The sequence below is a fragment of the Bacillus sp. SM2101 genome, assembly GCF_018588585.1.
GTDB lineage: Bacteria > Bacillota > Bacilli > Bacillales > SM2101 > Nanhaiella > Nanhaiella sioensis.
On the sequence record NZ_JAEUFG010000008.1, the window covers coordinates 1 to 115343 of the forward strand.

Annotated in this window: 107 protein-coding genes and 2 pseudogenes; 72 read left to right on the forward strand and 37 right to left on the reverse strand. The window is 33.6% G+C overall.

Annotated elements, in window-relative coordinates:
* The 4 genes and pseudogenes from JM172_RS09235 to purU form a co-directional block, all read left to right on the forward strand.
* Positions 1-176, forward strand: a pseudogene (locus JM172_RS09235) (ABC transporter ATP-binding protein); the annotation flags it as partial.
* A gap of 6 nt (positions 177-182) precedes the next feature.
* A complete protein-coding gene (locus tag JM172_RS09240) occupies positions 183-1118 on the forward strand; it encodes an ABC transporter ATP-binding protein (RefSeq protein ID WP_214481910.1) in 936 nt (311 codons plus the stop codon).
* Between the two features lie 867 nt (positions 1119-1985).
* Positions 1986-2480: a GNAT family N-acetyltransferase gene (locus JM172_RS09245; protein ID WP_214481911.1), complete on the forward strand. Its 495-nt coding sequence runs from the start codon at positions 1986-1988 to the stop codon at positions 2478-2480.
* 430 nt (positions 2481-2910) lie between these two features.
* Entirely contained in the window at positions 2911-3810 is a 900-nt protein-coding gene (purU, locus tag JM172_RS09250; RefSeq protein WP_214481912.1) for a formyltetrahydrofolate deformylase, read from the forward strand.
* Between the two features lie 94 nt (positions 3811-3904).
* Here purU and JM172_RS09255 read toward each other — a convergent pair whose 3' ends face one another.
* A complete protein-coding gene (locus tag JM172_RS09255) occupies positions 3905-4135 on the reverse strand; it encodes a YjcZ family sporulation protein (protein ID WP_214481913.1) in 231 nt (76 codons plus the stop codon).
* A gap of 366 nt (positions 4136-4501) precedes the next feature.
* Here JM172_RS09255 and pflB point away from each other — a divergent pair, with 366 nt between their 5' ends.
* The 6 genes from pflB (at position 4502) to JM172_RS09285 (ending at position 13200) form a co-directional block, all read left to right on the forward strand.
* Positions 4502-6748 (forward strand): formate C-acetyltransferase, encoded by a 2247-nt coding sequence (gene pflB / locus JM172_RS09260; RefSeq protein ID WP_483297249.1) that lies wholly within the window; start codon positions 4502-4504, stop codon positions 6746-6748.
* A gap of 5 nt (positions 6749-6753) precedes the next feature.
* Positions 6754-7482, forward strand: a complete 729-nt coding sequence (pflA, locus tag JM172_RS09265) for a pyruvate formate-lyase-activating protein (protein ID WP_214481915.1) — start codon at positions 6754-6756, stop codon at positions 7480-7482.
* Between the two features lie 438 nt (positions 7483-7920).
* Positions 7921-9663 (forward strand): CoA-disulfide reductase, encoded by a 1743-nt coding sequence (locus JM172_RS09270; protein ID WP_214481916.1) that lies wholly within the window; start codon positions 7921-7923, stop codon positions 9661-9663.
* On the forward strand, positions 9609-10394 hold the full coding sequence (locus tag JM172_RS09275) for a DsrE/DsrF/DrsH-like family protein (protein ID WP_214481917.1): 786 nt from the start codon (positions 9609-9611) through the stop codon (positions 10392-10394). Before JM172_RS09270 ends, JM172_RS09275 begins: the two co-directional genes overlap by 55 nt.
* Before the next feature lie 151 nt (positions 10395-10545).
* The gene (locus JM172_RS09280) at positions 10546-11571 is read left to right on the forward strand and encodes a Gfo/Idh/MocA family protein (RefSeq protein WP_214481918.1); all 1026 of its coding nucleotides are present in this window, start codon (positions 10546-10548) and stop codon (positions 11569-11571) included.
* Positions 11572-11598: 27 nt separating this feature from the next.
* Entirely contained in the window at positions 11599-13200 is a 1602-nt protein-coding gene (locus JM172_RS09285; RefSeq protein ID WP_214481919.1) for a glycoside hydrolase family 43 protein, read from the forward strand.
* A gap of 229 nt (positions 13201-13429) precedes the next feature.
* On the opposite strand, the gene JM172_RS09290 is transcribed toward JM172_RS09285, so the two are convergent.
* On the reverse strand, positions 13430-13690 hold the full coding sequence (locus JM172_RS09290; RefSeq protein ID WP_214482197.1) for a phospholipase: 261 nt from the start codon (positions 13688-13690) through the stop codon (positions 13430-13432).
* 494 nt (positions 13691-14184) lie between these two features.
* On the opposite strand from JM172_RS09290, the gene JM172_RS09295 reads away from it, so the two are divergent.
* Positions 14185-15024: an alpha/beta fold hydrolase gene (locus JM172_RS09295; RefSeq protein ID WP_352223206.1), complete on the forward strand. Its 840-nt coding sequence runs from the start codon at positions 14185-14187 to the stop codon at positions 15022-15024.
* 300 nt (positions 15025-15324) lie between these two features.
* On the opposite strand, the gene JM172_RS25145 is transcribed toward JM172_RS09295, so the two are convergent.
* Positions 15325-15456, reverse strand: a complete 132-nt coding sequence (locus JM172_RS25145) for a hypothetical protein (protein WP_284730445.1) — start codon at positions 15454-15456, stop codon at positions 15325-15327.
* Between the two features lie 167 nt (positions 15457-15623).
* Here JM172_RS25145 and JM172_RS09300 point away from each other — a divergent pair, with 167 nt between their 5' ends.
* The 6 genes from JM172_RS09300 to JM172_RS09325 all read left to right on the forward strand — a co-directional run bounded on the left by JM172_RS09300 (position 15624) and on the right by JM172_RS09325 (position 23025).
* Complete coding sequence (locus tag JM172_RS09300) at positions 15624-16418, forward strand: DUF3298 and DUF4163 domain-containing protein (protein ID WP_214481920.1); 795 nt, start codon at positions 15624-15626, stop codon at positions 16416-16418.
* Between the two features lie 480 nt (positions 16419-16898).
* Positions 16899-18083, forward strand: a complete 1185-nt coding sequence (locus tag JM172_RS09305; RefSeq protein WP_214481921.1) for an acyl-CoA dehydrogenase family protein — start codon at positions 16899-16901, stop codon at positions 18081-18083.
* Between the two features lie 103 nt (positions 18084-18186).
* Positions 18187-18462: an HU family DNA-binding protein gene (locus tag JM172_RS09310; RefSeq protein ID WP_214481923.1), complete on the forward strand. Its 276-nt coding sequence runs from the start codon at positions 18187-18189 to the stop codon at positions 18460-18462.
* Between the two features lie 237 nt (positions 18463-18699).
* A complete protein-coding gene (gene queD, locus JM172_RS09315) occupies positions 18700-19179 on the forward strand; it encodes a 6-carboxytetrahydropterin synthase QueD (protein ID WP_214481924.1) in 480 nt (159 codons plus the stop codon).
* A gap of 388 nt (positions 19180-19567) precedes the next feature.
* Complete coding sequence (locus tag JM172_RS09320) at positions 19568-21355, forward strand: S9 family peptidase (protein ID WP_214481925.1); 1788 nt, start codon at positions 19568-19570, stop codon at positions 21353-21355.
* A 683-nt stretch (positions 21356-22038) separates the two neighbouring features.
* Entirely contained in the window at positions 22039-23025 is a 987-nt protein-coding gene (locus JM172_RS09325) for an alpha/beta fold hydrolase (protein ID WP_214481926.1), read from the forward strand.
* A gap of 67 nt (positions 23026-23092) precedes the next feature.
* On the opposite strand, the gene JM172_RS09330 is transcribed toward JM172_RS09325, so the two are convergent.
* A complete protein-coding gene (locus tag JM172_RS09330; protein WP_214481927.1) occupies positions 23093-23962 on the reverse strand; it encodes a Cof-type HAD-IIB family hydrolase in 870 nt (289 codons plus the stop codon).
* 516 nt (positions 23963-24478) lie between these two features.
* The gene (locus JM172_RS09335) at positions 24479-25255 is read right to left on the reverse strand and encodes a DeoR/GlpR family DNA-binding transcription regulator (protein WP_214481928.1); all 777 of its coding nucleotides are present in this window, start codon (positions 25253-25255) and stop codon (positions 24479-24481) included.
* Positions 25256-25653: 398 nt separating this feature from the next.
* Between JM172_RS09335 and treP the strand changes: the two genes are divergently transcribed.
* From treP to JM172_RS09355, 4 genes are all read left to right on the forward strand, one after another.
* Positions 25654-27060: a PTS system trehalose-specific EIIBC component gene (treP, locus tag JM172_RS09340; RefSeq protein WP_483297248.1), complete on the forward strand. Its 1407-nt coding sequence runs from the start codon at positions 25654-25656 to the stop codon at positions 27058-27060.
* A 385-nt stretch (positions 27061-27445) separates the two neighbouring features.
* Positions 27446-29131: an alpha,alpha-phosphotrehalase gene (gene treC / locus JM172_RS09345; protein WP_214481930.1), complete on the forward strand. Its 1686-nt coding sequence runs from the start codon at positions 27446-27448 to the stop codon at positions 29129-29131.
* A 26-nt stretch (positions 29132-29157) separates the two neighbouring features.
* The gene (treR, locus tag JM172_RS09350) at positions 29158-29874 is read left to right on the forward strand and encodes a trehalose operon repressor (protein WP_214481931.1); all 717 of its coding nucleotides are present in this window, start codon (positions 29158-29160) and stop codon (positions 29872-29874) included.
* 363 nt (positions 29875-30237) lie between these two features.
* Positions 30238-30636, forward strand: a complete 399-nt coding sequence (locus JM172_RS09355; protein WP_214481932.1) for a M23 family metallopeptidase — start codon at positions 30238-30240, stop codon at positions 30634-30636.
* Between the two features lie 126 nt (positions 30637-30762).
* Here the strand turns inward: JM172_RS09355 and JM172_RS09360 are convergent, their stop codons facing one another.
* Positions 30763-31839 (reverse strand): hypothetical protein, encoded by a 1077-nt coding sequence (locus tag JM172_RS09360; protein ID WP_214481933.1) that lies wholly within the window; start codon positions 31837-31839, stop codon positions 30763-30765.
* A gap of 282 nt (positions 31840-32121) precedes the next feature.
* On the opposite strand from JM172_RS09360, the gene JM172_RS09365 reads away from it, so the two are divergent.
* The 4 genes from JM172_RS09365 (at position 32122) to JM172_RS09380 (ending at position 34969) form a co-directional block, all read left to right on the forward strand.
* Positions 32122-32295 carry a hypothetical protein gene (locus JM172_RS09365; RefSeq protein ID WP_214481934.1) on the forward strand — a complete coding sequence of 58 codons (174 nt, stop codon included), beginning with the start codon at positions 32122-32124 and terminating at the stop codon, positions 32293-32295.
* The gene (locus JM172_RS09370; protein WP_250886592.1) at positions 32296-33606 is read left to right on the forward strand and encodes an ATP-binding protein; all 1311 of its coding nucleotides are present in this window, start codon (positions 32296-32298) and stop codon (positions 33604-33606) included. It begins immediately after the preceding gene.
* A 138-nt stretch (positions 33607-33744) separates the two neighbouring features.
* Entirely contained in the window at positions 33745-34548 is an 804-nt protein-coding gene (locus JM172_RS09375; RefSeq protein WP_214481935.1) for a DUF368 domain-containing protein, read from the forward strand.
* Positions 34549-34660: 112 nt separating this feature from the next.
* Positions 34661-34969, forward strand: coding sequence for a cupin domain-containing protein (locus JM172_RS09380; RefSeq protein WP_214481936.1), 309 nt, complete (start codon positions 34661-34663; stop codon positions 34967-34969).
* Positions 34970-35115: 146 nt separating this feature from the next.
* Here the strand turns inward: JM172_RS09380 and JM172_RS09385 are convergent, their stop codons facing one another.
* Positions 35116-36774, reverse strand: a complete 1659-nt coding sequence (locus JM172_RS09385) for an AMP-binding protein (RefSeq protein WP_214481937.1) — start codon at positions 36772-36774, stop codon at positions 35116-35118.
* A 301-nt stretch (positions 36775-37075) separates the two neighbouring features.
* Between JM172_RS09385 and JM172_RS09390 the strand changes: the two genes are divergently transcribed.
* The 3 genes from JM172_RS09390 (at position 37076) to JM172_RS09400 (ending at position 40401) form a co-directional block, all read left to right on the forward strand.
* On the forward strand, positions 37076-38314 hold the full coding sequence (locus JM172_RS09390; RefSeq protein ID WP_214481938.1) for an acyl-CoA dehydrogenase family protein: 1239 nt from the start codon (positions 37076-37078) through the stop codon (positions 38312-38314).
* A 277-nt stretch (positions 38315-38591) separates the two neighbouring features.
* Positions 38592-39659, forward strand: coding sequence for a phosphotransferase family protein (locus JM172_RS09395; protein ID WP_214481939.1), 1068 nt, complete (start codon positions 38592-38594; stop codon positions 39657-39659).
* Positions 39660-39669: 10 nt separating this feature from the next.
* Complete coding sequence (locus JM172_RS09400; RefSeq protein ID WP_214481940.1) at positions 39670-40401, forward strand: 2-phosphosulfolactate phosphatase; 732 nt, start codon at positions 39670-39672, stop codon at positions 40399-40401.
* A gap of 424 nt (positions 40402-40825) precedes the next feature.
* Here the strand turns inward: JM172_RS09400 and trpA are convergent, their stop codons facing one another.
* From trpA to trpE, 6 genes are read right to left on the reverse strand one after another with little or no spacing between them, the layout of a single operon-like run.
* The gene (gene trpA, locus JM172_RS09405; protein ID WP_214481941.1) at positions 40826-41632 is read right to left on the reverse strand and encodes a tryptophan synthase subunit alpha; all 807 of its coding nucleotides are present in this window, start codon (positions 41630-41632) and stop codon (positions 40826-40828) included.
* Positions 41595-42827: a tryptophan synthase subunit beta gene (gene trpB / locus JM172_RS09410; protein ID WP_214481942.1), complete on the reverse strand. Its 1233-nt coding sequence runs from the start codon at positions 42825-42827 to the stop codon at positions 41595-41597. Before trpB ends, trpA begins: the two co-directional genes overlap by 38 nt.
* Complete coding sequence (locus tag JM172_RS09415) at positions 42824-43480, reverse strand: phosphoribosylanthranilate isomerase (protein ID WP_214481943.1); 657 nt, start codon at positions 43478-43480, stop codon at positions 42824-42826. Before JM172_RS09415 ends, trpB begins: the two co-directional genes overlap by 4 nt.
* Positions 43467-44237 carry an indole-3-glycerol phosphate synthase TrpC gene (trpC, locus tag JM172_RS09420; protein WP_214481944.1) on the reverse strand — a complete coding sequence of 257 codons (771 nt, stop codon included), beginning with the start codon at positions 44235-44237 and terminating at the stop codon, positions 43467-43469. Before trpC ends, JM172_RS09415 begins: the two co-directional genes overlap by 14 nt.
* Positions 44230-45255 carry an anthranilate phosphoribosyltransferase gene (gene trpD, locus JM172_RS09425; protein ID WP_214481945.1) on the reverse strand — a complete coding sequence of 342 codons (1026 nt, stop codon included), beginning with the start codon at positions 45253-45255 and terminating at the stop codon, positions 44230-44232. Before trpD ends, trpC begins: the two co-directional genes overlap by 8 nt.
* Positions 45252-46775, reverse strand: coding sequence for an anthranilate synthase component I (trpE, locus tag JM172_RS09430; protein WP_214481946.1), 1524 nt, complete (start codon positions 46773-46775; stop codon positions 45252-45254). The genes trpD and trpE overlap by 4 nt, the downstream gene beginning before the upstream one ends.
* 854 nt (positions 46776-47629) lie before the next feature.
* Between trpE and JM172_RS09435 the strand changes: the two genes are divergently transcribed.
* Positions 47630-48922, forward strand: coding sequence for an MDR family MFS transporter (locus tag JM172_RS09435; protein WP_214481947.1), 1293 nt, complete (start codon positions 47630-47632; stop codon positions 48920-48922).
* Between the two features lie 605 nt (positions 48923-49527).
* Here JM172_RS09435 and JM172_RS09440 read toward each other — a convergent pair.
* Positions 49528-49983, reverse strand: a complete 456-nt coding sequence (locus JM172_RS09440) for a GNAT family N-acetyltransferase (protein WP_214481948.1) — start codon at positions 49981-49983, stop codon at positions 49528-49530.
* A 509-nt stretch (positions 49984-50492) separates the two neighbouring features.
* Between JM172_RS09440 and JM172_RS09445 the strand changes: the two genes are divergently transcribed.
* The 3 genes from JM172_RS09445 to JM172_RS09455 all read left to right on the forward strand — a co-directional run bounded on the left by JM172_RS09445 (position 50493) and on the right by JM172_RS09455 (position 52888).
* The gene (locus JM172_RS09445; protein ID WP_214481949.1) at positions 50493-51134 is read left to right on the forward strand and encodes an HD domain-containing protein; all 642 of its coding nucleotides are present in this window, start codon (positions 50493-50495) and stop codon (positions 51132-51134) included.
* Between the two features lie 229 nt (positions 51135-51363).
* Positions 51364-51696: a hypothetical protein gene (locus tag JM172_RS09450; RefSeq protein ID WP_214481950.1), complete on the forward strand. Its 333-nt coding sequence runs from the start codon at positions 51364-51366 to the stop codon at positions 51694-51696.
* A 316-nt stretch (positions 51697-52012) separates the two neighbouring features.
* Positions 52013-52888, forward strand: a complete 876-nt coding sequence (locus JM172_RS09455) for a hypothetical protein (RefSeq protein WP_214481951.1) — start codon at positions 52013-52015, stop codon at positions 52886-52888.
* Between the two features lie 354 nt (positions 52889-53242).
* On the opposite strand, the gene JM172_RS09460 is transcribed toward JM172_RS09455, so the two are convergent.
* Positions 53243-53833 carry an NAD(P)H-dependent oxidoreductase gene (locus tag JM172_RS09460; RefSeq protein WP_214481952.1) on the reverse strand — a complete coding sequence of 197 codons (591 nt, stop codon included), beginning with the start codon at positions 53831-53833 and terminating at the stop codon, positions 53243-53245.
* 146 nt (positions 53834-53979) lie between these two features.
* Here JM172_RS09460 and JM172_RS09465 point away from each other — a divergent pair, with 146 nt between their 5' ends.
* From JM172_RS09465 to JM172_RS24750, 3 genes and pseudogenes are all read left to right on the forward strand, one after another.
* Complete coding sequence (locus tag JM172_RS09465) at positions 53980-54384, forward strand: MarR family transcriptional regulator (RefSeq protein ID WP_250886593.1); 405 nt, start codon at positions 53980-53982, stop codon at positions 54382-54384.
* 90 nt (positions 54385-54474) lie between these two features.
* A complete protein-coding gene (coaW, locus tag JM172_RS09470) occupies positions 54475-55293 on the forward strand; it encodes a type II pantothenate kinase (protein ID WP_214481958.1) in 819 nt (272 codons plus the stop codon).
* 146 nt (positions 55294-55439) lie between these two features.
* A pseudogene (locus JM172_RS24750) lies at positions 55440-55703 on the forward strand (VOC family protein); the annotation flags it as partial.
* Positions 55704-56021: 318 nt separating this feature from the next.
* Here the strand turns inward: JM172_RS24750 and JM172_RS09475 are convergent.
* Positions 56022-56597: a hypothetical protein gene (locus tag JM172_RS09475; RefSeq protein WP_214481960.1), complete on the reverse strand. Its 576-nt coding sequence runs from the start codon at positions 56595-56597 to the stop codon at positions 56022-56024.
* A complete protein-coding gene (locus JM172_RS09480) occupies positions 56581-57114 on the reverse strand; it encodes an RNA polymerase sigma factor (RefSeq protein ID WP_214481961.1) in 534 nt (177 codons plus the stop codon). Before JM172_RS09480 ends, JM172_RS09475 begins: the two co-directional genes overlap by 17 nt.
* Before the next feature lie 553 nt (positions 57115-57667).
* Here JM172_RS09480 and JM172_RS09485 point away from each other — a divergent pair.
* From JM172_RS09485 to JM172_RS25420, 7 genes are all read left to right on the forward strand, one after another.
* Positions 57668-58123 carry a peroxiredoxin family protein gene (locus JM172_RS09485; RefSeq protein ID WP_214481962.1) on the forward strand — a complete coding sequence of 152 codons (456 nt, stop codon included), beginning with the start codon at positions 57668-57670 and terminating at the stop codon, positions 58121-58123.
* Between the two features lie 11 nt (positions 58124-58134).
* Positions 58135-58557: a hypothetical protein gene (locus tag JM172_RS09490; RefSeq protein WP_214481963.1), complete on the forward strand. Its 423-nt coding sequence runs from the start codon at positions 58135-58137 to the stop codon at positions 58555-58557.
* 6 nt (positions 58558-58563) lie between these two features.
* Positions 58564-59073: a MauE/DoxX family redox-associated membrane protein gene (locus JM172_RS25415; protein ID WP_352223218.1), complete on the forward strand. Its 510-nt coding sequence runs from the start codon at positions 58564-58566 to the stop codon at positions 59071-59073.
* A gap of 194 nt (positions 59074-59267) precedes the next feature.
* Positions 59268-59525 carry a hypothetical protein gene (locus JM172_RS09495; protein WP_214481964.1) on the forward strand — a complete coding sequence of 86 codons (258 nt, stop codon included), beginning with the start codon at positions 59268-59270 and terminating at the stop codon, positions 59523-59525.
* Between the two features lie 11 nt (positions 59526-59536).
* On the forward strand, positions 59537-59929 hold the full coding sequence (locus tag JM172_RS09500) for a hypothetical protein (RefSeq protein ID WP_214481966.1): 393 nt from the start codon (positions 59537-59539) through the stop codon (positions 59927-59929).
* A 43-nt stretch (positions 59930-59972) separates the two neighbouring features.
* Positions 59973-60131: a hypothetical protein gene (locus tag JM172_RS09505; protein ID WP_214481967.1), complete on the forward strand. Its 159-nt coding sequence runs from the start codon at positions 59973-59975 to the stop codon at positions 60129-60131.
* Between the two features lie 148 nt (positions 60132-60279).
* Complete coding sequence (locus JM172_RS25420) at positions 60280-62088, forward strand: ABC transporter ATP-binding protein (protein WP_214481968.1); 1809 nt, start codon at positions 60280-60282, stop codon at positions 62086-62088.
* A gap of 363 nt (positions 62089-62451) precedes the next feature.
* Here the strand turns inward: JM172_RS25420 and JM172_RS09515 are convergent, their stop codons facing one another.
* Positions 62452-63042, reverse strand: coding sequence for a LysE family translocator (locus JM172_RS09515; RefSeq protein ID WP_214481969.1), 591 nt, complete (start codon positions 63040-63042; stop codon positions 62452-62454).
* A 115-nt stretch (positions 63043-63157) separates the two neighbouring features.
* On the opposite strand from JM172_RS09515, the gene JM172_RS09520 reads away from it, so the two are divergent.
* From JM172_RS09520 to JM172_RS09540, 5 genes are all read left to right on the forward strand, one after another.
* A complete protein-coding gene (locus tag JM172_RS09520; protein WP_214481970.1) occupies positions 63158-63712 on the forward strand; it encodes a helix-turn-helix domain-containing protein in 555 nt (184 codons plus the stop codon).
* A gap of 151 nt (positions 63713-63863) precedes the next feature.
* The gene (locus JM172_RS09525) at positions 63864-64427 is read left to right on the forward strand and encodes a GNAT family N-acetyltransferase (protein ID WP_214481971.1); all 564 of its coding nucleotides are present in this window, start codon (positions 63864-63866) and stop codon (positions 64425-64427) included.
* A gap of 419 nt (positions 64428-64846) precedes the next feature.
* Entirely contained in the window at positions 64847-65245 is a 399-nt protein-coding gene (locus tag JM172_RS09530; RefSeq protein WP_214481972.1) for a GntR family transcriptional regulator, read from the forward strand.
* Positions 65229-66128 (forward strand): ABC transporter ATP-binding protein, encoded by a 900-nt coding sequence (locus JM172_RS09535; RefSeq protein WP_214481974.1) that lies wholly within the window; start codon positions 65229-65231, stop codon positions 66126-66128. The genes JM172_RS09530 and JM172_RS09535 overlap by 17 nt, the downstream gene beginning before the upstream one ends.
* Positions 66103-68160, forward strand: coding sequence for a hypothetical protein (locus JM172_RS09540; RefSeq protein ID WP_214481975.1), 2058 nt, complete (start codon positions 66103-66105; stop codon positions 68158-68160). The genes JM172_RS09535 and JM172_RS09540 overlap by 26 nt, the downstream gene beginning before the upstream one ends.
* Positions 68161-68278: 118 nt before the next feature.
* Here the strand turns inward: JM172_RS09540 and JM172_RS09545 are convergent, their stop codons facing one another.
* Positions 68279-68719 (reverse strand): Dps family protein, encoded by a 441-nt coding sequence (locus JM172_RS09545; protein ID WP_214481977.1) that lies wholly within the window; start codon positions 68717-68719, stop codon positions 68279-68281.
* Between the two features lie 389 nt (positions 68720-69108).
* On the opposite strand from JM172_RS09545, the gene JM172_RS09550 reads away from it, so the two are divergent.
* The 8 genes from JM172_RS09550 to JM172_RS09585 all read left to right on the forward strand — a co-directional run bounded on the left by JM172_RS09550 (position 69109) and on the right by JM172_RS09585 (position 77222).
* Positions 69109-69819: a phosphoadenylyl-sulfate reductase gene (locus JM172_RS09550; RefSeq protein ID WP_214481979.1), complete on the forward strand. Its 711-nt coding sequence runs from the start codon at positions 69109-69111 to the stop codon at positions 69817-69819.
* A 12-nt stretch (positions 69820-69831) separates the two neighbouring features.
* Positions 69832-70911: a sulfate permease gene (locus JM172_RS09555; RefSeq protein ID WP_214481981.1), complete on the forward strand. Its 1080-nt coding sequence runs from the start codon at positions 69832-69834 to the stop codon at positions 70909-70911.
* 50 nt (positions 70912-70961) lie between these two features.
* Positions 70962-72107 (forward strand): sulfate adenylyltransferase, encoded by a 1146-nt coding sequence (sat, locus tag JM172_RS09560; protein WP_214481982.1) that lies wholly within the window; start codon positions 70962-70964, stop codon positions 72105-72107.
* A gap of 284 nt (positions 72108-72391) precedes the next feature.
* A complete protein-coding gene (gene cysC, locus JM172_RS09565) occupies positions 72392-72994 on the forward strand; it encodes an adenylyl-sulfate kinase (RefSeq protein WP_214481984.1) in 603 nt (200 codons plus the stop codon).
* 247 nt (positions 72995-73241) lie between these two features.
* A complete protein-coding gene (locus JM172_RS09570) occupies positions 73242-74855 on the forward strand; it encodes a nitrite/sulfite reductase (RefSeq protein WP_214481986.1) in 1614 nt (537 codons plus the stop codon).
* Between the two features lie 354 nt (positions 74856-75209).
* Positions 75210-75407 (forward strand): DUF3906 family protein, encoded by a 198-nt coding sequence (locus JM172_RS09575; protein ID WP_214481992.1) that lies wholly within the window; start codon positions 75210-75212, stop codon positions 75405-75407.
* Between the two features lie 447 nt (positions 75408-75854).
* The gene (locus tag JM172_RS09580; protein WP_214481993.1) at positions 75855-76583 is read left to right on the forward strand and encodes a sirohydrochlorin chelatase; all 729 of its coding nucleotides are present in this window, start codon (positions 75855-75857) and stop codon (positions 76581-76583) included.
* Between the two features lie 21 nt (positions 76584-76604).
* The gene (locus tag JM172_RS09585; RefSeq protein WP_214481996.1) at positions 76605-77222 is read left to right on the forward strand and encodes an NAD(P)-binding protein; all 618 of its coding nucleotides are present in this window, start codon (positions 76605-76607) and stop codon (positions 77220-77222) included.
* Positions 77223-77262: 40 nt separating this feature from the next.
* Here the strand turns inward: JM172_RS09585 and JM172_RS09590 are convergent, their stop codons facing one another.
* Positions 77263-78003: a YqjF family protein gene (locus JM172_RS09590; protein WP_214481998.1), complete on the reverse strand. Its 741-nt coding sequence runs from the start codon at positions 78001-78003 to the stop codon at positions 77263-77265.
* A gap of 377 nt (positions 78004-78380) precedes the next feature.
* Here JM172_RS09590 and rsgA point away from each other — a divergent pair, with 377 nt between their 5' ends.
* Both rsgA and JM172_RS09600 read left to right on the forward strand, forming a co-directional pair.
* Positions 78381-79442 carry a ribosome small subunit-dependent GTPase A gene (gene rsgA, locus JM172_RS09595; protein WP_214482005.1) on the forward strand — a complete coding sequence of 354 codons (1062 nt, stop codon included), beginning with the start codon at positions 78381-78383 and terminating at the stop codon, positions 79440-79442.
* A 466-nt stretch (positions 79443-79908) separates the two neighbouring features.
* Entirely contained in the window at positions 79909-80178 is a 270-nt protein-coding gene (locus JM172_RS09600) for a hypothetical protein (RefSeq protein WP_214482006.1), read from the forward strand.
* A 517-nt stretch (positions 80179-80695) separates the two neighbouring features.
* On the opposite strand, the gene JM172_RS09605 is transcribed toward JM172_RS09600, so the two are convergent.
* The 7 genes from JM172_RS09605 to JM172_RS09635 all read right to left on the reverse strand — a co-directional run bounded on the left by JM172_RS09605 (position 80696) and on the right by JM172_RS09635 (position 88053).
* Positions 80696-81256, reverse strand: a complete 561-nt coding sequence (locus JM172_RS09605) for an NADPH-dependent FMN reductase (protein WP_214482008.1) — start codon at positions 81254-81256, stop codon at positions 80696-80698.
* Positions 81257-81283: 27 nt separating this feature from the next.
* Entirely contained in the window at positions 81284-82375 is a 1092-nt protein-coding gene (locus tag JM172_RS09610) for a low temperature requirement protein A (protein ID WP_214482010.1), read from the reverse strand.
* Positions 82376-82499: 124 nt separating this feature from the next.
* Positions 82500-82775 (reverse strand): GNAT family N-acetyltransferase, encoded by a 276-nt coding sequence (locus tag JM172_RS09615; RefSeq protein ID WP_214482011.1) that lies wholly within the window; start codon positions 82773-82775, stop codon positions 82500-82502.
* A gap of 59 nt (positions 82776-82834) precedes the next feature.
* Entirely contained in the window at positions 82835-83242 is a 408-nt protein-coding gene (locus JM172_RS09620; protein ID WP_214482012.1) for a (4Fe-4S)-binding protein, read from the reverse strand.
* A gap of 1080 nt (positions 83243-84322) precedes the next feature.
* On the reverse strand, positions 84323-85339 hold the full coding sequence (gene namA, locus JM172_RS09625; protein ID WP_214482013.1) for an NADPH dehydrogenase NamA: 1017 nt from the start codon (positions 85337-85339) through the stop codon (positions 84323-84325).
* A 406-nt stretch (positions 85340-85745) separates the two neighbouring features.
* Positions 85746-86504, reverse strand: coding sequence for a glycerophosphodiester phosphodiesterase (locus tag JM172_RS09630; RefSeq protein WP_214482014.1), 759 nt, complete (start codon positions 86502-86504; stop codon positions 85746-85748).
* A 475-nt stretch (positions 86505-86979) separates the two neighbouring features.
* Positions 86980-88053 (reverse strand): S-layer homology domain-containing protein, encoded by a 1074-nt coding sequence (locus JM172_RS09635; RefSeq protein ID WP_214482020.1) that lies wholly within the window; start codon positions 88051-88053, stop codon positions 86980-86982.
* A gap of 669 nt (positions 88054-88722) precedes the next feature.
* On the opposite strand from JM172_RS09635, the gene JM172_RS09640 reads away from it, so the two are divergent.
* The 4 genes from JM172_RS09640 (at position 88723) to JM172_RS09655 (ending at position 94206) form a co-directional block, all read left to right on the forward strand.
* Entirely contained in the window at positions 88723-88878 is a 156-nt protein-coding gene (locus JM172_RS09640) for a hypothetical protein (RefSeq protein WP_214482021.1), read from the forward strand.
* Between the two features lie 36 nt (positions 88879-88914).
* On the forward strand, positions 88915-92232 hold the full coding sequence (locus JM172_RS09645) for an efflux RND transporter permease subunit (protein WP_214482023.1): 3318 nt from the start codon (positions 88915-88917) through the stop codon (positions 92230-92232).
* A gap of 187 nt (positions 92233-92419) precedes the next feature.
* Positions 92420-93295: a TetR/AcrR family transcriptional regulator gene (locus JM172_RS09650; protein WP_214482024.1), complete on the forward strand. Its 876-nt coding sequence runs from the start codon at positions 92420-92422 to the stop codon at positions 93293-93295.
* Positions 93296-93306: 11 nt separating this feature from the next.
* Complete coding sequence (locus tag JM172_RS09655; RefSeq protein ID WP_214482025.1) at positions 93307-94206, forward strand: fumarylacetoacetate hydrolase family protein; 900 nt, start codon at positions 93307-93309, stop codon at positions 94204-94206.
* 55 nt (positions 94207-94261) lie between these two features.
* Here JM172_RS09655 and JM172_RS09660 read toward each other — a convergent pair whose 3' ends face one another.
* The gene (locus JM172_RS09660) at positions 94262-96127 is read right to left on the reverse strand and encodes a DNA ligase D (protein ID WP_250886595.1); all 1866 of its coding nucleotides are present in this window, start codon (positions 96125-96127) and stop codon (positions 94262-94264) included.
* A gap of 168 nt (positions 96128-96295) precedes the next feature.
* Between JM172_RS09660 and JM172_RS09665 the strand changes: the two genes are divergently transcribed.
* From JM172_RS09665 to JM172_RS09680, 4 genes are all read left to right on the forward strand, one after another.
* On the forward strand, positions 96296-96691 hold the full coding sequence (locus JM172_RS09665) for a DUF3992 domain-containing protein (protein WP_214482026.1): 396 nt from the start codon (positions 96296-96298) through the stop codon (positions 96689-96691).
* Positions 96692-97082: 391 nt separating this feature from the next.
* Entirely contained in the window at positions 97083-97475 is a 393-nt protein-coding gene (locus JM172_RS09670; RefSeq protein WP_214482027.1) for a DUF3992 domain-containing protein, read from the forward strand.
* 270 nt (positions 97476-97745) lie between these two features.
* Positions 97746-98147, forward strand: coding sequence for a CotY/CotZ family spore coat protein (locus JM172_RS09675; RefSeq protein ID WP_214482028.1), 402 nt, complete (start codon positions 97746-97748; stop codon positions 98145-98147).
* A 234-nt stretch (positions 98148-98381) separates the two neighbouring features.
* Positions 98382-98921: a D-glycero-alpha-D-manno-heptose-1,7-bisphosphate 7-phosphatase gene (locus JM172_RS09680; protein ID WP_214482029.1), complete on the forward strand. Its 540-nt coding sequence runs from the start codon at positions 98382-98384 to the stop codon at positions 98919-98921.
* 50 nt (positions 98922-98971) lie between these two features.
* Here JM172_RS09680 and ku read toward each other — a convergent pair whose 3' ends face one another.
* Positions 98972-99826 carry a non-homologous end joining protein Ku gene (gene ku / locus JM172_RS09685; RefSeq protein WP_214482040.1) on the reverse strand — a complete coding sequence of 285 codons (855 nt, stop codon included), beginning with the start codon at positions 99824-99826 and terminating at the stop codon, positions 98972-98974.
* A 565-nt stretch (positions 99827-100391) separates the two neighbouring features.
* On the opposite strand from ku, the gene JM172_RS09690 reads away from it, so the two are divergent.
* Positions 100392-101489, forward strand: a complete 1098-nt coding sequence (locus JM172_RS09690; protein WP_214482043.1) for an SDR family oxidoreductase — start codon at positions 100392-100394, stop codon at positions 101487-101489.
* Between the two features lie 413 nt (positions 101490-101902).
* Here the strand turns inward: JM172_RS09690 and JM172_RS09695 are convergent, their stop codons facing one another.
* From JM172_RS09695 to JM172_RS09705, 3 genes are read right to left on the reverse strand one after another with little or no spacing between them, the layout of a single operon-like run.
* Positions 101903-102556: an ABC-2 transporter permease gene (locus tag JM172_RS09695; protein ID WP_214482045.1), complete on the reverse strand. Its 654-nt coding sequence runs from the start codon at positions 102554-102556 to the stop codon at positions 101903-101905.
* Between the two features lie 2 nt (positions 102557-102558).
* Positions 102559-103407 (reverse strand): ABC transporter ATP-binding protein, encoded by an 849-nt coding sequence (locus tag JM172_RS09700; protein ID WP_214482047.1) that lies wholly within the window; start codon positions 103405-103407, stop codon positions 102559-102561.
* A 4-nt stretch (positions 103408-103411) separates the two neighbouring features.
* Positions 103412-103789: a GntR family transcriptional regulator gene (locus tag JM172_RS09705; RefSeq protein ID WP_214482049.1), complete on the reverse strand. Its 378-nt coding sequence runs from the start codon at positions 103787-103789 to the stop codon at positions 103412-103414.
* Positions 103790-104376: 587 nt separating this feature from the next.
* Here JM172_RS09705 and JM172_RS09710 point away from each other — a divergent pair.
* The 5 genes from JM172_RS09710 to JM172_RS09730 all read left to right on the forward strand — a co-directional run bounded on the left by JM172_RS09710 (position 104377) and on the right by JM172_RS09730 (position 109264).
* On the forward strand, positions 104377-104970 hold the full coding sequence (locus JM172_RS09710; RefSeq protein ID WP_214482050.1) for a DedA family protein: 594 nt from the start codon (positions 104377-104379) through the stop codon (positions 104968-104970).
* Positions 104971-105407: 437 nt separating this feature from the next.
* Complete coding sequence (locus JM172_RS09715; RefSeq protein ID WP_214482051.1) at positions 105408-106280, forward strand: DUF5667 domain-containing protein; 873 nt, start codon at positions 105408-105410, stop codon at positions 106278-106280.
* A 424-nt stretch (positions 106281-106704) separates the two neighbouring features.
* On the forward strand, positions 106705-107439 hold the full coding sequence (gene sigI / locus JM172_RS09720) for an RNA polymerase sigma factor SigI (RefSeq protein ID WP_214482052.1): 735 nt from the start codon (positions 106705-106707) through the stop codon (positions 107437-107439).
* 2 nt (positions 107440-107441) lie between these two features.
* Entirely contained in the window at positions 107442-108464 is a 1023-nt protein-coding gene (locus JM172_RS09725) for an anti-sigma factor domain-containing protein (protein WP_214482054.1), read from the forward strand.
* Between the two features lie 293 nt (positions 108465-108757).
* Positions 108758-109264: a ferritin gene (locus tag JM172_RS09730; RefSeq protein WP_214482056.1), complete on the forward strand. Its 507-nt coding sequence runs from the start codon at positions 108758-108760 to the stop codon at positions 109262-109264.
* Positions 109265-109366: 102 nt separating this feature from the next.
* Here the strand turns inward: JM172_RS09730 and JM172_RS09735 are convergent, their stop codons facing one another.
* Together JM172_RS09735 and JM172_RS09740 are read right to left on the reverse strand one after the other, a co-directional pair.
* The gene (locus JM172_RS09735; protein ID WP_214482057.1) at positions 109367-109567 is read right to left on the reverse strand and encodes an alpha/beta-type small acid-soluble spore protein; all 201 of its coding nucleotides are present in this window, start codon (positions 109565-109567) and stop codon (positions 109367-109369) included.
* Positions 109568-110272: 705 nt separating this feature from the next.
* Complete coding sequence (locus tag JM172_RS09740; protein WP_250886596.1) at positions 110273-110422, reverse strand: YjcZ family sporulation protein; 150 nt, start codon at positions 110420-110422, stop codon at positions 110273-110275.
* 141 nt (positions 110423-110563) lie between these two features.
* Here JM172_RS09740 and JM172_RS09745 point away from each other — a divergent pair, with 141 nt between their 5' ends.
* Complete coding sequence (locus tag JM172_RS09745) at positions 110564-111922, forward strand: TrkH family potassium uptake protein (RefSeq protein ID WP_214482066.1); 1359 nt, start codon at positions 110564-110566, stop codon at positions 111920-111922.
* Positions 111923-112128: 206 nt separating this feature from the next.
* On the opposite strand, the gene JM172_RS09750 is transcribed toward JM172_RS09745, so the two are convergent.
* The 3 genes from JM172_RS09750 to JM172_RS09760 are packed head-to-tail and all read right to left on the reverse strand — an operon-like array spanning position 112129 to position 115311.
* On the reverse strand, positions 112129-112908 hold the full coding sequence (locus JM172_RS09750) for an amino acid ABC transporter ATP-binding protein (protein WP_250886597.1): 780 nt from the start codon (positions 112906-112908) through the stop codon (positions 112129-112131).
* A 12-nt stretch (positions 112909-112920) separates the two neighbouring features.
* Positions 112921-114129 (reverse strand): amino acid ABC transporter permease, encoded by a 1209-nt coding sequence (locus JM172_RS09755; RefSeq protein ID WP_214482067.1) that lies wholly within the window; start codon positions 114127-114129, stop codon positions 112921-112923.
* 9 nt (positions 114130-114138) lie between these two features.
* On the reverse strand, positions 114139-115311 hold the full coding sequence (locus tag JM172_RS09760; RefSeq protein WP_214482068.1) for an amino acid ABC transporter permease: 1173 nt from the start codon (positions 115309-115311) through the stop codon (positions 114139-114141).
* Positions 115312-115343: the final 32 nt, after the last annotated feature.

The window sequence follows — 115343 nt, forward strand, 5'->3', positions numbered from 1 at the left end:
AATACGCGCTGAAAATTGATTTTGAAATGGAACCCCCGATGTTTAAAGTATCAAATACTCACTATGCAAAAACATGGCTATTACATGAAAGCGCACCGAAAGTTGATCCTCCTGAAATTGTGAAGAGAATGAAAGTGCACTATAAATCTTTCAAACGCAGTCATGAAAGAGGGTAATTGAAGATGAACTTAAAAGAAGAAAAACTGTTGGAGATACAAGGCCTTAAACAACATTTTAAAGTTAGCAAAGAAAATACAGTAAAAGCTGTTGATGGTATTTCCTTTGATATATATAAAGGTGAAACGTTTGGCTTAGTTGGAGAATCTGGTTGTGGGAAATCTACAACAGGGCGGACAATTATTCGCTTATACAACGCAACAGATGGTAAGGTATTTTATAATGGTGAGAACGTCCACGGGAAGAAGTCAAAAAAGGAATTAAAATCTTTTAATAGAAAAATGCAGATGATCTTTCAGGATCCATATGCGTCACTAAATCCACGCATGAAAGTATCTGATATTATAGCAGAAGGAATTGATATTCATGGTCTCGCTTCTTCTAAACAAGATCGGATGAATAGAGTCCATGAGTTATTAGAAATCGTTGGACTTAATCGTGAGCATGCGAGTCGTTTCCCCCATGAATTCAGTGGTGGACAAAGACAACGTATAGGGATTGCAAGGGCACTAGCAGTAGACCCAGAATTTATCATTGCAGATGAGCCTATTTCAGCGTTGGATGTGTCTATTCAAGCCCAAGTCGTGAACTTGATGAAAAAACTTCAGAAAGAAAAAGGACTTACATATTTATTTATTGCGCATGACTTATCTATGGTCAAGTACATTAGCGATCGAATCGGCGTAATGTATCGTGGGAAAATTGTAGAGTTAGCAATGAGTGATGAACTGTATAGCGATCCAATTCACCCTTATACTAGATCACTATTATCGGCAATTCCATTACCAGATCCAGATCATGAGCGCTCTCGTAAAAGAATAATTTATGATCCTCTCCAGCATAATTATGACAAAGAGACACCTACAATGAGGGAAATAAAACAAGGGCATTATGTTTACTGTTCGGAATCAGAGTATAAGCTGTATAAGGACAGATCGTAATTTATAAAAAGAATGATCTCTACATAGAGGTCATTCTTTTTTGAAGGGCTGTTTTCCCAATGATTGCTGCTTTTCAGTCTAAGGTATATGCAATCCATATTGCGTATATGGCATCTTAAAAGCAATATACCATTGTGAAAATTAACGATACTAATATTCTACTTATTGCTTAAGTAATTCTAAATTTTTCCTTAAGGCCCTTTTGTAAACTTTGTTGTTAATTATACAAAATTACCACGGTAAAAAAGAAGTCTTATGTGATTCTCATCATAATATAGCAGATAAGATGCCGCGAAACTACAGTTGTATCCATGTTTATCTATTAGTACGAATAACAGCAATAAAATGCGAAAACAGCATGGATTGAGTAAATATTAAGAATTATTTGGTATAATTTATAATAAGTAGTAATTTTCTCTCATTCAAATGTGTTAGACAATATAATACAAAAGAGAAAATCACAATAGCTTAACTATAAAGTGGCCCTGAAAAACGAACAATTTTCTTTAGATTACGGGACTACCAACTACTATTTATATGATAAATGTTTTGGTTGGGGTCACTAGTTTCTTCTAAAATTTAAATGCATCTCACATCAAACAAATAATGTTAGGTTATTTATATTTAAATTTTATGCCTTAGTTCCTTTAACTGACAAAAAAGATCCTTTCAAGGTATAATATTCCATAGTGGAGTGGTATCATGTTAGCTAATATTTTATCAATAGATTATAAAATAATAGTTAAAAAGGTGTAAAGCTTGGATGTGCACACGAAAGGTTGAAAAGAATGTGATAACATTCCTTAAAGAATAAGTATAAACAAAACTATGGATTTGAATTTTCTATGGGGTATAAGGGGAGTTAAGATGATTATCAGACCAATTGAAGTAAACGACGCAGAAAGCTTTTTAGAACTAAGTAAACGAATTGATGAATCAGGATTTATGTTATATGAACCTGGGGAAAAGGCGACAACACTTGAACAACAAAGAAAGTTTATAGAAAGTATTATAGCTGAAAAGAACTCTTTATTCCTAGTAGCAGAAGTAGAGCATAAATTAGTTGGATTTATGAGTGCATTTGGAGGTAAAGTTAAACGAAAGAAACATTCCGCATATCTTGTTTTAGGTATACTTGATGATTTTCAAGGACGAGGCATAGCATCAAGTCTATTTAATAGTGTATTCGATTGGGCTAAAGATAAAGGAATATCTAGGCTGGAACTCACAGTAGTAAAAGACAATATAAAGGCATTTAACTTATATAGAAAAATGGGATTTGTTATTGAGGGTGAAAAAGTGAATTCATTAATCATAAATGGTCAACCTATGAACGAATATTATATGTACAAGTTACTATAACACATAGATGCTATCCTTTACATGAACTTATCTATTAATATTAACAACAATAATTCATAATTTGTATTACTGAGCAAATAAGTAGATATAATAAAATATAAGTAAAGCCATTGTTGAGTTTATTGCTCAATCGTGGCTTTTATGCTTTTTGTCAAGGGCTATCTATAAATCATCATACATTTCATTTCTAATGCTGTTTCGTATTCATTAATGTCTTTCGTATAAGGAAGTCAATACAAACTCAACAAGAATCTATGAGTAGTTTATGTACCGTGAATTCATAACAATTGTATATGTCTATTTTAGCTAGGGTATTTTGTAATCCTTAAAAAAGTTTATGAACTATCATTGTATTCTTTATTGAATTATGAGAATATATTAAAAATAATTAGGCATGTATAGTACATAAATTTTATAAAGGAGAAAGTGTATGAACAATTCGATACAGGATATGCTCAATCAATATAGTGAAAAACAACAGAACCGTGGCAGACTTTTAATTAGTTGTGCAGACAAGCAAGGAATCGTGGCGGCAGTTTCAAAGTTTTTGTTTAACCATGGTGCAAACATTATTGAATCAAGTCAATACTCAACAAATCCAGAAGGTGGCGTCTTTTTTATTAGAATTGAATTTGAATGTCCAGACTTGCTGCATAAAGGGAGTGTTATGAAAAAGCAGTTCCAAAGCATTGCTGATCAATTTTCCATGGAGTGGCAACTTACATTCGTTCATGAATTAAAGAAAACAGCCATTTTCGTTTCTAAGGAGCTTCATTGTCTGCAGGAACTTTTATGGGAATGGCAAAATAGAGATTTGATGACGAATATTGCGTTAGTCATTAGTAATCATGAAGATGCAAGGGAAATAGTCGAATCTTTAGATATACCTTTCTATTATATCCCTGCAAGTAAAGACAATAGGAAAGAGGTAGAAAGTACTCAGCTTCAATTGTTAAAAGAGTATGAGGTAGATCTGATAATATTAGCTAGATATATGCAAATATTGACATCAGAATTTGTTGAATCATATCCTAATCAAATCATTAACATCCATCATTCGTTCTTACCAGCATTTGTCGGAGCAAGACCGTATGACAGAGCATACCAAAGAGGTGTAAAGCTCATTGGAGCTACATCCCACTATGTTACGAATGACCTTGATGAAGGACCGATCATCGAGCAAGATATTATGAGAGTAAACCACCGTGATAATGTTGAGTCCTTGAAGAAAATAGGCAGTTCTATTGAAAGAAGTGTTCTTGCTCTAGCAGTTAAATGGCACCTAGAAGATCGAGTGATTGTTTACAAAAACAAAACCATTGTATTTTAAAATTTTGTAGTAGTTAACGTAGTTGACTACATATGAATGTTAAGGTTGTTATTATAGAGAGAGGTGAGAATCAGCACCTCTCCTCAAAATGTTGTTAAATAGCTTTGACTACTGTTGCAAGTATGACAACCAGTAGTATAAATAACACAAGAATTAACGCAAACCCAGTACCCACTGAGTCACCAACAAGGACAGGTTGATTGTAACAGGGTGCAGAATTTGTACAACCTCTCTCGTAGCCGTATCTGTAGGCAGAGTGTCTAACATCAGGTACAGCCCCGTAGTTGTATCCAGTATATCCTTGAGCTCCCCCATAATTATGCATAAACTAACCTCCCTTTCTTCTCCATATATGTGTATGAAAGAATGGGCAAATTGTCTATAAGAATACAGATTATTTATATTTTATTGATGATCCTTCATTACAACATGTTGAATATTTATATAGTATTAAGTCGAATTATCTAACTGCTACAACCTCTAATTTCTTCCATGTCAATACAATTAATCCGTGAAAAAATTCACAATGTCGTCAATAACGATCCGTCATATACACCATATTAATAGTATAATTGGTAATAAATAAACAATTAATTCTTATTTTCTTACTCTGAGTTGTGAAACAATTCACAAATGAAATCGCTTTAATGAAAATTTAATGATAATAATGGAGGAAGTTAACATGGACAAAATGAGCACAATGATAAAAGAAACTGCATGGGAGAATTTTAACGAAGGAAATTGGATGCATGCCATTGATGTAAGAGACTTTATTCAAAATAATGTGACACCATATACAGGTAATGAAGATTTTCTTGCTCTACCAACAGCAAAAACATCTAGCTTATGGGAAGAAGTTTTAGAGTTAACGAAAAAAGAACGAAAAAATGGTGGTGTACTGGATGTTGATACTAAAACAGTATCTACCATTACTTCTCATAGGCCAGGATATATAAATAAAGATTTAGAAAGTGTTGTTGGTTTACAAACTGATGCACCGCTAAAGCGCTCTATACAACCATTCGGTGGTATTCGAATGGTGAAGGATGCATGTAACGCATATGGATTTACGCTTGAACCAGAAGTAGAGAAAATTTTTACTGAGTACCGCAAAACCCATAACCAAGGAGTATTTGATGTGTATACTCCTGAAATGAGAAAGGCTCGAAAAGCTGGGATCATTACTGGACTACCTGATGCATATGGGAGAGGGCGAATTATCGGTGACTACCGTCGAGTAGCTTTATACGGTGTAGATCGCTTAATGGATGAAAAAAGAAAAGCCCATGCCCAACTTGAAAATAATATGATGAGTGACGCAGTGATTCGTGATCGTGAAGAAATTTCTGAACAGTTTAGGGCATTACAAGAACTGAAGGATATGGCAGCTTCTTATGGATTTGACATTTCTAAGCCTGCCAAAAATGCACGCGAAGCAATTCAATGGTTGTATTTTGCCTATCTTGCTGCGATAAAAGAACAAAATGGTGCTGCTATGAGTCTAGGGCGCGTCTCAACATTTTTAGATATTTATTTTGAAAGAGAATTGAATAATGGAACGATGACTGAGTCAGAGATACAAGAGACAGTTGATCATTTTGTTATGAAGCTACGGATGGTTCAATTTTTACGTACGCCAGATTACAACGAATTATTTAGCGGTGATCCAACGTGGGTCACAGAATCAATTGGTGGCATGGGTTTAGATGGACGTCCCCTTGTGTCGAAAACATCATTTAGATTTTTGCATACGTTAGATAATTTAGGACCAGCTCCTGAGCCGAATTTAACAGTATTATGGTCCACAGAGCTACCGGAACATTTCAAGCGTTATTGCTCTAAAATGTCTATTAAAACAAGCTCCATTCAATACGAAAATGATGATCTAATGCGTGAAGAATATGGTGATGACTATGGGATTGCATGTTGTGTGTCTGCCATGAAAATCGGTAAGCAAATGCAATTTTTTGGGGCTCGTGCGAATTTAGCGAAAGCTTTATTATATGCAATCAATGGTGGGATTGATGAAAAGTTAGGTGTGCAAGTGGGACCTAACTTTGAACCGATCAAAGCAGATATTCTAGGTTATGACGAAGTGTTTGAAAAATATGATAAGATGCTAGATTGGCTTGCAAAATTATACATGAATACATTAAATGTAATTCACTATATGCATGATAAATATTCATACGAACGGATTGAAATGGCTCTACATGATGAAGAAATATTACGAACGATGGCATGTGGTATTGCTGGGTTGTCTGTTGTAGCAGATTCATTAAGTGCCATTAAGTATGCAAAAGTGCGTCCAATTAGAAATGAATATGGAATCGCTGTAGATTTTGAAATCGAAGGTGACTACCCTCAGTTCGGAAACGATGATGATCGAGTTGATTCAATTGCAACAGAGTTAGTTGAGAATTTCATGAATAAGTTACGCCAGCACCCGACTTATCGAAATTCACTGCCTACTCAATCCATTTTAACGATCACATCAAATGTGGTGTATGGTAAAAAAACAGGTACAACTCCTGATGGTAGAAAAGCTGGTGAACCATTTGCACCAGGAGCAAACCCTTTACATGGACGTGATAAAAAAGGTGCATTAGCTTCGCTGAATTCAGTAGCTAAGCTTCCTTACGATGACTGTTTAGATGGAATCTCCTGTACTTTTTCAATGGTTCCAAAATCTCTCGGAAAAGAAGCTGACACGAGAATAAGTAACCTTGTTTCGATTTTAGATGGTTATATGAGACAAGAGGGACATCATATTAATGTAAATGTATTTGAAAGAGAGCAATTACTAGATGCAATGGAGCATCCAGAAAAATATCCACAATTAACGATTCGTGTCTCTGGCTATGCCGTAAACTTTATTAAATTAACTCGTGAGCAACAGATAGACGTAATTAATAGAACATTCCATGAAAGTATGTGATCAGCATGAAAGGACGAATTCACTCAGTTGAAACTTGTGGTACAGTAGATGGACCAGGATTGCGTTATATCGTATTCACACAAGGCTGTCCGTTACGTTGTATTTATTGCCACAACCCAGATACTTGGAAAGTAGCTGGAGGTAAAGAAGAAGATACGAATGACTTAATTGAAGATATAAAAAAATATATGTCCTATATGAGTTTTTCAAATGGTGGTGTTACTGTAAGTGGTGGAGAACCACTAGTTCAAGCTGATTTTATCATTGATTTATTTAAGAAATGTAAAGCACTGGGCATTCATACAGCATTAGATACAGCGGGATCTGTAATACCTGCAAATATAGACGAGATCTTAGATTTAACTGACCTTGTTCTTCTGGATATTAAACATATAGACGAACAAAAACATCAAGACATTACAGGTTTATCTAATAAAAATACGATTTCATTTGCAAACCGTTTAAATGATAAGGGAATTCCTATATGGGTTAGGCATGTGCTCGTTCCAGGGTATACAGATCAGGAACAAGATTTAGACCGACTTGGACAATTTATAGGTACGTTATCGAATGTTGAAAAGGTAGAAATACTACCTTATCATAAAATGGGTGAATATAAATGGAAAGCACTTTGTTTGGACAATGAATTAATTGATACAAATCCACCTTCAGCCGAAGAGGTTGACAAAGCATACAAAATAGTTACATCGTACTCACCTACACTTATGAAATGATTAAAAAAAGAAGTAACACTAAACATCGTGTTACTTCTTTTTATGATGATGACGTTAGTTGGGGGATAAATATGTGCAATTGATCCATAAAGCTTGAAATTTGACCCATAAATGTGTGGAATTGACCCACAAAGATTAAGAATTGACCGATAAATGTGTGGAATTGACCCATAAAGATTAAGAATTGACCGATAAATATATGAAATTTGACCCATAAAATATTTATTGACCCAAACTCTGTCAAAACTGACTGCTACACTAACAATAAAACAAAGTTAAAAAAGATGTCACAAAATATACATACAGGGGTATATTGACAATCACACTATGTATACAGTATTATGTAGGTGTACTAAATAACAAATTGTTTGTGAAATGTTGAGCAAGTATATTTTTTAATGAATTATATACCCATATAGGTAATTGAGGAGGATGACAATGAAAAAGAAAATAGTGATAGTCGGTGGAGTTGCAGGTGGAGCAACAGCAGCAGCAAGGTTACGAAGATTAGATGAAAATGCAGAAATTATCATGTTTGAACGTGGAGAATATATATCTTTCGCAAACTGTGGTTTACCTTATCATATTAGTGAAGTGATTCCGCAGAGGGACAGTCTTCTCGTTCAAACTGTTGAGGGGATGAGTAAGAAGTTTAACCTAGATATTCGAAATTTTTCAGAAGTGGTAAAAATCAACCGTGAAGAAAAAACTGTAACGGTACAACAAGTACAAACTGGTAAAAAGTATCAAGAAACATATGACAAGCTGATCTTATCTCCAGGAGCAAGACCAATAGTTCCCTCATTTGAAGGTCTTGAACAAGTGAGGAACATGTTCACTTTACGAAATGTACCAGACACCGATCGCATAAAAGCGTGGGTAGATCAGCAACAACCAAAAAAAGCGGTTATCGTTGGTGGTGGGTTTATCGGGCTTGAGATGGCAGAAAGCCTTCATCATCGTGGCATTGAAGTGACAGTAGTTGAACTCGGTAAACAAGTGATGGCGCCACTTGATCCAGAGATGGCTGCGATTGTTCATGAACATTTACGTGACAAGAATGTAAATCTCATTTTGGAGGATGGAGTTAAAGCTTTCAAAAATAATGGTAAAACAATTGTGTTGAACAGTGGTAAAGAAATAGAAAGTGATATTACCATTTTATCAATTGGTGTTCAAGCAGAGAATGAACTTGCCATTGAATCTGGATTAGAAGTAGGAAAACGCGGTGGCATTGTAGTTAATGAGCACCTTCAAACAACTGATAAAAATATATATGCAATTGGTGATGCAATTGAAGTGAAGGATTATTTATTAGGCACAGCAACAATGGTTCCGCTAGCATGGCCTGCTAATCGTCAAGGCCGTTTAGCTGCTGATCATATTTATGGTTTAAATGTTGCTTACAAAGGCACTTTAGGAACTGCAGTTGCCAAAGTGTTTGACTTAACTGTAGCAGTAACGGGGAATAATGCAAAAACATTAAAACATTTGAACATTACTTTCGAAGCTGTGCACGTACATCCAAACTCTAATGCAAGTTATTATCCTGGAGGAAGTCCCGTTTCACTTAAAATGACTTTTGATCCTAACAGTGGAAAAATATTTGGGGTGCAAGGCGTGGGTATTAATGGAGTTGAGAAAAGAATTGACGTAATTGCTACAGCCATTAAAGGTGGATTGTATGTTCATGATTTACCAGATTTAGAGCTAGCTTATGCACCTCCGTACTCTTCAGCCAAGGATCCAGTCAATATGTTAGGATATGTAGCAACTAATGTAGTAGATAAAGAGTTGAAAGTTGTTCATTTTGACCAAATAGATAAAATTATTAATGACGGAGGGTATTTAATTGACGTTCGTGAACCGATGGAATTGGAGCTTGGAGATATTGAAGGCTCCGCGAATATTCCACTGGGGGACTTGCGAGAACAATTAGCAGAATTACCGAAAGATAAACCAATTTATATCACATGTCAAGTAGGGTTACGTGGTTATTTAGCGACTCGTATTCTACAGCAACATGGATTCGATGCATACAATTTAAGTGGTGGCTATAAAACATACTGTTATTACGAAAGAGATAAAAAAGGACGCAGTAATAACAATGTGAAAAATGACAAAGTATGTACCGACAACGATCATATTTTGATAAAAAAAAAGACGATAGACCAACAATAGAGCTTAATTGTATAGGTTTACAATGCCCGGGCCCAATTACTGAAGTATTTAAACGAATGGATATGATGAATCCAGGTGAAATTTTAGAAATCAAAGTAAAAGATCCAGGCTTCTCTAGAGATATTGAGGAATGGTGTGACAAAACTGGTAACACCTTTTTATCCAAATTACAAAACGATACTGAATACTCCGTTTTCATCCAAAAAGGAAAAGGTCATACAGACATGAGTTCAACACCTCAGCTTCCTATTCATTCAGAAGAAAAAGGTGTAACTTTAATCGTCTTTGATCAAGACTATGACAAAGCGATTGCTTCATTTATCATTGCGACTGGAGCTGTTGCGATGGGGAAAAAAGTGACGATGTTCTTTACCTTTTGGGGGCTCAATATCTTAAGAAAAACGATATCACAGAAAAAAGATAAAGATTTTATGAGTAAAATGTTTGGAGCGATGATGCCTGCGGGACCAAATAAATTACCCCTATCAAATATGAATATGGGTGGCCTAGGTGTAAAACTGATACAAAGGGTCATGGAAAATAAAAATATTGATAATTTAGGAACGCTTATGCATACAGCGATGGAGTTAGGAGTTGACATGATTGTATGTTCTATGAGTATGGATGTTATGGGTATTCATCAAGAAGAACTTATTGACGGTATTCAAATCGGTGGCGTTGCAACATATTTAGGTAAAGCTGAAGAATCAAATATAAATTTATTTATATAATGGGAACTGACCTCAGGTGTTTTATTGCGACACCTGGGGTCAGTTTCTTATATGTTAAAATAGTATCATTGTTGTTACTTTTCCCTTTTAGTTATGAGATTGGTTTCGGTTTATGGATTGAATGGTATTATTTGTTGCGAGGTGACTGTATATGAAAATGAATGTTGGAATAATTGGGTGTGGGTCTATAACAGAATTTCGTCATGCTCCAGAGTACACGAATCATCCACACGTGAAAGATGTGTTTTTTTATGATCGTAATCTAGAAAGAGCAAAGAGACTTGCCAGTATCTTTAATGGAAAAGTAGTTGATGAGATGGAACAAATGTTTAAAGACTCATCTATTCATGCAATTAGTGATTGTTCCTCTAACGAGTCTCATCATATAGTAACCACACAGGCACTACTTAATGATAAGCATGTGTTATGTGAAAAACCAATTGCAAACACAATCAGTGATGCAGAAAAAATGATAAAAACCGCAAAAGAGTCAGGTAAAATTCTTATGATAGCTCAAAACCAGAGGTTTACGAAAGCTCACAAAAAAGCTAAAGAACTTATACATAGTGGTATTTTAGGGAAAGTTTTAACATTTAAGACAAGCTTTGGTCATAAAGGCCCTGAGCATTGGGGTGTAACAAAAAGTAATGCAACATGGTTTTTTAAGAAAGAGAGATCATTTATTGGTGTAGCAGGGGATCTAGGTATACATAAGGTTGATCTTTTACGTTATTTATTAAATGATGACATCGAAGAAGTAAGTTCCTTTCAAGGAGCACTTCATAAAAAGAACGAAGAGGGAAGTCCAATTGAAGTTTGTGATAACATCGTTGGAATTCTTAAAACTAAAAAGGGTGCTCTTGGAACAGCTTCTTTCTCTTGGACTTATTATGGTGATGGGGATGATAGTACAATTATTCATCTTGAAAAAGGCTGCATAAAAATAAATCACAACCCTCAATTTGATATTGAAATAACTACAATTGATGGAAAAAAACAAACTTATCAATATGATGCAAATCATCATGATACAAACAGCGGTGTTATTGATAACTTTGTAGATAGTATTATTCACCAAAGGCAGCCATTAGTTACCGGAGAAGATGGGTTAGCTTCTTTGAAAGTTATTATGGCAATGGTTAAATCAGCAGAGACACGTACAGTTGTTATGGTTTGACCATGACAATATAGGAGGGAAAAATTGATGTCAATGATTACAAACCCCATTTTAAAAGGTTTTAATCCAGATCCTTCTATTTTAAGAGTTGGTGAGGATTATTACATAGCTACATCTACATTTGAATGGACACCCGGTGTGCAAATACATCATTCAAAGGATTTAAAAAATTGGAGCTTGTTGACTCATCCTTTAACACGCAAAAGTCAATTGAACATGATTGGAAATCCCGATTCGGGTGGCGTATGGGCTCCTTGCCTTAGTTATGCAAACGGAGTATTTTATCTTGTATACACAAACGTAAAAAGCTTAACTGGGGCATATAAAGATACACATAATTACCTCATTACTGCAAAGGACATTATGGGTCCATGGTCAGAGCCCGTTTATTTGAATAGTAGTGGGTTCGACCCATCATTGTTTCATGATGATGACGGAAAGAAATGGCTACTAAATATGGTGTGGGATCATCGACAGGACAAAAATCCTTTTCATGGAATCGTTATGCAACAGTATTCAGAACAAGAGCAAAGGCTAATAGGTCCAACCCGTCAAATTTTTAAAGGAACAGAACTTGGTTGCACTGAAGCCCCTCATCTGTATAAAAAAGATGATGATTATTATTTAATGGTAGCTGAAGGTGGAACAGGGTACGAGCATGCTGTTACAATTGCTCGTTCGAAATCTTTACTAGGTGAGTATGTAGTTGATCCATTAAATCCCATGTTAACGTCAAGGAATCATGCTGACTTACTATTACAGAAAGCCGGACATGCCAGTCTAGTGAAGACCCAATCAAATGAATGGTATATCGTCCATTTATGTAGTCGTCCTCTTAAGCCACAAATGAGGTGTATATTAGGACGTGAGACAGCGATACAGAAGGTGTATTGGACTGACGATGGCTGGTTAAGGCTTCAAGAAGGGAATAACCCAAAAGTTGAGGTCATTGCCCCGCAATTATCTGAACACTACTTGGAAGAACAATGTGAAATCGATCACTTTAATAAAGACCAAATGAATATCCATCTTAGTGCATTGCGCGATTTTGCAAGTGAGGAGTGGGTTTCATTGACGACAAGACCAGGCTATTTAAGAATGAAAGGCAGAGAGTCGCTGAACTCAATTCATAAACAAAGTCTACTTGCTAGAAGGCAGCAAGCATTTACGTTTGAAGCGGAGACAGCCGTGCAATTTGACCCGACAAATTTTCAACAAATGGCTGGGTTAGTGTACTACTATAATACGAATAATCACTATTACTTATATATAAGTCATGATGAAGAATTAGGTAAGCATATCGGCTTGATTAGCAGTGATAAGGGTAGATATAATGAACTGAGTTTTCAGAAGGTTTCAGTTGGAGAGTCGGCTAACATATTTTTTAAAATAACTGTCGATCACCAAAATCTACAATTCTATTATTCGGAAGATAGTGTCCGATGGGAAAAAATCGGTCCTGAATTGGATGCTAGTATTCTTTCTGATGATTACATCACTAATTATGAAGATGGTTCCGCTACTGAATTAGCTTTCACAGGGGCGTTTATTGGCATGGCAGTACAAGACTTGACTGGTCAACAGAAGCATGCCGATTTTGATTATTTTAAGTATATTGAACATGATTAAGCTGATAATAGTTTTGGTGTGAGCCGGACATAAAAATGTAAACATGTACGATGATTAGGGCTGAATCTGAATAGAAGCAGCCCTTTTATATCTGTTAATTTTCTTCAATTCTTAGGTAGGTACTTTTAAACGAGATAAATAGTTGTTCGCTGTATGTTAAACCGCCATTCAAGCTATGTCATAGACATCGTCAGTAGCAAAACGATAGCGTTTTTTTGTTGTGGAACTTTTACAATCGAGACTTCATAAAGTTATACATTAGTTGAGCATGACGTCCTTTTTCTGTATAGGGATTGACTTTCGGGCGTAGTTGGCGAACAAACATTAAATCACATTCATAAGTTCTGCCGTATATACGGTAGCATTCGTCATGTGCCTTACATGCTGCATCAACATCATTGATTGGAGCACCAGGTCCACTACAGCCTGGTCCACACCATCTATAGCCAGGGAAAAGGCACCTTCTCGGACGCAAACTCGTCCTTCTCATAATCACAGTGGTAAACCCCCTTTCAACAATTTTTCCACTTATCAGATATTTTACGTTAATAAAGGAATATTTTGATAATTAGTATATGAATGGAAGTGTTATAGTGAGTGTTTCTTCACCTAGTAAATTACACAACAGTTACAAATAGTTATAATGCGTAGTTTAAGAAGAGTTTTTAGTGAAATTAACTATACCCTCTTATATTGATCTATGAATAGATGATCAAGAAAGCAACAATTTAAACGAAAACTACCTTATGAAAAAGATGTATTAACTTTTGTAGAATATAGCCTGAGGACAGGTTAAAGGTAAATAAATGGTGGAGGCTATCAAAACCAAAATAGAAAGTTCGAATATTCGAAGTTCGTGCCGCTCATAAATGGAATAAAGCGAAAAAGAGAGCGGTTCTAAAGAAATTACAATATTTTGTAATTAGAAAACTAGAAGTTAACCTTATATTGATTTTGAGTTAGCTATATTTAGGAGGGGAATAAGTGAAGGGTTTGAAACATTCTGAAAAATACATAAAGATTAATGGGAGTAATTTTTATACGACTTGTGTTGGTGAAGGCGAGCCGATTGTTTTTCTTCATGGAGGTCCTGGAAGTGAACATCGCTTCTTTTTACCACATATTCTCCCATTAGCGAAAGATTTTAAGTTAATATTGTACGATCAAAGAGGTTGTGGTAAATCAGAAGGATCTAAACAACATAATTATTCTATGGCAGATGAAGTAAACACACTAGAGTTACTACGTGAAAAATTAGGGTATGACAAGCTTAACTTATTTGGTGAGTCTTGGGGATCAATGCTTGCATTATTATATGCAACAACATATCCTGACAGAGTAAACAAAATACTATTGACTGCTGCAATCGGAGTAACAAAAGAAGGGTTTGAAACGTTTGGAAGAGAAGTAGAGAAAAAACTGTCCAAAGAGGCAAAAGACAAATTGGCCAAATTAGAAGTGAGATTAAAAACTGATCATTCGGCTCTGGATCAAATTTTTAATATCTTAGACCCTTATTATGTTTATAATACAGAAGCCTTAAACCGTAAAGAAGAAACCATTAATAATCATGTAGTTAATGAAATGATAGGAAAGGATATACTAAACAACTTTGACTTATCACCAAAGTTAGATTTGCTGTCAAATATACCAATTCTAGTAGCCCAAGGTAGTCATGATATTTTAACACCAGCTCTAATTGAAGACTTGTTGATAAAATCTATCCCTCATGCCAGAATAGTAGAAATCGATAATTGTGGTCATTGGACTGTTGTAGAGTGCGCAGAAAAAATGATAGAAATCACCCGTGAATTTTTTTCATAAATTGTATTTAGTGCGAATGGTGTATATTGATCTTTAATATATTCAATTTATAAATAAAAAGGAGCTTTAATTAATTTTTCTCAAGGATTATTAGGTTCAATTAATGCGAAAATAGTCTTTGGAAGGACAGTCACTGGATTGTTATGAAAATGAGGTTTTTATTGTGATGACTTTTAGGGATAAAACTTATCATGTTTTTAACTTATCATCATACAAAGACATAATTGTATTAACAATACATTTTTGCCTCCGTCTTATAATCTCGACGGGGGCAAAAAATTTATATCAAGGTTAAAAGCTTTATCGAACATCAACCTTTATTACCGGCTGTTCTCTACATATACCTAAATTAGCTGGTAGAATATTATGTTTAAGTAGGTACACAACTAGCGTTCGTAGCATTTTTTCTACTCTTAACACGATGACTAACATACAAAGCCACTTGTTATAACACAAATTTGGTGATAATAACAACAAAGTTCACGAAAAGATCCTATAAAAACAATATTGTAACTTGTTTGTAACTAATCATTCTCCTTTTGCTATTAAAATGAAATGGAGGATAAAAATAGAGAAAAGAATGAAAAGGGGAACTTAACATGAAACGAAACAAAGTAATAGTAACAACTGTATTGTCTGCATTGCTTGTAGGAGGTACAGTGACTGGCTTTATGCAAGTACCTGAAAAGGCTAAAGCAAAAGAATCAGTACTAGTAAAAGCTGATAAGAATCAAAACAATCTAGCAATTATTAATAAAACAGCAAGCGAGAATTTAGAAGAAATTTCTTCAACATTTACGATTAACATCCCAGTAATTGAAAATGAAAGTAATATTTCTTCATTACAAAGAATTAATACGATAATGGACTATGAAATCATAGACTTTAAAAATAGACTGCGTAATCAATTTGCCCAAACGTATTTAGACCTTAACGGTGAAGTGTCATTTGGCTTTAGTGGTGATGTAACTTATGAAGTGACGTTTAATAATGATAAGATTGTCAGTATACCAGTCACATACACACAATATACTGGAGGAGCACACTCAAATACAGAAATTGTTGGATATAACTTTAATTTAGAAACAGGTGAAGTGATCTATGTGAGTGACTTATTTAAATCAGACTTTCATTTTCAAAAAGAAATAAACAATAAGATTAAAGAAGAAATCTCTAAACAACCTGAAGGTTATTTTGAAGATGCACTAGTTACAGTAGATCGTCTTGACGTAAACTTTAATTATTTTATTAAGGACAATGCGATTGTCGTTCAATTTAAAGCCTACGAATTATCATCATATTCATCAGGTTTGCCAAGTTTTGAAATACCTCTTAAGGATTTCGAAAATGACTTAACACCTATCGGTAAAAGTATAATTAGTACCAAAAAATAAAACAATCACATATATTAATATGTACAGTCGTAAAAGCCTCTTAAATGCCTTATTGGAAAAGAGGCTTTTTTACTTGAACTGAAAAAAGGTTATCCGTCAGAATAAGGTTATATTTGATAAACTATTCTAAAGGCTGCTTTTACATTAATTGATGTTATCATATTAAGAAACAAACTGAACATAGAGTTTTGACGTGTTTTTTCTATAAAACGATAATGTTTGCATAAAACCTCTTATATTAGTATGAAATAAACAAGGTTGCTATCGCATTGATTGGTGTTTGACTTATTAGGAAATAAGTACGTACACAACTATAGTTTTTGGCGTCTTTTCTTGTCTAATATGGTGGATAACATATAAAGCTACTTTTTTTGTTACAAATTTCGTTATAATAGCAACAAAAGTTTACGATAAGACCCTTAAGCAAAAGTTGTAAAAAAATGTATGAAAAAGCATAAAAAAACGTTGAGGTGAACCAACATGGGTTTAGATTTTGTGAAAACTCCCTTTCAACAAGAGTGGTATAACAAGGTGGGTAAGCTTGCAGACGAATTTGCAAAACGTGAGAAACATTATGATATTCATGGAACATTTCCATTTAACAATATTGAACAACTAAAGGAAGCTGGATATACATCATTAACGATTCCTAAACAATTTGGGGGGCAAAATATCTCATTGTATGAGCTTGTTTTGCTACAGGAAAGGCTCGCACAAGGCGATGGAGCTACAGCACTCTCAATTGGTTGGCATATAGGTTGCGTCATGGATATAACTGAAAAAAGTAGATGGGCGCATAATATGTTAACCTATCTTTGTGATCAAGTGAAAAAAGGAAAGCTGATTAATAGAGCTGCAACTGAACGGCAAACTGGAAGTCCTACACGGGGTGGCAAACCACAAACTTATGCTAAAAAAAAGAACTCAAACTGGATTATTAATGGACGAAAAACCTTTACTACGATGGCTCCTACATTGGATTTCTTTCTTGTTAGTGCAGCTGTTGATGATCAATTATGTGAATTTTTAATACCACGTGACTCAACTGGAGTTCGAATTGAGGAAGCATGGGATACGATGTCGATGCGTGGAACTGGCAGCCATGATCTTGTTTTAGACCAAGTTGAGGTAGAAGAAAAATTTTTAGTTGAAAGGAATACGAGGGAAAGAAAAGGTTTAGCAAATGGATGGTTACTTCATATTCCTGCCTGTTATATGGGTATAGCTATAGCGGCACGTAATTATGCCTTGCATTTTGCTCATACATATTCACCTAGTAGTATAAGTGGACCAATTAGTGAACTACCAAACATCCAAAGAATGACAGGGGAAATGGAGCTAGAACTTATGCAAGCACGCCATTTTATGTATTCAGTTGCAGAACGATACGATACATCTCAACATAAACAATTGCTTATTCCTGAATTAGGTGCAGTAAAACATGTGGTGACGAATAGTGCAATCTCGGTAGTAGATAAGGCAATGCGTATTTTAGGTGCCCAAAGCTTGTTTAACGACCGACCACTCGAGAGATATTATCGTAATGTTCGAGCAGGACTTCATAATCCACCAATGGATGATGCTGTAATTGGAACCCTTGCACAGCATGCATTTTCAGAGATAACGAATAAAGAATCGAATATACAATCAACAAAGAAAGAATAAATTCAACAGGTTTATGGAAGTTTTTATATAACCACGTATATTTTCCCTTAAGCTAGGGCAATATGTTAGTGAAAAAAATTAAACTAAGGGAGATTGAAAGATTATGAATAAATCAGAATTAGTAAATGTAGTAGCAGAGAAGGCGGAGTTAAGCAAAAAAGATGCTGCGAAGGCAGTAGATGCTGTATTGTACGCAATTCAGGAGCCATTGACTAAAGGAGAAAAGGTCCAACTAATTGGTTTTGGTAATTTTGTCGTCCGTGAACGTGCTGCAAGAAAAGGGCGTAACCCCCAAACAGGTGAAGAGATTCAAATTTCTGCAAGCAAAGTACCAGCATTTGTTGCAGGTAAAGCATTAAAAGAAGCTGTTAATAACTAATAATGATCTCATAGAGATACGTCATCTTTTTTTAGATGACGTATCTTTTTTTGATAGAAATAGTGAATGAATGATAAGAATAATAATTGTTTATGAGCAATATAATGAATCGCTATAGTAATTGCAGTTCGTGGTTGTTAAGTTTATCGTTCACAATTTGTCCATTCATGCAAAATTAAAAATTTGTTAACATTTAAGAGGTAAAAAATAAATGCAATCAGAAGGGATTTTTACAGCATGTATGGATTTAATATTGTTAATAAACTTCAAAAAATTGATAAGGATATTCATAGAAGTCAACTAAAATATCATACAAAACGTGTATTAGTAAGCAAAGAATTTACGTTTGATGCTGCACACCATTTACATTGTTATGATGGAAAGTGTAAAAATTTGCACGGTCACACATACAAAGTTGTTTTTGGTATAAGTGGTTTCGTTAATGACATAGGATTAGTAATAGATTTTGGAGAAATCAAAGATATATGGACAAATAACATTGAAGTTTTCTTAGATCATCGTTATATAAATGAAATGTTGCCCCCGATGAATACTACAGCAGAAAACATGGTTGTATGGATTTTTGAGCAAATGCATGAGTCAATTGAAATGAGAAAAGATAAATTGAAAGGTGCTAGGGTTGAGTTTGTTCGCTTATATGAAACTCCTACGTGCTTTGCAGAAGCGAAAAGAGAGTGGATGGAGGATAGGCATTAATGTACTTATTCATGTGAATTCAACTAATCTAGCTAAGTAACATGATCTCCTACACTGTATAAATGAACCCCCGTACGCGAAAGCATTTTATAAAACTCTTATATATCATCTCCATTCAAATTTTGTAAATTGATTAAGAGTAGTGTTATGAAACTTTTATGTTGATTTTCTTGATGAGCCTGTAACTTAACAGGTGAGGGATATGACTCTTACCACATCAATAGAACGAATCTCAGGATGAATAAATGATCATATTCATAAAATACTGTAAGCTATACTCAAAATCATTCTCTAGACGGAGATAAAATCCAACCTCTATTATAAGACAGTGTGATTATTAAGATTTATAATAGTAGATGTGTATACATTTATTAAAGGGGAGATTAATATGCTAACATTTAAGAAACCTGATGTCGAACAGTTTTTACGTGCGTACAGAATTCAAAATTTTGTCGTGAATAATAATGAAAGTCAGCTTATTTTTAGCACGAACATTAGTGGGAAATTCAATTTGTGGGGAATGGATTTACCTAACCAGTTTCCTTATCCGCTTACATTTAATGATCAAAGTTGTCACGACCTTCGTTACGACAAAGCTGGAAAGTTTGTTATTGCAGCATTTGATCATGAAGGGGACGAAAATACTCAACTATATATGATTCCTCCTCATGGTGGACACCTAAATCCCCTAAGAACGGCAGAGGGGCACCAACACATCAACCCTATTTTGTCAGAAGATGGGAAAAGACTATATTATTCTTCTACGAAGGATGACCCAACATACTTAAAAGGGTACTGTTATCAAATGGATTCAGGAGAAGAAAAGGTAGTAGTAGACGGAGATGGAGCGGCTACATATTTAGCTGGTATTAGTCCAAATGAAGAAAATATGGTTTTAATTAAGCATTTCTCAAATACACATACGTTAGCATATGTAAAAACAGATGAAGAACTATTTTCATTAACACCAGATTCTGAGAATCAACATACGGTCAACGATGTAGTTTATGTATCTGATTCAGAGCTCTTTTTCCTTACTGATTACAATGAAGATTTTTCATATATAGCAAAATTTGATATCGTAAATCGAAAATTTAGTAAGGTGGTTTCTTTACAAGATGAAAGCTTTAACACTATTAAATATAATGACAGTCAAAAGCAATTATATGTAGTGAGTGAAAAAGGTGTTGAAGACCATTTATATGTATACGATCTTAAGTCAAGTCAATTAAAAGAAATACAACTTCCTGTTGGAAAGGTCGAACAGCTATCAGTTTCAGAAAAAGGTAATATTTATTTGTTAGGTACAGCTGCGACAAAGCCTTGGAATATATATGTAAAAGAGACTGGTACAAATGAATGGGTATCATTGACTAATAACCGAGTGTTAGGTGTAGACGAGGAACAGCTAGTTGATCCTCTAGTACTGAAATATAAATCATTTGATGGTCTGGAAATTGAATCACTCTTTTTCAAAGCAAAGCCTGAAAACAGTAATGGTCACGTAGTTTTTTGGCCACATGGAGGACCACAAGCTGCAGAACGAAAATTCTTTAGAGGTGTGTTTCAATATATTATTAATGAAGGGTTTAGTATATTTGCTCCAAACTTCAGAGGATCAACTGGTTATGGTTTGCAATTTACCAAAATGGTTGAAGGTGACTGGGGGCATGGACCGCGGCTTGATAATGTCGAAGGCATAGAGTTTCTCATAAATAATGGCTATGCTGAAAGAGATAAAATCTTTCTTATGGGTGGAAGCTTTGGAGGGTACATGTCGTTGCTCCTCCATGGTAGACATCCAGAATACTTCAAAGCTGTTGTAGACATTTTTGGACCTAGTGATCTGTTTTCCTTCATTAATTCGGTACCAGAACATTGGAAACCTGTTATGAACCAGTGGGTAGGAGACCCTGAAAAAGATAAAGAGAAATTAATTGAGTATTCACCGATCACATATTTAGAAAATATGACAAAACCTATGCTCGTCATACAAGGTGCAAATGATCCTCGTGTTGTTAAAGCTGAGTCAGATAAAATTGTTCAAGCATTACAGGAGAAAGGGCGAGAAGTCGAGTATATTGTTTTAGAAGATGAAGGGCACGGTTTTTCTAAAAAGGAAAATGAGCTTAAGGTGTACAGAGCTGTAAGTGAGTTCTTTAACAAACATATGTAAGGGTAGCATAATCCTTCATACCATTATGGAATTAAGTTCTACGGTATAGAAACGGACTTAAGTCAAACAAACCAAAATCCTACTCATTTTGTGAAAAAACAAAATGGGTAGGATTTTAATTTTTCACAAACTACACTTTTCTTCACATCTTTTTTGATATTTAAATATAACTTCTTGCGATGAATTTCAATGTGTTGTCGTAAAACTTGTTAAAGTCCCTTCCAATATCAGTACCTAACCTTTGTATAAAGTGTCTAAGTATTTGTATTAATATAGAAAGTTACTTTCCCTTTGGAGCGAACTTATCAAAAATAAGTATCTCTCCATCTAGCTTTAAAACTCGTTTTACTTCGTATTTTCATACTTGATTTTAAATATTCTTTCTATTGATCAGCTACTTATTATGTAAACCCCACTATTCTACTAATCTCTTCTAGAGCTTAGTGCATCATAAATTGCTGTAGTGTTTCCACATTCACCAATTTGAACAATTACAATAGCTATATTTCTTCTAGAAAAAACTATATATCTTTTAGTTAATTGCTAATCAGCCTATAGGATGAATTAAACTCATTCTGAAGCTAGTTTATCTTTGGAATTATTTAGCATATTATTTAAAGATAATAGTCAAAGACATTTATGTACAATACCTAACTACGTAGCGTAAGGGAGGATAAATTAAAATGTTAAAAGCAAAAACGCCAAATTTTATTGATGCTAACAAACAAATTATTCAAGATAGTATTGCTTCGTTGGAAATGATTAGGATCGGTGGAGTCGAACAATGCATTCTTATAAGGGGAAAAAATAAACATAAACCGCTAATACTTTTTTTACACGGGGGACCTGGTGCTGCTCAAATAGGGTATGCTCCAAAACTTCAGCAAAAGCTAGAGGAAGATTTTGTAGTCGTGAACTGGGATCAAAGGGGTGCAGGAAAATCTTACTCAAAAGAAATTCAAATTGACAGTTTAAATATTAGCCAATTCCTCTCAGATGTACACGAGTTAGTAGTATTACTTCTTCAGAGATTTAATCAAAAGAAATTATACTTAGTCGGGCATTCCTGGGGAAGTCTATTAGGATCGTTATTTGTCAAGAAGCACCCTGAGCTAATACATGCATATATCGGTGTTGGTCAATTTGTGAATATGGTGAAAAATGAAGAAATCTCTTATCGTTTTACACTTGAGAAGGCTCATAGAACAAAGAATAGCAAGGCACAGAAGCAGTTAGAAAAAATTGGATATCCACCATATGATAAATTTACTGACATCGTTATTCAGAGAAAGTGGTTAGATAAATTTGGTGGTGCTGTTCATGGATCTACCATGATTAAGTCCATGCGTAAATCGGCATCTTATAGAGAATATTCTATTGTAGATTGGCTACGCTTTATGAGATATAATAAATTTTCTTTTTCCAACAGTAAGCTATGGGATGAGCTGATGGCGATGGATTTACTAAGCGAAGTGGATGAAATGAAAGTACCAGTGTATATTTGTGTTGGACGTTATGACTACACTACACCGTTTGAGCTTGCTGAAGAATATTATGAGCATTTAAAAGCGCCAAAAAAAGAACTCGTGTGGTTTGAAAAATCAGCTCATTCACCCAATTTTGAAGAGCCAGATAAATTTTACGAAGTGTGTATGCAAGCAACAAAATAATAGTGATAACGAAAACAACTGACCGTGACGCCCTATGGTTACGCCGGTCAGTTGTTCTAAGCTGTATTTATAATGATATTTTTTCGTTAATCTTATGAATAATGGCATGTGCGACACCATGCTCATCATTAAGTAATGTCGTCATATGACAAATATCTTTAATCTCTTGTTTTGCGTTTCCCATTGCAACACTATATCCAACCTTTTTAAGCATCGACAAATCGTTATGGCTATCTCCAATTGCTACTGTTTCGCTAAGTGGAATGTTTAGCATATTTGCCACAAGCTGTACTGCATTTCCTTTAGATGCTTCATGATGTTGAAGTTCAAAATTATTATCTGCTGATGAAACAACAGTGAGGTTTTCTTGTTCTGTGAAATAAGCCCATCCTTGTTGTCGCTTTTCCTCATCTAAGGAAAAAGCAAGGATGTTATAAAATGCTTCATTTGTATGAAGAATATCTTGATAGTGATTAACAAACGTAAAGCCTGTTTGAGTAAATTGTTTTTGCGTATCGGCAAGAAGTTTTTCTTTACTTATTTCTGGGTTTGCACTTGTTAAACGGTCTACCTCGATAGCCAAAACATCACGACAACGATGTGGAGTATATATTCTGTTATCTGTTGTAACCTCGTAATAGAGTTCGGTGTCTTCTAGAAACTTGATACTTCGTTCAACTACGTTATTTTCCATAGCAAATGAATGCAGTAGTTCACCTTTTTCTGTATGAATCATCGCCCCATTTGAACTAATGATCTTTGTTGATAACTCAGCGTCTCTACATATTTTATGGGCATCAAAATATGCTCTTCCTGTTGCAATGATAACTTCTACACCATTGTCCTGAGCATCTTTAATTGCAGCTAAGTTTACTTTACTAATATTCTTCTTATGATTTAGTAGGGTGCCATCAAGATCTATTGCAAGTAATTTCATGCCCCTTCTCCTCCTGAATTCTATATGAATGGCTGCTATTGTATAGAATGTTATCTTTCGTACAAAAAATTAAAAACGTATACGACTAAATTAGGTGGCATCTTTTCTCTGAAAAAAGATGTCAAACGTATTAAATCCTTTCTTACTATGATAATTTGGTGACAAAAACAACAAAGTATAAGAAAAGAGTCTTATAAATGGTTGTTCGTAATGATAGTTGTTGTTCGTGTGAAGAAGTAAACACAGACAAAACTTGTGTTCGTGGCATCTTTTTCTTCCGAAAAAGATGTCGAGTGTATTAAATTTTTTTTATAATAATTTTGCAAAAATAACAACAAAGTATATGCAAAGAGCCTTATAAATGGCTTAGCAATAATAGTTGTTTTTAGTATTAAGAAGAAAACACGTACACAACACGGTCGTGGCTCTTTTCTTCGCTAACTATTATAAAAATGATATATTACTCATCAGTTACTCAAAAGTAGGTGACAAAGCAACACAGACACGAAAAGAGCCTTATAAATTTAACATTTGTGAAGAGGCAACTAATACTTCAACATCATGGTCATCCAGAACTTTCATGAGTGATTCATCAATTGTTTGATCAGTGATGATCACATCAATTTGTGATAATGCTGCAAATGTAAAAAAAGCCTGTGTATGAAATTTGGTTGAATCAGCTAAAACGATTACTTCAGTTGCTTGCTCAATCATTTTCTTTTTTACAAATCCATCCTCTTCATGCGCAATGGTCAGACCGCGATTTGATATGCCAGTAACACCAATAAATGCTTTGTCAACGTTGTAGTGTGAAAGTTTTTCTACAGTGGATGAACCATACAGAAAACGGTGTTCTTTATTTAATTGACCACCTAGCAAGTATATGTCTGCTCCAGGGTTATTGGACAAGATTAATGAATGACTAATTGAATTTGTTACTACTGTACAATCTGTAGCTTGAAGAAACTCTGCACAAGCTTGGACGGTTGTAGATTCATCCATAATAATAATTTCGCCATCATTTACTAACGTGGCTGCTACTCTACCAATTGCTTCTTTCTCTTTAGAAAGGAGATGTAGTCTGTCTTTATAACTTTTAATTTCATTATTTAAAGTTGGTAGAATTGCTCCACCTCTTGTGCGCAAGATAGCTTGCTTTTCTTCAAGCTTGACAAGGTCACGCCGAGCAGTATCACGTGAAACATTATATTGTTGACAAATTTCATCAACGCTTATCTTTTTATGGATTTTTAAGTAATTAAGAATGGCAAGCATTCTTTCCTCTTGGAACAAAATATCACATCCTTTTACACAGTTGTTATAAGTGATTATAAGTAAAAATAATAAAATAATCAAGTGTTTATAAGTTTTAGCAATTATTAATAAGTTATATTAAGTTGTTTTCATATGAAATGTAGTTTTTCCTACTAGGAAATAAACGCGTATACAACTAGGTTTCGGGGCTTTTTTCTTCTATAAAACGATGATTGGTGAGTAAAATGCTGTTTTTATTGTCAATTTTAGGAACTATCACAACAAAGTTGAGGAAAGATCCTAATATTAAGGTAATAATACTTAATTAGCATATGAAAAATTATCATTGACTACTTGTATATACAGGTTTATACTTTAAGTGTAATTTGTATATACAAGTTTACTTAATATGTAAGCGATATCAGGAGGGTGAGATGATGGGGGAAAAACAACAAGTTGAGCAAATTATTAATGCAATAGGTGGGAAAGAAAACATTGAGGCAGCAACACATTGTGTTACAAGATTAAGGTTTGCGTTAAGAGATGATGATATCGTAGATAAGGAAGCTTTAGAAAAAATAGAAATTGTAAAAGGTACTTTTCTTGCGAATGGTCAATTCCAAGTTGTTATCGGTCAAGGTTTAGTAGATAAAATATATAAACAACTCGTAGAAATGGCCGAAATAGGTAGTTCAACTAAAGAAGAGATTAAAACAGTTGCCGAAAAGAAATTAAACCCAATTCAACGAATGATTAAAACGTTAGCAGATATTTTCATACCTATTTTACCTGCCATCGTTACCGCGGGGTTATTAATGGGGATTAATAATATTCTAACTGGTCCAGGTATTTTTTATGATGAGAAATCTTTAATAGACGTTCATACACAATGGAAAGATATTGCTGATATTATAAATTTAATTGCTAATACTGCGTTCGTTTTTTTACCTGGTCTAATTGGTTGGTCAGCTGTAAAACGTTTTGGTGGAAGTCCGTTACTCGGTATAGTGCTCGGCCTAATGCTTGTTCATCCCGGTTTACTTAATGCATGGGCTTATGGAGATGCGTTAGCAAATAACGAAGTTCCTTACTGGAATTTATTCGGTTTAGACGTAGCAAAAATAGGATATCAGGGTCAAGTGTTACCTGTATTAATAGCATCATTTGTATTAGCCAAGATTGAGCTGTTTTTAAATAAGAGGATAGCGGATGCTTTCAAACTTTTATTAGTTGCACCAATTACTTTATTAGTCACTGGGTTTTTATCATTTATTATTATTGGTCCAATTACTTTCGCAATTGGGAATGGTATTACAGATGGGTTAGTATTGGTTTTTGATAAATTTGCAGCATTAGGTGGATTATTATACGGTGGACTTTACGCATTACTAGTAGTAACAGGGATGCACCATACTTTCTTAGCAGTAGATATACAACTGATAGGTAGTACTGGTGGAACATTCTTATGGCCAATTCTTGCTTTATCGAATATTGCTCAAGGGTCTGCAGCGTTTGCTATGATGGTAGTATCAAAAGATGAAAAACTAAAAGGGTTATCACTTACATCAGGGATCTCAGCATTTTTAGGAATTACAGAACCAGCTATGTTTGGTGTTAATATTCGGTTTAAATACCCGTTTCTTTTTGCAATACTTGGTTCAGCAATAGCAGGTTTATTTATTACAATAAATGCTGTTCAAGCTTTCTCTATAGGTGTAGGAGGTCTTCCAGGATTTTTATCAATTGTACCTGATAAGTGGATATCATTTTTTATAGGTATGGCAATCGTATTAGTAGTCCCGTTTGTATTAACAATAGTATACGGTAAACTAAAGAAAAGCTAATTAAGATGTTCAAGTACACATGAGATTGTTTAAAATAGACGGCGTCTATCTTCCACTTGATTGAAAGGTTACAGGTCGGATATAAAATCCTTATAACTCATTTTTTAACTTCATTTGATATAGCCGTGTTTACTAAAATATTCTTTTTAGTGAATTTATCCTAAACGATGATTGAGCGCAGAAAAAGCAAAGCTTTTTCTGCGATGCTCATTTTGTGTAGTTATTGAGCTCAGTGGTAGATTTTATAAAGAGAATATAAGTAATTATAAGGTCAGGATATGTATGACTAGGAATTAGTAGGTAAATGAAACGATGAAATGGTCATCAATACAATCGATGATTAATGCATCCAAGATTACTCAACAAAAGGATAGGTGGTAACAAAATGAAAGACCCTTGGTGGAAGAGATCTGTAGTATATCAAATTTATCCAAAAAGCTTCAAAGATACAACTGGAAACGGTGTAGGTGATTTACAGGGAATCATTTCTAAGCTTGATTATTTAACTGAACTTGGTGTAGACATCATATGGCTAACACCTATATACAAATCCCCACAGCGAGATAATGGTTATGATATTAGTGATTATTTTAGTATTCATGAGGAATATGGAACGATGGCTGACTTTGACTTATTATTAACTGAAGCACACAAGAGAAATATGAAGGTTATTATGGATATTGTTGTAAATCATACATCGACTGAGCATGCTTGGTTTAAACAGTCACGTGAAAGTATGAAAAATAAATATCGTGATTTTTATATATGGCATGATGATATGGGAAAGGAACCAAATAATTGGAAATCAAAGTTTGGTAACTCAGCCTGGGAACTTGATGATCAAACAGGTCAATACTATTTACACTTGTTCGACATTACACAAGCAGATTTAAACTGGGAAAATGAACAAGTTCGCGAACATGTATATAAGATGATGCATTTTTGGTTTAAAAAAGGAGTTGACGGCTTTCGTTTAGATGTCATTAATCTTATTTCTAAAGATCAGCAATTTCCTAATGATGACATAACCAGATCAGGTGCTACAGGGGACGGAAGGAAGTTTTATACCGATGGTCCACGTGTTCATGAGTTTATACATGAGATGAATAGACAAGTGTTTTCAAAGTACGATAGTATGACAGTCGGCGAGATGTCATCAACAACGATTGACCACTGTATTAAATATACAAATCCAAACAGACAGGAACTTGATATGACCTTTAATTTTCATCATTTAAAGGTTGATTATCCAAATGGAGAGAAATGGGAGGTTGCAAATTTTAACTTTTTGCAACTAAAACAAATTTTGTCCACATGGCAGAGTGAAATGATCAAAGGTGGTGGCTGGAATGCTTTGTTTTGGTGTAATCATGACCAGCCAAGAATTGTATCAAGATTTGGTAATGATCAAAGGTACCATAAGGAATCTGCTAAAATGCTAGCAACAACGATTCATATGATGCAAGGGACACCTTATATATATCAAGGAGAAGAAATTGGAATGACAAATCCTAACTTTGATCGCATAGAGGATTACCGTGACGTAGAGTCGTTGAATATGTACGAGATTAAAAAGAAGGAAGGAATGAAAGAGAACGAAATAATCAACATTTTAAAACAAAAATCTAGAGATAACTCAAGAACACCTATACAATGGGATAATAGCAAAAATGCTGGCTTTTCAGAAGGAACACCTTGGATTAATGTTTCTGCTAATTATAAACATATAAATGCAGTTCAAGCTCTACGTGATAACAATTCTGTCTTCTATCATTATAAAAAACTAATTTCATTAAGGAAAAAGTATGACATCATCACATATGGGGATTTTCAACTAATTTTAGAAGATCATCCGTATATTTTCGCGTATGTGAGAAGTTTTAAGAATGAAAAATTGTTAGTGATAAATAATTTTTATGCTAAAGAAGCTCCTTTTCTTTTACCTGAAACGGTCGAAATAAATGGCTATTCTAACAGTATATTATTATCAAATTATGATGGTTCACCAATGAACATTAATAATATCGAACTAAGGCCGTATGAATCGATTATTTATCACTTGACAAAATGATGATACAATAAATTTGGTGATTTAATATGAGACAAAACAAATATAATGCAATATATAACGATATTACAGGAAAGATTCAACGTGGAGAAATAGAACCGAATACAAAGTTACCATCTGAACATGATTTAGCAAAAAATTATGATACATCAAGAGAAACGATTAGAAAAGCCTTGAATTTGTTATCGTTAAACGGCTATATTCAAAAAGTGAAGGGTAAAGGGTCTATCGTGTTGGATTTACGAAAGCTTCAATTCCCGGTATCAGAGCTAGTAAGCTTTAAAGAAATTGCTCAAAAGATGGAAGGGCAATTAGCAACACATGTTCATGAGGTCTTTTTAAGTGAACCTAACCTTTATATTCAAGATCAATTGAATATATCATCAACTGAAAAAGTATGGGAAGTCGTGCGAGTTAGGGAAATCAATGAAGAGAGAATTATTTTGGATAAAGATTATTTTATTCAGAAAATCGTACCGACATTAACGAAGCAAATTTGTAAGAATTCTATCTATGAATATTTAGAGAAAGAATTGAATTACAAAATAAGCTTTGCAAAGAAAGAAATTACAGTTGAAGAGGCAACGGAGGAAGATAAGCATCACTTAGATTTAAATGGTGATCGACACATTGTTGTAGTCAAAAATTATGTATATTTAGATGATGCTAAGTTATTTCAATATACAGAATCTAGACATCGAATGGATAAGTTCAAATTTGTAGATTTTGCTAGAAGAGGTCAATAAGAAAGTTCTTTTTATGAGACCCATTCATTGTAGTTCTGACCGAGTTAGACTCAGTATTTAGGTGTTATCTAGGCATGAGCGGTAATAAACCGACCTCATGCCTTTTCTTTTTGTGAAGAAAAACTGCTCACTTAATTATTGTGAAAATTGTACTATACATGAACCCTAATTCTTCATTAGGTGGAGTATAGTCTCCTGCTGACTTTCTTACGTGAAGACGAAGTTTACATGATATATAATAGGAAATTCAGCTAAGTTAATCATGCAATGCTTATACCCATGATAAACATGTATTTTACATAAGAAAGAGAACCTTTAGTACAAGTAATTACTATTATATTGAAAAAGGGGGAGGTTAATTTTGTGTTTATAAGACCTAGTAAAGGTAAAATTATTTCCGGTTTTCGGACAAAGCGTAGGCCAAATCATCACGGTATTGACATTTCTCAATCGGGTAAAACCGAGATTTTAGCAGTTGCTAATGGGAAGGTTAGTCGTTCGTATACATCAAAAAGCTATGGAGAAGTCATTTTTGTTGTTCATCATATTAATGGTCAAACGTGGGAGACAGTATATTCACATCTAGAACTAGGGACAAGAAAGGTAAAGGTGAATAAACTAGTAAAACAAGGTCAATTATTAGGATATATGGGTGAAACGGGTTATGCTTCAAGGCAGCATCTTCATTTTGAACTTCACAAAGGTCGATGGAATATTAATAAAACCAATGCTGTTAACCCGTTGGATTTTATAGAAAGTTGATCTATCATATTTTATTCTAGTAGACTAAAAGTTACGCTAACATTGTAGACGGAGATCGTTATTTTTTAAGATACAAAAAAACTGTCGACTTAGTCGACAGCCTTGAGCTTGTAGTTATCTATTTCTTCATGATTTAGTAGAATTTTCATTTCCAAGGTATTGAGCAAGTTGGTCATAAAAATCCTGAGGATGATCGACATTCAAAATGATTCTGCTAACATTTTTTTTCATACCATATAGAAGCTTTACTTGCTGAGGTTCGTTTAATAAAATCTCAAACGAAGGTTTTTCTTTTATAAAATCGATCGCTCTTGCATCAAATAACGTATTTAGTTCTTTATTTGATATCTGTTCTGGACCATCATAATGCTTAAACTCTTTAATTTTATCAAGTGGTACATCCATACGTTTAGAAAACCCTACGGTTAATAACAAGCTTTGTTTAGTTAATAAAAAAGGAGACAATCGAGTTGCCTGTATTTCAGCTAAGATAAACAGAACACTGTAAATGTTTAAAATAAGAAGAATATAGGCTACGACTTCATTCCATTGATGTAAAAAGTAATGGAGGCCAATTGATTCTATCACAATCGCATGAATGATCATAATATTACAGGCAATCATACTAGTCTTATGGTGGTACGTAAATCTCAACTCAGACGGGTTCGTAAATTTCTTTCGCCATGAAAAGAATGCATAATAAAACATACTAATATCTGTAAGTAGAATTTGTACTATACGATTTCCAGGTAAATGTTGTTCAGCTGTTTGCTTAATATTATGCTGGAAATAGGTACTATTTGAATGGTTAGATTTATAGTCTTTAATGATAATCTTCATTTTTGAGACGATTTTAAATAAAATATACAGTTCTAGTAATACAAAAGTTGCTTCGCAAAAAATCACAAAATAGTTTACAAAGGGAAATTCTTTAAAATAATTATTAGGAACAATTAAGTATGCCACACCGTAACTGAGAAGAATAACTAAACCTATATATTTGATGGAAAAACGCTTTCGAATAATGAAAAGGTAAGTTAACAAAGGAATGACTAAAATAAAATCAAGTAATGAACCTATAATTGCAGCGTCGGGAATTGGTTCTAATGATGGAAGGTTGTATAAAGTGAAATTCGCAATTAAAATAATACTAATTAACAGCAAGAACAAAATATAGTTATGTTTTTTGATCACATTTGTCATATTAAACCACCTCTGCCACCCATTATATAACATATTTCATAAATTTTCACTATTACCAATCTTGTTATATTCTATACTAATTTGAGGGTGAAAAAATCCAACTGATAGATTATATCTCTGCTATAATAGAATTATCATGCATTCACCTAATATGTAATTAATTTTGACTACTACTTTCTAGCTAATTATTGAGGAGTATTTGTATATTTTGTGAGGTTCTTTTACATAACACTTACATTTAAGAAAGTGATATGTAGAAAATACGCTCCGAACGTTAGTTATATGCGAATATACGTTTTATTGCGAAAAAGCAACAGGGTGGGCATGATAGGCGGTGTTTTAATCATCGCTTATTTTATATCGTACAATTTTATTCTTACATTGCATGTGCTAGATTTACTAAAGGCTAAATCATTTCGAATGATCATCGTATATACTGTTGAAAAAGGTGAGTAGATGCATTCAAGATTAATTGTAAATAAGCGACTTGTATTGGCATACTTTATTGGTGGTATAGTTTGGATTTTTTTTATAGATGATATTCTGATTCTTCTTAACATAATGCATGATCCTTACGCATTAAAACTAGTAGAAACTATTATTTTTATAGTGGTTTCATCATATTTATTATATAGTTTCATAAAACAAACTGAATATTGTAAGAAGGCTGAAGAGGATGAAAACCAATTATCCTTATTAATCAATTCCATGCCAGATTTCGTTTGTTTTAAAGATGGTGAAGGACGTTGGTTGAAGGTAAATGATTTCGGTCGGGACCTTTACCACTTAAATGAGGTTAATTATATTGGGAAAACAGATGCAGATTTAGGGGTAATTAATCCCTTTTTTAAAGAAGCGTTCGATGAGTGTTTGAAATCAGACAACGATACATGGAAGCAAGCGAAGATAACAAGAGCAGATGAATCATTTATATTACCTAATGAAGAGACAAAAACTTTCGATGTGATAAAAGTCCCATTGTTTTATGATAGTGGAGAAAGAAAAGGACTCGTCATTATTGGTAGAGATATTACACAACAAAAACTTACTGAAGCGATGCTATTGAAAAAAGAGAAATTGTCGGTAATCGGTGAAATGGCGGCTGGAATAGCTCATGAAATTAGAAATCCACTAACAGGTGTTAAAGGGTTTCTACAGTTAATGGGAGAAAATAATACTGCTTCAAAAGATCATCTTTCGATCATCATGTCAGAGATGGATAGAATTAACCACATTGTTAGTGAACTGTTAGTACTATCTAAGCCACAGCCTAAAAAATATAATCCATTTTTATTAAGTGAATCGCTATCATATGTTTGTAATATTACATCACATGAAGCGAAGGAGAAAGGTATCATCATAGATTTTGGCAATGATTCATATGACCCAACAGTATTCGGTGATAGAAATCAACTAATCCAAGTTTTTATAAATATCATTAAAAATTCTATAGATGCTATGCCTAGAGGGGGAAGGATCGATATTAGTGTAAACAATATTGATCAAAAGTTTGTTAAGGTCATAGTAGTAGATGATGGCATAGGAATACCGAAAGAAAGACTCAATAAAATAGGAGAGCCATTCTTCACCTTGAAAGAAAAAGGGATGGGCTTAGGGTTAACGATCAGTAATAAAATCATAAATGAACACAAAGGAACAATCAATATTGAAAGTGTTGTTACAGTTGGTACTACCGTTAGTATCACGTTACCGGTATACAATGATCATGTTGATCATGTTCCCGAAGCTTACAAATCTAGTAATTAATAGAATGTTTTATTCTTTCTACTAATACAATTAATTTCTGTTTATACATAGGACTTGACATATGACCTAGTAAATAATATGATGTTAATTTCAACGAAATGTTTTTACCTAAATTATCAATAAGTAAGGTGTGAATATATGGAGTGGAAAAATCTTTATAGAGGGTTCCTTATGGGGACAAGCGATCTTATTCCTGGAGTAAGTGCTGGAACAATAGCAGTCATTTTAGGCATATACAACAGATTGATACAAGCGATTAATAGTTTTTTTAGCAAAGATTGGAAAAAACAACTAGGCTTTTTAATTCCTTTAGGCGTAGGGGTTTTATCAGCTATATTTCTTTTAAGTCATTTAATAGATGTACTATTGGAGGAATACCCCCAACCGACTAACTTTTTCTTTCTAGGGTTAATTATCGGTATACTACCGTTTTTGTACATAAAAGCAGATATAAAAAATACATTTACTAGTAAACACTATATCTTATTAGTAATTGCCTTTCTAGCCATTGCTTCTCTATCTTTGTTTAATCAAAAAACTGTAGTTTTGGAGACAATAGGTGCTACACAATTATTAGTTTTATTTTTTTCTGGTTTTTTAGCAAGTATGGCAATGGTGTTACCAGGTGTAAGCGGCTCTTTTGTATTGTTGCTCATCGGTATGTATGAACTTATTCTACATGAAGTTTCAGAGTTTAATTTCATCGTCATTGGTGCTGTTGGAGCGGGCGTATTATCTGGTATCGTCCTTATGAGCAGATTGTTAAAGTATCTTCTTACTTCATATCCAATAATGATGTATGCAGCTATTATTGGAATGGTGGCTGGATCAACCTTTGTTATTTACCCAGGAATTGACGGACAAATTATTATTAGTATAGTGACGCTTACTGTTGGGTTTGCCACAGCAGTTATTTTAGGGAGAATCGAAAACAAAAACTAACGAAAGAAAAAATCCCACCACTTAGTGATTCATATCACTATGGTGGGATTTATTTTGATCTATAATGAGAATAGTTATCAATCAACCTATCTATAACTAGGAGGCAATGAAAATGGAAATAAAAAATATATCTGATTTTACAAATGACAATAAAGTGCTAAAAAAAGTGGTCTATCGGACAGACTACTCTACAACAGTATTGGTAAAGCTAGCACCTGGGGGAGAAGTAGCAGAGCATAATCACCCTAAGCATGACATTTTTGTGCAGGTGGTCGGAGGTGAAGTGAAGTTTGTGGTAAACGGTGAAGAACATGAACTGTCAAAGGATCACTTACTAAGATTAGAGGGTCATGAAAAGGTTAGTCTTCAAAATAACACTGAAGCTGATGCAACAGTTTATATAATACTTTCTAAACAATAATGAGGATAGAGTATAATGGGAGTCTTTCTTCATAACTTTTATGCGTTAATTGACATATAGTAGTAGCTTATAATAAGATTCACTGATCCTTCTTTACTGGGAACAGTGAATCTTTTATGTACGTTAACGAATCTATTATTTATACACTATACTGTTTTACTATTTTGGCATATACATTCGGTGATCTGTTTACGAAGTTTATATTTTTGAATTTTACCTGATGCAGTCATAGGGTAATCATTTACGAATTGTATATATTTGGGAATCTTATAAAAAGCGAGTTTACCTGTGCAAAAAGATTTCACATCTTCTTCTGTGATGGTTCGACCTTCCTTTACTTTAATACAAGCAGCTACCTTTTCACCATACTTTTCATCAGGAATGCCAATTACTTGTACATCTAAAATATCATCGTGTCTATATAGGAATTCCTCTATTTCACGGGGATATATATTTTCTCCACCCCGAATAATCATATCTTTCAATCTTCCAGTAATCTCTATATAATGATCAGGGTCCATAATAGCTAAATCTCCAGTATGAAGCCATCCATCTTGGTCAATTGTCTCGTCTGTCGCTTCTGGCATGTTGTAATATCCTTTCATTACTAAATAGCCTCTCGTACAAAGTTCACCAGGTGTTCCATATGGTACTTCTTTACCTGTAACAGGATCAACTATTTTCACTTCTACATGCTCGTGTGGTTTACCTACAGAGTTAACACGTCTGTCTAGCGGATCATTAGTCGTCGTTTGGGTTATGACAGGTGAAGATTCAGTTTGACCGTAAGCAATTGTAATTTCCTCCATACCCATCTCGGTCATGACTTTCTTCATTACTTCAATTGGACAATTAGAGCCAGCCATAATTCCAGTTCGTAGTGTTGATAGATCATATTGGTTAAAGTTCTCATCATTTAATTCTGCGATGAACATCGTTGGAACTCCATGTAATGCGGTACACTTCTCTTTTTCCACTGTTGACAATACTTCATCTGGGTTAAATTCTACAATAGGAACCATTGTAGCGCCAACGGAAACACAGGCTAAAATACTTAGGACACAGCCAAAGCAATGGAAAAATGGTACGGGGATACATAAATTATCGTTATTTGACAACTTCATTGCTTGTGCAACCAAATGTCCATTATTAACAATATTATTATGTGTCAACATAACACCTTTTGGAAATCCAGTTGTGCCAGAAGTATACTGCATGTTTATAACTTCATCTGGCCTTAAAGATACCTCAACATCCTTAAGATGTATATCCGTTATGCCATCACTAAGTTCCAAAAGCTGATTCCAATTAAGCATATATGATGGAGTCTCTCCAGAACCGATATAAATGATGTTTTTTAAGAAAGGTAAGTCATCAATATCGAGCTGTTCACTATTGAAGCTTTGAGATGTTGACTTAGTTATCTTTTCTATAATATCTATGTAAGAAGTTCCCTTATATCCGTTTATACAAAACAAACTTGTTGAGTCCGATTGCTTTAATAAATATGCTAACTCGGATTCTTGATAACTAGTATTAACTGTTACGAGAATTGCTCCTATTCTTGCAGAAGCAAATTGGAGTAATAACCATTCAGGAACATTTGTAGCCCATACGGCTATGTGATCACCTTTGTTAATACCTAAACCTAGTAATGCTTTGGCAAGATTTGTTGTCTCATCATAAAATTGCTTATACGTTAATCTTTTTCCTAACTTTGAGTAAACAACTGCTTCTTGATCAGGATACTTGGAAACCGCTTCAAGGAGTAAATCTCCTATTGTTTGGTTTTTTAATGTAGTCATAATTACCTCCTCATGTAATTTTGAAAATTTCACATTAAATTTACCTGACGTCTAGCAAAAGAATACTTATTATAAGTGTCATTTCATCATAGTTGCAGTAGTTGTTATATGCCATTTTTATCGTTTTAGTAAGATGTGGGAATACGATCAATGTGTTGTTAACTTGTCAATCTAATTACATTATATACCTAAATTTGAATTTTCAAAACATTTTTAAAATAACCTTGAATAATTCAAATAAGAAGATGTATGATAGTAATAGATCTACGTACTGACCAGTAAGTATGTAAGGAGGGGTAAGATGAATTTTTCATATTCTGATAAGGTTAAAGTGTTGCAAAATAGCTTAATAGATTTCATGGAAAAGTATGTTTATCCAAATGAAAAAACTTTTGAACAACAATTAAACGAGAGTGAGAGTAGATGGACGGTACCTCCAATAATGGAGGTATTAAAAGACAAAGCAAAAGCAGAAGGGCTGTGGAATTTGTTCTTGCCAGATAGTCAACATGGTGCGGGGTTAACGAATGTTGAATATGCTCCATTATGTGAGATTATGGGGCGTTCAATCATAGCACCTGAAATATTTAACTGCGGTGCACCAGATACAGGTAATATGGAAGTGTTAGTGAGATATGGTACTGAACAACAAAAAGAAAAATGGTTAAAACCACTACTAGAAGGTGAGATTCGTTCTTGTTTTTCGATGACTGAACCTAATGTGGCTTCATCTGATGCTACTAATATTGAGGCGAGTATCATTCGAGAAGGTGACGAATACGTCATCAATGGGCGTAAAACGTGGTCATCGGGTGCTGGTGATCCACGTTGTAAAGTAGCTATAGTCATGGGGAAATCTAACTTCGATGCTCAAAAGCATGAACAACAATCTATGATTATTGTTCCTCTTGATACACCAGGAGTTAAGATTGAAAGGTGTTTACCTGTGTTTGGTTATGACCATGCACCTCATGGACATGCAGAAATTACGTATAATAATGTCCGAGTATCAGCAGAGAACTTAATATGGGGGGAAGGGAAAGGGTTTGCAATTGCCCAAGGTCGACTTGGACCCGGAAGGATCCATCATTGTATGCGCTTAATTGGCGCTGCTGAAAGAGCACTAGAAGAAATGTGCGATAGAGTACAACACCGAGTTGCTTTCGGTAAGCGATTAGCAGATCAAGGTGTGATAAAAGAGTGGATTGCAGATTCTAGAATTGAAATAGAACAGGCTCGGTTACTTACGTTGAAGGCGGCTTATATGATGGATACAGTAGGTAATAAACAAGCAAAAATGGAGATAGCGATGATCAAAGTGGTGGCTCCCAATTTAGCACTAAAAGTCATTGATAGAGCGATTCAGTCTTTTGGAGCAATAGGGGTGAGCGATGATTATACACTTGCGGCACAATGGGCTAACGCAAGAACACTGCGCCTTGCTGATGGGCCAGATGAAGTGCATAGAGCACAAATTGCCAAAATGGAGCTTAGAAGAAATAAAGAGCAGGTCAACAATAATGAAAAGCTCTTTTCATAAACTTTGGTACTTTTTTTACTAAGTTAAAAGGGTTGAGAAGAATAAAGCGTCTCGAAAAAAGCTGATGAAAAGTAGATTCATTAAAAACTCATATGCTGTAATAAAAGGCGATCAACACAACATGTCAAGTTAAGCAAAATGTGTTTTATAGTTTTTACCTCACTTTATAGGTGGGGTATTTCAATCGAAAAACAACAAACATATTAAGTGAAAAGACAATGGAATAACAAACTTGATGTTCTAAATAAAATAATATTTAATAAAGAGGTGCCAAAAAATGACAGATACAATACCTATCCGAAAAGGAGAAGACTTACAGGTTGAAACACTAAAGAAATTTTTGCACACTGAATTTGGAGATTTACCAGATGCTCCTCTTGAGATTAAGCAGTTCAGTGCAGGTCATTCAAATTTAACATACGAACTTACAATAGGGGATTGGGTGGCTGTTCTTCGTCGTCCACCATTGGGTCCTGTAGCTCCAAAAGCCCATGATATGCAAAGGGAATTTCATATTTTACAAGAGTTGCATCCCCATTATCCTATTGCACCTAAGCCTTTGTTATTTTCTCCAGATGAAACGATCGTTGGTAGCCCATTTTTTATCATGGAGCGAAAAAATGGGGTTGTCATAGATACATCGTTTCCGAAGGGTGTGTCGATTACGCCAGAATTAACAAGAGGTATCTCTAAGGAAATGGTAGACTCACTTGTTCAACTCCATAGTATTGATTATAAGCAAACAAAGCTAACAGAAATTACTAACCCCGATGGTTTTTTAGAAAGGCAAGTACATGGGTGGATTAAGAGATATGATAGAGCGAAAACAGATGATATTCCTGAAGTCGATGTATTGACAAAATGGCTAGTTTCTCACATTCCTAGATCTCAACAATCTACTCCGATCCATTATGATTTTAAACTTAATAATTCGATGTTCGCAAAAGACGATTTGACAAAAATGGTAGGTTTATTTGATTGGGAAATGAGCACGGTTGGAGATCCATTGCTAGATTTAGGTGTAGCTATGAGTTATTGGATACAGGAGGACGATCCTGATATTTTAAAAATAGGGTTAGGAGGCACCTCAGTAACAATTCAAAAAGGTTTTATGACTCGCGAGGAGTTCATAAGTGCATATGCAGAAAAAAGTGGTTTTGATGTGTCTAATATGAACTTCTATTTGACTTTTGCTTACTTTAAACTAGCAGGTATTTGTCAGCAAATCTACTATCGATGGAAAAAGGGACAAACGAAAGATCCACGGTTTGAGTATTTCAATCATTTTGTAAATGCATTGATTATTCATGCACTGCATACATCCAGCAAAAATGATTCGTATTGAGGTGCTTATGATGTCAAAAATTCATCTGTTAATGCGAAAGGAAGAAATAGATTCCGGTAAAATGCTCGATAATAAGCTAGCGGTTATTTTTGATGTGTTGTTAGCGACATCAACAATTACCTCTGGTTTATACTTTGGAGCGAAGGAGGTTATACCAGTATTAAATGGTGAGGAAGCCGTGAAGGAATCATTGCTACGACAAGAGAATAGCTATGTACTCGTAGGGGAGTATGAAGGTAAGACAATAGAAGGGTTTCTTGACCCGAATCCATTAACATTAAAAGAAAAAATAGCTGAGAAAACGATGATCCTATCAACAACAAATGGAACAGTTGCCATTCGGAAAGCAGCTAGTTCAAAAAAAGTATTTATTGGCTCATTATTAAATGCTGCAAAATTAGCAGAAGTAATTGACTGTGAACATAATGATGAAACTGTAGTCATTATATGTTCTGGAACATCTGGTGAATTTTGTTTAGAAGATTTTTATGGAGCAGGGTGCTTTCTTGATTTTTTGTTAAATCATACAAATAAAGACTGGGAACTAACCGACTCGTCACTAGCAGCTCTCTATTTTTATCGAGGTAATAAGGAAAATGGAGAAAGCCTTCTTTTGGCAACACATGTAGGTTCAATGCTAAAAAAGTACGGCTATGAAAAGGAAGTAGAGTTTATTAGTAAAGTGGGTACCATGGGAATTGTTCCTTATTTGCACGAACAAGTAATTTTACCAATGTATTAACAGTGAAAATTAAGAGGTAGGGGGTTTGTGTTACGTGTTAACAGTCTCACTGAGGTGTGATTGTTTAACCAAAATAAATCATATAATATGTATTTTTAGGGAAGTCACGGATACAACATTCCACCGTTACCCAAAGGACGTGGGTAACGGTGGAATTGCAGTCGTCTCCGCTTTTTTTATTATCTAGCTCCGTCTCCTAGCCTCTCGAGGTCACTTCACCATTTCACCCAAAGGCAAAAAGCGCCTTCAGTTGAAATGGTTCCAGTGCTAGTCGAGGCTGACCAGTCGTTTCCGCTTTTATTATTATCTAGCTCCTGCGCCAATCCCCTCGCGACACTTCACCCCCACACCCGAAGGTAAAAGGCACCTTCAAGTATGGGGGCTCCAGCGCTTGTCGGGGATAAACAAGGCGCATCCGCTTTTATTATTTACCTATCATTTTCATTATGTTATTTTTAAAAGCTTGCAATGCTTGTTGTCTAGTTTCTTGATTTAATAAGGCATCTTGCTGTGCTGCAATCAAGTTAATGATGGCACTTCCAATAATTACGCCGTCACAATGTTGCTGAAGCATTTTTACTTGTTCGTATGTCGATACACCGAAGCCTACAGCAACAGGTACTTTGCTATGCAGTTTAACATGTTCTAAAAAGGTTGAAATATCTGTATTCAATTCTTTTCTTGTCCCGGTTACACCTAACGAAGATACACAATATAAAAAGCCAGTTGCATTTTCTGCAATTTTTTGTACACGATCTTCTGAATTAGGTGCTACGAGTGATATAAATTCTATACCTTCTTTGTTACACCGGTCTCTCATTTGTTCACTTTCTTCAAATGGCAAATCAGGAATTAACAAGCCATCGACATCATTTTCCTTCATATGATTAAAAAATGCATCCTCACCTACTTGTAATACAGGATTATAATAAGTAAAGATAACTACAGGAATTGATACACCTTTCTTTCTCATCTCAGGTACAAGCTCGATAGCCTTTCTAAGTGTCATCTTATGCTGCAGAGCTCGGTTTGCAGCATCTTGGATAGTTGGTCCATCAGCTAATGGATCTGAGTATGGTACACCTAATTCAAGTATATCGGCACCGGCTTGCTGTAAATTAACAGCAAGGTCAATCGTTAGTTCAGGAGAAGGGTCACCCGCCATAATAAATGGGATGAATAAATCTTTTGTTTTAGTGAGCTTTGAACGAAATGGCTTTGTAGCTATCATGGTCATCTTCTCCTTTCAACTTATCTATTAATGTACTCATGTCCTTATCACCTCGCCCTGACAAACAAATAAGAATGGTTTCATCACTGGACATTTGTTTTGCTTCTTCGAATGCTTTTGCTAGTGCATGAGCACTTTCGATCGCAGGAATAATCCCTTCTTCTTGAGAAAGGAACAGTAGGGCATTTAATGCTTCGGTATCAGTGACATACTCATAACGAACACGTTTCGTTTGATGAAGATAAGCATGCTCTGGTCCAATACCTGGATAATCTAAACCAGCAGAAATGGAATAAGGTTCAATAATTTGACCGTCCTCATCTTGTATTAAATAGGTGAGTGATCCATGAATGACACCAGGAGTACCCTTTGTTAGAGTTGCTGCATGTTCATCAGTATCGACACCAAGTCCGGCAGCTTCGACACCAATTAGCTCTACGTCATCTTCTAAAAATGGATAGAACATACCGATTGCATTACTACCACCACCAACACAGGCATATACCCGATTCGGTAAATGATTTTCCTTTAACAAAAATTGCTCTTTCGCTTCATCACCGATAATTCGTTGGAAATCTCTAACCATTTTTGGGTATGGATGAGGACCAACAACTGAGCCGATGATATAGAAATGATCATCGCAGTGGCTAACCCAATAACGTATCGCTTCGTTTGTGGCATCCTTTAATGTTTGGGATCCGCTTGAGACAGGAATGACCTCAGCACCTAATAACTGCATACGAAATACGTTCAATTTTTGCCTTCTAATATCTTCTTTACCCATAAAGACTTTACATTCTAATCCGAATTTAGCAGCAACAGTTGCTGTTGCAACTCCGTGTTGGCCTGCACCAGTTTCTGCTATAATTTTTGTTTTCCCCATCCTCTTAGCTAATAATGCCTGTCCGATTGCATTATTTAATTTATGTGCACCTGTATGATTCAAATCTTCACGTTTTAAATAAATTTTCGCACCACCGATTTTTTCAGTAAGCTGATCTGCATACGTTAGAGCAGTCGGTCGTCCGCTATATTCTTTCAAAATCTCTGTATACTGCTGTTTAAATTCAGGGTCACTCATTGCTTCTTGTAGTGCTTGTTCTAATTCTGCTAATGGTGCCATTAACGTTTCAGGTACGTATTTACCACCGAACTTACCGAAGCGTCCGTGTTGGTCAGGGACTGTCTGTTTCATCTCACATCTACCTCTCTATGAATTTCTTCTAATAAGCTTGTTATCTTCTCGTTATCTTTCTGATTTTGTGCTTCAATACCACTAGAAACATCAATTCCAAATGGCTCGTAATGAAGCAATTGTGCTACGTTCTGAGGAGTGATCCCTCCAGCTATAAAGCAAGGAACACCTTGCTGCTGTGCTTCTTTAAGATACGAAGGAACAGCTTCCCAATCGAAGGTTATACCAGACCCACCCCATGAACCTTGGACTTTACTATCAACGACATAGCCGTCAACGACGCCACTATATGTTTGCATTAGCTGTAACCCTTGACGTTGATGGTGAATGACTTTCCATATAGGTATGTCAACATGTTCACGTAAGGATAAGATATATGGTACAGTTTCAGTTCCATGCAATTGGATGACATCAAGGTTTACATTGTTGAGTACGTTCATGATTGTTGAAATATCTTCGTTCACAAAAACACCAACTAGTTGCTGTTTGTCTTGTAGAGGATATTTTTCAATCCACTCAGCTAGCTGAACAGGGTTAACTTGGCGTTTGCTCGCTGAGAAAATAATCCCTATATAGTCAGCGGTAGACGCAGTTGTAGTTTTTAAATCTACGAGTGAGCGATTACCACATAATTTCACCTTAGTTGTTTTCAACGTATTCACTTCCCATTAACTGGTGTATTGCATGAACTAGGTCATCTTGACGCATTAATGCTTCACCTACTAACACTGCGTTCGCTCCACAATGTTTTAACATTTTAATATCCTCATTAGTGAAAATGCCACTTTCACTAACTAGTAGGCTGTCTTTTGGAACATCACGCACTAAATCAATTGTTTGATGGAGTGATGTTTCAAATGTTTTTAAATTTCTGTTGTTAATACCGATGATTTTTGGTGTGAATACTGATAATATATTGTCTAATGTTTCTTTCGAATGTACCTCAACTAATACATCGAGATCCGCTTCTTGAGCTTGTACGTATAACTCATGTAGGTGAACAGGAGATAGTGCCTCACCAATTAATAGGATGGCATCTGCTCCTAATCGTCTACTTTCTTCAACTTGAATTGAATCGATAATAAAATCTTTTCTTAGAGCGGGTATATTAACTATTTTTTTTATTTCAGATAAATATGAATGGTGTCCTTGAAAAAATGGTTCATCCGTCAGTACAGAAATTGCGCTTGCTCCAGCTTGTTCATACGCTTTAGCAATAGTCGTTGGATGAAAATCTCCTCGAATGATCCCTTTGGAAGGAGATGCTTTTTTTACTTCCGCAATTAGTCCAAGTGGTAGAGTAGTGTTTTTCAATGCTTCATAAAATGAAAACTTTTCTACTTGTACTTCATCTCGTAGTTCTAACTTATTGATCTCTTCACGTTTTACTTCTAAAATCTTTTCAAGCATGGAGCTGCTCCTCCTTTAAATTTCTGATCGATTCGTAATATTTATGAACATCTCCACGATCAATGGCTTGTTTTACTTGATGAACCCCTTCAGCAATACTCGATACTTGTTCTGCTACATATAATCCGGCTCCTGCATTTAACAAAAAGATGTTCGTTGCACTTTCATTTGCTTTTCCAGTAAAAATTTGTTGAATCAATTTTGCACTTTCCTTAGGACTTGATATTTTTAGATCTTCCATATTTCCTCTCGGTAAACCAGCATCTTCAGGAGAAAATACATAGCGAGATACTTTACCATCTTTCAGCTCGACGATATCAGTGTCTGCAGTAATTGATATTTCATCTAGGCCATCTTGTCCAGTAACGAATAATACATGTTTAGAGCCTAGTGCATGAAGAGTGTGTGCTAATTTTTCTGAATAACTAGTATCAAAAATCCCGATTAATTGATGCTTTGCGTTTGCAGGGTTTGAAATAGGCCCTAATAAATTAAATAATGTACGGAAGCCGATTTCTTTACGAACAGGCGCTGCATGTTTCATCGCAAAGTGATAGTTTGGAGCGAATAAAAACGTCATTCCTTTTTTTATTAAAGCGTCTTTTCCTTGCTCAGGTGTTGTTTCAATTTGAATATTTAATTCTTCAAGAACATCAGCGCTTCCACTTGAAGAGGATACATTCCTATTTCCGTGTTTAGCAACTTTCACACCTAATGATGCTAAGCATATGGCAACTGCAGTAGAAATATTAAAAGTAGAGTGCCCGTCACCACCCGTTCCACACGTATCAACGACAATTTCGTCATTATATTCGATTGTTTTCATATTATGCCTCATCGCTTTTGCAAAACCAGTAATTTCATCTACGGTTTCACCTCTCAGGCGAAGAATAGTAAGTAAAGTAGCTAGCTGGCTATTTGTTAATTGTCCGGACATAATATCGTTCATCGTATGAAATGATTGCTGTTCTGACAAAGTGTTACCTTCAATTAATTGTTTTAACGTATCTTTTATCATTTTGTCATTCCTCCTTGTTGTGGTGCTTTTGCAAATAGTTTTTCGGCTGATTGAATCGTTCGTAACAAGGCACTGGCTTTGTTTACTGTTTCTTTCCATTCAAGCTCTGGTTTTGAATCAGCAACAATACCTGCGCCTGCTTGAACATAGGCCGTTTCATCTTGGAGAAATATCGTTCGAATCGTAATACATGAGTCTATATTGCCGTCATATCCAATATAAACTATGGCACCAGCATATAAGTTACGAGCAGTAGGTTCAAGCTCTTGTAATATTTGCATCGCTCTTATTTTAGGTGCACCTGATACTGTTCCAGCTGGAAATGAGGACACAAGAGCATCCAATGGTTGAACGTCATCACGTAACCTACCCGTAACTTTACTAATAATGTGCATGACGTGAGAAAAATGAGTGACAGTCTTTAACACTGGTGTATCAACTGATCCGAAATTTGCAACACGCCCAATATCATTTCTTGCAAGGTCTACTAACATATAATGTTCTGCAATTTCTTTTTCATCTGCTAATAATTCTTGCTCAAGTGCTTTGTCCTCTTCTTTCGTTCGACCCCGACGACGGGTGCCGGCAATCGGATGAATTTCTAAGTGTCCGTTCTCAATTTGTATGAGCCTCTCAGGTGAGCTACCAATGATCTCAAAGCCGTCCATTTGAAAGTAAAACAGATAAGGCGAGGGGTTCACCTTGCGTAATACACGATATAATTCAAAACCGCTCACATTCACTTTTTTATGAAAACGTTGAGATAACACACCTTGAAAAATATCACCGTCTAAAATATACTCTTTTATTTTGTTTACATGTTCCTTGAACTTTTCTTTTGAATAATTACTTTCAATACCATCAAGATCAACTTCAGTGTTTTGCTCAATAGGCATCATTAGATCAGATAATGTAGTGGACTGTTTAATTTGTTCAAGTAAAGAGTCTATTTTTGTTACAGCACCGTTATAGAGTGAAGTTTTTTCATCATCGGTTTCATCACCGTTTAAACGTACAAAGTGTAGCAAAGCAACTTCTTTTTTCTCATGATCGAAAGCAATAATTGTTTCACAAAAAAGAAATTGATAGCGTGCAACACGTATATCTTGATTGTTGGGATCAGGGACTTTTTCAAAATCCGATATGGCGTCATATGAAATATATCCTACGCCACCACCTTTAAATGGGAAATTCACTTCAGGAATCTTTACAGTTAAATTATTTAATACATCATTTAAAGCATCTTTAAAACTGGGAGCTTCAGCTACACTATCATTTGTGTAATCGTAAATTTGAAACGTGCGCTGCTCTTCTTTAATTTTTATAAATGGGTTTAAGCCGATAAATGAATATCTTGACCATGGAGAAGAAGGGTCATGACTTTCTAAAATATAAGTTGCTTGATCTCGTAACGTTTGAAATAATTGGACCGCTGTTAATGTATCTGATAAGAAACTATAAGTTAATGGGATTGTACGGTATTGATCCGTATCTTGAATAAATTGTTGTAGAGTTTCCATTGTTCACTTCTCCTTTAATTAATAATGGAGAATGAAATGGTTGAGGAAAGTGAATAAATATTGAAGAAAAAAAGATGCATCTAAATAAAGTAGCACGCATTTAGCATGTACTTTTAACGACATTATAACTATACTCGCCTCAACTAATCATACTCATTCTCAACTAAACTTAAAATGTATCGTTTATCTTTAAAGGAATAAACAAAACTTGTCAGCTTTTGGAGTGACTAAGTTTCTCCTTTTATACTGCAATATGGATTGATCAAAAAATTGATCAATTTTCATAACTCTCTCATCTAAGCTTGTTTGTAAGTTTAATATATGATGTCGTAACTGTCAATGGTGTATTCTTCAAGATCACAATTAATAACATCCAATAATCTCACACTGTAATAAAATAGACAAATACGACTGTTGACAAATTTATGCAAGACGTGATAGTCTGTTAAAGACTTATAAAAGAAGGAGGTTACGTTATTATGTTAAACATCAATCAGTTCTTATCAACTATTACAAATATACATTACGTGACCTCAGCGGTTATTCATTAACGATTTATTTAAATTGTAAATGTATAACGCAGTTCACGTAAATATCGTGGGCTGCGTTATTTTATTGGAGGAATAGAAGGGGCACAAAAGTGTTTTCTCTATAATGTGAAATCCAAAAAGCGTATCGTATGCCTACGGTACGCTTTTTTTTTCGTGAAAATTTACTAAGTTTATCAAATCATACTATTTGTAGGGGGCTTGAATATGGAGAAATGTAATACAACCTGTAATAAAACAAAAGAGAATAAGAATATGGATAGCGGTTAGAAAATAAAGGAAAATTGGAGAAATGTGGTGTATCATATGAAGTGGAAAGATTGGGATCGTAATTTAAAGGTCCGTTTGTTTGGAGAAGGAGTTATAAATATATTATTTTGGATGTATTTCCCATTTATGGCGATCTACTTTGCAGATCATTTTGGTAAGGGAACTGCGGGATTGTTATTAATATTATCTCAATGTGCTGGGGTAATTGCTAATTTGTTCGGAGGATATTGTGCTGACCGTTTTGGCCGCAAAAAAATGATGGTATATTCTTATATTGGAACGGCATTTTCGTTTATACTGTTTGCTGCTGCTAACTCACCATGGTACGAATCACCTGTATTATCATTTATAGCATTTTCATTATTAGGAATATGGGGTTCTCTTTATTGGCCAGCGAGTCATGCAATGGTTGCGGATGTGGTTCCAGAAAAAGATAGAAACAATGTATTTGCAATTTTTTACATGATGATAAATATAGCTGTAGTTGTCGGACCAATACTTGGAGGGATATTCTTTTTCAAATATCGCTTTGAGTTGCTTGTTATGGCATTTGTAACGAGTGTGATATTTTCAATTGTGTTACAAATATATGTACGAGAAACAGCACCGAAATTTGAACAGACGAAGCAAATGGATGGAGATAAGAAATGGTACTCATTTGTAATGGAACAAATGAGAAATTACCGAGTAATTGTGACTGATAAAGTGTTCTTTATCTTTATTATTGCAGGGATTTTAGTTGCACAAACATTTATGCAAATGGACTTATTGTTAGCTGTATATATGGCTGAAATTGTACCAGTTCAAACAATACTCTCTTTTAATGAATGGACATTGAAAGCTTCTGGTGAACAAGCGTTTAGTTGGGTGATTGCGGAAAACGGTTTGTTAGTTGCTTTATTCACTGTTCTTGCTACAAAGGTATCAAACAAATTTAATGAGCGGAACGTGTTTATGATGTCGGCATTGACTTACGGTGTAGCAATTATACTGTTCGGAAGTACTGTAAACGTTTGGGGCTTATTTTTTGCTATGTTTATATTTACAGCCGCAGAATTAATGGCTGTTGGCATACAGGAAGGGTATGTTGCAAAGCTTGCACCTGAAAATATGAGGGGACAATATTATGCTGCGGCTAGCTTAAGATTTACGATAGGTCGTACTCTTGCTCCAATATCTATTCCTTTAACGATATGGATCGGTTTTACTAATACTTTTTATATCATCGGCTTACTAGCTTTCGTTAGTGCGGGACTATATTATGTGATGGGTTATTTAATGGAGCAGCAGACTAAATCGTCAAAAGGTATGAATAAAAAACTAGTATAAGATATTGTTATGTAAGCTTTTTAGGGATTATATATAGCTTAGCATTTTCTAAACAAGTTTTTGTGTGTCTTTTCTAGTTTAAAGAGATGTTAATACTGTTCAAATTTTATTGCTAGCAACAAGTTTACGAAAAGAGCCATAATTTAAAACAATAGGCTATCTCTAAGTCTTATTTACGACTTCATGAGATAGCCTATTGTTATTGTAGTTTTTAAAAAGTCACCTGGGTTATAAAAAACTTTGAATATGGTTATATAAAAGGGTGTTGTCATAACGATGCATGAATACCTTTTTAATGACAAAAAGCTGTGCTGTTAAACGTTTATTAGAAAAAAAATATTAAGCTGCATGATGAATTTGTAATTAAACAATTGCAATATTTTATATTGAAGTTAGGGATATTGCACTTAATCCTAAAGGTAGATAGAGATGAAAGATTAAATAAATTGTATTTTAGAATTGCAAGAACGTCTATAAAATAGGTATTTATTAATTATTCAAAATAAAAGAGAGTTATTTGTATGAAACCAACTTGTTTTATCTTTGAAATACTTGTAACCTATTGTTCATGTAGTTAACGAATAAATCTCCCTCATTGACTAAACTCATAATTCTTTTGTCATAAATACACTATATGGATCCTCTTCGTAATCTGAAAATGGCTTGCAATATTCAAATCCATAATTTTCATAGAGTTTACGAGCAGCTTCAAAAGCTTCCATAGCACCGGTTCCTAAACTTAGCCGTGTATAGCCTCGTTTCTTAGCTTCTTCAATTATATGTTCAAGGATTTGCTTGGCAACTCCTTTACGTAAATGTGAAGGAACTTTTTTCATAGATTTTAATTCCCCGTGCTGAGAATCAAGTTCTATAAGTGCTCCACAACCAACTAATTCATTTTGCTCCCATGCACTCCAAAATGTAATTTCAGGTTTCTTTAAATCTTCTATATTAAAACCATAATTAATATCGTCTGGGTAATGAATCCCCATGTTATGGACATGTTCCTCTATTAATGAAGTTATTTCAGTGCCTGTTAAGTCATCAAGTTTAATATCCAAAAAATCACTCCTCAGCATATCATATCGTTGTATTAAAAAAGAATTATACATGTGTAAACATAAGATTGTAAACAAAAACAGTAGAAATTTATTCCTCTATTAGAAGCCACAATTAATTATAGACTTCTTATTAAATCGGCTTAAATACGTTAGGTGTTCCAGCCTTGTTTTATAAGATTAATGGAGATTAGTAAATAGTAAAAACGCTTAAACTATCTCTAACCATATAAGTACAAGTAATCGCAGAAAGGAAGGACATTCATACTATTTGTCGAAAAAGGTGAATGTGTATATTGAAAGACCAATGGTAGATGAAACTGGAATATTAGTAACAATATCCCGAGAAGCTTAGGGTTTCCAGCATGTTCATCAAAATAGAATATTAGTAAAGTAGAAGAATTACAATGTTAGTTATAAAAGAAATAGAGATTTCTTAAAAAAGATGTATAGCTACCACGAGCAATCCTTATGAAGAAGGGGGTTGCCTTTTTGAGAAAGGTGGATTCCTTATGAGATATATTTTGGAAAGGACTTATGTAATGGAATTACTTGAGTGGGCGTATCAACAAAATCCAGGTCCATGGTTTAATCATTCCATTAATGTTGCAAGAGCTACTGAGAGTATTATCTCAGAACTGATTAATAATGGGTACGATCTTAATATTGATTTGGCATACAATGCTGCTCTTCTCCACGACATAGGTAGGTATAAAGGTTTCACAAAATCTGTAATTCACTCTTATGATGGTTATATTTATATGAATGATTTGGGGTATAAGGGAAATGCAATTATTTGTATCACTCATTCGTTTCCTTGTAGAAACGAACATCTAGAGGTTGCGGCAGATTGGATTCTTGTTCCCGATTATAAGAAAAATCTGATGGTTGAAATTTTAAATAAGTATAGTGATTATAATTTATATAATAAAGTCATTACCCTTTGTGACGCTATCGCTGACGCAGAAGGCTTCACTACTCTTGAAAAAAGATTGATTTCAGTTGGTTTACGGCACGGAACAACCTCCAACACCTCTTTACATTGGAAGGGATTCTATACAATTAAGAAAGAGCTAGAAGCTTTGATTGGTAAGAGCGTATATACACTCCTCCCCGGAGTAGAAAATTCTATATATACAAATATCGATTATTAAAATATACGATATTTCTTCAACAAATTAGCGTTTTAACAAATCGAAAAAGTGGTTTTAATAAGTTCTTTTCGCAAAGTTAGTGGATCATTACCAGAGTTGTAAAACAGTAAAGAATAACATTACTTCGGTGTAGTATGATTATCATAAAGATTATTCGACTAACAGTTTAACTACTTCAAAACATGAGAGAAATAGTCAGGAAAGATTTACACTATGGATGGGAGATTCAATGAAAAAAATTATTTTATGGATTGTTATTGTACTTATATTTTTCTTTGCTCTAGAATATCAAAAGCCAGTAATGACAACTTATGATGCAATAAAACAAGCGATAGCCTGTGTGAGTAACCCTCCAGAACGATTAGCTATAAAACCGGTTAATTATGCTTTAAAAGATCTTGAAACAGTACAAACATCAATTAATGTTAAGAGTGGCTTTTTCAATCAATTAACAAATCAAAGAGATTTAAGTATTACATTGGTTTTTAATGGTGCAGAAGCAACAGTTAAAATGGATGCCTATAGTGGAAAATGTATTGCTGTAACTGGTCCATTAAATTAACAACATGTCATTACTTATTAGGGTGAGCTTTAGCCAATAAGAATCTTATAAAGTCATATTTTTGATATGGCTTTTTTGTACCAAGTTAAAATATGTTTTTACCTCTGACAAATAATAACTGATATGTAATTCACCCTTTGACAGACACTTAAAAGCATACGTTTCACTTTTTCGTTTGTTGGTAGCATTTAATTATGTTGTATGAACTTAAACAGGTAGAGATCATTTTCGAGGTATTAAAGAGAGTATGTATTTTAATAGAAAGAAAGCAAGTTATTAATCGCTAAATTAAGAATTTATTAAAGAGGACTAAAGAATGAAAAATATAAAAGATATTATTGATTTTTTGAGATGCCAAAAAATAATTGAAGATGGAGTAGAATATATAGGGATTAATAGTGGAACTACTAATGCAGTTTTATACATTTTATATCTTAACAAGAAACCGAAATATGTGGTAAAAATAGATAAACCTTATCTTATCTCTTCAACAGTGGAATTTCTCCAAATTTATAAAGAGGTTAGACTGTTACCGGATGTTGTTTATAAAGATGTGAATAAAGGTTTTGCAATATATTCGTATATACCAGGAGAAACCCATAATTATCTGAGTTGTTCAAAATTAGCATGGATGGCAATTTTAATTAAAGAGTTATTTAATAAATACCGAAGGGTAGAAAGAAGAGTTAAGTGGGGAAGAATACACGGAATATCAAGAGATTCTTGGTCAGAATTTAATATAAAGAGCTTAGAAATGGCTCAATCAAATATAGGTGATGTATTACCATATGAAGAACATAAAAGGGTAGTAATATTAGTTGATAAGTTAAAAACATACGAAAACCCAGAGGAAAAGTATTATCTTCACGGTGATACAGGAGTTCATAATTTTATATACGACAGAAGTGAATTACAAGGTGTTATTGATCCATCACCTTTAATTGGACCTAAGATTTACGATTTCACATATGCTTTTTGCTCTTCTCCAGATAGCTTAAATTTGAGCACACTACGATCGTCATTTTCATTAATGACTCAAGACACTCCTATCACGAAAGAAAGGCTTATTGATGAATTCCTTTTTCAATTATATACACGAATTGGAGTATGTATAAAAGTTCACCCGCATGATTTAAGTGGTTATATCGAAGCGTGGGATAAATTTAAGAAATATCTTCCTGACATTCAATGAGCAATAGCTTTTCAATTTGAAAGGTAGTATCTTTGCATTCAATAACCAAAGATTATAGTTACAGTACATAGGGTAAAAAAAGTTCAAGTGATTTTCCACAAAATGACTTGAGAAAGTAGGGTTATCCCAATCTTAAGAATAAAATCTATTAAAAATGGGTCAACCAGGTAGCTGGTTGGCCTCATAATACAGGATGGTGCAATAGTCTAATGTTCTACATCATGCCAAGTAGACCGAAAAAAAATTAGAAGTGACTAAAAGAACGTTACTTTGATAAAAGTTTTCAGAGTTGACTTTTGTAAGACCGTAACACACTAGTTAGTTTATTCCTTTATCATCTAACTGTAACAATTCCTAATTAGATACTTTTTGAAAGTAGTGATACGTTTTATTTAACTTTTGTGATTGTTTACCTTTTTGACTTTCCATATTACCAAATTCAAAGAATTTTACTTTTTTGATGCCTACAAAATTCATTATTGCTTTCTTCATTAATACTTTATGAACATTATTTAAGAAAATAAGTGGATAATTCGTAGGGCCCTTCATTGTAGAAACACAGACTACTGATTTTCCTTTTAAAAGCCCTTCAGCCATCCCTAGTCTTCCCTTGTTTTTATAAGCAAAATTAGAAGCAAACACTCGATCAATAAATCCTAAGAGCATTGCAGGAGGCCTTCCCCACCAAATTGGATAAACAAAAACAATTTTATCTGCCCACAATATTTGTTTTCTATACTTTTCTAGATCAGCATCAGTATGCATATCTCTCCTTAATTTATCTTCATTAAATATAAGCTGAGGACTAAACTTTTCTTCATATAAATCTATTACTTTTAAATCAGTAACATGTGGATTCTCTTTACTTCCTTCTATAATTTTTTGCAAAAATGCATAGGATAGGCTGTTATGATTTGGGTGTGTATAAATAATAAGAGTGTTCATCCTTTCACCTCATTTATTTATCATTTGATAAATAAAATATAACCTAAGTTATTTTAGTTGTCAATTGATAATTTTATTTTGATATCTATTTTGATATCTTATTATTAGAGGTGAAAATAATGGACAACATAACTCTTTTTAATAAATTGATTAAATTTACTGATTCAGTATATAGCGTTACTTACGAACTCTCGAAAGATGAAAAGCCACAAAATATTACATCTGTACAATATGATATGCTTGTTTTAATAGCATTAAAAAAGCAAACTAGCCCCAGCCAAATTAGCGATTGTCTTCATATATCAATGCCAAATGTTAGCCGTGAACTAAAAAGATTAGGGGAACACAATTTAATAAAAAGTAGTTCGGATGTAGAGGATCGAAGAAAAAAGTACATTTCTCTCTCTAAGGATGGAGAGTTATTAATTGAAGAAATTTATAATCGCATCTTGATCAAGTTCAATAACAGAATTAAGAATCCATCTCAAAAAGAATTAGAAGAAATTGATCGTGCTGTTGATGTGCTACAAAAATACGTTTATTTTGACTAACCAAACAGGTTTATGTTTTGAAAAGAATATAGATAATAATCATTCACAAACTGTGTTTTATAAATATTTATCAAATAGAGAGGGTAAGGAATGAATCACTCAAAGATAGGCATTGATGCTGGGGGCACACTCGTTAAAGTTGCGTACTCAAATAAAGATTTAATTAAATATAAATTATTCTCATCTCATAAACTAGATGAGGTTGTTACATGGATTCGATCTTCTTTTCATCACCCGAAAATTTGTCTAACTGGTGGTAAACAACAAGTTCTTGCTAATAAGTTAGAATTACCTACAAAATCTATCTTAGAATTTGATGCTACATGCAAGGGAGTGGCATTTATTTTAAAGCAGCACCAACTTTTTCTAGGAGACAGTTATATTTTAGCGAATATAGGAACTGGGACGTCTATACATGTTGTGAAAGACGGTGAACAACAACGAATTGGTGGAACTGGTGTTGGTGGAGGAACATTGATGGGTTTGTCTTATTTATATTTTGGAAAAAAAGATTTTACTGAGATCATTCAAGTATCAAGGGATGGTAATAGAGGGAATGTTGACTTAAAAGTAAGTGATATTTTTGAAGGGATTGTTCCTCCGATTTCAGGGGATCTTACAGCAAGTAATTTTGGAAACATAGGTAAACTTTCCAAAGAATCTCCTTCACAATCTGACATAATTGTTTCGATAATTGGACTTATAGGAGAAACAGTTGTCACCATTTGCGAACAGGCTGCAAATCGTTTTGATTCACAATCAATCGTATATATTGGTTCAACTTTTCGTTCTAATCCAATATTAAAGAATATAATTAGAGAATATACCGAAATGAGAAAAAAGAAACCCTTATTTTTGGAAGAAGGTGAATTTAGTGGAGCTGTAGGTGCTTTAATAAGTTTACAATAAAGCTATAATGAAGTTGTGAAAATTTAAGATAATACTTGAGATTGCAATTAAGGTGATAAGGTTTGGAGCTGTATATGTACCATATTGCATTAGCATTGAATCTAATATTTGTATCTCAAGAAATAATAAAAAGGTTTATATAACAATATCGTGAATGGGAAAGTGGACGAAGTTGGAAAATCAGCGAAATTGTCTTTGTCCAAGTTGAAGAAAGATTTCTGGACATACCTTATCATAGATGTCGAGTGGGTCAAAATCATACGCAAGCTCACGTAAACAAGTTGATGAAATGACCAAAGAATTAAAGGAAAAGGACCCTTATTTACAATGACCAACATCCGTTTGCTTGAGGAGATAAATATCACGTTGATTATTTTGAAGACCATGACAGAATCAACGTGGAATTGGTAGTCGGGACTAGGTTTTATTTGAAATCTATATCTGTAAAAATGCATCAGTCAAAACCGATGCATTTTTATGTATTGTTACAGATGTTAAATAATGTTCAAATTCATTGTTAATATGCTGTTAAAATACTGTCCTTAAAATATAACTATTAGAAAAGAAGTATTGGTAAGATTCATTATCATCTATGTCAGTTGTATATTTCATGGATAGTTTCCGGTTCTTTTGATTAAAGTAATCAACTACTTTCATATAAGGAGAGATTTCCAGCAAAAAGGTACTGTTTTAAAATCAAAATATGATATGCTTCTAAATGTTTTGGTTTAAAAATTTCTGACTCTTAAATGATATTTCCCTCCAATATTACCTGCCTGAGTATACACCTTAATTTTATATCTACCAGATCCATATTGGCTTAAATCTACTGAGTATAAGCGCTCTTGTGAACCTGCAGATGTAGATTTTCCTACCAAACTTCCATCTGGCGCGTATACTTTATATTTATAATTGTAACTATCATGAAGGTTGTTTAACCAAAAATTACATTCTAACCCTTTATTAACATCTAAATTTACGTAATGTATGTCAAAATTCCCGTTTAAGATATTCTCAACACTAAGTTCAGCTTCTGCGAGGTTATTTTCAGAGTTAGCAGCATTACTTAGCACTGCTATGTCTTCTTCTAACAGTGTAGGAGTTAACAGTATTGTTACGATACACGCTGCAGTAACAACACCTAGAAATGAGAATAAGAAAAGTGTAAATTTGTTGTTTTTATATTTTTTATGTATGTTATGCTCTAACTTTTGTCTAAGTTCTAATTGTTTTTGAGGGCTCCAATGTATGTGGTCATCTAATTTATTTAGATTAAATGGATATTCCTTAGGACGATTGTTCATAAATATACCCTCCTTCAGCCAATTGTTTATGAAGCAGTTTCATAGCTCTAGATAAAGTAGTTGTAACTTTACTTTCAGACCACCCTAAAATTTCACTAGTTTCTTTAATTGATAGTTCTTCTATCTTCCTTAGGATAATAATTTCACGATACGTAGGTTTTAGTTTGCCAATAGCATCATACAATTCTCTAACGTTTTCATTGATAATTATTAATTTATCTATTGAGGGACTACTCTCTTTATTTTGCAAGGTTGGAACAATATGTTCTAAAACGTTAAATTTCTTTCTTCTAATATAATCCATTGTTAAATTATGAGCTATTTGAAATAGCCATGGTTCTACTTTTTCTTTACTCTTCAATTGATAATATGAGTTATTAACCTTGATAAATGTATCCTGAGTTAAATCTTCAGCAGTATAGTAATCCTTTGTAAGAACGAAAATAAATTTCATAATTCGACTACTATAAAGATCATAAAGTTGAAGTATTTCTTTAGTAATATGTTCTTGTTTCAAGTTCATTCCTCCAATAATTGGTTGATTTCAGAAAATACTACCATAATTTTTTTTGTTATTAATTTCTCATATTTCTAGCTCAAGACGTATTAACAATACAAAACCTTCAGAATACTTCAAATTATGCTTAATAGTATTAATATATTGATTGTTTTTCCTCAATAGATTTATCAAAAATGTATCATTAAAAGTGTGACAAATATCAAGCTCATCCGTCTTACAAGTGTAAAAAACTTATCATGAGTACAATTATATTAATTTTTCAGTTTTATTGAGTGAATAATCATCAAAGAAAACATAAAGTTTATTAAGTAAAAAATGTGACAAATATCAAGCTCATCCGTCTTACAAGTGTAAAAAACTTATCATGAGTACAATTATATTAATTTCTCAGTTTTATTGAGTGAATAATCATCAAAGAAAACATAAAGTTTATTAAGCAAAAAATGTGACAAATATCAAACTCATTCGTCTTACAAGTGTAAATAATTTTCAGGCAAACTCTTGAAGAAAATTATAATAACTACAAACGTAATGGTTTAAAAGGAGAATTATGAATAATAACAATCTTCAATTTCTTAAAAGGCATGAAAGTCTTGAATTAGGTGATTATATGAGTAATGGGTATATAGACTCTAGTAAAATCCATAGGCTCTACGACTATATATCTGAGTACCTCGTAGTATCTTTTTTTAGTACATCTTGTGCAGGTTGTTTACCTGCTATTGAAGGTTTAGGAGAATATCTTAAAAAACACCCTGATACTAATTCGTTGGTGTTATTTGATAGCACTGATGAGAATATTCAATTGTTAAAAAATCACTTCAATGGGAACACTCTTGTATATAATGTTTCTAAGAAGATTATGCAGAGAGAATTTTCGGTATATGGTGTTCCTAGTATATTTTTGTTAAATGAGTTAGGGCAGGTATTATTTGCTGAATTAGGTTATTCGAACGGAACATATAGTGACATTGAAAATCTTATGTTGAGAATAAGAGGAAAATAGGAGGTGAACAAGTGGTTATTAATAATATTAAAGAGATGTTCAGAAATCACAAGCATGTTGATATAGAGCATTCAAGTTATTTAACTATTAATGAAACTTTTCCTGAACATGTATATAAAAATGAAGCAAAGGATGAACGTATAATTTGTACTGTATCACTGTATTGTAAGATTTGTATAGATTTATTGCCTTCTTTAAAAGATTTTGGTGAAGAATTTATATTGATAACTGATGGCACAGAAACTGATAACAAAGAAATTCTACATGCCTTAGAATATTCTTTTCCTGTCATTTCATGTGATTACGATACACTTCATGATCTAATAGAAAACACTCCATGTTTATTTGCAATAGACGAAAAGGGTCTAATTTTAGCAATGAAAGAGATTGATACTTTTGAAGAGGTATATAGATTCATAGATGAAAGAAGGTGATCTATAATGCTATATGTATCACCAATAATAAATTCGATAATTTCAGCAGTTTTCTTTATATCTTTTTATATGAAAGTGAAATCAATACCGACTCTTAAATGCGAGATATACTCGTATCGATTATTAAAAAATGATTTTATTAGTATATCTAGCTATTTATTATTAGCAATCGAATTACTACTATCTATTTCATTTATCTTTAATTTATTTGGATTTCTGAAAAATATTTTTTGTATAGGTTTACTATTATTTTTCTGTTTTATTCTAATTAGAAAAAAGAAACAAGAAGAGATAGATCGAAGTGATTGTAGCTGTTTTGGAGAAATGAAATTCATGAATAAATACCCATTAATTAGAAATATTGTTTTGATCTTTATTTTAATTACTCAAACCCTGTTACCAAGTTATAGTTTTTCGAGTCAAATTAATTTAATCCTTTTATTAATAATCATGCAATTAATTGTCTATTATGATTTATTAATTCAAACAAAAAGAGGGAAGTATAACTATATATGAGTATAATTATCATAATATTCCTAATTTTTAGTTTTTTGTTTAGTTTAATGGGGGTTTACCTAACCAGTAGAAGGATATTTATCAAAGATATAAATAATTTCAAGTATCTTATAAACAAGCTCGAATTGGCATTTGATTCGTCTGAGCAATATAAAATACTGTTATTGAATTATGAAATCAAACACTTTAAAAAAATGGATGACTTATTAAATGTTAGTAATCAAAAATATCATATAATCCTAGATGCACCTAGATGGCTATTTGAGGCCAAAAGAAAAAAATGGAGTAATCATGTTGTCATTCATAAGGATGAAATAAAATTAAATACATTAGATTTTCATGAACATGAATTATTTATTTATGCTCCTAAAAAACGGGTTTTATCTAGACATGTAAATGCCCTTTCAATATTGGAGTGCATAGATAAAGGAATTTTTAAAGAAATTAATTGAGGGGATACAGAATGGATATTAAATGCCAAATCATACTAGCAGAAAAAATTGATTATGATCCTGCAATCAAAAAACATTCTATATTTAATATAATAAATAAAATATTAGTCCCTACTATTCCTGCAGCAGTTGTAACTCAAGTTTATTTCAAATATAGATTTAATCCAGGAATAAAATTGGATAATACTATTTGTCACATGAAGATCTTCGATCCGAATAATGAATCAATTTATGAAGCTGTTTTACCAGAATTAAAAAATTTAAGAAGTTCTTTTATGACGCCGGGTATTGATGGTGTAGTTGAGGTAAGAATTCCTGTTTGTATGACCGGAAACTATGAATATGTAATATATGCTAAAGATATAAAACTATGTTCATATCCTTTATATATAGATTTGAACTAATTATTTTACTTTTTACTAGTAACATTGAAAGGAGGTGATAAATATGGCATGCCCAGCTGGATGGAATACAGCAGAAAAACAAGGTAGTACATTTTGTAGTGGTGATTGTGGTACAAGCAGAGAACTAAAATGGCAAAAATATAAGTATTATTACTCTGATGGAGGCGTATGTTACGCGGATCATTACGTTAGCTGTTGCTAGTTTTTGTTAGAAGGGGCTTGTTTTATAAGGCGAATTATCGACTTATAAACGCCCCTTTTAATCTTCTCTTGAAATGTAGATATAATATAGTTCGTGATTTTAAAATGTAGCTTTTTGGTTTTCAAATAGCGCTTTGGAGGTTTAATTGGTGAAAAAAAGCCGTTTTAATAAATGGAAAATTATTTCCACAGTAACTATACGTACTTTCTTAACAATACAAAGCGTTGTTCCTCTGTATTTAATACTAACAGTTATCTTTACAGTATTTAAAGGGTTATCTCCCTTAGTATATATTTTATTAACAGAAAAGACGATTAATTCATTAATGGCTAGTATAGATAGTTCAACATTTTTATTTTCACCCTTTTATTATATTATTTTACAGTTTTTATATTTTGTTATTCTACAAATTATCAACCATGTAGAGAAGATAATGAACTTCCGTATGTTTCAGAAGATGGAGTATCACTTTAATAATGAGATTTTTACTATGAGTTCAAAAATTCCATTAATCTATTATGACGATGTAAATTATTATAATTCATTAGAAAAATCAACAATGGAAATTGGTAAAAAGTCCTGTAGTTATTTGCAAGAAGTTCTCTCCTTTATACAATCAACAATAACCTTTATAACCTTTATCATAACCTTATACTCTGTGCATTGGACAATATCCCTTTTTTTATTTTTAATCGTAATAGTTTTAATATGGGTAAATTTTTATACATCTACAACAAATTATGATCAATTTATTCAACAAATATTAAATAGAAGAAAAATTGAATATATAGAATCTCTTTTTAAGTCCAAAGAAGTTGCAAAAGAATTTAGAATGTTTAACCATAGTTCATACATTCTTTCTAAATGGAAAGGTCTATTTTGGCAATTGGGTAATGATCAATATGAATTGGAAAAAAAAAATAACAATAAATTACTAAGCGTTAGTTTATTACATTTCACTTTAAACTTAATATTTTTAAGTTTATTAGTTTTCTATGTCTTAACTAAAAAAATTACGATTGGGAAGTTTGTTGCGCTTTCCCAACTCCTTACAAATTCTATAAATATTAGTCATCAAATTGCATCATCATTGGGTGCGATTTTTAGAGATGTTTTATCAATAAACGATTACTATGAATTTAAAAGGATAGTTCCAAACGAAAAATTAACACAAGACATAGATGGATCTCATAATGATGATTTTAGAAGCATTAAAGTAAAGGATATATCATTTTCATACCCTCATCATGAGCACCCTGTATTAAAAAATATCTCATTCGAAATAAAACCTGGTGAAAAAGTAGCGATCGTAGGTAGAAATGGCTCAGGAAAAAGCACATTAGTTAAATGTCTAACAGGATTATATTCAACAAAGAATGGTGAAGTACATATAAATGATGAACCTATTACTCAACAGACAAGAGAAAAATTCTTCAGTACAATCTTTCAAGATTTTGTGAAATATGAAATGTCAATACTTGAAAATATAACTTTAGATAAACAAGTAAATAGTAAAATACTGCAAAAGGTTGATGAAGTTTTAGAAGTATCTGGAACTGAACAATTATTACATAAGTACGACTTAAATATTAATGATAATATCGGAGCAACGTTATTTGGAAGAGAACTTTCAGGTGGGGAATGGCAAAAAATTTCATTGAGTAGGGCATTATTTAAAGATAGTCCGATAATTATTCTAGATGAACCAACTGCTGCTTTAGATCCGATTAGTGAAGCGAAAATTATTGAAGACTTTTTAGATATCTCTTTTGGAAAAACTTCCATATTTGTAACCCATCGACTTGGGAGTTGTGTAAACGCAGATGTCATATTAGTAATAAAAAATGGTGAACTTGTTGAGCAAGGAAATCATGAAGAATTAATGTTACTGAACGGGGAGTATACAGAATTGTTTAACATTCAAGCCAAATGGTATAAAGAAAAAGTTAGAGCTTAACTAGAATGGAATTATCCACTATTTATCTTATCAAATTAAAAGGGGTAAAAGAAATACAGCAAAATATTTTATGAAAGTATGAGAGTTTATAAGCATATTTTTATGGATTGTAATTACTTTTATAATCCTTACTCAAACTTTAAGAAGAGGACTAGTTAAAAGTTCTCTTTTTAATTGTATGAGATGTAATAATAATATGTTAACTAGTGTTATCGATTAAACGAATTTTTGGGTCAAAATCGCAAGAATAATAACATGCCAGCTCAATACCCAATATGTAACATACAAGTGTGAACTAGCTGGTTTTCAATGTAGTAATAAATGTTTAAGAGTTTAATAAATTCTGTAGTCTTGCTAATATCCTCAATGGATAATAATGGAGATGGCACTATAAACCAATAATAAAGCCATAATAATGTTAAATAGACTCCTATATTTATCTAAAAACTTCTGAAAGATAGTCCCGAATAAACTCCAGCTAGATGAACTTACAATACCAACAAATCCTAAAAATAAGGCATAAATAAAGTAAATAATGTATGAATTGTAATAAGGATGAATAAATGAAGACACTACTGTAACTCCATATAGAATCCCTTTTGGATTTATAAACTGAACTAAGAAACCAATGACAAATAGATTCTTTTTTTCATTACTATTATTCTTTTTATCATCCGTTCCATTGTCTTTAATAGTTTTAAATGCTAGATATAACATGTAACTGATACCCAATATGGTTAAGGGTGTTTTAATGCTGGGCATAATTTTTATAAGCAAGTGGTTAAAAATACTGCATAGTAATATAAGTGTAAAAAAACCTAAACCAACCCCTATACAAAATTTGAGTGTTTTCTTTAGTCCATATTTAGTGGCAAATGTCATAGCCATAAAATTATTGGGTCCTGGTGTGAAGCTACTGATCAAAACAAACAAAAGAAATGGTAATAAAGGCATAAGTAGGATCCCCCTCTAAACGTATGTTATAGTGTATTAAAGTACAATATACTATACTTATATGTTATATTATACAAAATGTGCGTTATAATGTAAATTTTAATGAGGTGATATAATGGAAGAGATTCAGAAAATATTAGGCAGAAATCTGAAGGCCATACGAGAAAAGCAAAAACTAAGCTTAGAAAAGGCTTCTGACCTAAGTGGTGTCAGTAAAGCCATGATTGGTCAAATTGAAAGAGGAGAATCAAGTCCAACGATAACCACCATTTGGAAAATTGCGAATGGGTTAAAAGTTTCTTTTACATCACTAATAAATGTTCCTGAACCTGAAGCTAAAATTGTGTTACGAAGTGAGGTCCAAGCTGTATCAGACGATAATGGAAGGTACAGAGTTTTTCCTACATTTCCATTTTCAGAAGATAAGCAGTTTGAATTATACTCAATTGAAATAGAACCAGAGGGGAAATTAGATTCTCATGGACACAAGGATGGAACCGAGGAATATATTACTGTTTTTGACGGAGAAGTCCTTGTAAGCATAAATGGGGCGAACTATAAATTGAAAAATGGTGATTCAATTAAATTTAAGGCTGATAGACCACATTCATATTACAACACAGGGGATATTTTAGCTCGATTAAGTATGACAATTTACTACCCAGAATAATAAAAGGCTGGCTCTGATTCAGAAGGATGAAGTCGTTTTGGAATTTTTTTTGATACTTTTTCTATTTTTTTTTACGTATTTGAGTAAATTATTAACTTCGAAATAATTGAAATTAAGCAATATAGTAGGTTAGTTAAGGGGTGATTTTGTAGTGCTTAATATTGAGATAAGAAGACCACGAAGTGGGGATAAAATCGAGCTAAATCAATTTTTTAGTACAGTCATAAAGGATACCTATGCAAGAGAAGGTTTATCGGAACTGTTTGAAGAGATAGAGAATGAAATTGAAAACAAGAAACAATACTTGAAATGTGACTTTGATAGCAATGGGAGGAATCGATATTTTTTAATAGCTTCAGATAAAAATGATAATAAAATTATCGGTACAATTGAATATGGTCCAGCTAGTGAACTGATTAATAGTTGCACGGGTAGTATATTGAAAGAGTTGTATGAGGTAGGTACTGTATTTGTACATCCAGATTTTCAACATCGAGGTATTGGGACTTTACTATTAAATGTGATGTTTTTGACCTTACTAAATAGAGGAATAAAGGAATTTTGTCTGGATAGTGGATATACAAATGCACAAAAGGTATGGAAGAAAAAATTTGGAGAGCCTGATTATTTAATGAAGGACTATTGGGGTGAAGGGTTTGATCACATGATTTGGAGGAGATGGACTAATGATATACCCATTATATTTAATAGCTGATTTCAGTTTACTTTGAAAATTCTTCTTATTATTAGTTAGGTGAGGTTTTTAAACAATAATTGGAGCACATTTTTTACGTTTAGAAGTAAAGTGATCAAGTTCCAAAGGGAATGAAATTAAGTAATTCCTTTTTGAACAATTAAAATTTTTTAGAAGAAGAAGCCGTTTTGATAAAATGGCTTCTTTTTATTAGTAATCATGGAGTTTTGAAGCCTTTTGATCAAACTTTTTACTAAAGCTACAACAGGTTTGGATTAGTAAAACTAATTCAGCACAATTGGACACCCCCCTATTAGTGATATTCACCAATCCACACTCGTAAAAAACAGCTAAGTTTGTCCTTTACAAATGAAATGCAGTTTTATATAATCAATCTGTATTATAGGTTGTAATACAGATGGTACAGGGGGAGGGAAGCAATGTTTAATTTGGATCTCCGAAGTAGACAGCCAATTTATGAGCAATTAGTTGATAATATTAAACAATTGATTATTAATGAAGTGCTTAAGCCCGATGAGCAACTGCCATCCGTTCGGGCATTAGCAAAACAATTAACGATTAATCCTAATACGATTCAAAAAGCGTATCGTGAACTTGAACATCAGGGATATATTTATTCTGTGAAAGGAAGAGGTAGCTTCGTTACACCATCGCCACAACTCCCTAATCAAGAGAAGCTCGAAAAGATGATGGAAGAAATCAAGAAATTACTATTAGAAGCGTTTTATTTAGGTATGACAAAAGAGCAAAGTATACAGCTAATTAATGAAGTAGAAAAAGTGGTCAAAGGAGGAGAACGCTATGATACAACTAAATAATGTTAGTAAACATTTTGATGGTCAAAAGGCGTTGAACTCTGTCAATCTACAAATTAATAAAGGGTCGATATTTGGACTACTAGGATCTAATGGTGCTGGGAAGACAACTCTATTGAAATTGCTTGCAGGGATTTATAAACAGCATAGTGGAGAAGTGCTAATTAATGATGAACAAGTTTTTGAAAACGAACGGTTAAAGCAAAACATCATTTTTATTCCAGATGTTGTCTACTTTTTCTCGCATTATTCAATTTTGCAAATGGCGAAGTACTATAAAAGCATATATCATTCATGGAATGAAGAAAGATTTAAAGAACTTCAACGTATATTTGGGCTTGATCCTCGAAATAAAATACATCGCTTTTCTAAAGGGATGCAACGTCAAGTTGCTTTTTGGTTAGCATTATCAACAATGCCTGACGTATTAATCTTGGACGAACCGCTTGATGGGCTTGACCCAGTTATGCGGAAAAGGATAAAAGACTTGTTAATTCAAGATGTTGCGGAAAGGGAGATGACGGTTTTAATCTCTTCTCATAATCTCCAAGAAGTAGAAGGGATCTGTGATCAAATTGGTATTTTACATGAAGGACAACTCATCATGCAAAAGGAAATTGATGCGATAAAATCAGATGTACACAAAATACAAATTGCATTTAGTAATAATATCCCTATGAATTTGTTCAACGAGGTAGATATGTTATTTAAAGAAGAACGCGGCAGTGTTATTATTTGTATCGTTAGAGGGCATGAACAGGATATAAGAACAAGTTTCTTACGATATCAGCCCGTTATATTTGATGTTTTACCACTCACGTTGGAAGAGATATTTATTTATGAAATGGGGGATGTAGGCTATGCGATCGATGACATCCTGGTTTAAAGGAGGCATCTTCGTTCAAGATGTGAGGAGTGTGCTATGGGTCGGCGCAATCTATTTTATGTTATTACTGCTTACTGTCCCATTATCTATTATTGATTTTCATAATGAGTTAAATAAAGGTTTTATTAATCAGGATTTTGATCTCTTTTCAGATGTACAATATATAATTATTATTACTGTGCCAGTTGTTCTAGCAATCTTTTTATTCCGTTATTTACAAACGAAAAGGTCTGTTGATTTTATTCATAGCATGCCGATAAAACGTACAACGATTTTTCACCATCATATGATATTTGGTGCAATCAATCTTGTATTACCAGTTATCCTTACTGCTTGCATCGCAGTAGTCTTAAGGTCAACTTTGCAGCTGGATGCATATATATCACTTATTGATATATTCAGTTGGTCAGGAAGCATTGTTTTATTTACATTGTTTATCTTTATTATAAGTGTATTTGTGGGGATGTTTACAGGGCTGTCTGTAGCCCATGGGATTTTAACATATATTTTCTTGTTGTTTCCATATGGGATAACGGTTTTAATATCGATGAATCTTGGTGTTTTACTATATGGATTTAACTATGAATATTATTTGAATGTTGGAATTGAAAAGCTATCTCCCCTCACAAGCTGGTATAATAGATTTTTTGGATACAGCAATGAACCTGTAGGGTTATTTACTTACACAGAAGTAACCGGGTATGTCATTGTAATGGCTTTTATTTATCTATTCTCAATATTGATTTATAAGAAGAGAGGGTCAGAAACTGCTACCCAAGCTGTAACCTTTAGCATTTTACAGCCTGTATTCAAATATGGGGTAACCTTTTGTACGATGCTTGTGGGGGGTGTCTACCTTTGGACATATCAACAAAGTTTTTCTTGGACATTCGCAGGGTATGTTATTGGTTCGATAATCGGGTATTGTGTGGCTGAAATGACTTTACAAAAAACATGGAGAATCGTTCCCATTAATAAAGGTTATGCTGTGTTTACGGCAACGATGGTTTTGCTCATTTCTGTAATCAATTTTGATATCATTGGCTTTGAAGAAAAAATGCCAAACATTAATGAAATTGAAAAGGTTTATTTTGACAATAGAATATATTCTTATTTAAACGAAGATGAAGACATTAAACGCTTTGAATATGCTGAAAGTAAAAATATCATAAACGTATATAACTTTCACCAACAATTAATAAAGGATAATGGGAAAAATAACAACAAAGAAGTAATAAATATGCATGTTGTTTATGAACTAACGAACGGTAAGAAGTTTATAAGATCTTATGACATCCCAATAGATGGTATGTATGAGGTGTTTTTTAAACCAATTTATGAATCTACTGAACATAAGAAAATCAGGGAAAATGAAATATTTGCAATAAATGCTAAACATATTGAGAATATCAAAATCTCTCATGGTGATAGATTTGGTAAAGAAAAAGTGATAGACGATACAGTGAAGTTAGAGGAATTGTTAGAGTTAATACGTGAAGATATAATAGATCAATCATATGAGGACATGATGGATGGTAAAGGTAATGGTGGACGAGTAACTATTAGGTTAGGTAATAACTCACCATTGTTTGTGAATCGTGGACGAGGAATGGAAAGAGAAACATCGTTTCATGTTAATTGGGACTTTTCATACGAAAAACTAGTTTCATGGTTAGAACAAAATGATTATATGCAATACGCAACATTTCTTCCAGCAGAGATTTCAACTATGAAGGTTATTGAATTGGAGAATGATGAGAAAAAATTGGTAAAGGATAGAAGTTGGCGTGATACCGATAATATAAAAGCTTTATTTGAGGGTCCATCAAGAAAAATGCTCAAAGTCTCAAATGATCAGCAAGTATTAGATAGTTTACGTAGCTATCAGAGGCTCTATAGCTATTCTGAAAGAAACATTGAGGTAAAATATATCGTGTATTTTCAATCAATATATGGTGATTATTCTTTTATAGGTAGTTATAGTGATGCAAATGTACCAGACTATATCGCGGGTTATTTCAATAATAATTAAAATGTTTTTTTAGGCTACCAACCCTATTAAATAGAAAAAATAGCACCTGTTCATGGTGCTATTTTTTATTCTATAAAATGTTCATTATTATTTGACCTTAGTGAACACTCGACTTATCTTATTTTAAGTATGCTTTTAACATCCACACATGCTTTTCTAATGAGTTTTTAATGCCGATAAACATATCCGCAGTAGGTTGGTCATTAGCATCTTCTGCTTGTTCAATTAATAGTTTGGATTCGTGGATCACTTTAAAAAAGTCTTCGGCAATGGCTCCAACCATATCTTTTGGTGTTTCTTTGTTCGTTGCTTCTTCGATTGAAGTGTGTTTTAAATAGTCAGCTAACGATGCAATAGGTTGTCCTTCGATAGTTAGAATTCTTTCAGCGATTTCATCAATATAAGTAGCTGCCTCGTCGTAAAATTCCTCAAACTTAGCATGTAGAGTAAAGAAATCAGCTCCAGTAACATACCAATGGTAATTATGAAGCTTCGTATACAATACGTTCCAGTTTGCTAGTTGTTGGTTAAGGGATTGAATAAGTGTAGTGTTTGTCATAAATGAATCCTCCTAAATTAGAATAATTATATTATATTACAGATTATAATAATTATCAATAAGAATTAATTATAATATAAAAATTTTAATAAATTAAATATTTAACACTATATATTGTTAGCTTGAATACGCAGTCTATTCAATAAAATATGAGTTTTTTGTATAGGAATAAGACCTAATTTTATCCGAAAAAAAATATTTGATTGATTTTCTTATCAGAATTTTATAAACTAAAACAAATACTAATCATTGTATTCCTACTTGTTTGGTTGGAAATATTCTTAAAGTCGATTATTCATAATGGTAATCTTTTCTTGGAAAGGTGAAATGAGAAGTAAAATGTATTTAAACGAACATCCATTTGTGGCATTAAATAAAGGGGGGAGAACATGGCTTCAATAACGTATGATAGCTGGTCAGATCAACTATCAACAGATATTCAAGCGCAGTTTAAAGAAAGTTTAGATGTGTTGAAATGGGCTTATAAAGAATATAAAGATGAGATTGTTTATGCTTGTAGCTTCGGGGCAGAAGGAATGGTTCTTATTGATCTCATTAATAAAGTTAATAAGACAGCTAAAATCGTTTTTCTTGATACCGATGTACATTTTAAAGAAACTTATGAGTTAATTGACAGAGTGAAAGAAAAATATCCTACCTTACAAATTATGCTTCAAAAGCCAGAGCTAACTCTTAAAGAGCAGGCAGAACAACATGGTGATGAGCTTTGGAAAACAAACCCTAATCAATGCTGTAATATTAGAAAAATATTACCACTGCAAAAAGCATTAAAAGGTAATTTAGCATGGATATCTGGACTAAGAAGAGAGCAATCTCAATCGAGAAGCCAGACTAATTTCATCAATAAAGATGATAAGTTTCAGTCTATTAAAATATGTCCACTCATCCATTGGAGTTGGGAAGATATTTGGAATTATATCCGGTTCTTTAATTTGCCGTACAATCGCTTACACGATCAAGGCTATCCAAGTATCGGGTGTGAGTATTGTACGTTACCAACTGGTGATGATAAAGATTCCCGAGCTGGACGTTGGGCGAATAGCTCTAAAACAGAATGCGGATTACATCAATCAGGTTAGGAAGAAGAGTAGATGATATTTACAATAACCGCATTTGTTGTGGCTATTTTATTCGCATTAAATATTGGTGCTAGTGGAGCAGCTGCCTCCATGGGAGTTGCGTACGGATCTGGTGTCATTTCCAAAAAGAACATTGCACTTGTTATTAGTGGCATAGGTGTTTTTTTAGGTGCTGCATTAGGTGGAGGAGAAGTTGTTAAAACCATAGGGACTGAAATTGTTCCAGCGTCAATCATTAATGTTCATATAGCAATTAGCATTCTTGCAGCAGCTACAATTTCTTTATTCATTGCCAATATTTTAGGTATTCCTTTATCAACGAGTGAAGTGACTGTCGGAGCGGTAGTTGGAGTAGGTTTAGCTTTTAAAGCACTTATGTTTGATACTTTAATTATTATTATGCTGTTTTGGATTATCACACCGCTAGTTTCATTTACAATTACGTTTTTATTTGGCAAGTTAGTTAAGAGGGTAGAAAGTAAACAAGGTTTCCTACAGTCAAAAAAGTGGAAGACTATATTAGCAGTACTAGTTGTGGTGACAGGTTTTCTTGAAGCTTTTTCTGCAGGAATGAACAATGTTGCTAATGCAATTGGACCACTTGTAGGAGCAGAGCTGATCCCCTTGCAACCTGGTATCATCCTAGGTGGTTTGTTTATCGGAATTGGAGCAATCGTTTTAGGTAGAAGAGTCATTGAAACGAATGGCAAGAAAATCGTAAGATTATCGTTATTACAAGGGAGTGTAGTATCAGGTACGGGAGCAGGTCTTGTATTTATCGCATCAATTTTCGGGCTTCCAGTACCGATGACACAGGTAACCACTTCGGGCATAATAGGAATTGGTATTGCTGAGCAAGGTAGAGGCCTCTTAAAGAAACGATTAATTAAAAAACTTCTCCTAGTTTGGATTGTTTCACCAGTATTTGCGTTAGCAGTATCTTATGGATTTATCAAATTATTTATTCAAGTAGATTTATATGTTGTAAGTGCGATGATGAGTGCTGCTTTTGCATCGTATGGCTTGTTGAAGTTAATGAGGTATACACAAGAAGACAGACGGTCATATCATGAAGACGGCGGAGGTATTTAGTGCTTTAATTCCGACTAAAAAGATAAGATAACTTAAAACGGAGGTAACTTATGAGTTTGAAACCACATGGGGGAGAATTGATTCAACGCCTTAACTCTCCTTATTCAGTGAACGACATTACAACAGAAATTGAGTTAGATTTAATGGCTTTAAGTGATTTAGAATTGATTGCAACAGGGGGCTATAGCCCACTAGAAGGCTTCTTAGGCTATAAAGATTATACTTCAGTTGTGCATGATATGCGCTTAAATTCAGGTGCACCATGGAGTATCCCTATTACACTACCAGTTTCCGCGGATAAAGCTTCAAAACTAATTGTAGGCGAAAAAGCAAAACTTGTTAAAGATGGCACTGTTTATGGAGTCATTACAATAACTGAGGTCTATACACCAGATAAAGAAGTAGAAGCTCAGCACGTATTTCAAACGACAGATTTATCACATCCTGGTGTAAAAAAATTATTTGATCGTCCTAATGTATATGTTGCTGGTCCTATATATTTAGTTGAGCGTCCAAAGAAGGATAGATTTAATGAGTACTATCTTGATCCTCGAGAAACAAGAGAAATATTTAAACAAAAGCAGTGGAAAACAGTGGTAGGATTTCAGACTCGTAACCCTGTTCATCGTGCACATGAGTATATTCAAAAAAGTGCACTAGAAATTGTTGACGGTCTTTTACTTAATCCTCTTGTAGGAGAAACAAAGTCTGATGACGTTCCAGCAGATGTGAGAATGGAAAGCTATGAAGTGCTACTTAAGCACTATTACCCTAAGGAAAGAGTCTTTTTAGCAGTATTTCCAGCCGCGATGCGCTATGCTGGTCCTAGAGAAGCAATTTTCCATGCTCTAGTTCGAAAAAACTATGGGTGTACTCATTTTATCGTTGGCCGTGATCATGCAGGTGTAGGAGATTACTATGGAACTTATGACGCACAAAAGATTTTTGATCAATTTTCTAAAGAAGAAATAGGCATCGAAATTTTAAAATTTGAACATGCGTTTTATTGCAAAAAGACGAAAACGATGGCTACTTCGAAAACAACACCTAGCAGTTCTGAAGATCATCTTCATTTAAGTGGTACGAAAGTAAGAGAAATGTTAAGAAATGGGGAGGTTCCTCCAGAAGAATTTACTCGACCAGAGGTTGCGGAGGTACTTATTAAAGGATTGAAAAAAACATCAGTCCACTCATAATGTTCCGTGTTGACAACTTTGAGTAGAAGTGACGAGATATTTAATAGGGGCGTCTATTAAGGGAGTTAAAAAATCTTATTAGGCAGCCCCATTATTAAAAATATAACATTTTTGGATCAGGCTCTTTTGGTAAACTTTGTTGCTATTTATAGATGGTGCTCCATAATTATCTAAGTGCCACCAACACTAGGTGTATACGTGCTTATATCTTTGAATGAAAAGTAACAATTAATGCGAAAGCAGTCTTGTATTATTATATATTAAGTAATATAGGAGAGGTGTCCATGTCATCATCTAAAAACATCGTATGGCACGAAACAACAATTACTAGGAAAGATCGAAACAGCTTAAATAATCATAAAAGTTGTGTGTTATGGTTTACCGGACTTTCTGGATCTGGAAAGTCAACGCTTGCGAATGCAGTTGAAGTTAAACTTCATGAAACCAGCGTTAGAACTTATGTTTTAGACGGTGATAACATACGTCATGGTTTGAACAAAGACCTTGGCTTTAGTGAAAATGATCGTAAAGAGAACATACGGCGTATTGGAGAGGTATCTAAGCTATTTACAGATAGTGGTCAAATTGTTTTGACAGCTTTTATTTCACCGTTTAGAGAAGACCGTAATAGCGTAAGAGAGCTTTTTTCTAATCATGAGTTCATCGAAGTATACGTAAAGTGTCCACTTGAAGTATGTGAAACACGTGATCCAAAGGGGTTATATGACAAGGCACGGAAAGGTGAAATTCCTGAATTCACAGGCATTAGCTCACCATATGAGCCTCCTGAACAACCTGAATTGATTATTGAAAGCAACAAACTGTCAATAGAGCAATCTGTTGAACAGGTAATAAATTATTTAAAAGAAAAATCAATAGTAAAATAATATGGTTTCTTTCGTAAATAATTTTGCATTAGTTACTATATATATACAATAATAGATTATATAAAAAAGTTTCCTTCAGAGTTTCATACGTTCAATGATGTTATTGAAGGAAACTCCATACTTATATTTAATTAACGAATATAGTCATGGGATGAAAGTAGAGAGGGTACACTGCACAACAGTTATTTTTCGATATTTATTGAACATGAGCTATAATACGTTATAAGGGAGTTAAGGAGGGTGCTAAATGGCATATGTGAAAACATGGGAAAACAATGAAAAATTAAACAAAAATGAAAAACAGAAGTTACAAAAAGATGGGTTAGAAATATTAAACGATATTCCACATTATGCGAAAAATGGTTTTCAATCTATCCCAAAAGATCAATGGGATTACTTTAAGTGGGCAGGCTTATACTTACAAAAGCCTAAAGAAGATGGATATTTTATGATGAGGGTTAATGTTCCTTCTGGAATTTTGACTTATGATCAAGCTAATGTATTAGCTGGGATTAGTAAAGATTATGGTAGAGGTGTTTTTGACATAACAACACGTCAAGCTGTACAGTTCCATTGGCTAACAATTGAACAAATTCCAGATATTTTCAAACGCTTAGAAAGCGTTGGTTTGTCTTCAGTTGGGGCTTGTGGAGATATTACTCGTACGATAGTTGGTAACCCGCTTGCAGGAATTGATGGAAGTGAACTGTTTGATACAGAACCTATTGTTAAAGAAGTATATGAATTTTTCCAGCATAATGAAGATTTCTCAAACCTTCCTAGAAAGTATAAAATGTCAATAAGTGCAAATGTCCATAATGCGGGGCATGCAGAAATAAATTGTTTAGCATTTATTCCAGCAACAAAAGAAATTGACGGAAAACAAGTTGCTGGATTCCATATTAAAGTAGGTGGAGGGCTTTCAGCACGTCCGTTTTTAGCACAAGAACTTGATGTATTCATACTTCCTGAAAAACTCAAGGAGACAGCAATAGCAATCACAACTTTATTTCGAGATTACGGTTATCGTGAAAAGCGCCATTTAGCACGGTTGAAATTTTTAGTTGCTGACTGGGGAGTAGAGAAATTCAAAGAAAAATTAGAAGAACTGACTGGACCATTACTTTCAAAAGGTAAAAATGAATTGAAGGAATGGAATGCAGGTTATTTTTATGGAGTACACAAACAAAAACAAGAGGGATTAAGTTATGTTGGCTTTAACGTGCCTGTAGGAAGGCTAACTGCTGACGAGGTTTTTGAGCTTGCTCGGATATCAAAAGCATACGGAAATGGTGAAATCCGCACTTGTAATTCTCAAAACTTGATCATTCCAAATATTCCAGATGAACAGGTAGATGTATTGTTAAAGGAACAAATCTTTACTAGAATTTCAATCAATCCTAGGAACTTTATTGCATATTCTGTCTCATGTACAGGTATTGAATATTGTAATTTAGCACTTGTAGAAACAAAAGAAAGAATGCGAAGTATTGCTGAATATTTAGATGAAGAAATTGCAATTGATCATCCTGTACGCCTTCATATGGTTGGCTGTCCAAATTCTTGTGGTCAACGTCAAATTGCAGATATTGGTTTACAAGGTGTGAAAATGAAAACAAAAGAAAAAGGTATGGTAGAGGCTTTTGAAATCTATGTTGGTGGTACACTGAATAATGATGGGAAATTTAATGAAAAATTAAAGGGAAAAGTTGATGCGGACAATTTAGGCCCAGTATTAAAAGATTTCCTAAGCTATTTCAAGGAGAATAAAGTAGAGAAAGAATCATTCTATGACTTTGTTGGTCGTGTAGGGATTGAACCGCTTCAAAACGAACTAGACCAAATTTTAGCACAAATATAACATGTAAGCCTTTCGTAAACCTTGTTGTTATTGAGACTTTTTTGAACAGTAATTAATAATTTTTGCAAGTAACCTTATATTAAATGAGAAAAGGTGTCACAAATACTTGTTTTATAAGTATTTAATTCTTTATACGAAAAAGCTATGGTCAATGAAATACATCTAACTTAAACACAAAGGATAATGAACAAATTCTCACATGAAGGTACTACACCTTCATGTGAGTCATTATTTACATGCATATTGTTATAGAGAGAGTTAATGAATAGCAAGCTCATCTCATTATCGATCAAAATCAAGATGGATAGTCACCCTGACTTTTCCACTACGTATTTAACTTAGTAGGTGATTAAAGTGAATTTGTACAAATTTGAAGTGAAAATAAATGAAGAGATTGTAGACGTAGTCATTGCATCAAAAAGCGATGATGAAGCGTTTCGTTATGTAGAAATAGAGTTAGAAAAGCATTTTTTAAGTATGCCTGATATAGATGATATCACACTATATGAAAAGAAGATTATCCGCAATGGAAGTGGTTTTGTTTTAGCATAGACTCTTTTAGTAAAATATGTTGTTATTTATATTAGTAATGGATAGTATGATGAGTTTTATGAGAACTCAATAAATGTAAATTGTAGAAAAGATGTCCCGAAGGCTAGATGTATACGTGCTTAATACTTAGAACGAAAAGCAACAATCATTGAAAGCAGCCTTTCGTAAACTTTGTTTTTATATGGTTTCTAAACGCAGGCCTTTTTTAAAATGAGAAAGATGCCAAGAAATATTGTTTTATTTCTTACTATCAATAGCAACAAGCAATATGAAAAAGCCTTAGTATAAACTATAATATTTTTAGGGTGTTTTCGTTTTGTTGTATTGTATTAAAATATCCTAACCCACTGTTAAATTTCAGAAAAGATGCGATTCAACGAATTGGGTACATGTATACATATTCGTACTTTTATTATTCACTTACAATAATACGAGGAGGGGATGAAAGTGAAAGCTATTCTCTATATAGGGCATGGTAGTAGGGTTGAGGAAGCTAAACTTCAAGCTGTTTCTTTTATAAACGAAATGAAGCAACTAATTTCAATCCCCATTCAAGAACATTGTTTTTTAGAGCTAGCATCACCAACAATTGCTGAAGGAATTAACAATTGTGTGGAGCGAGGTGCTACTGAAATTATTGTTGTGCCAATTTTGTTACTTACCGCCCACCACGCAAAAAAAGATATACCAAACGAATTAGCAAAAGCTAGCACTCATTTTCCTGACATAGTAATTAAATATGGTCAACCTATAGGTGTTCATGACAAAATCATTGATATTTTGCTCGAAAGATTACATGAGAAAACAACAATTATTGATGGAGATACGTTAATTTTGCTCGTTGGTAGAGGTAGTAGTGATCCTGATGCTCCTCGTGATTTACGGACGATTGCCAATCTCTTACTTGAGCAAACAGGAGCAGGTTCAGTTGATACCTGTTTTTTAGCAGCAGCAGAGCCTTCTTTTGATGATATGTTACAGCAAACAATATATTCCCAATATAACAAAGTCCTTGTACTACCATATTTGTTGTTTACTGGTATACTAATGAAATCAATGGAGCACACAATTCAGAGCATAGCATCCAATGAAAAAGAATATATTTTATGCAATTATCTCGGTTATCATAAATATTTAGGAGATATCATTAAAGAGCGTACAGAAGCATTGTTATAACACGCTATAAGGAGAAACAAGATGAGTAGCTTTCCAATCTTAGTTCAACTGGAAAACAGAAATGCAGTAGTTATTGGTGGTGGTAAGGTTGCATCTCGAAAAGTTAAGCACTTAATCGGCGCAGGTGCTAATGTAGTCGTTGTAAGCCCAAATATAAACGAAACAATGAAAACCTATGTATCAAATCATCAGGTGGTTTGGAAAGAAAAAACGTTTGATCCTAGTGATGTAGATAATGCATTTGTAGTTATTGCAGCAACCGACAACGAAATCGTTAATAGAGCCGTCGCTGAGGCTACAAATTGTCACACACTATTAAATGTTGTAGATCAGCCTCACTTAGGAAATTTTACCGTTCCTAGTATATTACGGAGAGGAAAACTATCTATTTCAGTTTCAACTGATGGAGCTAGCCCTCAGTTAGCAAAAAAAATTCGAGATGAACTAACGAACCAATACGATGAAACCTATAGTCATTATGTAGACTTTTTATATGAATGTAGGCACATAATAAAAAAAAATGTGAAGAACCCACGAGAAAAGCAAGAGTTATTATTAGAAATTCTTGAACCTGCCTACTTTTCCTCATTAGAATTGCGAGAAAAAATATTATCAAAACTAAAAGAAATTAATAGCTGAGCTACATTTTAATAAAGTGATATTTGCTTCATCATAGCTGTTAAAGGGTAGTGGTATTAACTAACCTCCATAATAAAGCATCTTTCTTAGATGAATAATGAACGATAGGTTGTTCTTTAATTATAGAAAGATTTTGACCAAAAAAAGAAGAACTGTCAAAGGAAGTGCAAGTGCCTTTTCGGAGCAGCCAAGGTTCGTGTAGAAGATCTCCACGGTAGACGTTATTATGTTTGTTGACGATAAACAAACAATAACGATTTACTAAAAAGCTCGCAAAATCTTCATTGTGAGGAGTGAATTCTTCATCATCAATCGTAAAATGTGCATGAAGTAGTGGTGAGAGTTGACGCTGTTTTTGAGAGCACATATAGCTGTATCGATTTTGGTCGTTGTCGGTTGATATTATAGAATAAGTATATGGTAAATGGTAAAAAAAAGTAGCAAGACGGCTTGCGATGAAATTGGATGCATGAATCTTTAGAAAAAAGACGCCTCGGATTCCTTGATATGTAACATAGGTCCTTACATTGATTTGTTGAAAAGGTTTGAACAACGATAAAAATGGGATGCCATTAACATACATGCCACTCACCGAAAGAAATACGATACTTATCCATGCTTGTTTTTCGTAACAATCTAGTTTTAATGGATACGGGATGATCTTTTGTAAAGATCGTTTACATACAGGCCAATGAGCAAATATGAGATCTTCCCATATTTGTTTAAATAATGGCTGACGACTTGAGTGTTGTATGGGATGATAACCGTTATTCTTCGACATTTTAAGCTCACAGCTCCTTAGCTATTAGGAGTTTCCTTAATTTATGTATAGAATAATCTATAACAAGAAAATTTATACAATAAACCTTTACATTTATATTTTGCAATGATATATTATACATACATTATTTGAACGGGGAGGGTTGTATTATGAGTAAATTAATTGTAATTAAAAGCGTAACTGGATATTTCATAATACAGCCCATAAACATAGGTATATAAGTTTCAATTTGCTTTCAATGTGAGAAACGATATGATATGAATGTTTAGCCATGGGCTGTAGTATGCCTATGGTTTTTTTGTGATTTTGGACAAAAGAAGACAACCAAAAATTTTAACAATAATAAAAAAACATTCAAACATATCGGAGGAATTACATTGAATTTATTAACTTTAGGATGGAATAAACAATTTGAAGAAGCATTTTTACCATACGATAACTCAGAATACACAGTAGGAAGAGTCGCATTAGAACATAAGCGGATGTACCGAATATTTACAGAGCAAGGAGAACTATTAGGAGAGGTTTCGGGAAAATTTCGTTACAATACTCAAGCTAGAGAAGATTTTCCTGCTGTTGGAGATTGGGTCGTAATTACAACACAACCAAATGAAGATAGAGCTTTAATTCATGCGGTGTTACCAAGGCAAAGTAAGTTTTCACGAAAAAGTGCAGGAGAAGTTACTGAAGAGCAAATTGTTGCATCAAATGTAAACTCTATCTTTTTAGTAGCTGCGTTAAATCAAGATTTCAACTTAAGAAGATTAGAAAGGTATATTTTGCTCACATGGGAAAGTGGCGCTAATCCCGTCATTGTTTTATCTAAAAGTGATTTATGTACCGACATTGAAGAAAAAGTAGCTAAAGTAGAAGCTATAGCATTTGGCGTTCCGATCCATGTCATTAGTGCTAAAGAGGATACAGGGATTGAAAGCCTGCAACAATATTTAACAGACGGTCAAACAGTTGCGTTGCTAGGCTCCTCAGGTGCTGGGAAATCTACGCTATCTAATAAACTATACGGCAAAGATGTTCAAGCTGTTCAACAAGTGCGTGAAGGTGATGATCGAGGTAGGCATACGACAACACACCGAGAACTAATCGTACTCACAACAGGAGGTATTATCATAGATACTCCAGGCATGAGAGAGTTGCAATTGTGGGATTCAGAGGATAGTGTGGCACAAAGCTTTCAAGACATAGAAGCACTATCAGGGCAGTGTAGGTTTACAAATTGCAAGCATCAGTCTGAACCTGGTTGTGCAGTGTTATCCGCGATTGATCAAGGTGTACTAGAGCAAAGCCGATTTCTAAGCTTTGTAAAAATTACAAAAGAGCTTGCTTATCTTGAAAGAAAAGCAGACAACAAGGCTAGAATAGCTGAGCGGAAAAAGTGGAAAAAAATAAGTGGCGATAGAACAAGGTTTCATCGTAAATAAATTTAAATCTTGTTGGAAACTTTGTTTCTATTTTACCTGCTTTTGAACAGCAAAGTTTGCTTATATTAGATGTTACGAATGCTAAGTTTGTGGTATTACCATAGTACGAAAAGCAATAATTAATCCTATAACACATACGTAAACTTGAATATTGAGGAATCAGGTGGGAATTTTTATTCACCTGATTTGTTTGTAGAGCGGAGTTGTATACGAAAGTGGTTGTAAAATGATACACCATTGAGTGTGAAAATTATTAATCATATATACCTAAGAGTTAAAAATTTATTCCTAGAAAGCAACATTTTGGCTATATGATATCTCTCCAATTTAATCATGGCTGCTATGTATGATAAACAATACGGGATTTTACTTAGTCAAAAGTAAAAACGATAGGAAGGATCCACGAAACTTGGGAATGACTAAAAGATAACTAATTGATATTGCAGAATCAGGAGAGGTAAGCTACGTGATTTGGTTAATTATTTTAAAAGTTCTAGTAATTTTACTCGGCTTACATTTTCTTATTACAGGGTATAAAATGAATAAGAACTCACAAAAAAATGAAGAATTCATTAGTCCAAGTACATATTATAATGCTTCTCTATCCGAAACGGTTGTTATTTTTTTAATATCAAGGATTTTAAAGGTTATTCCAATATGGCTTCTAAAATTTATTCTTCTTTTATTTGGGATCATCTCAATTTTTATTGGGATATTTATCGTTCCATTAGAATAATAATGTTTTTTTAGAATATATTAATGCTAGCCAAAAAATGGGAATAGATAGCTTAGTGTGATGATTTTTCGTACATTTGCTAATGATTTTGACATACTATCAAAAAGTGAAGGGGTTACAACGATAAATGTAAAAAAGAAAGCAGGATAGGGGATGTTCAAAAAGTGTATCTCTTCCTTAGGTTGTTTCTATCATAGTTGTTTTTCGTATTAGGAAATAAACATGTACACAACTAGATTTCATGGATTCTTTACTTGTGTAAAATAGTGACCAACATATAAAGCCATTTCTCGTAGTACCCAATTGGTGATAATAGCAATAGATTTAAGATTCCGAGTAAAGATATCATCTGAAGAAGTCTACAAATAAAACAACAACTATTTTAACCCCGACTTAAACTAGGACGGGGTTAAAAATATTTGAAGGCTAAGAGTGAAACAAACTATATTATCAAAATAGATAGACATTTTGATACGTGTGTTCTTTAATCATGTAGTATGTTTTCACGACCTTAAGTTTACTGAAAATGTTTTATCCATTTGTCAAAAGAATGAACGAGCCTTTCAACATATTGACTAGTTCTCTCATCCACTAATTCACCCTGTTCATTAAATAAGTTGTGTACTCCAGATATTAATACTTGTGGTTCCACCATAACTAACGAACGAGTTGAAGTTAAGATTTGTCTTAGTTGAGCCTGAGCCTGTGCAGTACCTGCTCGGCCTGGAGTTCCACCCATAATTGCAATTGGTTTTTTTAACAAAGGGGCTTCTTTTCCACCTCTAGAAGCCCAATCTAGGGCATTTTTTAACACACCAGGAACGGCTCCATTATATTCTGGAGTTACAATGAGTAAGCCGTCGGACTCTTGAATAGCCTTTTTAAATTTAGTGACAATGGAAGGGTCTCCATTCTTTTCAAGGTCTTCGTTAAACATAGGGATATCAGACAAGTCAAATATATTGATTTCCATTTGTTGAGGCGAAAGCCTAATTGCTTCTTGGAGAAGAGCACGATTATAGGATTCTTTTCGTAAACTACCTGCAAAACCTAAAATTTTTGCTTTTTGTGTGTCCATTAGTTTCTTCCTCCATTAGATCGCTTTTTAAGTTGTTGTTACTTTAGCATACACTAAAAAGAATATTGCTATTTGCATCATAAGAATGAGCCTTGGTACTACAAACATGATGTCTATAATTAAAAAGATTGATATTAAACCTATGAATAACCCTAAATGATTATATTTTAAGCGGTGATGTTCATACCTATACATATGAAAAACCAATGTAGTTGCAAAAAAGTAAAGAATGACAGCAAAGAATAATAATCCGATCATAAACAAATAGTTTAAATCGTGCAAATAAATCATATTGATAGAAGCAGCAATCATACTTAGCGTAATGAATATAATAAGGTGTCCATATACAATCAATTGACCTGCAGACTTAATCGATTTGTCTATTTTTTTATCTATGTTATCAAAATATTGCCACCACATCGCTATAATAACTATAAATGACATAACAGCATAGGAGATCGACTCGAAATTCCCTTTTTCAGGCTGTAGGACGACAATGGTGCTAATAATCAATTCACCGAACAAGATAATTGTCAAAAGTCCAAAGCGTTCTAATAGATGTCCGATGTTAATAGGTGCTTTAACTAAATATTTTCTCCCGAAGATAGGAACTAATATATCCACAAATATACCTAAATAAAATATGACATATCTAATCCATGAATCGAAAAAAATAGAAGAAAAAGATACGATAATTCCAATCCAAAAGTACTTACCTAAAAACTGTGCAGTCTTTTTATGATGTATTGTTTCATACTGTTGTACTATTATATATTGGATTGCTGTCAGTACTCTTAATCCGATATATCCAACCATGAATGGTACGTAATAGGTATCAAAATCAACAGATAAGCTAGAAGTCATAATTAGAACAAAGAACATTTGTACAATCATATACAACCGTTGATGAACAAAATCTTTTCCGAAACGGTTAATGAATAAAGTTTGACCTACCCATGCCCACCAAATGGGTATCATCATAATGATAAATTTAACAAAATATTCTGCGTGTATAACACCGTCTTCTACATGGAAAAGTACGTGTGTTGCAGTTGATATAGCCGCTACAAAAACTAGGTCATAAAATAATTCTAGCCACGTTACCTTTTTTTCTTCCATCCTCATCAACTCTCAATCTAATCATATTTTTACATACTGAATATATTAAATATTGTTAGTTAGTAGGAATCACACCCTATGAGAAATTACGATGTGTTAATTCAATTAATATAAGGATTAAAGATTAGTGTGCAAGAACATTCCTATAATCGGGCTTCTTACCAAATTGACTTTTAGCAAATGGACATAAAGGGATAATTTTTTTGTTTTCTTCTCTTGCTAGATTGACTACCTTATCTACTAGTGCTTCCCCAACTCCCTCACCACGTAGTTGGTTTGATACGAACGTATGGTCAATGATTAATCGCTCCGCACCAGAGTTTACAAATGTGATCTCTGCAATTATTTGACCTTCATCTTCAATATAAAATCGATTGACTCCTCTTAATATATTTTTCATCATGCTCTCCAATAGGTTTTCAGTTGACCCCATTTAATTATGTTGTCCAACTTACGTTTTTAATTTTCATTTACATGGCTATTATCACAGAATGGACTATTTTTAGAAGAACCACATCCACAAAGAGTTGCTCGTGTACATTTAATTGTAGATTCTTTGTGTTTAATCGATAGGTTCCCTTTTATATAGATAGGACCATTGGATGCAGCTTCGATTGTTGTTTCATAAGCTGGTGTTTCTTGTTTACCTCCATCTTTTCTAATATACTCTAAAGCACCACTTGGACACCTTTCGATTACTTCAACTATTTTATCCACAGTTTCGCCATCGGCATTAATCCACGGTCTTTTTTTAAGGTTGAAAACTTTGGGCAACCCTCTAACACATTTCGCAGCATGAATACATCTTTCTTTCGAAAATGTAACGTCGATGGATGCCCCGGTATACCGTTTCTTTTCTACACTCATATTTATTTCACTCCTATAATACAAATTGGTTCGCATGATTAGATTCAGTAATATTTGTAAGAATAAATAGAAAATTAATAAGTTATAAATGGATATAGTATAACTCTATGGTTATTCGAATTCTAATTTTTTTGCTTCAATTGCATTGAGCATGCTTTTTACCCCCTTTAAATAGAGTTTTGGTTAACAATTCAGTTTTCAGCGATTCTAAATTTCTTCCACAAAAGAATGGCTGTAAAATTATCTTTAATTAAAAATATCTTAATTCGAGATAATTATATGATTAAATTTGTTTTATGTCAACTATATGAATGAACTGATTGTTTAAAAGCAAATATGTATCATGACACAAATATAGGTTCAATTTGTATTATTTAATTCAAAAATACTAAATCTTGATTCTTTATCTAAAATACAAAAGACCTTACATTCTATTTTGTTAAACGGTGATTTACGATTCGATCATAAAAAGGTTAATTTTGAATTCTCTATAACTACTAATTTAATTATTTATGAGATAGTAACATTAAAACCAATAGGGAACACACTTTTCTCAGATGTTGATAACAAAATCAAATAGCAATAACCTTATTGGAGAAAAGGAAAGTTGAGGAAAGGGCTAGGGAACAGTGGCGGCACAACTATTGTTTTAAGGGTTTAACATACTGGGATTGTATAATTTCTTGTTGACAGTTTATAAATATAATAAAAATTCCATTAGAGATTATGAAATCGCATGGTTTGTAAAGGGTGGTTGAAAAAGAAAGAACATTTATTGGGTAGTCGTAAATGGGCTATCATTTAAATAGAGGCATTAGGAAATGAGTTCAACAGTCGTGTTATTTAGATAGGACTGTTGAATGATGAAACTAATATAATATCATGAATCTCAATTACTACGAGTGTGTTAATTATACATGCAAAGATTTAAAAAATCATTATACGATGAGGGAACTGTTGACTATTCGATAGTTCCCTCATTAAAGTTAAGATTAATGCAGAAATTCTAATAATCCCAATCTCAAAATTAGGATCTAGCTATGTGGACAAAAGTAGTAAATGAAAATGTTATAGGGTAGATCACCATGCACGGCTGTACTGCCCAGGGCCTTCAACTGTTACCCCTAATTCTTGGGCAGCTGTTTTGGGCCAATATGGGTTGCGCAACAATTCACGTCCGATGAAAATTAAATCTGCGCGGCCATTTTTCAGAATTTCTTCAGCTTGTATGCCAGTTGTAATTAAGCCAACTGCACCTGTTTGGATATGAGCGTTTCGTTTAATGGTTTCTGCATAAGAGACTTGATAGCCAGGAAATACATCGAATCTAGTTGGAATTACAGCGCCTGAGCTACAATCAATTAAATCAACGCCTTGTCCTTTCATCATCTGAGCAATTTGAACATAATTTTCAATAGAATTCCCCTGATTATCATATTCATTAGCTGAAACTCTTACAAATAATGGTCCAGACCATTCTGATTTGACAGCATCAATTACTTCTTTCAATAAACGATAACGATTTGCTAAATTTCCACCATACTCATCGGTTCGTTTATTAGTTAGTGGAGAGAGAAACTCATTTAATAAATAGCCGTGAGCAGAATGGATTTCAATAATATCAAATCCTGCCTCTTTAGAGCGGCGAGCTGCTAAAGCAAATGCTTGAATTACATCATCAATGTCGGCCTTGGTCATTTCAATAGGCACACGACTTTTATGATCAAAAGCAATTGGTGATGGTCCGTATATAGCTCCTTCAACTTGCGACTTTCTGCCTGCATGTGCGAGTTGGATAGCTGCATGTGAGCCATTTTTATGTATTTGATTTGTAAGTTGTTTGAGACCTTCAACGTGAGCAGCATCCCAAATACCTAAATCATTTGCAGATATCCTACCTTCTGGCTTTACTGCTGTTGCTTCAATCATGACTAAACCCACTTGTCCAACGGCTCGGCTAGTATAATGAGTTAGATGCCAATTTGTTACTTTCCCATCTTCCTCAAAACATGAATACATACACATTGGAGACATTACAATTCTATTTTTTAAAGTAACGCCTTTTATTATGTGGGGAGAAAATAAAGCTGACTCCATCCTACACGCCTCCTAACCAACTTAATTAAATATAGTATATCATTTCATATATTAAATAACACGAAAGATGATTGTGTGGCTCTTTTCGTAAATGTTGTTGTTATTGTTAACAAATTTGAACTATAAATAGTGGTTTTATATGTTAGTCATCGATGTACAGAAGAAAAAATAGCAAGAATGATAGTTGTGTACGATGGATAGTGGCTTAATAATCATAATTGTAGAAAAGATGACACGTACGCTAGAGGTAACGTGCTTATATCTTAGAACGAAAAGCAACACTTTGCGAAAGCATACAAAAAGTAAAAAACGACAAACTCAAGTTTTATAGATGGCTTTTTCTTTTTCTAAAAAACTACAATTAAAGCGAATCCGATCTGGATAGTAGTAAACATAAAAAAAACCATTAAAAAAGAAATCTCTTTTTAATGGAGGAGGACATCTTTTTTCTAATTTTAACAGCTGTATTAGGAACATCTGTAATGATTCCATCAACTTTCCATTTGTAGTACAAACGAATAGATAATGGTCTATTGACTGTATAAGTTCTAAGGGTCATGTTTTCTTTACGACATTCGTCAACAAATTGCTTGCTTAAAAGGTTATGCTTGACATGAATACTCTTTGTGCCAGCATTTTTTGCACTTTCCCATGCTTTTTGTAATCTAGATGACACTAAAAACGCTGTATCTAGCTGAGGGTCAATCTTCATAACATTTTTAATACTATGATGATTAAATGAAGAAATGACTGTTCGGTCATCTACTTTGTATGCCTTTAACATGTCACAAACGATTTGTTCAATGCCTTTATATTCGATGAGGGAATTTTTTAATTCTAGGTTTAATAGCATTTTTGTAGTTGAAAACCAGCTTAGAAAGTGATCTAAAGTTGGAATTTTTTCACCCATATGCAAAGGCGTAAACCAGCTCCCCGCATCTAACTCTTCCAATTCTTTTGCAGTGTAGTCTTTTACGTAACCTACGCCGTTTGTCGTCCTGTTTAATGTTTCATCGTGAATAATCACAGGGATATTATCTTTTGATAATTGAACATCAAGTTCAATCCCATCTGCACCAAGCTCTTCTGCAGTTAAGAATGCAGTCATCGTGTTTTCAGGAGCTAATTTACTTGCTCCGCGATGGGCGTATACGAGAGTAGACATAAACCTCCCACCTTTTTTTACAATATTATACGCATGTAAGAAATAGAAAGTGAGTAAAGTAAAGGTTCTTTTCGTAAACTATGTTGCTTTTTTCACTTACATTAGAATAATTGATGTATAACTTTTATAGTTTTATAAAAAGGAAAAGTGCACCGATCGTATAGTTGCATTTGTATTTAGCTCATATTATGAAAAGCAACGATTAATACGAAAACATCTTATAAATACGATTTAATCAATATTACTGAGAGAAAGTGATCTGATAATATCTTACCACAATACTTCCTATTTGTTCCAAAACTTATAACAAACAACAAAATAATGATTTTTTGTAAACGTGAAAAATATTGGTGGCTAAAGAAATGATGAGGAATATTTAATTGAGGTATTTGAAAAGAGTTATCCTACTTGAACACATCTCTAATACAAAAGCAGGATAACTCTTTGTATCTAGCCGAATTTCGTCGTACGTATCTTACTCAGCACTTGGGGAAAAAGCGTAGATTTTCCATGTGTCTTCTTGCATATCTTTTTTCAAATAGTACTTACCTTCAGCATTTTTAGTTGATGTTACATCTAAATCCAAATCGCTGTTTTTAATCTTGATTTCATAGTTTAAATCCTTGATTTGTACTGTAACGTATCTATCAGTTGATGTTGTTACTAATAAAGAAAAATTGTTGTCCGCATTAATTGCAAATTCATCAACTTCTTCTTTCATTTGTTTAACAAGGGATTTATAGCTCTCTACTGCTGCTATTCCTTGAGCTTGATAAAAGCCGATCGAGTCATTTATATATAATTGCTCTAATTCATCAAATGATTGGTTTGTCGATAATTCATTTTCATTCTCTATATATGATCTTAAAAACGAGGTAAGTTCATCATTAGTCGGTACATTTGCTAGCTCTTGATTTAATGATCTATAGATCATTACTACTGCTTGAGCTCTTGTTGCATGATCCCTAGGTTTGAAAGTTTCATCATCATACCCTTTAACAATTCCTAGTGAACTTGCTTTTTCGATGTCTTCATACGCCCAGTATGAATTTGTAACGTCCGTGAACGATTGTTCGTCACTTTGTTCAAAAGATATTGTATTTTCAAATGCTCGTACGATCATAGCTGTTAGTTGGTCTCTTGTAATTTTTTCATACGGTGCAAAGCTGCCATCTTCCTTCCCATTAACAATGCCATGGTTACTTGCAACATTTACATATTCATAAAACCAATCATCAGATGTGACATCAGTATACGTTTTACCTTGTTGGCTAGTTTGTAGACCCATTGCATTAACGAGTATTTTTACAAATTGGGAACGGGTAACATTGTCATTAGGTCTTATTTCCATATCATTTTGGTTATTTAAATAACCGTTAATAATATCAGCTTGTATAAAATGATTTATTTCAGTGTAAGCCCAATAATCTTCCTCCAAATCAGTTGGAAGATACGCAGAGACAGGTTTGTCTTGAGCAAAAACAGTCTGCATAGGAACACTTAACAGAACGAGTATAAAAGCTAAGAAGATTCTAGTATATTGAAACATTGTTTGCTCCTTTCTAAACAAATGTTGTTACATATAAATTTTATCTTGGTAGAGAATGTAAATCATTATTAAAATAATGGAAAAACCAGAGTGGAAAGGAGCGAAGTGTAAAATATTTCATCCCTATTAGTAAACTTTACTAATATTACGTTTGTAAAAGTTTTAAGCAACTGTTTTCATGTTATAGTAGGGAAGTTAGCAGGATTACTAGTTTTATACGGATCCTCTCTTAATTAGTGACTATTTTCACATTGATTGTTATTCTTCGTTAAGAAGTAAACTCCTACACAACTAGAGTTCGTTCCATCTTTTTCGCTTGTAAAACGAATTCAAGCTGTTAAAATTTATTTTTAGCAAATGTTTACTTTGAAGACAACAGCAACAAAGTTTACATAAAGACCATAATTAACATAACAACAATATATTACAAAATTAACCAGTACTTAATGTTTGAACCGACTAGTCATTTGTTGTATGATATACCCGTGACTTATTAGTCATATTGTAAAGTGAAAAGGATGAATTTTTACTGTTTGTGAGCTAGTACATATATTAGTTTTGGTGTTTTAGGAGTTGAATATGTGTGACTTCCTCTTGTATGCAAGCTTTTATTCGTGTTTGTGATTAAATGCACGTGATGGAGGTAAAAATTGAAGGGAGCGATGACTGATGGGTCAATTTAAAGTTCGGTCCGAAAAATTAATTGCAGAGTTGATTAAACAAGGAGTGAAGATAGAACTATCAAAACCGAGGGCGGATTTATCTTCACTTAAGACATTCAAAGAAATGACTAGTAAACAGTCAACAATTATTCATGATTGGTAAACAATAATAGATCAAATTACCGGAAGGGGAGCAAAAATGAAATTAAGTGATTTTTCCATTAGGAGGCCTGTATTTACACTAGTATCTATGTTACTAGTCATTATTTTAGGCTTTGTTTCACTATTAAATATTCCACTAAAATTAATACCTGATATCAAGCCGCCAATCGCGGTTGTAGTTGCATCATATCCTGGTGCGAGTCCAGCAGAAGTTGTTGAGAAAGTAACGAAACCACTTGAAACTAATCTTTCAACTCTACCTGGGCTAAAGACGTTAACTTCGACATCACAGGAAAGTGCAAGTTTAACGTTAATGGAATTTTCATGGACGACTTCTATTGAGGATATTGAAAACGAAGTACGTAGTAGAATTGATCAGACACAACTTCCAGACGATGCAGGAAAACCAAGCTTTATGAAGTTTGATCCGTCACAGTTTCCTATTATCCAAATGTCTGTCACAGCAAACGCTAATGATAAAAAAGAATTGCAAAGTTTAGCAGATGGACTATCTCAGGAATTAACAAAAATAGAAGGCGTTGCAAGTGTTAATTTATCTGGGAATACGATAGACGAAATTAAAGTTGAACTTGACCAAGGTTTACTCCAACAGTATTCATTAACTCAAAATGATATAGTAGATCTGTTGAAAGCACAAAATATTTCTTTGCCTGGAGATACGATTTTAACTGATGGGAAGGAGCTGACTACTAGGGTTATAAGCTCGATCATATCAGTGGATATGCTGAAAGAAATAGCAATTACAGTAGATCCAACAACTGGAGAAAAAGTTACTCTTGGTGATATAAGTGAAGTGAAAGTTGCTCCACAAAACGAAGATACAATCACTCGTTCAAATCAGGATCCAGCTTTACTAGTTAGCGTACTACAGCAGTCCGATGCAAACACAGCCTCTGTTTCAGCGGCATTTAAGGATAAACTTGATGACATCCTTGGCAAAGAGAAATATGAGGATGTAGAAGCCCAAATTTTATTTGATCAAGGTGATTTTATACAAGTAGCGATTGATAATATATCTACTACACTTATACTAGGTGGACTATTTGCGATGGTCGTATTATTCTTCTTCCTTCGTAATGTAAAAAGTCCGTTTATTATTGGAGTTGCAATACCGTATTCAGTTATATTAACTTTTGTACTCATGTATTTCTCAGATTTTTCATTAAACATCATGACACTAGGTGGGCTTGCACTAGGCATTGGGATGTTAGTAGATAACTCGATAGTTGTTATTGAAAACATATATCGGCATTTATCAATGGGGAAGGACCCAAAAGAAGCAGCCTCTCATGGCGTAAAAGAAGTAGCAGGTGCCATTACAGCTTCAACATTCACAACTATTGCAGTGTTTGTTCCAGTTGTCTTTATTACAGGAATTATTGGTGAATTGTTTACTGAATTTGCAATGACTATTGCATTTAGCTTGTTTGCATCATTAGTCGTAGCATTAACAGTTGTACCGATGCTTGCAAGCCGTATGTTAAAAGCTCCAAAAGAAAATAAAGAGAAAGTACGTCGAGACTCTCCATTTATGAAAGGTCTTGATCGTTCAATTAAGTGGGCTCTTCGTCGTAGAGCTGTTGTATTAATTATTGCTGTTGTATTTTTAGGATCTGGACTCTATGGAATTACAACTGTAGGGATGGAATTTTTACCAAAAACTGATGAAGGCTTCTTTACTATTTCAGTAGAGTTGGAAAATGGTACAGCGTTAACTGAAACAGACAAAGTAGTTGAACAAATAGAAAACGTGCTAGCAGATGAAGATGATGTTGATGTGTATGTCAGCTTGCTTGGCTCTACACAAGAAAATTCATTTAGAGGTACCAGTCAAGGGAATATTGCTGAAATTTCTGTGAAAATGAAGGACTTTGATAATAGAGAGCGTTCTACATTCCAATTTGTTGACGATGTGAAGCGTGAGATTGAAAAAGAAGCCGAAAGAGCAAACTCAACAGCAGAAGTTTCATTCAATTTGCAATCAACTACTGGTTCTGCGCCAAACACACTATCTTTTAGTGTGAAGGATATTGATAAGGAACGACTAGAAGATGCTGTAACACAAATTTATGACGAACTTCTTACGATAGATGATGTAACAGAGCTCACAACTGATTTAAGTGATACAGTGGAAGAAGTACAAATGACAGTTGATCGTGAAAAAGCATTTGCGAATGGCTTAGCACCCGCTCAAATTGCTATGACTGTTAACAATGTGACACGTGGAGTAAATGCAACTAGAATTACCGATGAAAGTAATGAAATATTCAACGTGCATGTTAGCTATGATAAAGATATTACATCTAACCTCGATCAATTAAAAACGCTGTTAGTGAAGAAGCCAGATGGTTCATATATTCCTATTTCGGATGTAGCTGAAATTACAATTGGCGAAGGTCCTGTTAACATACAGAGGATCAATGAGCAAAATGCAGTACAATTTACGTTGAAATATGCTAATTCAACCAATTTGGGTGCAATTTCTAGCGAAGTCGATGAAAAGATAGCTGATTTAGATTTAAATGATGAAACCGAGATTACCTTCGGTGGGGATCGAGACCTATTAGAGTCTTCTATCGATGATATGGTATTTGCGTTTATTTTAGCGATTGTTTTTGTTTATTTAGTCATGGCAGCTCAATTTGAATCATTAAAATATCCGTTTGTAATTATGTTTACCGTTCCATTAATGGTCATTGGGGTATCCATTGGCTTAACAGTTACAAGGGTTCCTGTAAGTTTAATGGCGATTATTGGCTTGATTGTACTAGCTGGTATTGTTGTAAATAATGCGATTGTGTTAATCGATTATATTAATCAGAAGAAGAGTGATGGCTATAAAACGTATGATGCAATCGTAGAGGCGGTTAAGGTTAGGACGCGTCCGATATTAATGACAGCTACAACAACTATATTAGGTTTATTCCCGTTAGCACTCGGACTTGGCGAAGGTACGGAAATGAATCAGCCGATGGGTATTACAGTTATTGGTGGGTTATTAAGTAGTACATTCTTAACATTATTCGTCATTCCAGTTGTGTATAGCTTCTTTGATAAAGAGACGAGAAGACTGAATAAAAAATACATTACTCCTGATGGTCATCTCATTCCGGCATATTTATTAGATGAAATTCACGAAAAGCCAGAAGTCAAAGAACAAGCTGAACAATTACCACCAGTTGAAGATACAATTTATAGCGAGGATAATTTACCAGTTGAACAAAAGGAACACAAAAACGAAGACATGGTGTCTATGCTCGAAAATATATTAAAGTTAGTAAAGGATCAAGAAGGGAAAAAGAATGACAACCTAAAAGAAGATAAAGAGAAATAAAATATTCAAGACTACAATGAACAATGTAAAATAGGTGGAGTTGACTTTCTCCACCTAAAACATATTTAATCTAAATAATATTAGGGGAAATGACATTCTTTTTACTATTAATATTAATTGTAAATGATGCTGTCCTACTATAGAAGGTCAGCCCCTCTTTCATTTTAAGGATATAGGAAGTGATTGGATGAAAGATAAAAAAATATTCATCCTAGAAACTGCGATGAAATTGTTTGCGCAAAATGGATACCATAACACCTCAATGCAGGAAATTGCCCATGAAAGTGGCGTGGCGAAAGGATCATTATATAATTATTTCTCTTCTAAAGAAGAACTGTTTTTGTCAATTTTTAAGCATTTTTATGAGCATTTTACAAAACAAATGTCTGAGCAAATCAACGATGAAGTCAAATCTGAAAGAGACCGTTTTATTATTCAAATCCATCGCCAACTAAAAGAATTTACGAAGTATCGAGACTTTTTACAAATGCATATGAGAGAGAAAGCCTTTCCAGAGAGGGGCAAAATAAAAAGTTATTTATTTCAAATGCGAATAGAAATGTATCGCTGGTACAAAAGTCGCATTCTTGCTATTTATGGAGATGATATTCGTCCATTTGCTTTTGATTTAACTGCTATGTTCAGTGGGATGCTCGTAGAATATTTATCCTTTCTCATATTTGACTATCAAAAACTTGATTTAGAAAAACTAGCTGGATACTTAGTAGATCGATTGGATGACCTTGTAAAAAGTGTTGCAAATAAGCATGAGGTTATTATAAATGAGGACTCTATACGTCAATATTTTAGTCACCTTACAAATGATAAATATCAAGAAATTGTCCATATGATTTTGCAAATGAAGGAAATAATTATTGGTGCAAATTTAACAGATGATGATGAGAAACACGCGCTGGAGACGTTAGAAGTTTTACTAACGCAGTTTCAAAACAATGATGAATCTCCGCGAGTAGGAGTAGTACAAGGCTTATTGCTTTTTTTAGAAAAACTACAGATAGATGACATGATGAAGTATATTACATCTATTCGCAGTTTGATATAGGAGGGGATCGTATGCGCTTTGTGACGGCAAAGAAGGATGACCGCTTGTTTGTAGGTACTGTAAATAAAGAAATGACAGAAGTGCTAGATTTAAACGCCACTGAACAGGACGCTTTTACTGATAAATTAATTCCAGAATCATTGCTACAGTGTATCCAACTTGGTCATATGTTTGAAGAACGTGTTCAACAGATAGTAAAGTGGGCTAAGCAAAACAACAACAATGTTTACACTTTAAATGATGTAGAGTTGTTAGCACCCATCCCAAGACCATCGAAGAATGTATTTTGTGTCGGCAAAAACTATGCTGACCATGCGATAGAAATGGGAAGTGCAGCGGATATTCCAACCGATGTAATGATGTTTTCTAAAACTCCAACGACTGTCATTGCTACTAATGAAATCGTATTAAATCATCGAGATATAACTAACCAGCTCGATTATGAAGGGGAGCTTGCAGTCGTTATAGGTAAGAAGGGGAAGGGCATCTCAGAAGATGAGGCATTAGATTACGTATTTGGATATACTATAGTTAATGATATTACTGCAAGAGATTTACAAGCACGGCATAAGCAGTTTTTACTGGGAAAAAGCTTGGACACTTCATGTCCAATGGGACCAGTGATCGTTCATAAATCGCTCGTCAAGCAGCCGAATCAATTAAACATTGAGACGAGAGTGAATGATGAGGTACGTCAGAGTGCAAATACAAAACAATTTATTTTTTCTATTGAAAAGATTATTTCAGTACTTTCTCAAGGTACAACGTTAGAGCCAGGAGATATTATTGCGACAGGAACACCAGCAGGTGTCGGTAAAGGCTTTAGCCCTCCTAAGTTTTTACAACCTGGTGATGTTGTAGAAGTAACTGTCGAAGGAATTGGTACTTTATCCAACTCCATAGAAAAATAGAGGATGTCAAATAAATTTTCATGTGAACTGCTGAAGGAGATTTCAGTTGCAACATCTACAATAAACTCTTATTTGACCCTAAAAATTTCAATATTTGTTCAAAAGGCTGTTTATTATCTACTTGATGAAAAGTATGTAATGGACAGCCTTTAGTTGTTACTCTTTCTATGATGGATTCCATTGGAAAATGCTCAATTTTTAATTGATGATTAACCTCATGCCAAAAAAGAGGCGTTGCCACATATGCACCTACATTTCCTCTTACGGAATATGGTGCAATAATTGTTTTACCTTCAGCGTGCTGAACATAGTCGATATATAAGCGATTTTCCCGCTTTTTTTTCAAACGTTCTACCGTAAATTTCTGTGGGTCATTTTCTATTAAATAATTTGCAATAAATCGAGTAAATAACCGTGTATCATGATAAGAAAATGTGTTGGGTGGTAATGGTATATATACTTGTAACCCTTTATTACCTGAAGTTTTCACAAACGATTGAAGCTGTAATTGATCGAATATTTTCTTCATCAATAGAGCTGCTTGGACTGCAAGTTTAAAATATTGCCTAGAGGGAGGGTCGAGATCAAAAACAATTTCACTTGGACCCTTAGACTTAATGCTATTAAACGGCACGTGAAATTCAATTGCAAGTTGGTTTCCGAGCCAGGCTAACGTTTCAGCATTGTTACATATGATGTAAGTAATATCTTCATGTTTAAAAGTTTGAACAAAGTCAGGAGCATATGCTGGACAGTTTTTTTGATAAAACTTTTCACCATACATCCCGTGCGGGTAACGGATTGTAGTTAATAATCGATTTTGTAAAAAAGGAAGCATGTAGTTTGAGATGCTGTTTAAATAATCGAGATAATCGCGTTTAGTAATAAACCTCTCTTTCCATAATCTTTTTGCTGGGTTTGTTACATGAACAACGGTAGTAGAAGTAGATTCAGGCTGGTTTAGCTGTTGTTCAACGTGAAGCTTTTCCCACGTACATACATTTACATTTAAATCTGTTAAAAACCTTGAAAATATTGGTTGTCTTAAACTGCCATTATAAACTTCCAGATATTTTAGCTCTACACATATACTAGGCTGTATGCAAACAAATTGAGTTGTTTCAGTTTGTTTGTTGTCTTGAATTACTTGAGAAAGTGTAGATCTTTCAACAGGACTCAAACCGTGTGAAAATAAACCTATTTCGTAAATGCTACCCTCCCGAAAGAGACCTACGTGAAAGTAGCCATTTGGTTTTTCATATTTCGTCACAAAAAACTGACCTATTTTCCAGTTTTTCACCTTTATCCAATGCGTCGTTCGTTTCCCAGCTTCCCATTTACTATGTATTTGTTTCGCAATAAGCCCTTCACCGTTATGTAACTGCACTTCATTCCATAAGGAATCAAAATGACAAGATTCACTAATAAGTTGAATAAGATTCTCCCTATCCATTGTGACAGTAGTAGGGAGAGCCAGCTGTGAAAATAAGTGATGTAATTGTTCCTTGCGTTTAACGTAAGGTAGATGTGTCGTCATATTACCGCTATATTGTAGCAAATCAAATACTAAAAAATAGGCTGGAGCCTGGATAAGGCTGTGTTTAATTCTTTCTTGATCTTTTAAGCGACCCCTAAATTGGATTTTAGAGAAATTAGCTTTTATAGATGAATCCAAAATACATATCTCACCATCTAAGATGAGAGGAAGAAATGACTCAATCTTCTCCAGCCTCATGCTCTCCACAAATGATTTTATTTCAGGGAATTGGTTTAGTAAATTATTCCCGTTACGACTCATTAACTTACATTCATTATGATCAATAAACAATAGCCCTCGAAAACCATCGTATTTGACTTCATAAGTCCATTCTTCTCCTTTTGGAGGGGTAAATGACAATGTTGGAAGCATAGGTCTTATCATGCTTTTTCCCCATCCTTTCATTTTACATTTAAATTTAGAATACCTATTTGAGCCGAAGAAAATACTTTACTGATTATAACTGTATTTTTCTTGAACCGATTGAATAAAAGATTCATACAATAGCCTAGATAATAATTCCTTATATGCCTACAGAGAGGTGGAAATTAAGTGATACAGACACATAATAAATGTAGTTGTAACGTTCCAAAAACACTTCAACCGAAGAAAGAATGTATTATTCAGGATGAGACATGTGGTAATTTTACTTTGAGTTGTGGATGTAAAGATGATATATGGACTTCCCCTTCTTTTCCTGTTGGAGGTACAGTCACAGTGTTTTATGACAAGGGCTGTGCAGATATATTAACAGTAAATATATATTTAAATTTAAATATTGTAGGTACATTAACAATTCCTAATGCATTTCAAGGAAATAACGGAAATACACGTTCAATTACTTTAAAGTCTTTTAATCGAATTGAAATATGCTGTCATGGTCAAACAGATCAATCCAAGAGTTGTACAGGTAAATTTTGTATAAGTATTAATTACCCATGTATGTAATGAGAAGGTATGTAGCACTTAATAAAGAAGAATAATCAAAATTGAAAATAGTATTGAAACAATGTTGTTTTTAATTCATGTTTACCAAATGAATGAACAAGTTAACGATCCTTTTTAGTTATTATATTCTTCTGCAACTACCTCTCCTTTTATTATTAATAATACAAAAAATAAAGAACTTTTCTAAAGGAATTGTTATTACAATAAATCACAGTTATAGAAGTACTAAGGCACATTTATATAAATAAATTGGACAACCTCTCTTCTGAATATGTAAGGGCAGTATTCAATAATTAAGTCATTTTGAAATTTTTATACAAACTTAGTGATTCCGTTTATACAAGCTGATATGTTAGTACATAAATTATTAGCAAAGAAGGGAGGGGAAATAATGTCAAATTGTTGTTGTCCTGATAGAGGGGATGAATTTTTTAAAGATGAATTATGCGGAAACTTCACCATACCTTGTGGTACACAAGAAGTTGTTATTTGGACTACTGAAAATGATGCAATGGAATTTTTTCCAGTCACTGGCTCGTTAACAGTATTTTTAGATAGAGGCTGTGGAGATTTAACAGTGGAATTGTTAGAAGGTGGTACTACTGGTACAGTGGTTAAAACTTTAACGATTACACCAGCAATGATGAGTAATAATGGGAATAGTATGTCTACTACACAAATAGGTTTTGATACAGTTCGATTGTCTTGTGCGGATGACATGGATACAGGTGCTGCATGTCGTGGGAAATATTGCTTATGCGTTAACTATGAAGCAGCAATTTAGCTTTTATACTGAAATGAAGTAAATAAAAAGTGGAAAAGAGTATTAATTGGTTTCTTATTATTAGCATACAAAGGTCTGACTCCACAAACTCAACAGTGTCAACTTAACTCTATACTAACGATTGTTATATATAATATATAGTTTGTGAGTTAGTCTCTTTGTAATTGTTGAAGTAAATATCAAAATTTAAGAAGACAATCAATTATTTCAATGCCCATATAAATAATAATTACATACCTTAGTATATTTATTTTGTTGGGAGGTGATATTATGCCGTGCTGTTGTCCAAATGGAGACACTGGTAATGGTGGAAACATTCGTAATTGTGTTTGCACGGTTTTAGAAGATAATATAAATCAAGATGTAATTTTAACAACGAATAGTAATACTATATTCTATGCATTTGGTAACATAAGAGAGTCAAGCACAGGACAGGGAAATTGTTTTGTTACTGTATATTTTAGGGTTAGTGAAGTAGATTTAGAATCAGGTTGTGTTACTTTACAATTGTTACAGCCAGAAGGAAACAGAGAAATTAATGTAGGCAATCAATGTTGTATTAGGTTGAATCAAATTTGTCAAAATGATGAATTAGATTTAACCCCTATAGATGATACTGTCGTAGTAGATTGTAGCTGTCTATGTTCTGTCCAAATCATACCTCCATTGTAAAAAATGTATTTAATCAACATCAAATGTATATTGTATTTTGGCATTGCCAATGCTAAACGAACCTTACTCATCATATTAAAGGATGCTTATAATGATTGGTAAGGTGCTTTATTCTGATATTATATATGATCTATTTGTATTGTGTTTAAACTTAGTTTGGATATTTACATATTAATTAATAATAGGAACGTTGAATGTTTTTCATTTTTACTACATAACAAAGGAGATTTTTATATGCAAAAAGCCGTATTTTTAGATAGAGATGGAGTTATTAATGAGGTGTTGTCACATCGTGTGAAATTTGTAAATAAACCGAGTGATTTTTATTTATTGGATGGCGTAGGTGAAGCGATAAAGTTGTTAAATCAAGCAAACTATAAAGTCTTTGTTGTAACGAACCAAGGTGGGGTTGGGTTAGGGTATATGAAGGAACAACAGCTAATACGTGTACATGAGAAAATGAAGCTTGATTTGAAGGAGTACGGAGCGATGATTGATGATATTGCTTATTGTCCCCATAAACCTCACGAGGGATGTGCATGTCGAAAGCCTGAACCAGAGATGATTACGAATCTTGCGCAAAAATATAACATCGCGCTTAAAGATAGCTATATGATCGGAGATCGTGATGTGGACATTTTTGCAGGTAAGTCGGCAGGGACAAAAACCATCTTAGTTGGAAATGATGAACAGCTTGGATTAGCTGATATGTGGTTTGCAAATTTATTACTTGCTGTTAAGTGGATTATAGACGAAGGAGAACGTGTGACATAATGGATATAACCTAGGCGAGAAGAATTCCCGCCTGATTTTAGTAATTGTTTCTATGATGTTACCTTCTTGCGGGATGTTCTCTGTTTTGTTTTTGTAGTACCTTTGTTATTAGCTGGTGTTGCGGATTGTGGTTGTTCCTTAGTTCTGTCAATGCTTGCTTGCAATGCACTCATGAGATCAACTACATTTGTTCTTGGTATATCGTCAACACTAGTCGTTTCATCGGTGTTAACCTTTTCCTCGATAAGCTTCATTAATGCAGTACGATAATCATCCTTATATTTGCTTGGGTCAAAATCTGTCGTTAATTGATCAATTAATAACATAGCTGTATCAAGCTCTTTATTATTAATCTCTATTTGTTCTGGTATATTTGGCACGTCACTAACATTTCGCACTTCATCTGGATAATGGATCGTTTCCATGAGGAGGCCATCATGATATACCCTAACAATAGCTAGATGACGCTTTGAACGAATAGTTATTTCGGCAATGCCAATCCGTTTAGATTTTACAAGTGCTTCTCTTAATAAAGCGTATGCTCTAGTTCCATTATCATTTGGACCAATAAAATAGGAGCGATTAAAATAGATAGGGTCAATATCATCTAAATTAACAAAATCAATAATTTTAATACTCTTCTCCTCATATTCCTCTTTTAATTCTTTCATTTCTTCTTCAGATAAAATGACAAATTTTCCTTTAACATATTCATAACCTTTTACTAGGTTATCATTTGTTAGTTCCTCATTACATATTGGACAGATCTTCTCATATTTAATTGGAGTTTTACATTTTTTATGTAACGATCGGAATTTAATATCTTTATCTTCAGTTGCTGCATATAGTTTTATTGGGATCGTTACAAGCCCAAAACTAATTGACCCCTTCCAAATTGTGTGCATGACAACGCCTACCTTCCAAAGATTATATAATGTTAGCATTAACAACAAAAGGAATATGATAAGTTACAATCTTTTCCTTGATAATTTTTAAGTGCAGACAAATACAGCTGTAATCAAAAAATGAGCTCTTTTCAAAAGCTTTATGATTATTTTGATTAGGCTGTTCGCACTATTAGATGCTTTTCGTAAAAAGAGCTAAACACGAATATAACTCATGTTCGTGGCATCTTTTTTTCTCTATGCACAATAACAACCATATCATACACATCATACACATCAGTTGCTCAAATGTAAGTGAAAATAAGAAGAAAGTTAATGAAAAGATCCTTTTCATAAGCTAAACGATGGATTTAGCCATTTGTCTTGATTTTATAGAACAAATGGTGGCATAAATGTTTGATGTATGTGTGCTTATGTTAAAGGGTGAAAAATGGCTACTAATGTGAGTACAGTTTAGAAAAATCTATTTTGTAAACGGTTGCAAAATAGCGTAAATACGATAAACTAAAGTTAGGGAATGAATTCTGAATGTTTAGATAAGGTATATTGTATGGGGGGAGAAACGATGGGGAATACTTATTTTTTCACAGGCTTTCCTGGGTTTATTGCAAGTCAAATTATTCGCTATATGATGAAGGAGAGCTATGAAATTGATCATATTTACGCACTTGTTTTGCCTGATATGATTAACGAAGCTGAAAAGGAAATAGAGAGGCTATCTGAAGATAAGTTAATTGATAAGACTCAATTTACCATTTTACCTGGTGATATTACTAAGGATAATCTAGGTATAGCTGATGAGTATATGGCCTCATTAAGGACTACTGTTACACATGTTTTTCACCTAGCAGCTATTTATGATCTAGCAGTACCAAAAGATGTTGCATACCTTGTAAATGTACAAGGTACAAGTATGGTGAATGAATTTGTAAAAGAAATGAGCAAGCTTCAAAGATACATTTACTTTAGTACAGCTTATGTTGCAGGAGACCGTGCAGGAACAGTTTTGGAATCTGAATTAGAAAAAAATCAAACCTTTCAAAATTACTACGAAGAGACGAAATATGAAGCAGAAGTGCTTGTTAAAAAGATTTTCAATGAAGTTCCTACAACCATCATTCGTCCTGGAATTGTTAAAGGGGACTCTATAACAGGGGAAACAATAAAGTTTGATGGACCGTATTTTATCTTGAATTTTCTGGATCGCTTGCGCTATTTACCTATCTTGCCTAACATTGGCAGAGGTCAAGTAGAGCTGAACCTAGTGCCTGTTGACTATATTATTGCTGCTTCCTGCTATCTAGGTCACGCTAGTGTTGGGGAGGGGAAAACATATCATTTAACAGACCCTTCTCCGTATAAGGCTAGTGAAGTTTATACAATGTTAATGGGTGAACTCTTACACAAGAAACCGCGTGGTAGAATACCAATTTCTTTAACAAGAGCTTTCTTGCAGATTAAAAACTTGCGTAAAGTATTAAGAGTGGAGAAAGAATCTCTAGACTATTTTTCGTATGAAGCAAGATTTGATTGTTCTACTGCTAAAAATGATTTAAAAGGTAGTGGAATTACATGTCCTGATTTTAAATCTGGTGTCAAAGAAATGGTCGCTTATTATAATGAACATAAACATGATAAAAATAAACAACTTATTATTAGATAGTACCATACCATAATGAAACATGATTTGTTAGCTTGTTTACTACTCATTGTTAGTTTGGAATAAAGTTGGATCAAAAATACTATAAACGAGTACTTTGTAATAAATAGATGGAATCCATTTTGATTATAATTGATTGATCAAAATGGATTCTTATATTTCATAAGGCTGTTTTCGCATTGTTTTTAGTACTAAGAAATAAATACTTATAAGGAAAGCGCTCGTGGGATCTTTTCTCATTTAAAATGAGGTCAATTGCATAAATATAGAATCATTTAACATAATGTTAAACTACTCTTTATACTATGAAATAATAAACACCAACTATTAGTAGTATTATTACAACAACGAATATTACATTAATCCATTTTTTTCTAGTCTATGGAATATTTTTACAAACATAATTTTCCCCCCTTTTATATATTTCTACGTTCGTAAACAACAATAGAAAGAACCCAAGACATGATTATTAACATTAAACATATGGTTGATATCCAAAATGACAGAGATATTACATTGTAACTCATTAAGTCGGAGAGTATTAAACCGATGTTTATATCTATCCATTCTAATATTCGTAAACCTAATATGATTACTCCACCTATCGTCAATATAACTATTAAATCTAGGACCTGTACTATACGTGATCCTGTCATGAAAAAAATAGGAAAATAAATACTATAAAACAGAAGTAAAATGAGAATAGATATTATTACAGATTGAACACTAAACCAAGGGAGTTCATTTGCAGGAAGAAAAAAACCGGTGATCCACCACCATAAGGTGGTTAGAAAGAAGGAGATTGCCATAAACATAAAAATTCCTATATATTTTGAGGTTACGATATCCCTTCTTCTAAGTGGAAAAGAAGCCAACAATCGACTATTATTATTTTTCTCATCAGATTTACTAGCGAGTACAATTAAGAAGTGGCTAAATAGTGCTGCTGGAACAGCAAGAGGTAAACCTTCAAAAGCGCCTAATAGAAAAAAGAAAAAACCGATAAACACAAAACCAAGAAATATAAACCTTTTTTGAATTTGTATGTCTTTCAAAAGTAACTGCATCATTTTTAACAATCCCCCTGTGTATAAACCAAAATATCATCTAATGTAGGTTTCTCTACAACAACTTGACTATCAAATGAGTTTTCAGAATAGATGTTTTTTGAAATTAAACCTTCGAATCCTAGAGGTGATTGCTGTAAACCTATTAAATGTTTTTTCATTGGTTGGGATGCAACAGGCCCTTTTAATATAAAATATTCATCTAACAGCTCCTCTTTACTACCACTAAATATTAATTGTCCGTTACTTATATAAACAATGTAATCTGCTATTCGTTCTAAATCTGTACTTATATGAGTTGAAAAAAGAACAGATCGATTTCCATCTTGGATATAATCACTTAATATCGATAATACTCTCCTTCTAAACACTGGATCTAGCCCAGAGGTAGGTTCATCCATTATTAATAAATCAGGTTCATGTGCAAGTGCAGCTGCTAAGGAGAATTTGATTTTCATTCCTTTTGATAAGTTACCGATTTTTTTTCGTTCTGGCAATTTAAAATCTGTTAGATATTGTTTGAAAACAGCATGGTTCCAGTTTGAATAAAATGATGCGATGATCTTTCCCATTTCCTTTATTGAAAGATGGTTATAATAAAAGTCTTCATCGTATACAAAACCAATTCTTTGTTTAATTTCTCTTTCCCATCCTCCCATCGATTTGTTAAATACAATAACTTCTCCTTTATCAGGGGGAATTAGGTTCATAATTGCGTTAATTAACGTTGTTTTTCCAGCGCCATTCGGCCCAATTAAACCGGTGATAAAACCACTGTTAATCTTAAAATTTAAATCATTCAAATTAAAATCCTTATAAGATTTAGAAAACCCACAAAACTCAATTACATGCATATAATTATTCATCCTCTCCATACAAAAATGTGAGCATATTAATTAATTCCTCGCGGTTGATTCCTAAAACTTTGCTTTTCATAATAACTTGCATTAATTGATTTTCTAACCCGCGGCATTTGTCTTCTCTGATTAATTCTTTTGTGTTACCTGAAACAAAAGTTCCTTTGCCAGCGACGGATGTTAAAAGACCTTTTTTTTCCAACTCATCATATGCCCTTTTCGTTGTTATCACACTTATCTTCAAATTCTGAGCAAGGTTTCGAATAGAAGGAAGAAGTTCCCCTTCTTTAAGATGTCCTGTCAGAATTTGATTTTCAATTTGCTCCACAATTTGAGAATATATTGGTAATTTTGAATTTAGAGATACAGATAAATGCATAGTTTCACTCCAAAGTCCTTTAACTGTTTATATTGTATATATACAGTATATATGATAGTTATTTGATATTCAATAAATAATTTCCAATAATAAAAAAGTTTCTAAAGGAACTGTTTGCATCCTGCTTTTTTTTATGTCATTTTTTTAATTGCTTAAAAATATACTTTTGTACAAGGCTCTTTTCGTAAACTTTGCTGCTTTTTCACTTACAATTGAGTAGCTGATGTGTTGATATAATTTTTTAAAATCTTTAGAGAAGAAAAGATGTCCCGAACAATAGTTATATGCTGTTTAGCTTTTCATTACGAAAAACAGCAATTAATACGAAAACAGCTTTGTACGAAGATAATTACAAATAATGATTCTTTTTATGTTTATATGTCATGTCATTAAATTCAACTTGTTTATTAAAATAGCAGACTAACTCTTATTTGCTAACACAGCTAACATAAGTCTATTTAGTCAGAAAATAGGTGCTGTGAAATCTATTGTTTATATGATTACTTCTTAGTACGAAGCACAACAAACTATTAGAAAACAGTTTTTTGTATTACTAAAAACGAAAATAGTGAATGTTGGTGGTATATATGGAAGAATTAATTTTATTATTTGTTGAATGGCTAAGAGAATTCTCGTATTTTGGGATTTTAATTGCATTAACATTTGAGTTTGTACCTGCTGAATTAGTTCTTCCTTTAGCGGGCTATTCTGTGTATCAAGGAGTAATGAATTTTTGGCTAGTTGTGTTAGCTGGAACCATTGGAGGAACGCTTGGTCCATTAACATTGTATGCACTTGGACGTTTTGGTGGAAGGCGGTTCCTTACATCGTTTGGAAAGTACTTTTTTATACGTGAAAAGGAGCTAACAAAAGCAGAGCGATTCTTTGATAAACACGGCGGGATTGTAGCTTTTACTGCTAGGTTTTTGCCTGGAATTAGGACGATCATTTCAATACCTTGTGGATTGGCAAAAATGAATGTGACAAGCTTTAGTTTATATACGTTTGCGGCTACACTTCCTATCACATACTGCTATGTTTATATGGGGTTCAAATTAGGCACTAGATGGCAAGATATTGCACAGATAGCTAATAGATTTATGTATATTGTAGTTATTATTATTATCGCCACCATCATAATTTACGTTATGTTACATACTCGAGAAAATCGAAAAACTTGACAGTGTCTACATAATAAATGTTCGTTTTTTCGACAAAGGGGAGTAGCGTTAAGGGATGCCCTTAACGTAAAGTCGTCAATGCATGGATAAAAATCCGAGCCATGGTCTTGAGACAACCGTATTTCTGATAGTAGGTTGGGTAGGTGTGAAATGAAGTATTCATGCGTTAGCACATGAGGAGGTTGGTCTCATCTCATCCCATTTTCTAGAGTCGGTTTTGTGGAAAACAATTTTTTGTTATTGCTTGCAGGTGGCGGTTGGTTACGATCTAGTAAAAAGCAACATGTCGTAAAGAAATGATTGATTAAGTAAATACCCAATATGCCGCATTGAAATATTTAGAATACTAAATATATTGAGTTTCACCCCAAAAAAAAGTGGATAAGTTCGTACAACTATAACGTAAATGAAAATTTAACAATAGGGGTGTGTAGTTTTTGATAAAAGTTTTAAGAAATGGCATGATTGCATGTGCTCTAGTAGGAGTAATAGGGGTAGCAGGTACTATTGCACATGCAAATGAAAATAATACCGACATTGATAGCACTACAAGCTTAAACACTAACAATGAAGATCCAAATTCAATACCAGGAGACTTTTGGTATTTTGTCAAAATTACACTTGAAAAAATACAGCTTGCAATTTCGTTTGATGATATGCACGATGCTGAGTTATTAGCACGGTTTTCATCTGAAAGATTGTTAGAAGCCGAGAAGTTAATCGCTAATGGTGACAATGATTTAGCTGAGGAATTGATCCTTAAGGCTACAAAGCTCATAGATGATTCTGAAGGTATAATTGAAGATAGAGAGGATGCAGAAGCAAAGAGTCCTAGTGACGAAGATAGTAGTAACGATATTTATGGAGATATAAGTCAACCTAAAATAGATAATAATGGAGATAGTAGCGAAGAACAACAAGATGAATTGACGGTTATTAAAACACAACTCGCACAAAATATTATATCTTTAACTGCTGCATTAGAGAAAGTTGGAAATAATAATGCACAAGAAGCACTAAAGAAAAATATTGAAAAAAGTTACAAACGGATTGGCGACAAGATGACAAAACTTGGAGCATTACAAGAAGAACAAAAAAATATTGAAAATGATATAGAACTAATAATGAATGAGTTGTATGAAGATATTGAAAATGATGTTCAGGATCAAAAACATGACAAGAACAAGAAGCAAAATCACAAAGATCAGAAAGAATTAGAGAAAGAACAGAAGAAAAAAGCACATGAGATGAAAAAAGAACAGAAAAAAAAAGAGAAGGAACTAAGGAAAGAGGAAAAAAGCAAAAAATAGAACAACAGTGAAAAGATAGTAAATCATGTAATTGATGTATTGTAATCATTTCGTAACCATTTCATTAATAATACGTGATATAATTATCCGTGTTAACACAAAGTGCTACCAACACTAAGCGAGGAAAATACATATCCTACAATGATAACTAGAAATATTGTTAACAATTGTCAAGTTATTAAGGCACTCAATATAATTGAGTGCTTTTTTCTTGATTCTACTTAGGTAATATATAGTAATTGTTAGTGACTTATGTTGCTGAACATACCATATTGTTATAATAAAAGTGTTGTAGATTATATAAGTTAGATGAATATAGTGGTATGAAAAAAAATAGTCAAAAAAAATGACTATTTTTCTATTTTCTACCCCTATAAAAAAATCAGAGCTACCGAACTTCATATTAGGAAGAGGGGTGTAATCGGTGCTCAGTCTGTTGTTTAAAATTGGCAAGAAAGAAAAATCATTAGAAGCAATAATTGGAGAAATCCAAAACGGTAACAGTCAACTACATTACAAGATTATAAAAAAATATCATCCTTTTATTGCCAAGACTGTCTCCTCTGTATGTAAACGATATATTGATGAAACAGATGATGAGTTTAGCATTGGTCTTATTGCATTCAATGACGCAATTGAAAAATTTGAAAGAGAAAAAGGTCGTTCTTTTTTAGCTTTCGCTGAGTTAATTATTAAGAGGAGAGTCATAGATTACATTCGGAAACAAGCACGTAACCGATCAATACCATATGATTTACATGAACGTGAAAACGATGTACGTCCTCAAACACTAGAGTCACATCTATCCTTCGAAGAATATGGCAAACAAGTTGAACAAGAACGACGAAAAGAAGAGATTGAGCAATATAAGCAGGATCTTAAAACATTTGGCTTAACATTTCAAGATTTAGTAAATCAATCACCAAAGCATGCCGATGCTAGACAAAATGCCATTACAGTAGCGAAGATTCTTGTTGATCATGAAGAGCTTCGAGCTAGTCTGTTGGCAAAGAAACAGTTACCAATAAAACAATTAGAAAAACAAGTAAAAGTGAGCCGAAAAACGATAGAGAGAAACCGCAAATATATAATTGCCATTTCGGTCATTCTCACTGGTGATTACTTGTTTCTTAAAGAATATTTGAAGGAGGTGATCTAAAATTGAAAAAGGGGGTCATTATGGAAATAAGCAGTAAATTTGTTACAGTATTAACAGATGAAGGAGAATTTTTACGGACAAATAAGCTGCTAGAACAACAATATGATATTGGTCAAGAGATCATATTTCCGCCCTTTCGTGAGGGGAAAAGAAGTTATTCATTTTTGTTAAACATTTCACGAATTGATAAATGGAAGCTTGCACTTGTTAGCACAATAGCCACTCTATTAGTTATCATTTCTGTTTTACCATTTTATACACCAAATAAGGTATTTGCTTATATGTCTATTGATATTAACCCGAGTATAGAATTATCTATAAATAATAAGCTAGAGGTTTTAAGTGTAACAGCACTTAACACCGAGGGTGAAAGAATTATTGAGAATTTATCAGATTGGGAAAAACAAGATATTACGTTTGTCACAAATTCTATCATTGATGAAAGCAAGAAGTATGGATATTTAATTGAAGGTAGTAATCTACTTATCACAACGGTACAAATACATCAAGGATCTACAACAAAAGATATTGAAAAAAAATTAGAAGAAAAAATTGTGATAATATCTGAAACATTAGAAAAGGATACTATTCATGTTACTTCTGTTAAAAGTGATGAAAATACACGTAAGAAAGCAGAGGAACAGGGTATCTCTACTGGTAAATACTTAATTGAAGAAGTTGAAAATAGAGATAAAGAGCATAAGGAAGGTGAGGATGCTAAAACATCCTCTAATCACTTAAAAAACGAAAGCATTATTAAGTTAGAAAATCAAAGAGAAAAGAAAGAAGCAAAGGATAAAAAAGATAAAAGGGATCATGAAAACAAAAAGGTCATAAAAGATAAAAGGGACGATGAGAGCAAAAAGGATAAAAAAGATAAAAGGGACCAAGAGAACATAAAGGATAAAAAAGATAAAAGGGACCAAGAGAACATAAAGGATAAAAAAGATAAAAGGGATCATGAGAACCAAAAAGACAAAAAAGATAAAAGGGACCAAGAGAACATAAAGGATAAAGAAGATTAAAGAGATCATGACAATAAAAAGAATAAGGTGAACACAAGGAATAGAAGAACAAATTTTTTACTAACTAATGAGGAATAATTAAATAAAAAAGTAATTTCCACAAGATTAGTGATGTTGTTTAATGTTTGTTTAAATTATAGAAATTAGAATTCTATCTTGTTAGACCTTACAAACAGGTGGAATAGATTTTACACATGTTCAAATTTACTTAATGGTTGTACTCATTTTATGAATACTCTACGTAAAAGTGCTATAATAAATAGGGAAAACATAGCAATGAAGGAGAGTATACAATGATAAGTAAAAAATTACTTGAAGGTTTAAATGAACAAATGAATTTTGAATTTTATTCTGCACATGCATATATGGCAATGGCAGCATACTGTTCGTCTGAAAGCTTTGATGGTTTTGCGAACTTCTTTTTAGTCCAAGCAGAGGAAGAACGTTTTCATGCGATGAAATTTTATAACTTTATTAATGCTTTAGGTGAACGTGCAACAATTATCGGTTTTCCTGAACCAAATAATGAATTTTCATCCCTGTTGGACGCTTATGAAAAAGCGTTAAGCCATGAAAAAGAAGTTACCAAGCGTATATACCAATTATCAGACATTGCATTGGATGAGCGTGAACATGCAACGATTAATTTTTTGAAATGGTTTATCGAAGAGCAAGTTGAAGAAGAGGATTTATTTGATAGTATTATTCAAAAATTAAAGCGTATTGAAAATGACAGCAATGCTATCTTTATGTTAGATAATGAATTTGCTGGCCGCTCTTTTTCACCAGAATCTGAATAACACAGTTAATACATAAGTCTGTATGAAATTTAACCGAGTGATAATATCACTCGGTTTTATCCATTTAGTATTAAATTTTGTATTAGGGTAACCCTCACCTAATTATTTTGGAAACTGCCCGTTAATATGATGCTGAGCTTGAGTGACGAGTCTTTTCGTGATTTCTCCACCTACAGACCCGTTCGCTCGTGAAGCACTATCTGGACTTAAATTCACGCCAAATTCTTGAGCTATTTCAAATTTTATTTGATCTAACGCCTGTTCTATACCAGGCACAAGTAATTTATTACTACTACGCCCCATTTTAAATCATCTCCTTGTTTATGTGTAAAACATCATAAGAATGAAATATTCTTATTAATTATAGTGTTAAACGTTCTAAAAATTTTATGCGGTAGAACGAAATAAATATCTTTTCAACAGGCAATAAATATTTGGAAGAACAAAAAAATATGTATGTTAGGAGCTATGTGTAACATCATAAAAACATCTGTTCAACGATTATAATTTTTTAGTGTATTTATTTTAGCAAAAGTTATGCTCGGAGGTAAAAGTGATGGTGCTTAAAAAGGATATTTGTTGCAATTCCCGATAAAACGTTACAATATCTTAAAACTCGTTTAGCTAATTTACAGTTAGGTACGTTATATATGGCTCTTTTTTTATATCACGTTGTTTTTTATAAAATTAATACATCAAAACGAAGTCTTTTGTGATTAGCATCATTTTCTAGAAAAAATGTCATAAAACTATAGACATCTGTGTGCATTAATACGAATAAGAACAATGGGACTATAGCCTGCTATAGTCTCTAGAGAAGAGCAGATGCAAAAGATGATCTTGTTATTCGTTTTATGTTTATCTCTTTGTAACGATAAAGGTGGAAAAACGCATAATAAAAAGAGAGGAGTTTGCCCCCCTCTCTTAAGCAACTAAAAAGAATGGTAGTTTTGTTCATGCCGCAAAGAAGGTGGTAAATTGCCTAATTGCAGATTAATGCTTGTCGTTCTAGCATAATGGACATCTTCGTGCAGGAAGCACAGGAGCTGGTGGTCTTACACAAGCACAACCGATAATGATTAACAGCACGAATAAAACGATAACCAAAGCAAAGATAGATCCAAACCCATCACTCATAAATACCATTCCTCCTTTCATTGTATATTAATACTTTATTAAAAATGTGGTAAATTGATTGTACGTTTATACTTAATGAATACATCCATTTTTCATGTAACAACGATATTTTTTTATGATATGATTATGTGTATATGTAATGAATGAGGGAATGAAGAATTAATGTTGAAAAAATTTCGTGAACGCATAAGTGGCTTAACACCTTTTCAAATTATTGTCAGTTATTATTTTTTAGCAGTTTCAATATCAACATTTTTAATCAGTTTACCTGTTGCGCATAAACCAGGTATTGAACTATCTTTTTTGGATGCATTATTTACAGCAGTTAGTGCAGTAAGTGTTACAGGATTAACTGTTGTGTCAACCGCAGATACATTCAGCACTACAGGTGTGTTTATCCTTTTGTTAATGCTACAAGTTGGTGGTATTGGCATTATGACCTTAGGGACATTCATTTATGTTTTAATCGGTAAAAAGATTGGTTTGAGGCAACGTCGATTAATTATGACCGATCATAATCAGTCAAATTTATCTGGATTAGTCATGTTAATGAAGCAAATCCTTTGGCTCATTATTATTATTGAACTCATCGGTGCTGTTATTTTAGGAACATACTTTTTGAAGTATTATCCAACTTGGCAGGAGGCATATTTACACGGTTTATTTGCAGCAGTTAGTGCGACAACAAATGGTGGATTTGATATTACTGGACAATCACTCGTTCCGTTCGCTAAGGATTATTTCGTACAATTTATTACGATTATCTTAATTACTTTAGGAGCGATAGGGTTTCCAGTACTTATTGAAGTCAAAGATTATTTATTAAACAAAAGGGAGAATGGACAGAGCTATCGCTTCTCACTTTTTACAAAAATCACAACAATAACTTATTTTAGCTTATTAATTTTTGGTACACTTATCATTTTGTTATTTGAATTTAATCATTTCTTCGCTGATAAATCATGGCATGAATCTTTTTTCTATGCTCTATTCCAGTCGGTCACAACGCGGAGTGGCGGTTTATCGACGATGAACGTTAGTGAGTTTACTGAGCCTACCTTGTTAGTTATGTGTGCTCTTATGTTTATCGGAGCTTCTCCGAGCTCAGTAGGTGGAGGTATTAGAACGACAACCTTTGCGTTAAATTTGTTATTCTTATTCCATTTTGCTAAAGGTCGTAAAACAGTTAAAGTATTTAAAAGAGAGCTTCATGAGGAAGATGTGGTTAAATCATTGGTAGTTACAATGATGGCATTTATGATGTTTTCACTAGCAATTGTTATATTAACTTTAACCGAGCCTTTCACATTAACAGAGATTATTTTTGAAGTGAGCTCTGCATTCGGAACAACTGGTCTATCAATGGGGATAACACCAGGGTTAAGTGTGATAGGTAAAATAATCATCATTTTGTTAATGTTTATAGGAAGAATTGGGTTGTTAACATTCCTCTTTTTAATAGGAAAACGGTCAAAAGAGCCGAATTATCATTTTCCGAAAGAGCGGGTTATTATTGGATAATTACACACATGAAGACATTGCAAAGCCTGACCTTTATATTGGTCAGGCTTTGTTGTGTTATATGGATTTGTTAGTTTAAGCACCTAGCGCCCCCTCCTGGTCACTTCGATATATCTCTTGAAGGTAAAACCGTAACTTCAAGAGATATATATGACCCCAATGCGATTCGTAGATAGGCGAGGTACTTTTTTATTTTAATGATTATGTTATAAAATTTGAGATAAGAATGCTTTTGTTCGCTCATGTTGAGGATTGTCAAATAGTTCTTCAGGAGTACCAGTCTCAACAATTTCACCATGGTCAAACAAGACGATACGATCTGCAACTTCTCTTGCGAAATTCATTTCATGGGTAACGACGAGCATTGTCATACCAGATTCTGCTAATGTTTTCATAACATCAAGCACTTCACGAACCATTTCTGGATCAAGGGCTGATGTTGGCTCATCAAATAGCATTATTTTTGGTTGCATAGCTAGTGCTCGAGCAATCGCCACACGCTGCTGCTGTCCACCGGAAAGCTGTCCTGGATATTTGTCAGCCTGCTCAGGAATTCCAACACGTTCAAGGAGTTCATGAGCAATTTTTTCTGCTTTTTCCTTTTTCCATCGACGAACCCAAATAGGGGCTAATGTTATATTTTTCAAAATTGTCATATGAGGGAATAGGTTAAACTGTTGGAATACCATTCCTGTTTCTTTACGAATTTCCTCAATGTTCTTCACATCATTTGTTAAACTAATTCCGTCGACAACAATCTCACCATTTTGAAATTCTTCCAAAGCATTGATTGTTCGAATAAAGGTTGATTTACCTGATCCGGAAGGTCCGAGTATAACGACAACTTCTCCTTCTTTCACATTCATATCTACGTTTTTTAGCACATGAAGCTTTCCAAACCATTTATCTAAATTATTAACAGTTATAATATCTTCTCGTTCTTCAAGTGGTGTTGTTAATTTTTCAACAGCAAAAATACTACCCATTAAATATACCTCCTATCGTTTCCCAACTGAGAGGGATGCCTCTAGCTTTCTACTTACGTAAGACATTAAATAACAGAAAATGAGAAAGACCAATGCAACAAAGACGTAAGCTGTCATATGTGTCCCTAAATATTGTGGATTTGCTATTATTTTTTTGGATATACCTAACAAATCGGATAACCCAACAATCGTTACTAGCACTGTATCCTTAAAAATACCTATATACAAACCGACAATCGGTGGAATAACGATTTTTAATGCTTGTGGTAAAATGATAAAACTAGTCATCAAAGTCTTATTTAATCCCAATGCCTGAGCTGCTTCAAATTGTCCACGTGGGATTGCTTGAAGTCCACCACGAACATTTTCTGCTAAGTAAGCTGCTGAGAACATAATAAACCCTATCATAGCACGTAGCACATTATCTATTTCTATACCATCACCTAAAAACAATGGAACCATCAATTGAGAAATAAATAGTAATGTAATTAATGGAATTCCACGTACGAGTTCAATAAATAAAATGCTAAACCATTTTACAATTGGAAGTGTACTACGTCTTCCTAAAGCAAGTAATACTCCAATAGGGAAGGATATAACAATTGCAACTAATGCAATTAATAGTGTTAATAAAAATCCACCCCAGACACTCGTACTAACCTCAGGTAAAATACCAAATCCAGATAATAAGAAGATAGAGACTGGGAACAATAAGAACCAACCAGTTAAGGTTAATGTTTTTAGTTTATTAAATTTTGCTCCTACAAAATAAGTTGCAATAAGGATAACGATGTTTATACCTAACCATATTCTTGTCATACCTTCAACAAATGGTAAACACCCAACAACTAGCATAACGATACCAATCGTCAATGCGATAGGTTTTACAATACTTTTCCATATTCCCCATGAAAAACCTAACATAATAGATACATATGTTAATAATATCCAGACTCTCCAAAGTTGGTCGATCGGATATTGTCCGACAACAAACAGCTTAAAGTTATCTGCCACAACCCGCCACTCTGCAGTGACAAATATCCAATATACTGAACCTTTAATAATAAAATAGGCAATAACGATAGATAAAATTGTTAACGCTGTGTTTAACCAGCTACTAAAAAGGTTTGCCTTAAGCCATTGCAAAAAACGGTTAGGTTGTGTATCTGAATTAATGTCAATTTGTTTCGGTTCGTGTTTTTCAACACCGATATTTCCCATCGCTACCACCTACCTTTCAACAATTTGTGCTTTTTTGTTAAATATATTCATAATTAATGCTGTAATTAAATTGATAAGTAAATATACAGCTATCCAAATAAGGACAACCTCAATTGCACGTGAATTTTGTCCAAGTGTAGTTTTCCCTACGCTCACAATTTCTTGGTATGCAATTGCGACACCTAAACTTGAGTTCTTTATTAAGTTCAGATATTGGCTTGTAACAGGAGGGATAATTATTCTAATTGCTTGTGGAAAGACAACTAGACGCATCGTCGTAGACGGCTTTAAACCAAGTGCATTAGCAGCTTCTTTTTGTCCTTGCTTGACACCTAAAATACCAGCTCGAACAATTTCTGCAATATAAGTAGAAGTATAAACACTTAATGCCAAAAGTAGTGCAAGAAACTCAGGTCTTAGTAGACTACCACCAGTAAATCCTCTACCTTCAATTGAAGGGTTTGAAATATCGAATGGAGCCTGCTGTGTAACAATTAACGATACTACAATCGCTAGTATAATTGCACCTGTTCCCCAAATGAAAGGGTAAGTTCGTTTACCTAAATCAATTTGTCGCTTTAGTTGAACGCGCCACATGATAATTGAAAGTATAATACCTATTAACAGAAGGATTGTCCAAACGAGTGAGCCAGAGTTTTGCTGAAACCATGGAATAGCAACACCACGATTAGTAAATATAAATGAACTACTTGTTTTAACATCATCAATTAATGGTAATTGAAGTAATACAGCATAATACCAAATAAATAATTGTACTAATAAAGGTGTATTTCGAAAGATTTCAATATAAATGCTTGAAAGCTTACTTACGAGCCAGTTAGAAGATAGCCTTGAAATACCTGCAATAATCCCAATGATCGTTGCAAAGATGATACCGAATAACGCAACTTTCAATGTGTTTAAAATACCAACAAACAAAGCTCGTCCATAAGTATCAGATGATGAATATTCAATTAAAGAGTCGGTTATCCCAAATCCTGCCCGTTGCCCAAGAAAGGAGAAGCCAAAGGCAATACCAATCTTTTCAAGCCCATTGATTGCATTAATAATAAAATATGCTCCAAATAAGGCAACAATGAAAACAAAAATAAGCTGTAATAATATTGGAATTATTCTTTTGTCACGCCAAAATGGAGTTGAAACTGACATTTCCTTTTTCATATATCCACCTCACAATGGAAAAGGTCTGCATT

Excerpts from the sequence above, each read along its gene's own strand:
- JM172_RS09240 (WP_214481910.1), top strand. The coding sequence starts at position 183 with ATGAACTTAAAAGAAGAAAAACTGTTGGAGATACAAGGCCTTAAACAA.
- JM172_RS09245 (WP_214481911.1), top strand. The coding sequence starts at position 1,986 with ATGATTATCAGACCAATTGAAGTAAACGACGCAGAAAGCTTTTTAGAA.
- purU (WP_214481912.1), top strand. The coding sequence starts at position 2,911 with ATGAACAATTCGATACAGGATATGCTCAATCAATATAGTGAAAAACAA.
- JM172_RS09255 (WP_214481913.1), bottom strand. The coding sequence starts at position 4,135 with ATGCATAATTATGGGGGAGCTCAAGGATATACTGGATACAACTACGGG.
- pflB (WP_483297249.1), top strand. The coding sequence starts at position 4,502 with ATGAGCACAATGATAAAAGAAACTGCATGGGAGAATTTTAACGAAGGA.
- pflA (WP_214481915.1), top strand. The coding sequence starts at position 6,754 with ATGAAAGGACGAATTCACTCAGTTGAAACTTGTGGTACAGTAGATGGA.
- JM172_RS09270 (WP_214481916.1), top strand. The coding sequence starts at position 7,921 with ATGAAAAAGAAAATAGTGATAGTCGGTGGAGTTGCAGGTGGAGCAACA.
- JM172_RS09275 (WP_214481917.1), top strand. The coding sequence starts at position 9,609 with ATGTACCGACAACGATCATATTTTGATAAAAAAAAAGACGATAGACCA.
- JM172_RS09280 (WP_214481918.1), top strand. The coding sequence starts at position 10,546 with ATGAAAATGAATGTTGGAATAATTGGGTGTGGGTCTATAACAGAATTT.
- JM172_RS09285 (WP_214481919.1), top strand. The coding sequence starts at position 11,599 with ATGTCAATGATTACAAACCCCATTTTAAAAGGTTTTAATCCAGATCCT.
- JM172_RS09290 (WP_214482197.1), bottom strand. The coding sequence starts at position 13,690 with ATGAGAAGGACGAGTTTGCGTCCGAGAAGGTGCCTTTTCCCTGGCTAT.
- JM172_RS25145 (WP_284730445.1), bottom strand. The coding sequence starts at position 15,456 with ATGTTAGTCATCGTGTTAAGAGTAGAAAAAATGCTACGAACGCTAGTT.
- JM172_RS09300 (WP_214481920.1), top strand. The coding sequence starts at position 15,624 with ATGAAACGAAACAAAGTAATAGTAACAACTGTATTGTCTGCATTGCTT.
- JM172_RS09305 (WP_214481921.1), top strand. The coding sequence starts at position 16,899 with ATGGGTTTAGATTTTGTGAAAACTCCCTTTCAACAAGAGTGGTATAAC.
- JM172_RS09310 (WP_214481923.1), top strand. The coding sequence starts at position 18,187 with ATGAATAAATCAGAATTAGTAAATGTAGTAGCAGAGAAGGCGGAGTTA.
- queD (WP_214481924.1), top strand. The coding sequence starts at position 18,700 with ATGTATGGATTTAATATTGTTAATAAACTTCAAAAAATTGATAAGGAT.
- JM172_RS09320 (WP_214481925.1), top strand. The coding sequence starts at position 19,568 with ATGCTAACATTTAAGAAACCTGATGTCGAACAGTTTTTACGTGCGTAC.
- JM172_RS09325 (WP_214481926.1), top strand. The coding sequence starts at position 22,039 with ATGTTAAAAGCAAAAACGCCAAATTTTATTGATGCTAACAAACAAATT.
- JM172_RS09330 (WP_214481927.1), bottom strand. The coding sequence starts at position 23,962 with ATGAAATTACTTGCAATAGATCTTGATGGCACCCTACTAAATCATAAG.
- treP (WP_483297248.1), top strand. The coding sequence starts at position 25,654 with ATGGGGGAAAAACAACAAGTTGAGCAAATTATTAATGCAATAGGTGGG.
- treC (WP_214481930.1), top strand. The coding sequence starts at position 27,446 with ATGAAAGACCCTTGGTGGAAGAGATCTGTAGTATATCAAATTTATCCA.
- treR (WP_214481931.1), top strand. The coding sequence starts at position 29,158 with ATGAGACAAAACAAATATAATGCAATATATAACGATATTACAGGAAAG.
- JM172_RS09360 (WP_214481933.1), bottom strand. The coding sequence starts at position 31,839 with ATGACAAATGTGATCAAAAAACATAACTATATTTTGTTCTTGCTGTTA.
- JM172_RS09365 (WP_214481934.1), top strand. The coding sequence starts at position 32,122 with ATGCGAATATACGTTTTATTGCGAAAAAGCAACAGGGTGGGCATGATA.
- JM172_RS09370 (WP_250886592.1), top strand. The coding sequence starts at position 32,296 with ATGCATTCAAGATTAATTGTAAATAAGCGACTTGTATTGGCATACTTT.
- JM172_RS09375 (WP_214481935.1), top strand. The coding sequence starts at position 33,745 with ATGGAGTGGAAAAATCTTTATAGAGGGTTCCTTATGGGGACAAGCGAT.
- JM172_RS09380 (WP_214481936.1), top strand. The coding sequence starts at position 34,661 with ATGGAAATAAAAAATATATCTGATTTTACAAATGACAATAAAGTGCTA.
- JM172_RS09385 (WP_214481937.1), bottom strand. The coding sequence starts at position 36,774 with ATGACTACATTAAAAAACCAAACAATAGGAGATTTACTCCTTGAAGCG.
- JM172_RS09390 (WP_214481938.1), top strand. The coding sequence starts at position 37,076 with ATGAATTTTTCATATTCTGATAAGGTTAAAGTGTTGCAAAATAGCTTA.
- JM172_RS09395 (WP_214481939.1), top strand. The coding sequence starts at position 38,592 with ATGACAGATACAATACCTATCCGAAAAGGAGAAGACTTACAGGTTGAA.
- JM172_RS09400 (WP_214481940.1), top strand. The coding sequence starts at position 39,670 with ATGTCAAAAATTCATCTGTTAATGCGAAAGGAAGAAATAGATTCCGGT.
- trpA (WP_214481941.1), bottom strand. The coding sequence starts at position 41,632 with ATGATAGCTACAAAGCCATTTCGTTCAAAGCTCACTAAAACAAAAGAT.
- trpB (WP_214481942.1), bottom strand. The coding sequence starts at position 42,827 with ATGAAACAGACAGTCCCTGACCAACACGGACGCTTCGGTAAGTTCGGT.
- trpC (WP_214481944.1), bottom strand. The coding sequence starts at position 44,237 with ATGCTTGAAAAGATTTTAGAAGTAAAACGTGAAGAGATCAATAAGTTA.
- trpD (WP_214481945.1), bottom strand. The coding sequence starts at position 45,255 with ATGATAAAAGATACGTTAAAACAATTAATTGAAGGTAACACTTTGTCA.
- trpE (WP_214481946.1), bottom strand. The coding sequence starts at position 46,775 with ATGGAAACTCTACAACAATTTATTCAAGATACGGATCAATACCGTACA.
- JM172_RS09435 (WP_214481947.1), top strand. The coding sequence starts at position 47,630 with ATGAAGTGGAAAGATTGGGATCGTAATTTAAAGGTCCGTTTGTTTGGA.
- JM172_RS09445 (WP_214481949.1), top strand. The coding sequence starts at position 50,493 with ATGAGATATATTTTGGAAAGGACTTATGTAATGGAATTACTTGAGTGG.
- JM172_RS09450 (WP_214481950.1), top strand. The coding sequence starts at position 51,364 with ATGAAAAAAATTATTTTATGGATTGTTATTGTACTTATATTTTTCTTT.
- JM172_RS09455 (WP_214481951.1), top strand. The coding sequence starts at position 52,013 with ATGAAAAATATAAAAGATATTATTGATTTTTTGAGATGCCAAAAAATA.
- JM172_RS09460 (WP_214481952.1), bottom strand. The coding sequence starts at position 53,833 with ATGAACACTCTTATTATTTATACACACCCAAATCATAACAGCCTATCC.
- coaW (WP_214481958.1), top strand. The coding sequence starts at position 54,475 with ATGAATCACTCAAAGATAGGCATTGATGCTGGGGGCACACTCGTTAAA.
- JM172_RS09475 (WP_214481960.1), bottom strand. The coding sequence starts at position 56,597 with ATGAACAATCGTCCTAAGGAATATCCATTTAATCTAAATAAATTAGAT.
- JM172_RS09485 (WP_214481962.1), top strand. The coding sequence starts at position 57,668 with ATGAATAATAACAATCTTCAATTTCTTAAAAGGCATGAAAGTCTTGAA.
- JM172_RS25415 (WP_352223218.1), top strand. The coding sequence starts at position 58,564 with ATGCTATATGTATCACCAATAATAAATTCGATAATTTCAGCAGTTTTC.
- JM172_RS09495 (WP_214481964.1), top strand. The coding sequence starts at position 59,268 with ATGGATGACTTATTAAATGTTAGTAATCAAAAATATCATATAATCCTA.
- JM172_RS09500 (WP_214481966.1), top strand. The coding sequence starts at position 59,537 with ATGGATATTAAATGCCAAATCATACTAGCAGAAAAAATTGATTATGAT.
- JM172_RS09505 (WP_214481967.1), top strand. The coding sequence starts at position 59,973 with ATGGCATGCCCAGCTGGATGGAATACAGCAGAAAAACAAGGTAGTACA.
- JM172_RS09515 (WP_214481969.1), bottom strand. The coding sequence starts at position 63,042 with ATGCCTTTATTACCATTTCTTTTGTTTGTTTTGATCAGTAGCTTCACA.
- JM172_RS09520 (WP_214481970.1), top strand. The coding sequence starts at position 63,158 with ATGGAAGAGATTCAGAAAATATTAGGCAGAAATCTGAAGGCCATACGA.
- JM172_RS09530 (WP_214481972.1), top strand. The coding sequence starts at position 64,847 with ATGTTTAATTTGGATCTCCGAAGTAGACAGCCAATTTATGAGCAATTA.
- JM172_RS09535 (WP_214481974.1), top strand. The coding sequence starts at position 65,229 with ATGATACAACTAAATAATGTTAGTAAACATTTTGATGGTCAAAAGGCG.
- JM172_RS09540 (WP_214481975.1), top strand. The coding sequence starts at position 66,103 with ATGCGATCGATGACATCCTGGTTTAAAGGAGGCATCTTCGTTCAAGAT.
- JM172_RS09545 (WP_214481977.1), bottom strand. The coding sequence starts at position 68,719 with ATGACAAACACTACACTTATTCAATCCCTTAACCAACAACTAGCAAAC.
- JM172_RS09550 (WP_214481979.1), top strand. The coding sequence starts at position 69,109 with ATGGCTTCAATAACGTATGATAGCTGGTCAGATCAACTATCAACAGAT.
- JM172_RS09555 (WP_214481981.1), top strand. The coding sequence starts at position 69,832 with ATGATATTTACAATAACCGCATTTGTTGTGGCTATTTTATTCGCATTA.
- sat (WP_214481982.1), top strand. The coding sequence starts at position 70,962 with ATGAGTTTGAAACCACATGGGGGAGAATTGATTCAACGCCTTAACTCT.
- cysC (WP_214481984.1), top strand. The coding sequence starts at position 72,392 with ATGTCATCATCTAAAAACATCGTATGGCACGAAACAACAATTACTAGG.
- JM172_RS09570 (WP_214481986.1), top strand. The coding sequence starts at position 73,242 with ATGGCATATGTGAAAACATGGGAAAACAATGAAAAATTAAACAAAAAT.
- JM172_RS09585 (WP_214481996.1), top strand. The coding sequence starts at position 76,605 with ATGAGTAGCTTTCCAATCTTAGTTCAACTGGAAAACAGAAATGCAGTA.
- JM172_RS09590 (WP_214481998.1), bottom strand. The coding sequence starts at position 78,003 with ATGTCGAAGAATAACGGTTATCATCCCATACAACACTCAAGTCGTCAG.
- JM172_RS09605 (WP_214482008.1), bottom strand. The coding sequence starts at position 81,256 with ATGGACACACAAAAAGCAAAAATTTTAGGTTTTGCAGGTAGTTTACGA.
- JM172_RS09610 (WP_214482010.1), bottom strand. The coding sequence starts at position 82,375 with ATGGAAGAAAAAAAGGTAACGTGGCTAGAATTATTTTATGACCTAGTT.
- JM172_RS09615 (WP_214482011.1), bottom strand. The coding sequence starts at position 82,775 with ATGAAAAATATATTAAGAGGAGTCAATCGATTTTATATTGAAGATGAA.
- JM172_RS09620 (WP_214482012.1), bottom strand. The coding sequence starts at position 83,242 with ATGAGTGTAGAAAAGAAACGGTATACCGGGGCATCCATCGACGTTACA.
- namA (WP_214482013.1), bottom strand. The coding sequence starts at position 85,339 with ATGGAGTCAGCTTTATTTTCTCCCCACATAATAAAAGGCGTTACTTTA.
- JM172_RS09630 (WP_214482014.1), bottom strand. The coding sequence starts at position 86,504 with ATGTCTACTCTCGTATACGCCCATCGCGGAGCAAGTAAATTAGCTCCT.
- JM172_RS09635 (WP_214482020.1), bottom strand. The coding sequence starts at position 88,053 with ATGTTTCAATATACTAGAATCTTCTTAGCTTTTATACTCGTTCTGTTA.
- JM172_RS09640 (WP_214482021.1), top strand. The coding sequence starts at position 88,723 with ATGGGTCAATTTAAAGTTCGGTCCGAAAAATTAATTGCAGAGTTGATT.
- JM172_RS09645 (WP_214482023.1), top strand. The coding sequence starts at position 88,915 with ATGAAATTAAGTGATTTTTCCATTAGGAGGCCTGTATTTACACTAGTA.
- JM172_RS09650 (WP_214482024.1), top strand. The coding sequence starts at position 92,420 with ATGAAAGATAAAAAAATATTCATCCTAGAAACTGCGATGAAATTGTTT.
- JM172_RS09655 (WP_214482025.1), top strand. The coding sequence starts at position 93,307 with ATGCGCTTTGTGACGGCAAAGAAGGATGACCGCTTGTTTGTAGGTACT.
- JM172_RS09660 (WP_250886595.1), bottom strand. The coding sequence starts at position 96,127 with ATGATAAGACCTATGCTTCCAACATTGTCATTTACCCCTCCAAAAGGA.
- JM172_RS09670 (WP_214482027.1), top strand. The coding sequence starts at position 97,083 with ATGTCAAATTGTTGTTGTCCTGATAGAGGGGATGAATTTTTTAAAGAT.
- JM172_RS09675 (WP_214482028.1), top strand. The coding sequence starts at position 97,746 with ATGCCGTGCTGTTGTCCAAATGGAGACACTGGTAATGGTGGAAACATT.
- JM172_RS09680 (WP_214482029.1), top strand. The coding sequence starts at position 98,382 with ATGCAAAAAGCCGTATTTTTAGATAGAGATGGAGTTATTAATGAGGTG.
- ku (WP_214482040.1), bottom strand. The coding sequence starts at position 99,826 with ATGCACACAATTTGGAAGGGGTCAATTAGTTTTGGGCTTGTAACGATC.
- JM172_RS09690 (WP_214482043.1), top strand. The coding sequence starts at position 100,392 with ATGGGGAATACTTATTTTTTCACAGGCTTTCCTGGGTTTATTGCAAGT.
- JM172_RS09695 (WP_214482045.1), bottom strand. The coding sequence starts at position 102,556 with ATGATGCAGTTACTTTTGAAAGACATACAAATTCAAAAAAGGTTTATA.
- JM172_RS09700 (WP_214482047.1), bottom strand. The coding sequence starts at position 103,407 with ATGCATGTAATTGAGTTTTGTGGGTTTTCTAAATCTTATAAGGATTTT.
- JM172_RS09705 (WP_214482049.1), bottom strand. The coding sequence starts at position 103,789 with ATGCATTTATCTGTATCTCTAAATTCAAAATTACCAATATATTCTCAA.
- JM172_RS09710 (WP_214482050.1), top strand. The coding sequence starts at position 104,377 with ATGGAAGAATTAATTTTATTATTTGTTGAATGGCTAAGAGAATTCTCG.
- JM172_RS09730 (WP_214482056.1), top strand. The coding sequence starts at position 108,758 with ATGATAAGTAAAAAATTACTTGAAGGTTTAAATGAACAAATGAATTTT.
- JM172_RS09735 (WP_214482057.1), bottom strand. The coding sequence starts at position 109,567 with ATGGGGCGTAGTAGTAATAAATTACTTGTGCCTGGTATAGAACAGGCG.
- JM172_RS09740 (WP_250886596.1), bottom strand. The coding sequence starts at position 110,422 with ATGAAAGGAGGAATGGTATTTATGAGTGATGGGTTTGGATCTATCTTT.
- JM172_RS09745 (WP_214482066.1), top strand. The coding sequence starts at position 110,564 with ATGTTGAAAAAATTTCGTGAACGCATAAGTGGCTTAACACCTTTTCAA.
- JM172_RS09750 (WP_250886597.1), bottom strand. The coding sequence starts at position 112,908 with ATGGGTAGTATTTTTGCTGTTGAAAAATTAACAACACCACTTGAAGAA.
- JM172_RS09755 (WP_214482067.1), bottom strand. The coding sequence starts at position 114,129 with ATGGGAAATATCGGTGTTGAAAAACACGAACCGAAACAAATTGACATT.
- JM172_RS09760 (WP_214482068.1), bottom strand. The coding sequence starts at position 115,311 with ATGAAAAAGGAAATGTCAGTTTCAACTCCATTTTGGCGTGACAAAAGA.